This window comes from Vibrio sp. 1069 (assembly GCF_033340555.1).
The window spans coordinates 230,687-346,029 of record NZ_JAWOWP010000004.1 but is presented as its reverse complement, the minus strand read 5'-3'; the positions used below and the strand labels follow the sequence as shown (position 1 = coordinate 346,029).

Annotated in this window: 102 protein-coding genes, 1 tRNA gene, 1 pseudogene and 1 riboswitch (2 of these 105 running past the window's edge); of the genes and pseudogenes, 51 read left to right on the top strand and 53 right to left on the bottom strand. The window is 44.9% G+C overall.

The window, feature by feature from the left end:
* From dnaG to R7040_RS09565, 8 genes are all read left to right on the top strand, one after another.
* Positions 1-1,472: the 3' portion of a DNA primase gene (gene dnaG, locus R7040_RS09600; RefSeq protein WP_005379719.1), read on the top strand. It extends 295 nt beyond the left edge of the window; only the last 1,472 of its 1,767 coding nucleotides appear in the window; its start codon lies off the left edge, out of view; the stop codon is at positions 1,470-1,472.
* Positions 1,473-1,571: 99 nt separating this feature from the next.
* Positions 1,572-3,434, top strand: coding sequence for an RNA polymerase sigma factor RpoD (gene rpoD / locus R7040_RS09595; protein WP_005395986.1), 1,863 nt, complete (start codon positions 1,572-1,574; stop codon positions 3,432-3,434).
* A gap of 155 nt (positions 3,435-3,589) precedes the next feature.
* Positions 3,590-3,665, top strand: a tRNA-Ile gene (locus tag R7040_RS09590).
* Between the two features lie 98 nt (positions 3,666-3,763).
* Positions 3,764-4,855: a site-specific integrase gene (locus R7040_RS09585; protein ID WP_318096710.1), complete on the top strand. Its 1,092-nt coding sequence runs from the start codon at positions 3,764-3,766 to the stop codon at positions 4,853-4,855.
* Between the two features lie 375 nt (positions 4,856-5,230).
* On the top strand, positions 5,231-5,965 hold the full coding sequence (locus tag R7040_RS09580) for an AHH domain-containing protein (RefSeq protein ID WP_054578491.1): 735 nt from the start codon (positions 5,231-5,233) through the stop codon (positions 5,963-5,965).
* A gap of 290 nt (positions 5,966-6,255) precedes the next feature.
* Positions 6,256-6,552 carry an imm11 family protein gene (locus tag R7040_RS09575; protein ID WP_182039652.1) on the top strand — a complete coding sequence of 99 codons (297 nt, stop codon included), beginning with the start codon at positions 6,256-6,258 and terminating at the stop codon, positions 6,550-6,552.
* 170 nt (positions 6,553-6,722) lie between these two features.
* Positions 6,723-6,872, top strand: a complete 150-nt coding sequence (locus tag R7040_RS09570; protein ID WP_206779136.1) for a hypothetical protein — start codon at positions 6,723-6,725, stop codon at positions 6,870-6,872.
* Positions 6,873-7,053: 181 nt separating this feature from the next.
* Complete coding sequence (locus tag R7040_RS09565; protein WP_064353608.1) at positions 7,054-8,265, top strand: hypothetical protein; 1,212 nt, start codon at positions 7,054-7,056, stop codon at positions 8,263-8,265.
* 237 nt (positions 8,266-8,502) lie between these two features.
* Here R7040_RS09565 and R7040_RS09560 read toward each other — a convergent pair whose 3' ends face one another.
* On the bottom strand, positions 8,503-9,270 hold the full coding sequence (locus R7040_RS09560; RefSeq protein WP_064353607.1) for a hypothetical protein: 768 nt from the start codon (positions 9,268-9,270) through the stop codon (positions 8,503-8,505).
* A 580-nt stretch (positions 9,271-9,850) separates the two neighbouring features.
* Between R7040_RS09560 and R7040_RS09555 the strand changes: the two genes are divergently transcribed.
* Together R7040_RS09555 and R7040_RS09550 are read left to right on the top strand one after the other, a co-directional pair.
* On the top strand, positions 9,851-10,837 hold the full coding sequence (locus tag R7040_RS09555) for a hypothetical protein (protein ID WP_064353606.1): 987 nt from the start codon (positions 9,851-9,853) through the stop codon (positions 10,835-10,837).
* Entirely contained in the window at positions 10,834-12,882 is a 2,049-nt protein-coding gene (locus R7040_RS09550) for an ATP-dependent helicase (RefSeq protein WP_064353605.1), read from the top strand. The genes R7040_RS09555 and R7040_RS09550 overlap by 4 nt, the downstream gene beginning before the upstream one ends.
* Before the next feature lie 308 nt (positions 12,883-13,190).
* Here the strand turns inward: R7040_RS09550 and R7040_RS09545 are convergent.
* From R7040_RS09545 to R7040_RS09535, 3 genes and pseudogenes are all read right to left on the bottom strand, one after another.
* Positions 13,191-14,303, bottom strand: a pseudogene (locus R7040_RS09545) (anti-phage dCTP deaminase); the annotation flags it as partial.
* A 24-nt stretch (positions 14,304-14,327) separates the two neighbouring features.
* A complete protein-coding gene (locus tag R7040_RS09540; protein WP_242412939.1) occupies positions 14,328-14,780 on the bottom strand; it encodes a hypothetical protein in 453 nt (150 codons plus the stop codon).
* A 51-nt stretch (positions 14,781-14,831) separates the two neighbouring features.
* A complete protein-coding gene (locus R7040_RS09535; RefSeq protein ID WP_198039098.1) occupies positions 14,832-15,002 on the bottom strand; it encodes a hypothetical protein in 171 nt (56 codons plus the stop codon).
* Positions 15,003-15,779: 777 nt separating this feature from the next.
* Here R7040_RS09535 and R7040_RS09530 point away from each other — a divergent pair.
* Positions 15,780-16,583, top strand: coding sequence for a MetQ/NlpA family ABC transporter substrate-binding protein (locus R7040_RS09530; protein WP_017633488.1), 804 nt, complete (start codon positions 15,780-15,782; stop codon positions 16,581-16,583).
* A gap of 95 nt (positions 16,584-16,678) precedes the next feature.
* Here R7040_RS09530 and R7040_RS09525 read toward each other — a convergent pair whose 3' ends face one another.
* Together R7040_RS09525 and R7040_RS09520 are read right to left on the bottom strand one after the other, a co-directional pair.
* Positions 16,679-16,954 (bottom strand): hypothetical protein, encoded by a 276-nt coding sequence (locus tag R7040_RS09525; protein ID WP_005379716.1) that lies wholly within the window; start codon positions 16,952-16,954, stop codon positions 16,679-16,681.
* 223 nt (positions 16,955-17,177) lie between these two features.
* Complete coding sequence (locus R7040_RS09520; RefSeq protein WP_005379714.1) at positions 17,178-17,897, bottom strand: SIMPL domain-containing protein; 720 nt, start codon at positions 17,895-17,897, stop codon at positions 17,178-17,180.
* 233 nt (positions 17,898-18,130) lie between these two features.
* On the opposite strand from R7040_RS09520, the gene R7040_RS09515 reads away from it, so the two are divergent.
* The 5 genes from R7040_RS09515 to dhaR all read left to right on the top strand — a co-directional run bounded on the left by R7040_RS09515 (position 18,131) and on the right by dhaR (position 26,391).
* A complete protein-coding gene (locus R7040_RS09515; protein ID WP_064353604.1) occupies positions 18,131-19,882 on the top strand; it encodes a lysophospholipid acyltransferase family protein in 1,752 nt (583 codons plus the stop codon).
* A gap of 608 nt (positions 19,883-20,490) precedes the next feature.
* Positions 20,491-22,443 carry a PTS mannitol transporter subunit IICBA gene (locus R7040_RS09510; protein WP_005379710.1) on the top strand — a complete coding sequence of 651 codons (1,953 nt, stop codon included), beginning with the start codon at positions 20,491-20,493 and terminating at the stop codon, positions 22,441-22,443.
* 111 nt (positions 22,444-22,554) lie between these two features.
* Entirely contained in the window at positions 22,555-23,703 is a 1,149-nt protein-coding gene (locus R7040_RS09505; protein WP_062730758.1) for a mannitol-1-phosphate 5-dehydrogenase, read from the top strand.
* An 86-nt stretch (positions 23,704-23,789) separates the two neighbouring features.
* Complete coding sequence (locus R7040_RS09500; protein WP_005379708.1) at positions 23,790-24,320, top strand: MltR family transcriptional regulator; 531 nt, start codon at positions 23,790-23,792, stop codon at positions 24,318-24,320.
* Between the two features lie 145 nt (positions 24,321-24,465).
* On the top strand, positions 24,466-26,391 hold the full coding sequence (gene dhaR, locus R7040_RS09495; RefSeq protein WP_318096709.1) for a dihydroxyacetone kinase operon transcriptional regulator DhaR: 1,926 nt from the start codon (positions 24,466-24,468) through the stop codon (positions 26,389-26,391).
* 78 nt (positions 26,392-26,469) lie between these two features.
* Here the strand turns inward: dhaR and ptsP are convergent, their stop codons facing one another.
* Genes ptsP through dhaK form a run of 3 tightly spaced genes read right to left on the bottom strand, consistent with a single transcriptional unit; the run spans position 26,470 to position 30,580 of the window.
* Complete coding sequence (gene ptsP, locus R7040_RS09490; RefSeq protein WP_318096708.1) at positions 26,470-28,869, bottom strand: phosphoenolpyruvate--protein phosphotransferase; 2,400 nt, start codon at positions 28,867-28,869, stop codon at positions 26,470-26,472.
* Position 28,870: 1 nt separating this feature from the next.
* Positions 28,871-29,506: a dihydroxyacetone kinase subunit DhaL gene (gene dhaL, locus R7040_RS09485; RefSeq protein WP_005379705.1), complete on the bottom strand. Its 636-nt coding sequence runs from the start codon at positions 29,504-29,506 to the stop codon at positions 28,871-28,873.
* A gap of 15 nt (positions 29,507-29,521) precedes the next feature.
* Positions 29,522-30,580 (bottom strand): dihydroxyacetone kinase subunit DhaK, encoded by a 1,059-nt coding sequence (dhaK, locus tag R7040_RS09480; RefSeq protein ID WP_005379704.1) that lies wholly within the window; start codon positions 30,578-30,580, stop codon positions 29,522-29,524.
* 353 nt (positions 30,581-30,933) lie between these two features.
* Between dhaK and R7040_RS09475 the strand changes: the two genes are divergently transcribed.
* Positions 30,934-32,016 carry a glycerol dehydrogenase gene (locus R7040_RS09475; RefSeq protein WP_017820260.1) on the top strand — a complete coding sequence of 361 codons (1,083 nt, stop codon included), beginning with the start codon at positions 30,934-30,936 and terminating at the stop codon, positions 32,014-32,016.
* Between the two features lie 84 nt (positions 32,017-32,100).
* Here the strand turns inward: R7040_RS09475 and glmS are convergent, their stop codons facing one another.
* Together glmS and R7040_RS09465 are read right to left on the bottom strand one after the other, a co-directional pair.
* Positions 32,101-33,933 (bottom strand): glutamine--fructose-6-phosphate transaminase (isomerizing), encoded by a 1,833-nt coding sequence (glmS, locus tag R7040_RS09470; RefSeq protein WP_005379702.1) that lies wholly within the window; start codon positions 33,931-33,933, stop codon positions 32,101-32,103.
* A 110-nt stretch (positions 33,934-34,043) separates the two neighbouring features.
* A complete protein-coding gene (locus R7040_RS09465; RefSeq protein ID WP_005379701.1) occupies positions 34,044-34,805 on the bottom strand; it encodes a DeoR/GlpR family DNA-binding transcription regulator in 762 nt (253 codons plus the stop codon).
* A gap of 433 nt (positions 34,806-35,238) precedes the next feature.
* Here R7040_RS09465 and pykF point away from each other — a divergent pair, with 433 nt between their 5' ends.
* A complete protein-coding gene (gene pykF / locus R7040_RS09460) occupies positions 35,239-36,651 on the top strand; it encodes a pyruvate kinase PykF (RefSeq protein WP_005392243.1) in 1,413 nt (470 codons plus the stop codon).
* A gap of 157 nt (positions 36,652-36,808) precedes the next feature.
* Entirely contained in the window at positions 36,809-37,495 is a 687-nt protein-coding gene (locus R7040_RS09455; RefSeq protein ID WP_080659233.1) for a GntR family transcriptional regulator, read from the top strand.
* Between the two features lie 54 nt (positions 37,496-37,549).
* Here R7040_RS09455 and R7040_RS09450 read toward each other — a convergent pair whose 3' ends face one another.
* The 8 genes from R7040_RS09450 to R7040_RS09415 all read right to left on the bottom strand — a co-directional run bounded on the left by R7040_RS09450 (position 37,550) and on the right by R7040_RS09415 (position 48,374).
* Positions 37,550-39,430: a GGDEF domain-containing protein gene (locus R7040_RS09450; protein WP_054574259.1), complete on the bottom strand. Its 1,881-nt coding sequence runs from the start codon at positions 39,428-39,430 to the stop codon at positions 37,550-37,552.
* 110 nt (positions 39,431-39,540) lie between these two features.
* Positions 39,541-40,035 (bottom strand): acetolactate synthase small subunit, encoded by a 495-nt coding sequence (gene ilvN / locus R7040_RS09445; protein WP_005379697.1) that lies wholly within the window; start codon positions 40,033-40,035, stop codon positions 39,541-39,543.
* A 1-nt stretch (position 40,036) separates the two neighbouring features.
* Positions 40,037-41,761 carry an acetolactate synthase 3 large subunit gene (locus R7040_RS09440; protein WP_005379695.1) on the bottom strand — a complete coding sequence of 575 codons (1,725 nt, stop codon included), beginning with the start codon at positions 41,759-41,761 and terminating at the stop codon, positions 40,037-40,039.
* Between the two features lie 449 nt (positions 41,762-42,210).
* Positions 42,211-44,019, bottom strand: coding sequence for an AMP-dependent synthetase/ligase (locus R7040_RS09435; protein WP_033906039.1), 1,809 nt, complete (start codon positions 44,017-44,019; stop codon positions 42,211-42,213).
* A 293-nt stretch (positions 44,020-44,312) separates the two neighbouring features.
* Positions 44,313-45,272: a LysR family transcriptional regulator CalR gene (gene calR / locus R7040_RS09430; RefSeq protein WP_005379693.1), complete on the bottom strand. Its 960-nt coding sequence runs from the start codon at positions 45,270-45,272 to the stop codon at positions 44,313-44,315.
* 553 nt (positions 45,273-45,825) lie between these two features.
* Positions 45,826-46,872 carry an MJ1255/VC2487 family glycosyltransferase gene (locus R7040_RS09425; RefSeq protein ID WP_054576647.1) on the bottom strand — a complete coding sequence of 349 codons (1,047 nt, stop codon included), beginning with the start codon at positions 46,870-46,872 and terminating at the stop codon, positions 45,826-45,828.
* 3 nt (positions 46,873-46,875) lie between these two features.
* Positions 46,876-47,424, bottom strand: a complete 549-nt coding sequence (locus R7040_RS09420; protein ID WP_005379690.1) for a phosphatase PAP2 family protein — start codon at positions 47,422-47,424, stop codon at positions 46,876-46,878.
* A gap of 152 nt (positions 47,425-47,576) precedes the next feature.
* Positions 47,577-48,374, bottom strand: a complete 798-nt coding sequence (locus tag R7040_RS09415) for an SH3 domain-containing protein (RefSeq protein ID WP_047101941.1) — start codon at positions 48,372-48,374, stop codon at positions 47,577-47,579.
* A gap of 517 nt (positions 48,375-48,891) precedes the next feature.
* On the opposite strand from R7040_RS09415, the gene leuA reads away from it, so the two are divergent.
* The 5 genes from leuA (at position 48,892) to R7040_RS09390 (ending at position 54,856) form a co-directional block, all read left to right on the top strand.
* On the top strand, positions 48,892-50,439 hold the full coding sequence (gene leuA, locus R7040_RS09410) for a 2-isopropylmalate synthase (RefSeq protein WP_005379685.1): 1,548 nt from the start codon (positions 48,892-48,894) through the stop codon (positions 50,437-50,439).
* A gap of 82 nt (positions 50,440-50,521) precedes the next feature.
* Positions 50,522-51,613 carry a 3-isopropylmalate dehydrogenase gene (gene leuB, locus R7040_RS09405; RefSeq protein WP_213893927.1) on the top strand — a complete coding sequence of 364 codons (1,092 nt, stop codon included), beginning with the start codon at positions 50,522-50,524 and terminating at the stop codon, positions 51,611-51,613.
* A gap of 110 nt (positions 51,614-51,723) precedes the next feature.
* Positions 51,724-53,124, top strand: coding sequence for a 3-isopropylmalate dehydratase large subunit (gene leuC, locus R7040_RS09400; RefSeq protein WP_005383069.1), 1,401 nt, complete (start codon positions 51,724-51,726; stop codon positions 53,122-53,124).
* A gap of 11 nt (positions 53,125-53,135) precedes the next feature.
* Positions 53,136-53,738 carry a 3-isopropylmalate dehydratase small subunit gene (gene leuD, locus R7040_RS09395; protein WP_005379679.1) on the top strand — a complete coding sequence of 201 codons (603 nt, stop codon included), beginning with the start codon at positions 53,136-53,138 and terminating at the stop codon, positions 53,736-53,738.
* 335 nt (positions 53,739-54,073) lie between these two features.
* On the top strand, positions 54,074-54,856 hold the full coding sequence (locus R7040_RS09390) for a DUF547 domain-containing protein (RefSeq protein ID WP_170893667.1): 783 nt from the start codon (positions 54,074-54,076) through the stop codon (positions 54,854-54,856).
* Between the two features lie 141 nt (positions 54,857-54,997).
* Here the strand turns inward: R7040_RS09390 and djlA are convergent, their stop codons facing one another.
* Complete coding sequence (djlA, locus tag R7040_RS09385) at positions 54,998-55,852, bottom strand: co-chaperone DjlA (RefSeq protein WP_005383076.1); 855 nt, start codon at positions 55,850-55,852, stop codon at positions 54,998-55,000.
* Positions 55,853-56,118: 266 nt separating this feature from the next.
* Here djlA and lptD point away from each other — a divergent pair, with 266 nt between their 5' ends.
* The 6 genes from lptD (at position 56,119) to apaH (ending at position 62,879) form a co-directional block, all read left to right on the top strand.
* Positions 56,119-58,464, top strand: coding sequence for an LPS assembly protein LptD (gene lptD / locus R7040_RS09380; RefSeq protein WP_318096707.1), 2,346 nt, complete (start codon positions 56,119-56,121; stop codon positions 58,462-58,464).
* A 59-nt stretch (positions 58,465-58,523) separates the two neighbouring features.
* Positions 58,524-59,807: a peptidylprolyl isomerase SurA gene (gene surA, locus R7040_RS09375; RefSeq protein ID WP_005379672.1), complete on the top strand. Its 1,284-nt coding sequence runs from the start codon at positions 58,524-58,526 to the stop codon at positions 59,805-59,807.
* Complete coding sequence (gene pdxA, locus R7040_RS09370; protein WP_005383085.1) at positions 59,797-60,795, top strand: 4-hydroxythreonine-4-phosphate dehydrogenase PdxA; 999 nt, start codon at positions 59,797-59,799, stop codon at positions 60,793-60,795. Before surA ends, pdxA begins: the two co-directional genes overlap by 11 nt.
* Complete coding sequence (gene rsmA, locus R7040_RS09365; protein ID WP_005379669.1) at positions 60,792-61,601, top strand: 16S rRNA (adenine(1518)-N(6)/adenine(1519)-N(6))-dimethyltransferase RsmA; 810 nt, start codon at positions 60,792-60,794, stop codon at positions 61,599-61,601. The genes pdxA and rsmA overlap by 4 nt, the downstream gene beginning before the upstream one ends.
* A gap of 75 nt (positions 61,602-61,676) precedes the next feature.
* Positions 61,677-62,057, top strand: a complete 381-nt coding sequence (apaG, locus tag R7040_RS09360; RefSeq protein WP_005379668.1) for a Co2+/Mg2+ efflux protein ApaG — start codon at positions 61,677-61,679, stop codon at positions 62,055-62,057.
* Between the two features lie 15 nt (positions 62,058-62,072).
* On the top strand, positions 62,073-62,879 hold the full coding sequence (apaH, locus tag R7040_RS09355) for a bis(5'-nucleosyl)-tetraphosphatase (symmetrical) ApaH (RefSeq protein WP_169644226.1): 807 nt from the start codon (positions 62,073-62,075) through the stop codon (positions 62,877-62,879).
* 257 nt (positions 62,880-63,136) lie between these two features.
* Here the strand turns inward: apaH and folA are convergent, their stop codons facing one another.
* From folA to rplU, 6 genes are all read right to left on the bottom strand, one after another.
* A complete protein-coding gene (folA, locus tag R7040_RS09350; RefSeq protein WP_132936736.1) occupies positions 63,137-63,616 on the bottom strand; it encodes a type 3 dihydrofolate reductase in 480 nt (159 codons plus the stop codon).
* A 9-nt stretch (positions 63,617-63,625) separates the two neighbouring features.
* Entirely contained in the window at positions 63,626-64,099 is a 474-nt protein-coding gene (locus R7040_RS09345; protein ID WP_053306852.1) for a threonine/serine exporter family protein, read from the bottom strand.
* Positions 64,099-64,899, bottom strand: a complete 801-nt coding sequence (locus tag R7040_RS09340; RefSeq protein ID WP_005383089.1) for a threonine/serine exporter family protein — start codon at positions 64,897-64,899, stop codon at positions 64,099-64,101. Before R7040_RS09340 ends, R7040_RS09345 begins: the two co-directional genes overlap by 1 nt.
* 195 nt (positions 64,900-65,094) lie before the next feature.
* Complete coding sequence (cgtA, locus tag R7040_RS09335) at positions 65,095-66,270, bottom strand: Obg family GTPase CgtA (RefSeq protein WP_005383091.1); 1,176 nt, start codon at positions 66,268-66,270, stop codon at positions 65,095-65,097.
* 212 nt (positions 66,271-66,482) lie between these two features.
* Entirely contained in the window at positions 66,483-66,740 is a 258-nt protein-coding gene (gene rpmA, locus R7040_RS09330; RefSeq protein WP_005383095.1) for a 50S ribosomal protein L27, read from the bottom strand.
* A gap of 20 nt (positions 66,741-66,760) precedes the next feature.
* Positions 66,761-67,072 (bottom strand): 50S ribosomal protein L21, encoded by a 312-nt coding sequence (rplU, locus tag R7040_RS09325; protein WP_005383096.1) that lies wholly within the window; start codon positions 67,070-67,072, stop codon positions 66,761-66,763.
* A gap of 256 nt (positions 67,073-67,328) precedes the next feature.
* Here rplU and ispB point away from each other — a divergent pair, with 256 nt between their 5' ends.
* Positions 67,329-68,300 (top strand): octaprenyl diphosphate synthase, encoded by a 972-nt coding sequence (ispB, locus tag R7040_RS09320; protein WP_005383097.1) that lies wholly within the window; start codon positions 67,329-67,331, stop codon positions 68,298-68,300.
* A gap of 94 nt (positions 68,301-68,394) precedes the next feature.
* Here the strand turns inward: ispB and R7040_RS09315 are convergent, their stop codons facing one another.
* Positions 68,395-68,586, bottom strand: a complete 192-nt coding sequence (locus R7040_RS09315) for a hypothetical protein (protein WP_005379661.1) — start codon at positions 68,584-68,586, stop codon at positions 68,395-68,397.
* 113 nt (positions 68,587-68,699) lie between these two features.
* Positions 68,700-69,635, bottom strand: a complete 936-nt coding sequence (gene mdh, locus R7040_RS09310) for a malate dehydrogenase (RefSeq protein ID WP_005379660.1) — start codon at positions 69,633-69,635, stop codon at positions 68,700-68,702.
* Between the two features lie 359 nt (positions 69,636-69,994).
* On the opposite strand from mdh, the gene argR reads away from it, so the two are divergent.
* From argR to R7040_RS09290, 4 genes are all read left to right on the top strand, one after another.
* Positions 69,995-70,465 carry a transcriptional regulator ArgR gene (gene argR / locus R7040_RS09305; protein ID WP_005379659.1) on the top strand — a complete coding sequence of 157 codons (471 nt, stop codon included), beginning with the start codon at positions 69,995-69,997 and terminating at the stop codon, positions 70,463-70,465.
* A 405-nt stretch (positions 70,466-70,870) separates the two neighbouring features.
* A complete protein-coding gene (locus tag R7040_RS09300; protein WP_005379657.1) occupies positions 70,871-71,839 on the top strand; it encodes a TAXI family TRAP transporter solute-binding subunit in 969 nt (322 codons plus the stop codon).
* 291 nt (positions 71,840-72,130) lie between these two features.
* The gene (locus R7040_RS09295; protein ID WP_017820274.1) at positions 72,131-74,710 is read left to right on the top strand and encodes a TRAP transporter permease; all 2,580 of its coding nucleotides are present in this window, start codon (positions 72,131-72,133) and stop codon (positions 74,708-74,710) included.
* Between the two features lie 45 nt (positions 74,711-74,755).
* Positions 74,756-75,193, top strand: coding sequence for a universal stress protein (locus tag R7040_RS09290; protein ID WP_005379654.1), 438 nt, complete (start codon positions 74,756-74,758; stop codon positions 75,191-75,193).
* 63 nt (positions 75,194-75,256) lie between these two features.
* Here R7040_RS09290 and R7040_RS09285 read toward each other — a convergent pair whose 3' ends face one another.
* The gene (locus R7040_RS09285; protein WP_318096706.1) at positions 75,257-76,333 is read right to left on the bottom strand and encodes an alkene reductase; all 1,077 of its coding nucleotides are present in this window, start codon (positions 76,331-76,333) and stop codon (positions 75,257-75,259) included.
* Between the two features lie 92 nt (positions 76,334-76,425).
* Between R7040_RS09285 and R7040_RS09280 the strand changes: the two genes are divergently transcribed.
* Complete coding sequence (locus R7040_RS09280) at positions 76,426-77,373, top strand: LysR family transcriptional regulator (protein ID WP_005379650.1); 948 nt, start codon at positions 76,426-76,428, stop codon at positions 77,371-77,373.
* A gap of 18 nt (positions 77,374-77,391) precedes the next feature.
* Here the strand turns inward: R7040_RS09280 and thiQ are convergent, their stop codons facing one another.
* The 5 genes from thiQ to mpl all read right to left on the bottom strand — a co-directional run bounded on the left by thiQ (position 77,392) and on the right by mpl (position 82,965).
* Entirely contained in the window at positions 77,392-78,096 is a 705-nt protein-coding gene (thiQ, locus tag R7040_RS09275; RefSeq protein ID WP_005379648.1) for a thiamine ABC transporter ATP-binding protein, read from the bottom strand.
* Positions 78,096-79,682 carry a thiamine/thiamine pyrophosphate ABC transporter permease ThiP gene (thiP, locus tag R7040_RS09270; protein WP_318096705.1) on the bottom strand — a complete coding sequence of 529 codons (1,587 nt, stop codon included), beginning with the start codon at positions 79,680-79,682 and terminating at the stop codon, positions 78,096-78,098. The genes thiQ and thiP overlap by 1 nt, the downstream gene beginning before the upstream one ends.
* 41 nt (positions 79,683-79,723) lie before the next feature.
* Positions 79,724-80,716: a thiamine ABC transporter substrate binding subunit gene (gene thiB / locus R7040_RS09265; protein WP_005379642.1), complete on the bottom strand. Its 993-nt coding sequence runs from the start codon at positions 80,714-80,716 to the stop codon at positions 79,724-79,726.
* Positions 80,717-80,788: 72 nt separating this feature from the next.
* Positions 80,789-80,925: riboswitch (TPP riboswitch) on the bottom strand.
* Positions 80,926-80,962: 37 nt separating this feature from the next.
* Positions 80,963-81,601 carry a flavin prenyltransferase UbiX gene (locus tag R7040_RS09260; RefSeq protein ID WP_318096704.1) on the bottom strand — a complete coding sequence of 213 codons (639 nt, stop codon included), beginning with the start codon at positions 81,599-81,601 and terminating at the stop codon, positions 80,963-80,965.
* Between the two features lie 5 nt (positions 81,602-81,606).
* Entirely contained in the window at positions 81,607-82,965 is a 1,359-nt protein-coding gene (mpl, locus tag R7040_RS09255) for a UDP-N-acetylmuramate:L-alanyl-gamma-D-glutamyl-meso-diaminopimelate ligase (RefSeq protein WP_033906021.1), read from the bottom strand.
* A gap of 312 nt (positions 82,966-83,277) precedes the next feature.
* Here mpl and fbp point away from each other — a divergent pair, with 312 nt between their 5' ends.
* Positions 83,278-84,294 (top strand): class 1 fructose-bisphosphatase, encoded by a 1,017-nt coding sequence (gene fbp / locus R7040_RS09250; protein WP_005383114.1) that lies wholly within the window; start codon positions 83,278-83,280, stop codon positions 84,292-84,294.
* A 127-nt stretch (positions 84,295-84,421) separates the two neighbouring features.
* Positions 84,422-84,952: an inorganic diphosphatase gene (gene ppa / locus R7040_RS09245; protein WP_318096703.1), complete on the top strand. Its 531-nt coding sequence runs from the start codon at positions 84,422-84,424 to the stop codon at positions 84,950-84,952.
* A 73-nt stretch (positions 84,953-85,025) separates the two neighbouring features.
* On the opposite strand, the gene R7040_RS09240 is transcribed toward ppa, so the two are convergent.
* The 4 genes from R7040_RS09240 to R7040_RS09225 are packed head-to-tail and all read right to left on the bottom strand — an operon-like array spanning position 85,026 to position 91,303.
* A complete protein-coding gene (locus tag R7040_RS09240; protein WP_025768360.1) occupies positions 85,026-85,388 on the bottom strand; it encodes a DUF2799 domain-containing protein in 363 nt (120 codons plus the stop codon).
* 49 nt (positions 85,389-85,437) lie between these two features.
* Positions 85,438-85,785, bottom strand: a complete 348-nt coding sequence (locus tag R7040_RS09235) for a gamma-glutamylcyclotransferase (RefSeq protein ID WP_025768359.1) — start codon at positions 85,783-85,785, stop codon at positions 85,438-85,440.
* A 44-nt stretch (positions 85,786-85,829) separates the two neighbouring features.
* Positions 85,830-89,594, bottom strand: a complete 3,765-nt coding sequence (locus tag R7040_RS09230) for a translocation/assembly module TamB domain-containing protein (RefSeq protein ID WP_318096702.1) — start codon at positions 89,592-89,594, stop codon at positions 85,830-85,832.
* Complete coding sequence (locus tag R7040_RS09225; RefSeq protein WP_065274120.1) at positions 89,591-91,303, bottom strand: autotransporter assembly complex protein TamA; 1,713 nt, start codon at positions 91,301-91,303, stop codon at positions 89,591-89,593. The genes R7040_RS09230 and R7040_RS09225 overlap by 4 nt, the downstream gene beginning before the upstream one ends.
* Positions 91,304-91,470: 167 nt before the next feature.
* Between R7040_RS09225 and msrA the strand changes: the two genes are divergently transcribed.
* Positions 91,471-92,109: a peptide-methionine (S)-S-oxide reductase MsrA gene (gene msrA / locus R7040_RS09220; protein ID WP_017633451.1), complete on the top strand. Its 639-nt coding sequence runs from the start codon at positions 91,471-91,473 to the stop codon at positions 92,107-92,109.
* A 70-nt stretch (positions 92,110-92,179) separates the two neighbouring features.
* Here the strand turns inward: msrA and R7040_RS09215 are convergent, their stop codons facing one another.
* Positions 92,180-92,380: a DUF1107 domain-containing protein gene (locus R7040_RS09215; RefSeq protein ID WP_005379612.1), complete on the bottom strand. Its 201-nt coding sequence runs from the start codon at positions 92,378-92,380 to the stop codon at positions 92,180-92,182.
* A gap of 215 nt (positions 92,381-92,595) precedes the next feature.
* Between R7040_RS09215 and R7040_RS09210 the strand changes: the two genes are divergently transcribed.
* The 7 genes from R7040_RS09210 to R7040_RS09180 all read left to right on the top strand — a co-directional run bounded on the left by R7040_RS09210 (position 92,596) and on the right by R7040_RS09180 (position 98,217).
* Complete coding sequence (locus R7040_RS09210) at positions 92,596-93,147, top strand: YtfJ family protein (RefSeq protein WP_005383122.1); 552 nt, start codon at positions 92,596-92,598, stop codon at positions 93,145-93,147.
* 227 nt (positions 93,148-93,374) lie between these two features.
* Entirely contained in the window at positions 93,375-93,674 is a 300-nt protein-coding gene (locus tag R7040_RS09205) for a DUF2607 family protein (RefSeq protein WP_080996158.1), read from the top strand.
* 134 nt (positions 93,675-93,808) lie between these two features.
* Positions 93,809-94,453: a zinc uptake protein ZrgA gene (gene zrgA / locus R7040_RS09200; protein ID WP_053349701.1), complete on the top strand. Its 645-nt coding sequence runs from the start codon at positions 93,809-93,811 to the stop codon at positions 94,451-94,453.
* Between the two features lie 52 nt (positions 94,454-94,505).
* Positions 94,506-95,234: an ABC transporter ATP-binding protein gene (locus tag R7040_RS09195; protein ID WP_042522447.1), complete on the top strand. Its 729-nt coding sequence runs from the start codon at positions 94,506-94,508 to the stop codon at positions 95,232-95,234.
* The gene (locus R7040_RS09190; protein ID WP_053306844.1) at positions 95,231-96,490 is read left to right on the top strand and encodes an ABC transporter permease; all 1,260 of its coding nucleotides are present in this window, start codon (positions 95,231-95,233) and stop codon (positions 96,488-96,490) included. The genes R7040_RS09195 and R7040_RS09190 overlap by 4 nt, the downstream gene beginning before the upstream one ends.
* A gap of 4 nt (positions 96,491-96,494) precedes the next feature.
* Positions 96,495-96,989 carry a DUF3299 domain-containing protein gene (locus tag R7040_RS09185; RefSeq protein ID WP_005379600.1) on the top strand — a complete coding sequence of 165 codons (495 nt, stop codon included), beginning with the start codon at positions 96,495-96,497 and terminating at the stop codon, positions 96,987-96,989.
* A 322-nt stretch (positions 96,990-97,311) separates the two neighbouring features.
* Positions 97,312-98,217: a TIGR03899 family protein gene (locus R7040_RS09180; RefSeq protein WP_005379599.1), complete on the top strand. Its 906-nt coding sequence runs from the start codon at positions 97,312-97,314 to the stop codon at positions 98,215-98,217.
* 89 nt (positions 98,218-98,306) lie between these two features.
* On the opposite strand, the gene cysC is transcribed toward R7040_RS09180, so the two are convergent.
* The 5 genes from cysC to cobA all read right to left on the bottom strand — a co-directional run bounded on the left by cysC (position 98,307) and on the right by cobA (position 104,216).
* Entirely contained in the window at positions 98,307-98,924 is a 618-nt protein-coding gene (cysC, locus tag R7040_RS09175) for an adenylyl-sulfate kinase (RefSeq protein WP_104975808.1), read from the bottom strand.
* 24 nt (positions 98,925-98,948) lie between these two features.
* A complete protein-coding gene (locus R7040_RS09170; protein WP_005379596.1) occupies positions 98,949-100,673 on the bottom strand; it encodes an SLC13 family permease in 1,725 nt (574 codons plus the stop codon).
* Positions 100,674-100,923: 250 nt separating this feature from the next.
* Complete coding sequence (cysN, locus tag R7040_RS09165) at positions 100,924-102,354, bottom strand: sulfate adenylyltransferase subunit CysN (RefSeq protein WP_017633444.1); 1,431 nt, start codon at positions 102,352-102,354, stop codon at positions 100,924-100,926.
* 18 nt (positions 102,355-102,372) lie between these two features.
* Entirely contained in the window at positions 102,373-103,281 is a 909-nt protein-coding gene (gene cysD, locus R7040_RS09160) for a sulfate adenylyltransferase subunit CysD (protein WP_005379592.1), read from the bottom strand.
* 59 nt (positions 103,282-103,340) lie between these two features.
* A complete protein-coding gene (gene cobA / locus R7040_RS09155) occupies positions 103,341-104,216 on the bottom strand; it encodes a uroporphyrinogen-III C-methyltransferase (protein WP_031780800.1) in 876 nt (291 codons plus the stop codon).
* Positions 104,217-104,491: 275 nt separating this feature from the next.
* On the opposite strand from cobA, the gene cpdB reads away from it, so the two are divergent.
* Together cpdB and R7040_RS09145 are read left to right on the top strand one after the other, a co-directional pair.
* The gene (cpdB, locus tag R7040_RS09150) at positions 104,492-106,453 is read left to right on the top strand and encodes a 2',3'-cyclic-nucleotide 2'-phosphodiesterase (protein WP_262647151.1); all 1,962 of its coding nucleotides are present in this window, start codon (positions 104,492-104,494) and stop codon (positions 106,451-106,453) included.
* A gap of 97 nt (positions 106,454-106,550) precedes the next feature.
* Complete coding sequence (locus tag R7040_RS09145; RefSeq protein WP_033906009.1) at positions 106,551-107,129, top strand: Crp/Fnr family transcriptional regulator; 579 nt, start codon at positions 106,551-106,553, stop codon at positions 107,127-107,129.
* Positions 107,130-107,183: 54 nt separating this feature from the next.
* On the opposite strand, the gene dbpA is transcribed toward R7040_RS09145, so the two are convergent.
* Positions 107,184-108,563, bottom strand: coding sequence for an ATP-dependent RNA helicase DbpA (gene dbpA, locus R7040_RS09140; RefSeq protein ID WP_005379583.1), 1,380 nt, complete (start codon positions 108,561-108,563; stop codon positions 107,184-107,186).
* Positions 108,564-108,705: 142 nt separating this feature from the next.
* Here dbpA and R7040_RS09135 point away from each other — a divergent pair, with 142 nt between their 5' ends.
* Positions 108,706-109,167: a GNAT family N-acetyltransferase gene (locus R7040_RS09135; RefSeq protein ID WP_104976039.1), complete on the top strand. Its 462-nt coding sequence runs from the start codon at positions 108,706-108,708 to the stop codon at positions 109,165-109,167.
* Positions 109,168-109,258: 91 nt separating this feature from the next.
* Here R7040_RS09135 and R7040_RS09130 read toward each other — a convergent pair whose 3' ends face one another.
* A complete protein-coding gene (locus tag R7040_RS09130) occupies positions 109,259-109,855 on the bottom strand; it encodes a LysM-like peptidoglycan-binding domain-containing protein (protein WP_140367209.1) in 597 nt (198 codons plus the stop codon).
* Between the two features lie 232 nt (positions 109,856-110,087).
* On the opposite strand from R7040_RS09130, the gene R7040_RS09125 reads away from it, so the two are divergent.
* Together R7040_RS09125 and R7040_RS09120 are read left to right on the top strand one after the other, a co-directional pair.
* Positions 110,088-110,708 carry an FKBP-type peptidyl-prolyl cis-trans isomerase gene (locus tag R7040_RS09125; protein ID WP_318096700.1) on the top strand — a complete coding sequence of 207 codons (621 nt, stop codon included), beginning with the start codon at positions 110,088-110,090 and terminating at the stop codon, positions 110,706-110,708.
* A 153-nt stretch (positions 110,709-110,861) separates the two neighbouring features.
* Entirely contained in the window at positions 110,862-111,341 is a 480-nt protein-coding gene (locus R7040_RS09120; protein WP_017820297.1) for a DUF2780 domain-containing protein, read from the top strand.
* A gap of 135 nt (positions 111,342-111,476) precedes the next feature.
* Here R7040_RS09120 and rplQ read toward each other — a convergent pair whose 3' ends face one another.
* The 7 genes from rplQ to secY form a co-directional block, all read right to left on the bottom strand.
* Positions 111,477-111,857 carry a 50S ribosomal protein L17 gene (gene rplQ / locus R7040_RS09115; RefSeq protein ID WP_005383141.1) on the bottom strand — a complete coding sequence of 127 codons (381 nt, stop codon included), beginning with the start codon at positions 111,855-111,857 and terminating at the stop codon, positions 111,477-111,479.
* A gap of 26 nt (positions 111,858-111,883) precedes the next feature.
* A complete protein-coding gene (locus R7040_RS09110; RefSeq protein ID WP_005383143.1) occupies positions 111,884-112,876 on the bottom strand; it encodes a DNA-directed RNA polymerase subunit alpha in 993 nt (330 codons plus the stop codon).
* A 24-nt stretch (positions 112,877-112,900) separates the two neighbouring features.
* Complete coding sequence (rpsD, locus tag R7040_RS09105) at positions 112,901-113,521, bottom strand: 30S ribosomal protein S4 (RefSeq protein WP_005383146.1); 621 nt, start codon at positions 113,519-113,521, stop codon at positions 112,901-112,903.
* Between the two features lie 27 nt (positions 113,522-113,548).
* Positions 113,549-113,938 carry a 30S ribosomal protein S11 gene (gene rpsK / locus R7040_RS09100; protein ID WP_001118870.1) on the bottom strand — a complete coding sequence of 130 codons (390 nt, stop codon included), beginning with the start codon at positions 113,936-113,938 and terminating at the stop codon, positions 113,549-113,551.
* Positions 113,939-113,956: 18 nt separating this feature from the next.
* Positions 113,957-114,313: a 30S ribosomal protein S13 gene (gene rpsM, locus R7040_RS09095; RefSeq protein WP_005383154.1), complete on the bottom strand. Its 357-nt coding sequence runs from the start codon at positions 114,311-114,313 to the stop codon at positions 113,957-113,959.
* 149 nt (positions 114,314-114,462) lie between these two features.
* The gene (rpmJ, locus tag R7040_RS09090; RefSeq protein ID WP_000868186.1) at positions 114,463-114,576 is read right to left on the bottom strand and encodes a 50S ribosomal protein L36; all 114 of its coding nucleotides are present in this window, start codon (positions 114,574-114,576) and stop codon (positions 114,463-114,465) included.
* Positions 114,577-114,614: 38 nt separating this feature from the next.
* Positions 114,615-115,343: the 3' portion of a preprotein translocase subunit SecY gene (secY, locus tag R7040_RS09085; RefSeq protein WP_005379562.1), read on the bottom strand. It continues 606 nt past the right edge of the window; the window shows 729 of its 1,335 coding nt (coding positions 607-1,335); the start codon falls outside the window, past its right edge; it ends in the stop codon at positions 114,615-114,617.

The window sequence follows — 115,343 nt, the reverse complement described above, 5'->3', positions numbered from 1 at the left end:
GCGAACAACGTAGCGGCGGTAATGGTTCGTTTCAATCAGGCCCACAAGCAAGCAGCAGTGAAAAACGTAACCTATACGACTTAATGGGCAGCATTGCTCAATTTTATCGTAACCAACTCAAACAGCCAGCAAGTAAGGTGGCGATTGAGTATCTAAAAGATCGCGGCCTGTCTGGTGAAATCGTCCAGAAGTTTGGCATCGGCTATGTGGCTGATGAATGGGATTTAGTTCGTAAGAACTTTGGCCAGAATAAAGAAAACCAAGACATGCTCGTCACTGGCGGCATGTTGATTGAAAACGATAAAGGCAACCGCTACGACCGATTCCGTGGTCGAGTGATGTTTCCTATTCGAGACAGACGCGGTCGAGTAATAGGCTTTGGTGGTCGAGTATTAGGTGATGGGACACCAAAATATCTCAACTCACCCGAAACCCCGATATTTCATAAAGGTAAAGAGTTGTATGGCCTTTATGAAGTACTACAAGCGTACCGTGAGCCACCACAAATTTTAGTGGTTGAAGGCTATATGGATGTTGTCGCGCTTGCTCAATATGGCGTAGATTATTCCGTTGCCTCATTGGGAACCTCGACAACGGGCGATCACTTGCAAGTGTTATTCAGGCAAACAAGCACCGTCGTGTGTTGTTATGACGGTGACCGCGCAGGCCGTGAAGCCGCGTGGCGTGCCATGGAAAATGCATTGCCTTACCTAACGGATGGTCGCCAGTTAAAATTCATGTTTTTGCCGGATGGAGAAGATCCCGACTCTTATATCCGACAAAACGGAAAACAAGCATTTGAGCAGCAAGTGTCTAATGCGATGCCCTTGTCTGAATTCATGTTCAGCTCATTGACTCAGCAGGTCGATATGAGCACGAAAGAAGGCATGGCAAAACTGAGTACTCTTGCGGTTCCTCTCATTGATAAAGTCCCTGGCGGCACTTTAAGACTATACTTGAGAGAATTGCTTGGCCGCCGTTTGGGTTTGGTTGATGAACGCCAACTACAGCAGCTAATTTCAAAACAAGGTAAAGAGGATAAAAGGCCTCAACCTCATAAAGAAATCAAGCGAACGCCGATGCGAGAAGTGATCGCGTTACTGATTCAAAACCCACAATACGTAAGTATGGTGCCAGATCTAACTAGCGTTAGAGATTTGCCCATTCCTGGTCTAAGTTTATTTGTTGATGTACTTGATAAATGCCAAGCGCATCCCCATATCAACACAGGCCAATTATTAGAGCATTGGCGAAACAGCCAAAATGAGACCCTTCTGTCTCGTCTCGCGAGTTGGGACATTCCACTCGATGAGGACAACCAAGAAGAAATCTTTTTAGACTCACTGGATAAAATTATTGCCCAGTGCGTAGAAAAACAAATTGAAAACCTGCAGGCCAAAGCAAGAAGTGTCGGTTTATCAGCCGAAGAGAAAAGGGAGCTGCTAGCACTTATGCTAGATTTAAAAGCGTAACCCTGTTTAATTAGTCAGCAACGATTTAATTTGTTATAGTAAGTGGTTTGCATTTCGCATACTGATTCCTTCACCAGATTACGAAGTTGGATACCGTCTATGGATCACAATCCGCAGTCACAGCTAAAGTCACTTGTTATTAAAGGCAAGGAACAAGGCTATCTGACCTACGCCGAAGTAAATGACCACCTACCTGCTGAAATCGTAGATTCAGAACAGGTAGAAGACATCATTCAGATGATCAACGACATGGGCATTAAGGTAGTAGAAACTGCTCCTGATGCTGATGATTTAGCACTGAACGATGACACAAATATTACCGATGAAGATGCAGCCGAAGCTGCAGCCGCTGCACTTTCTAGCGTAGAGAGTGAGATTGGTCGTACAACAGACCCAGTACGTATGTACATGCGTGAGATGGGTACTGTCGAACTTCTAACTCGCGAAGGCGAAATCGACATCGCAAAACGTATTGAAGAAGGTATTAACCAAGTTCAATCGTCTGTTGCTGAATACCCAGGCACAATTCCGTACATTCTTGAGCAATTTGACAAAGTTCAAGCTGAAGAACTACGTCTTACAGACCTAATTTCAGGTTTTGTAGATCCAGATGCTGACGACACCGCTGCACCAACGGCAACACACATCGGTTCTGAACTGACTGAATCTCAGTTAGAAGAAGAAGACGATGAAGACGTTGATGACGACGAAGATAGCGATGACGATTCAGATGATTCTGAAGAAGATGTAGGTATCGATCCTGAATTAGCGCTAGAGAAATTCAACCAACTACGCAGCACCTATCAAAATCTTCAATTAGCAATCAACGAGTACGGCTATAACAGCCCGAAAGCAACCGTTGCTAATGAAATGATGCTAGACGTATTCCGCGAGTTTCGTCTAACACCTAAACAGTTTGATCACCTAGTGAATGAACTGCGTACTGCTATGGATCGCGTTCGTACTCAAGAGCGTCTGATCATGAAGTCAGTGGTTGAATACGGCAAAATGCCGAAGAAATCATTCATCGCGCTGTTCACTGGTAATGAATCAAGTGAAGCTTGGCTGGATGAAGTTCTTGCTTCAGACAAGCCATACGCTGAAAAGATCAAACGTAACGAAGAAGAAATCCGTCGTTCAATCGCTAAGCTAAAAATGATTGAAGAAGAGACTTCTCTAAACGTACAGAACATTAAAGACATCAGCCGTCGTATGTCTATCGGTGAAGCAAAAGCTCGCCGTGCGAAGAAAGAGATGGTTGAAGCGAACTTGCGTCTTGTAATTTCTATCGCGAAGAAATACACCAACCGTGGCCTACAGTTCTTGGATCTGATCCAGGAAGGTAACATCGGTCTGATGAAAGCGGTAGATAAGTTCGAATATCGTCGTGGTTACAAGTTCTCGACTTACGCAACGTGGTGGATCCGTCAGGCAATCACTCGTTCAATCGCGGACCAAGCACGTACGATTCGTATCCCGGTACACATGATCGAAACGATCAACAAGCTAAACCGTATTTCTCGTCAAATGTTGCAAGAGATGGGTCGCGAGCCACTACCGGAAGAACTGGCAGAGCGCATGCAAATGCCAGAAGACAAGATTCGTAAAGTTCTAAAAATCGCTAAAGAGCCTATCTCAATGGAGACACCAATCGGTGACGACGAAGATTCGCATCTAGGTGATTTTATCGAAGATACAACGCTAGAACTTCCGCTAGATTCTGCAACAGCAACTAGCCTTAAAGTGGCAACAAAAGACGTGCTTGCAGGTCTAACGCCACGTGAAGCGAAAGTACTTCGTATGCGCTTTGGTATCGACATGAACACTGACCATACTCTAGAAGAAGTTGGTAAGCAGTTCGACGTTACTCGTGAGCGTATCCGTCAGATCGAAGCAAAAGCACTACGTAAACTTCGTCACCCAAGCCGCTCAGAGACTCTGCGCAGCTTCCTAGACGAATAATCGCAGCGCATACAAGCTTTTAGAAATCAAAAAAGGTGACTTTAGGTCACCTTTTTTATTATCTACTGTTCTAAGTGGATAAAAACTAAGCGCAATTGCCCTAGTTGGTATCTAGACACCTTGCAACGCTTCCCCTATAATCGTTGTCCTATTAAGGCCCCTTAGCTCAGTGGTTAGAGCAGTCGACTCATAATCGATTGGTCCCCAGTTCAAGTCTGGGAGGGGCCACCATTCAAATCAAGCACTTATCGCTTATCCTCTTTTGAATGTTGCCTTTCTATACGTCCCGAGGTACAAAATCAGTACAGTGAGTATTCGGGAGTACTTTTATGGCAACCTTAGTTAAAACCCCTTCAGGCACATGGAAAGCTGTTATTAGAAAAACAGGCTGGCCAACTACATCTAAAACTTTTCGCCTCAAACGCGATGCAGAAGATTGGGCTAGGCGTACTGAAGATGAAATTGTTCGTGGCGTGTATATCAAACGCTCTTCTTCAGAACGGATGACGATAGAAGATGCTCTGCAACATTATTTAGCTGAAGTATCTCCCACGAAGCGCCCAGCCACTGCTGCATGTGATGCGAGACATTCCAAACCAATCATCAAAGCTTTAGGCCAATATTCCCTAGCCGCCCTCACTCCAGATATCATTGCCAAATACCGTGATGACCGTTTAGCTGGCTTAGACCGATGCGACGCCAAAGGGAATCCTGCGCCGAAACCTCGTTCTCCAAACACAGTTCGTATAGACCTAGCGCTGCTCAGCCACCTATACAACATCGCGATTAAAGAATGGGGTATAGGCTTAGCAATTAATCCAGTACAAAATATCCGCAAGCCCTCCCCTCCTTCTGGGCGAGAACGACGCTTAACTCCAGAAGAAGAATTGAAGCTCCTAGAAGCCGTTGAGGCACACTCGAATCCGATGTTAACCTGGATTGTCCGTATAGCCTTAGAAACGGGTATGCGCTCATCAGAGATAACCTCTTTGCGCCGCTCTCAAGTTGATTTGAAAAAACGTGTAGTTTTCCTGGTTGAAACCAAAAACACCATGCCGAGAACCGTTCCGCTTTCTCTCCCGGCGTTAGAATCTTTTAAACAGGCAATTAACAATCCGGTACGGCCAATTGATACTGACCTGATTTTTTTTGGCGAGCCAGGTAAAGACGGCAAAAGACGTCCATACAATTTCAACAAGGTATGGATGAAGATTAAGACCAAGATTGGCCTGAAGGATTTCAAATTCCACGACCTGCGCCACGAGAGCGTCAGCCGTTTAGTAGAAGGCGGATTAAGTGATCAGCAAGTCGCGGCCATCAGCGGCCATAAATCGATGCAGATGCTACGCCGGTACACGCACCTCAGAGCCGAAGACCTAGTTGAAGAGCTGGACGCGATTGCAAAAGAGAAAAAAGCATAGGTAGAAGCGACCCTCAAATGTCAATACTATATCTATTAGATGAGTAATGCCGGCTTGTTCTCCTCTGATAAGCCCGACTTATTGAATCTTGGGGGACTAGAAAGATAAACATACCAGTGCTGACATATGAGGGGCAGCTATACTTGAACTGTGTGAAGCTTTCTCAGGTAAGTGGTAACTGAACTAATAGTAAGTTTTATATAACTCTCCCCTCTATATTTAACGCATACATTGATGTTTCCCCACAGTTACACCTCCCGACCTTTACTATTTATCTCTTTATTTTTTAAGCTGAGTCATAATTCTCGATAATCACATTGCAACCAGTTTCCTATCGATGTTATTACATCAAAAACTCAACACATAGGTATGGAAATGCAAACTGGATTATCTATCGCTGGACATCGTTCAAATCGTCCTGCAAACCCATCAGCGGCAGAATTAGCCTTAGATCGTTACGATATGTTAGTTAAAGACTTCTACGCCAAATATAAGACAAATAAAGCTCGTACCGCACCCAAAGCGCAAGTAAAACGAATGCTTGAAGCTGAACAAAGAGATCTAAAGTTTTTGAAGATGAAGCGTACACAATTGATTGCTCATGCCAAAGTCACAGAGATGGAAGCTGAGCTTCGAGATTATGTAAAGGAAAACCAGAGCAAAAAGTTGAAAGAGCTTGAGGAAGAAGAACATCACCCAACTCAAAAACTTGCAAGAAACCTAACCGCAGCAGGGGAGCCAAAACCTACTACCAATCACGAAGCCCACCACATTATTCCAGGTAAAGGTCGGTTCAAACAAACAGCAATTCAGGCAGCTCGACTTGAGCTGCACATGCACCAAATAGGTATAAATGATCCAAGAAATGGGGTCTGGATGATGAACTTCAAAAAGAACAACGACTTGAATTGGGTTGACCCAAAGTCACCGGCACACCGTTCAATACATCGATTTAACTATGAGAACTGGATCGCAAGAATATTTGTGACTGGTGGTATGACAAAACAGATGGTAATAGCTCGGTTAAATAGGATTAAAATGAGCTTGAAGGATGGAGAATACCCTTCAAAGATTACTCAGAAAAAAGATGTAAGTTGGAATGGCTCATGACCGTTTATAGAATCACAGAAGATCCTACTAAGTTTAAAACTCTTTCATTATTGCCTAGTGACCTAGCTGAACAATTAGGTGACTTTGAGCTTGTAAGAGACATACTGCATCAACCTTCGCACAATTCATCACTCCAACCGATATGGGGTAAGGTTAATTCGGAGTTTGCAGATGTTCTCAAGGAAGATTCGGAAACCCCAGATATAAGTATTTGGTGTAATACATTCCTCATATTTTCACCCAAAGCATTCAATTACTTACATAACAAGTTGTCGACATGTGGAGAGTTTTTGCCAATCAATGTAGGTAGTGAAACTTGGTATTTCTATGCAGCACTGACATTCGCAAGAGAAAACAAACAGTTAACGATTCCCAAAGTTGAATACGGTGAATTGATAGGATTGGAAACACTAGTCTTCGACGAAGAAGATACTCAAGATAAATATATCTTCAAGTCAGTAGAGGAAGGCCCCGTAAACCTATTCTGTACAGATATACTTCGAGAGTTAGTGACCGAACATAAGCTGACAGGTATTGGTTTCTCAGAGGATCTAACAGGTTTAGATTTCATTGATGAGGCCGTGTAATTTAGCTTATAGGATTACTTGATTTTGCTCATTGGTAACTTGGTCACCAGCTGTCAGCATAGGTTGCTTATTGAGCATTAGTGCATATGGTGGGATGATTGATTGTTTTACGCCAGGAAGGGAATGAATTAAACCATTGAGATCAACGTAACTTGATCAATGGAGGTAACATGAAAAGAAAAGAACCCAATACAGAGCCGCCAAGGCACCTCACAGACACTGAACTTGAAGATTTGAGGAAAGACATGCAGGAGTCTTCAAAATGGGCCAGAGAGGAGCTGAAAAGGCGTAAAGCAAATAGAGAAACGGATTCAGACTAGAACTTCATCTTGAGCTCGGTTGGTCGCATCCTCCTTGTCAGAGGTCCCCCTTAGCGATATAGTTCAATCGCTCTTACCCGCCGCCTTGGTTCGAGCTCGATAACGATTATCAATCCAAATTTGACAATTACCTTTACACTGAAAATCAGCGGCTTGTGTAATGAATATGAGGTGATCCGTCATGCCAAAAATTCCTGTCGACATCGACAACCTAGCCACACTAAAACACGAAGCCACCCGCTTTTGCGATCTCGCCAAAAAACTATTTGGCGGGGAAAGTATTGATAATTTGACCACGGGCAAGCTGCTGACCGCGGTGAGTAAACGTCTGGGTTACTCCAGTTACGGCGGCATGGTGGCGTGTAATAAGCAAACCCACTCATATATGCCGATTTCTCTATCGGACATCACTCACTTTCGTCACCTTGCTACGTCTATTGTAGAGGAAACGGGGATCAGTGAGACGGAGCTCTTGGTGATTGCTTCATTGCTTCAGTTGGGTGCTGAGTCCATCAATCACATCCGATTTGGAAGACCGGAATCTGGAACCCACGAAGCCTTCACCTGCCTCATCGTTGGGGAGATGGATCAGAGCTCATATTTCTCACTGGCGTTGTCAACCCCAAAAGCGCTGGTTGTGGGCAGGGTGGCCACCACGCTGAAAAACATGGCGCATTGGCTACCCGAATTAGTGGCGTTTTTGAAGCAAGAAATGAAGGCTCACGATGACTGCGTGATATTAACCCCGAATAATCGCCTCTGGGAGGTGAGCAATCTTTATGAAGGCCTCTATCGCCCCTTCGGCTACCTGGAGTTCGTGGTGACCGACCCTCGCTTGAACACCACACGACAGGTCTACTGCACCATTTCATCGGAACTTGGCCGCGTGACTGCCAGCGATGTGTACGACATCGTCGCGGAAGACTGTTTTGATCTGGATAAGATACTCGAAATGGATATCGACGACGCCATCTACCCAGATGAGGCGACCATCCCCGAACCTAGAAACTGGTGCTTGGCGTTTTTTACTCGCCTTTGCGCAGCAGCATTAGTGGTCGAGGTGAGAATGAAGGTCGATCCGGAAAAGGCGGATCCGGAGCTCTTTGAAGATCAAAACCTTCAAATGGCCGATGAGCAGGTGATGCAGTTTCTGCACCGAAATGAGCGGGTTTGGCCACCTTGTCCAGGAGGAAGCATCGAGATGCGCCAGGTTTCTAATCAACCGTACTTAGAGCCGTGGGTCCAGCCTGAGGTGACGCGCCAACTGCTTAAGCTAAACAATCAGATCCATCAAGAACAACAGCAACTTTATGATGAGTTAGATGAGATTGAAAGCCGAATGGCGGGCTACTGGATGCAAATAGCCATCAATAAGAATTCGAGAGAGCTGTAACGCGTGGGGGGCTGACCTTAAGGTCAATCCCCCTGTTTTTGCGCCACCCCATCTCCCCACACGAGTCTCGAACGTCAAACTCAAAGGGAGATTGCTTCCGACGAGTCGAACACCAAAGTGGATCGCGATCCGTCCGGTATGATCACACGACGCCTAACGCTTGTCTTTCATCGGAGTGGGTTTTCAACACCTCACCACGGTGTAGGAGAAGAATAAAGCTTAATACTAAACGATCAACTAACGACCTAACGTTCTGTTGTTCAACATAAAATACAACGATGGGTCCCTAATAGGATCTTCACTTTCAACTGAATATGTCTTGTAGTTCAAGCTGCTGCTACCTATTGTCCAGTACCTATGCAATCGTTCCGACAAGTCGAGATTCCTACGATTAACTAAGAACCCTTTATCTTCTACTTTAGAAATCAAACTAATGCTTTGAAGAAATCCGATAGCTCCATCAATATTTTCCAAACTTACACCTGTCTTTTTAGCTATGGCTCCACGACTAAGGTCAACGTATGTTTTACTATTGCTTCGACTAGTAAGTATGTACAAAAAGCATTTTAGAGCATCACGTTCGTGGGAATATCTATTATGGAAAGCTTTCAGTGCAGGTATTTCTTCCTCGTTTTTAACAAGTGCTCGTTTCGGAAGCTTGCACCATCCTCGGTATATTCCTTGAGTAAAAGTATATGTTTTTGTTCGAACACCAGAAGAGGTTAACAACCCTGTTGTATGTAATTTCTTTAATCCCCGGGACACCATGGAACGGCTAAGTGAACACATCTCTGTAAGCTCATCATATGTAGCCTTTATTTCCAAAACATCATCCACAGACTTACCACTCGAACGATTAACTTGCTTAGCAAGAAGACAGAGAACAATAAACAACTTCAAAGCTGCGATATCATCACTAACACTCCGACCACCACTAAATGAATCTTTTAGCACTCCATTTGAAATCCATTCTGAAGGCATTTTAGACCAGAGCATTAAAGTCATTTAATTACCACCATAAGGTTGTTGATGAACCCAATCAAGTCACTACCACATAAAGCTAAAACTAGAATGAGTATCGTTATTTGAGGTTGTATTTTAGCGACTCTTTCCAAACTACTTAAAAACAGTTCTAACATCACTATCTCCTGAAAACGTTCAAATTCGTAGAATATGGGTACGTTTTACATGAAGCATTACTCTCTTTAAATATCTATGATAAAAATCTTTCTAGAGAATAGAAAGCTGAATTATTGGTTAAATCACTGATAAAAAACAAGTATTTAATAGTTTAAATTCTTTCATTAGTTCATGGTAATACCCTATTAGTTCATGGATAAGTACAATAAAAGCTCTTTTATTGTACGATTCAAGAATTTCAGTTCAAATATCGTGGCTATGTAGATCTGTGCCTGAAAAGACTATTAATGTTAACTGTACTGTTAGGTTTTCAAACAACTTGCTATTGTTCTTACCTTAAAATCTGTTACAGATGTTTAATAAGGACACAATAGATTCAGTGTTTGCCCCCTTAAAATGGTAAACTTCTCCCTCCCTGATAAGTCATTTGGAGCCACGTAAATCTATGGCTACTCAATCTCGCTCCGTTCAGTACGCGTTTGCTTTAGATGGAGACGGGACTCTTACACATATTAGTGAAGCCCAACGTACACATTCCTATACTTGTGTAGGATGTGGAAGCAGTCTTAGCCCCGTATTAGGCGAAATCAACGCAAAGCATTTTCGTCATTCCGAAGATTGCTGCTCTCTAGAAACATACTTACACGAGACTGCTAAGGAAGCATTTTTCCATTGCTACCAACAAGCAATCAACACTGGTACCCCCATTGTATTGCAGCTAGAACGCAATGTTTTTTGCGGTAGTCCTCGTTTAGGGTTGCTTAGAAATAAAGTTAGTCAATGTTCTAAATCTGTACCTGCGCGATACGATTTAACTAAATTTTTCGATCGAGTCGAGCTTGAAAAGCGCGATAAAACTACAGGACTACAACCAGATGTAATGCTTAGTGACTCATCGAATACAAGGCGTTGTTATATAGAGATTTGTGTTACACATGCCAGTACTCAAGATAAAATTGATACAGGTGTTCCTATTCTTGAGTTTAAGATTCAATCTATTGATGACATTCAGATGATATTTAAAGGGTGTTATTCAATTGAGGACGAAAGGCTAATTATTTTCAACTGGCTTCCTCCATCCAGAATAGACGAAAGCTGCAGTGGAACCTGCTCAGTTGGTGAAACGGAAATGTCTGTCTGGAGTTTGAGTGAATCAGGAAGGCTCAACGAAACAATTGTACTTTTAGCCGACGTTGACCTAGTAGCCAATTCAAAAGTTAACACTTGGCCTAGGGAGTTGGGAGCTGTTGAATTAGAGAACAATCTTCGCAACTTTCTTCACCATGCCGATCCTCAAATGATATTTTCTAATTGTATTATGTGTTCTCAAGCTAGCTCGTGGGAGAACGGTTATCTCAGATGCCATAGCAAAGCCAAGTCTGTTCCTTATACCGAAGCCCTTCAGTGTGCCGCATATAAGGTAAGAAAATGACAAAAAAACTCACCTTGGAGCAGAAAAGCATTGTTAACCATGACGCTGGACATGCATTGGTTAAAGCCGTACCTGGTAGCGGTAAAACGACCACTCTCATAAAACGTGTTGAGCGGCTGATCAAGTCAGGGGTTCCCCCACACTCAATTCTAATATTAATGTACAACAAGTCTGCACAGATAAGTTTCACTGAAAAGCTAAAACAGGCTTTAAAGTCGCGTCCTGCACCTGAAGTTCGTACTTTTCACAGCCTAGCTTTAAAGATCGTTAGTCATGCTGAGCGCAAACAAGTAATCAAAAAGAAAAAGCTGCTCACTCCAGACAACCCTCATTATGAAAGATTAGTTAAGGAAGCCTATCGTCATGGCTTCAATCATGAAGTGAGCTATATAGACCCTAATGATATAGAAGATTTTGAACTTTTTATCACCCGGTGTCGGGCTGCTGCCTTGTCTCCAACGGATGCAGCTACCGACCCGATTTTTAGTGAAATCAAACAAGAGTTTATTCTCGCCTATAGCCACTATTGTGAGTTGTTGGAGACAAATAATCTAAGAACATTCGATGATTGCTTAATTGAAGCTACTTCTCTATTGCGTAATAACCCTAACCTCGGAGCACATTTCAAACACATTATCGTTGATGAGTATCAAGATGTTAATCTGATACAGCATAATATGATTCGTTATCTATCTACGCCAGATACATCAGTTATGGCTGTGGGTGATATCAACCAATGTATATATGAATGGCGTGGTGCTCGACCAGACTTTATTGGCGGTCTGTTTGAGAAACATTTCAAGAATACCAAAGAGTTTCAGCTTTCATGTACATTTCGGTTTGGACATCAGCTTTCTCTAATGGCTAATTCTGTTATTAGACGCAATTCTACGAAGCTAACACGGCTTTGTGTTAGTCATCCAAGCACCCCAGAAACCAAGGTTAGAATATACGTGGATAATTGTTTATCAACAGTGTTGGAAGACCTTTACCGAAGAAATGGAACACAAGCGATCCTATCCCGAACCAAAGCAAATCTTGCTGAGGCTGAAGTTGCTTTGCGTATATGTGGTCTACCATACCAATATCAGAGTGGGACTACCTCATTACACACTCGTACAGAAATTGGGATGCTAGTTGTAGGTGTCATGTTGTCTGTTTACGGCGATCTACGATTGCTTGAAAACCACCCCCATAAACAACCACTACTATACGGTTTTTTAAGAGAGGCAGGTTTCCGATGGAAAAAAGGGCAACTCAAAACTGCACTCAACGCATTGATGACACCGAAATCAGAACTAAATACTGTACTAAAAACATTATTTGATGGCGATGTCAGTTCGAGGCACCAAAGTGAGTATTTGAGTAGACTCGATAGTATTTATCAGAAAGATAGAGAGGAAACTCTAGTTTTTGATGTGTTGTCACGACTGAAAATGGCTGGTTTCATGGACAGTATTGGTACCGAAGGTGTTACACGTACTGGGTCAAATGACCGACAGAGAGGGATAGTTAAAGTTGAAGAGTTACTAGAATTAAGCAACATTAATGCTCTCACATTTTTAAACCTGATTCTCGCACCTGAAAAGTCTTCAAATAATTGTGAACCATTTGTCCTCTCTACGCTACATGCTTCCAAAGGTCTGGAATGGGATAATGTTGTGTTAATCGGTTTGAATGATGAAGAGTATCCTGGAGGCAAATCTGATGTTAATCATAGTGTATTAACATCAAGTGGTGAATATCTCGCAAACGAGGAGGCAGAGGAAGAGCGGCGTTTATTTTATGTTGGAATGACTCGAACTAAACAACAGCTTAATGTAGTTGTCCCGCAAGATGATGGACTAAGCCGATGGCTAGCAAATTGCTGGGATAGTACTCCCAAAAGATCACCAATTGCGACTCGCTTTGTTTACGAAACAGGCTATACCGCTTGCTCAATAACAAGCAATGCAATTTACAATAACGAAGCAGAAATGAAAAAATCAGAATTTAGTAACTTTCATCAGTGGTACTTAAGAGATCTTCAACGATTAAAGGTCTAGCTAAGTGTACTCATAACAACACTCTGTACACCGACACTACTTCTATTAATTTATTAGTTGTCACCTCAGAGACGTTTCTCTCAAAATGCGTGAACGTAGTCATATGGAGAAAACTTCGCCCTTAAAATGCCTCAAGTTGTTATGAGTCATTCGATACATCATAATTGGGAGTTCATTCCAAATATCTTCTTGTATTCTGGAAACGAAATACCCACAAAAGTGATATCTTTTTTTGAAAACTAATAAATTTTAGGCATAAATATTTATTCCTAATCATATAATTAAATTAAAAACAGAATCCTAAAAGATTACTCTGGTACATATTTATCCTCACCAGCGTTCTTATCTGCATATTTTTTGACTTTGACCTCATAATCAACGTAGCAGTCTAACTGATGAGGGTCGACTTGTGTTGATGTAGGAAGTTGATATGTGATGACATTTCCATAATCATCTTTACGATTTTTGTTATAAATAAAAAATTCCGCGTACCTATTTGGAGCTGTACCTTCAAAATTTTGTAGTAGTAATTTATCTTTTGAAGGGTTGTCGATATGACATATAGAATCACTATGTAAATCCATCGCTAAACTTTTTTCATAAGGTTCGATGTAAACCACTCTTTCAATACCGGAGGCAACAATGTGTCTAGCACAACTATGACAAGGGTATGTTGTACAGTAGAGTGTTTTTCCTATGGAACTAGAGTTAGATTGTCTTGCTAGTGAAACAATTGCATCCATTTCAGCATGAATAGCTCGAGAGTATTCTATTAATGATTTAGCCTTTGAATTGTTAAATATTTTATCGGCGATTTCATGTGAACGTTCAATCCCCTCGTCGTGTAGAATTTGGTATATTTCTTCTTTTAAAAGTGACTTATGTTTGTCATTTTGGCAACCTGATTTGTTATAGCATCTTTTGTCAGAATTGCTGTCAGCATCGTATAATCCACCTCTAAACTTTGGGACATCGTTGCAGCCAGTAGCAATTATCTGCCCATTCTCATCCATGATTGCGGCTCCAACTTGCCGAGATAAACAAGCTGATGCAAGAGATGCTGAATAAGCCGCATATAAACCTCGCTCGTCACGCTTTGGTGTAATGCTGCCAACTCCATGAATTAGATTAATAAATCTTGAAATAGAAAAATTTAGCTGTTCTGTTTCATCAAGATTGCGGATGAAGTAGTCAGCCCTCTGAATTGCTTTTTCAACATGCTGGCCATTATCGTCATTACTTTTTCTATCTCTTTCTATTAATTTGGCTATTTCCGCTCTGTCAGTGATCCCTTCTTCTCTTAGATTTTTCTCACGTTCATCTTGAGTTCGTAGAAGCCCTATCATGTAAAAGTTTCTGCGGTATACCTCTTGGAATAGCTCTACTTCTTTATGGTGTTTGATTTGGTCAATTATGTATGCAACTTTTTTGTTACTTTAACTGCTTTACCTTTGCTCCCCTTTGTTCCCCTTTGTTCCAAACAAAGTATTCCGAAGAATACCTATTCTTCGGATGCCCATATCAGCAATAGTCGTACTAGACTTTTTACGAAGTTCATCTCCTAAGTCTTGTAGAGTTTTATACCTTTCATATCGCTTTAGATTGAGAATCTTTTCTGGATTTTCCTGGGTATATGCAATTAAATCACTTAAACGAATATGCTCAACATGGTAGTGAGCTCGTTCTAATTCAGAGATTAAGGCGGTTTTAAGACGTTTAACACCAGCTCCAACAGCACCACATAAAGCGATCACTAGTTCTTGAGAATGTCTTGAGCGGATATCTTCCAGTGAATTGTCAAACTGGAGATCTTGGGATGATTCAGACATGGAACTGTCGTTTTGAGCAGAACGCCCTGATGAAGCGGGGGAAGGTGTACTTTGCAGTTTAGTTGACATAATAAAACCTGTATAAAAAATGCTCAGGTTTTATTATTAGTAATTAAATCATTACCAATCAAGCTTTTCGGCAGCTAGTTTCATATTTTCTTTGGCATTTTCGAATGCGATCATTTTTTTTCGAGCGGTCAGTGATAATACGGGCGCTGTTTGTTTCTTTGTCTCGACCTTAGACTGCTCTTTGTTTGTTATGCTTTGACTTGCCATTTTTACCACAGTCATAGTAATTCACCCTGAAAAAAAATCGTGCAAATTATACACAAGCAATCCATGCTTTCAATATGCCACGTGTTTTATTTAAAAACCAACATACCATTCTCAGTCTAGCATAAGCAATCTAATAGGTTGGCTTTTGAGTAAAACTTTGATTTCAGTCTAGGATGCTAGCTACCCATCCCTTAGCCAAGTCTCAACTTAGTTGTGTTCATATGTTGGTATCGCTTTTAATTCTGTGAGCGGAATCTAGCATTAGGAAATATTTAGTCTGAACAGCTAGAACCTATCGACATTTAAATGGCACAAACAAAACCTATATTGAAATGATTTCTGTAGAACTAAAGGTACAATAGCGGTACAGTCACTAGTTTTGACTAATTTACGTAAACTACGCTAAACTATTGTTTAGTAATTACTTTAACCTATTTTAAATTACGCTAAACTTACCTCGGTTTACCTAGACTTCCTATATTAGTGGCTAACTCATAATCGATTGGTCCGCAGTTCAAGTCTGCGAGGGGCCACCATATTTCGAAAGGCGTAGCAGGTTAATACCTGCTACGCCTTTTTTGTATCTTATATCTTTAGGTACAGTTGCGGTAACTCGTCACTAACCTCGTAATAGCTTTTCCTCTTCCCCTCTTCTTTAACTATTATCTGGCTTTCTATACGAGCAATAGAAACAAAATGTCTGCTCGTGATTTAAACCATTGACCCTCAGACAACTTCTGATAGCATGGACATATAAACATATGGACGTCTAAAACAAAAAATGGAGCTACAATGAAAAGTATTGGTCACTTAAAGAAACTAGCTTTGATTCTCACGGCAGTAGTCGGCTTAAGCGCTTGTGGAGAAAAAGATGACTCTGTCATTAAAGTGGGCGCGACAGTTGGACCACATGCACAAGTAGTCGAGGCGGTAGCGAAGGAGGCAGCGAAGCAAGGTTTGAATGTCGAAGTCATTGAGTTTTCTGACTACGTGACACCTAATGCCGCTCTTAGCGATGGTAGCATCGATATTAATAGCTATCAGCACCAGCCATTTTTAGACAACTTCAACAGTAGCCATAACGCCCAATTAGTATCAATTGGTCAGTCCATTCTTATGCGTATGGGGCTTTATTCCAATAAGTATCGCTCACTGCAAGAGCTTCCAAACAATGCACGTATAGCGCTTCCAAATGACCCTACCAACGGTGGTCGTGGTCTGTTGCTACTCGCCGATGCAGGTTTAATTGAGCTGAAACAGGGTGTTGGCCATAAAGCCGCCCTAACTGATATCACAAAAAACGCAAAATCATTTGAATTTGTCGAGGTAGATGCCGCTCAGCTACCAAGAACATTAGATGATGTGGACGCGGCTGCGATTACAATGAACTACGTAATGTCTTCTGGTTTAGATCCGAAGAAACAAAGTATCTATCTTGAAGCAAAAGACGCCCCATTAGCAGTCATGGTCATCGCCACTCGTGACGCAGACAAAAATAATGAAGCGTATAAAAAGTTCGTTTCTATTTATCAATCTCAAGCGATTCGTGATTATCTCGATCGCACTTTCAAAGGCACAATCGAAGCAGCTTTTTAATCAATAAAGCAGCGAATACTTTGCCCCACGAATCAGATAGAAAAGAGGCTAATGTTTTCTCATAGCCTCTTCTTTTCATTACTCACTAAATCGACTCATTGTCGACTTTCAGCCTCTAACTTCATTGCCAAATAAGCTTGGTCAGCAGAAACCAATTCAGGACGGTTAATCAACTTCCAGAGGAAGTATGGTGGGATTAAAAATACGATGAAGTAGAGAGATTCATGGAAGAAAACATCGGCTATCGTTTGCTGATGCTCCCAAAGTGCCGTCAGTGCGAAGAGCTCTAACATCACGCCTAATACGCCAAAGACGACAGAGACAACAATCGCTAAACCCAGTAGTTCTCTAACAAAGTGCTTGTATGCCATGATACTAATTCCTTCTAGCAATAAGTCATACTAACTTACGCTCATAAGAAACAAGTGAGCTTGATTATTATCAAACTCACCTCATCACTGTTAAGAACTTAGTTTTATAAAAAAGTACTTGTATATAGCGTCATCGAAGACTGATTTCCCTATCACAGAGCATAGATACCTCTACAAATAGAAGGTGATGGAACGACCAACTATTGACTATATGAGCGCAACTTTAATCAGATAAGTAATATTGAACCGTCGATACCACTCGTACTTTCTTAATGTAAGGCGTGTTGCTGTCTCGGTCATAAATCGAGAACTGCCCTTGAGTTGCACGTTTGATCTTACCCAGTGAACTTTGTGAGTCTTTCGCAAATTTCTCAGCCACTTCACGCGCATTCTTAGTCGCTTCTTCGATCATGTCTGGCTTCACATCATTCAGCTTAGTAAAGCTGTACTCAACACGATTTGCATAAGGATCTTGGTTAAGCAAAACGCCTTGCTTTCCTAGCTCACCTATTTCATTGATTGCCGCTCGAACAACATCAACACTCTGGCTATAAACCGTAACGGTTCGCGAGGCCAAATAACGATACTCAATGTCTTGCTCGCTCCCATATTGCTGTGCTTTTCTGTCAATGACCGCTGGGGAAGAAAGGGAAACGCTGGTTTCAGGAAGCCCTTTGGCACTTAGAAAGTCCAAAATCAAACGGGTTTGCTGGTCAATTTCATCAAACATGGCTCCCATATCATTACTCGCTAGAGTAAATTGAATCGGCCAAATCACCGTATCAGCAGGATACTCACGCTCCGACAAACCTTTTACTGTCACGACTCTTTCATAGGCTCGGTATTTCACCGCCGTCTGCTGCATAAAATAGCCAAGTATGCCAAGACCAAGTATCAAACTTAGCCCAATCCAAAGTGCTGCTTTATTGGAAACTCGTTCCATTATTTCCCCCTGATAAATATCAACTTAGCTTAATCTTTGTTCTAGATAAGATAGCCTATCTCTTGTTTTAAGAGGGAGACATAACGCGAGTTTTGATTCATAGCACAGTGATATACCGTTTTCTTTAGTCAATAAAGCTTCATTGGTTTGTCACCAAAGGCTCATGCTTTTGCCTCTGAATTGTCATCTGTAATTTCTACTATCCAATCAGCAACTTGTACGCTGAGGTAAATATGGATAGTTCGACCCCTTTTCGTCTCCCACGTAAAACGCCGTTTGGCATTGGTGAAAACGTTGCTGAATGGGCAACCGGTTTAAACCAACTTGATAAGTTCTACGCCCAACGCCCCGTTAATGCCGATACCAAAACTTTTCTCCGCTTCACGCTGGATATCTTAGGTATCGATTATCGCATTGCTCATGGTTCACTCGACTCAGTACCTAAGCAAGGTGCTACCGTCATTGTGGCGAACCACCCGCTTGGTTGTGTGGAAGGCGTCATCTTGGCCGAACTCTTGTTGATGGTACGAGACGACATCCAAATTCTAGCCAATCAATACCTGAAAACCGTGCCGGAGTTAGATCAGCTCTTCATTGGTGTCGATGTGTTTGAAGGAAAAGACGCCGTCAAATCGAATATGAAGGCCCTCAGAGCGGCTAATAAACACCTAGCAAGTGGCGGCTTATTGCTTGTCTTTCCTGCCGGTGAAGTGTCCCAGTTAGTCGATGCCAAACAACAACGCTTGGAAGACAAAGCGTGGAGTCGAAGCGTAAGTAGCCTAATTCGCAAAAACAAAGCCACGACAGTTCCAGTATTCATCAGTGGCCAGAACTCGAAACGCTTCTATATGGCAGGGAAAATCCATCCACTTTTGCGCACCCTACTGCTTGGGCGAGAACTGCTGAACAAACAGGCGCAAACCATCAACTTATCCTTTGGCCAAGCGATAAAATTTAAAGAGATCAACACGCTTAACGATGATCAAGTAGTGAACTATTTGCGGCTCAACACTTATTTGCTCAATCGTGAAACCCATTCAGTGAAGCCTTCTTCTTCATCAGAAATGCTCTCTCCAATAGCGGCAGGGTTACCCGTAGGCGAATTGCTTGAAGAGCTGAACAACTTACCAAAAGAGTCCAAGCTGCTAACAAGTGGTGAGTTCGATGTTTACTGCACGGAGTCGCAGAGTATCCCTTCCCTACTGCATGAAATTGGTCGCCTACGTGAGCTCAATTTCCGACAAGTTGGCGAAGGGACGGGACTAGCAATAGACATTGACCATTTCGATCATGATTACCTGCATCTGTTTGTGTGGGACAGAGAGGACCAATGCTTGGTGGGCGCGTATCGTTTAGGTCTGGTTGATCAACTGATTGAAAAGCGCGGCGTAGCAGGTCTGTATTCACGAACGTTGTTTAACTATGACCAACGCTTTATCGACCAAATGGGTAAATCCATTGAGATGGGGCGCTCAGTGATTGCGCAGCAATATCAAAAGAGCATGAGCGCGCTACTGCTGCTGTGGAAAGGCATCGCAACGTTCGTTCATCAAAACCCAGATTACACGCACCTATTTGGTCCGGTAAGCATTAGCAACGACTATAGTGATACTGCACGCCAACTGCTTGCCCAATCAATGACACTGCACCACTACGACAACAACTGCGCAGAGTACGTCACGCCTTCTAACCCACTTCCTGAGCACCATCGTGACTGGAACACCAGCATGCTTACTGCTCTGGGAGATTTACAGTTACTATCACGCGTAATTGCCAGAATCGATGAAGGAAAAGGTGTCCCTGTTTTACTGCGTCAGTACTTAAGCCTCAATGGCAAGCTGGTATGCTTCAACGTCGACCCTGCATTCAATAACGCTCTAGATGGATTGATTATGGTGGATTTGCGCGATGTTCAAGAAAAGACATTGGCAAGGTATATGGGACGCGAGCAAGCTCATGACTACCTCGTCTATCATACTAAATAGCAACGATGATTAAGAACAGTGATTAAATAGAGAGTTGGGAATCACAAGAAGAACCGTGTGGCGACTCTCTTTATTTACCCTTTCATTAACTAATTAGGCGTGCTCCGTGAAGTGCGCCGAAAAGACTCTTATAGATACAATCTATCGAAAGATCTAGATAGCATTTATCTCACCAATTCCGTCACAAACTTTCACAAAAAACAAAAACAGATCCAAGTCACACTTTAAATTCACCACAACTCAACACAAAACGTGACATTGATCATCACAAGTATTTAATTCGAATTTCAAAAAAAATTAAAAGTGATCAAAGTCACAAGGTATTTTAATTTTAAATTTGTCAGAAGATCGGATTGATCACTAAGATTTTTATTGACAGACTTGAAAGTGGCTTTTTGTTATTAAGTTACAAGTTAATAAGTTGAACTTGGTCACTTAAAAACCGTTTCTCAGCCTAAGAAATTCGGGCGTAGATCACAAAAAACCCGTTGTCAGTTCCAATTGGAAAATGTGTGGTAAATTGATTGGGTACTAAGCAATCAAACAAACGGTTTTGGCGAACCGTTTACTACAACAAGATTCATCAGAACATCGAACGGGGAATTGTTATGATATCACCAGATGCCAAGATCAAGATACAAAATTTTGGTCGTTTTCTGTCAAACATGGTAATGCCAAACATCGGCGCGTTTATCGCGTGGGGCTTTATCACTGCTCTATTTATCCCAACGGGATGGCTACCAAACGAAACATTAGCCTCTATGGTTGGCCCAATGATTACCTACTTGCTGCCACTACTTATCGGTTACACCGGTGGTAAATTAGTTGGTGGCGATCGTGGTGCGGTAGTCGGTGCAATCACAACAATGGGTGTGATTGTCGGCACAGACATCCCAATGTTTATGGGGGCAATGATGGTCGGCCCAATGGGCGGCTGGGCTATCAAGAAATTCGATAACTACATCGATGGTAAAGTAAAAAGTGGCTTCGAGATGTTGGTTAACAACTTCTCTGCGGGCATCATCGGCATGCTATGTGCGATCCTTGCCTTCATCTTTATCGGTCCATTCGTAAAAATTCTTTCTGGTGGCTTGGCGGCTGGCGTTAACTTCCTAGTTTCTGCTCACCTACTACCACTGACTTCAATCTTCGTTGAACCTGCGAAGATCCTGTTCCTAAACAATGCGATCAACCACGGTATTTTCTCTCCACTGGGTATCCAACAAGCGTCTGAAACAGGTCAATCGATCTTCTTCCTAATCGAAGCAAACCCAGGTCCTGGTCTAGGTATCCTGCTAGCTTACATGGTGTTTGGTAAAGGTACGGCTCGTCAAACGGCAGGTGGTGCATCAATCATCCACTTCTTCGGCGGTATCCACGAGATTTACTTCCCATACATCCTAATGAACCCTCGCCTAATCCTTGCGGCTATCGCAGGTGGTATGACTGGCGTATTCGTTCTAACTATCTTTAACGCAGGTATCGTTTCTCCAGCATCACCAGGTTCAATCTTTGCAATCTTGTTGATGACTCAGAAAGGCTCAATCGTTGGTGTTCTAGCGTCTATCGCAGCAGCAACAGGCGTGTCATTCGCCGTAGCAGCACTGCTAATGAAGACTCAAACGTCAACAGAAGAAGACGGTGATGAAGCAGCACTAGAGAAAGCAACATCACAAATGAAAGACATGAAATCTGCATCTAAAAACGATGCGGTGGTAAACAGCCAAAGCAAAGGTGACGTAGACCTAGCGACAGTACAAAGCATCATTGTCGCTTGTGATGCGGGCATGGGCTCGAGTGCAATGGGCGCGAGCATGCTACGCAAAAAGGTTCAAGACGCAGGTCTGAACATCCACGTAACCAACCTTGCCATTAACAGCTTACCAGAGAGTGCAGATATCGTGATTACTCATAAAGACTTAACGGATCGTGCACGTAAGCATGCTCCAAACGCACACCACATTTCATTGACTAACTTCCTAGACAGCGAAATGTACAACCAGCTAGTCACCAAACTACTAGCCGCACAAAACCAATCCGCAGCCAATGACGACCAAATGGTAAAAGTGTCGCTCGTGGCAGCAAACGACGACAACTTCGAGCCACAGCAAACGTCGGTGTTCCAAATCCAGCGTGAGAACATTCACCTAGGTTTGAAAGCTGCCAACAAAGAAGAAGCGATTCGCTTCGCGGGCAACAAGTTGGTCGAACTTGGCTACGCAGAACCAGAATACGTAGACGCGATGTTTGAGCGTGAAGCATTGGTTCCAACTTACCTAGGCGAATCTATCGCAGTGCCTCACGGCACGGTAGAAGCGAAAGACCGCGTGAAGAAAACCGGCATTGTAATCTGCCAATACCCATCGGGTATCCAATTTACTGAAGACGACGATGATGTAGCGAAACTGGTTATCGGCATTGCCGCTAAGAACGATGAGCACATCCAGGTGATTACCACCATTACGAACGCGCTCGATGAGCCGGAGGCAATTGAGAAGCTAACCAGCACCAACGATGTGGAAGAGATTCTGAACATCCTTGGCGGTCAACAAGCGGCTTAATTACCCCTTTAATTTGCTCCTGAGGCAAATGAGGTCAGCTGTCACCCCCTATGCGGTTGGCCTCCCCCTAGTTTCGTAAGTCAACATTTTAGACATTGGTAGGTAAGAATTATGAAAAACGCAGTTCATTTTGGCGCAGGTAACATTGGTCGTGGCTTCATCGGAAAACTCTTAGCAGATGCAGAAGTCGAGGTCACATTTGCAGACGTTGACGCTCCACTCGTCGACCAACTGAGTCACAAGCAAGAATACAAAGTAAAAGTGGTCGGTACTGAGTGCCAAATCGACACAGTAACTCACGTCACCGCGGTAAACTCAGCCAGTGAAGATGTCATCGACCGCATTGTAAAAACCGACTTGGTAACAACAGCGGTTGGCCCTAACGTACTGGACATCATTGCAAAAACCATCGCTACCGGCATTGCTAAACGCTTTGCAGCAGGTAACGATAAACCATTGAACATCATCGCGTGCGAAAACATGGTTCGTGGCACGACTCACCTAAAAGGTGAAGTGTACAAACATTTGGATGAATCATTACACGCGAAAGCAGACGAGCTAGTTGGCTTCGTCGACTCCGCAGTGGACCGCATCGTACCACCAGCAGAAGCGGCGAACGATGACCCACTAGAAGTCACTGTAGAGAGTTTTAGCGAATGGATTGTGGATGAGCAGCAATTCAAGGGCGAAATCCCTGACATAGCTGGCATGGAAAGAACCAACAACCTAATGGCATTCGTAGAACGCAAGCTATTCACTCTCAATACAGGCCACTGCATTACCGCTTACCTAGGTTGCTTGAAAGGCCATCGCACCATTCGTGAAGCAATTGAAGACCCAAGCATTCACGCTGAAGTAAAACAGGCGATGCAAGAGAGTGGTGAAGTGCTGATCAAACGTTACGGCTTCGACCGTGACATGCACAACGCCTACATCGAGAAGATTTTAGGACGCTTTGCCAACCCTTATTTAGTTGATGAAGTTGATCGTGTTGGTCGCCAACCAATTCGTAAATTAGGTGCAAACGATAGATTAGTGAAGCCTTTACTCGGTACAATTGAGTATGGCACTGAAAATCAAACACTTTTGAAAGGCATTGCCGCTGCGTTGAAGTACACTAACGACACTGACCCACAAGCCGTAGAGCTACAAAACTCATTAAAAGAAGTGGGTGTGAAGAAGACGCTAGCGACATACACAGGTCTTGCAGAAGACAGTGCTGAAGTGGCTCAAATCGAGACACTTTACAACCAACTTTGATTTACCTAGGGGAGCTCGGCTCCCCTTCTATGTCCTTCTCTGCTTGAAGAGTTGGGATAGCTAATAATTAGAAATGTATTCAGTATATGGCAGATAACATCAACGAAACCGAGATCATTGAGCGATTAAACAGCGCACCATCGGTACGAGGCTTTTTCATTGCAGCAGTCGACGTTTTTAACGATTCGATCGACGGGTTGGTGCAAAGAATCTTTCGTAAAGATAACTTCGCTGTTCAATCAGTTGTCGGTCCGCTGCTACAAGACTCTGGACCGCTGGGCGATCTGTCTGTTCGTTTGAAGTTATTGTTTGGCTTGGGAGTGCTCCCCGATGACATTTACCACGACATCGAAGACATCATCAAACTCAAAAACCAACTCAATAGTGACGCTTCAGATTACGAATTCACTGACCCGAATATTCTAGAACCAATTAAGAAACTGCACTTGGTGAAGAAAATGGGCATGGTACAACTGGAAGTCAGCGAACCAGATGACGACATCGACCTTGAGTTTTATCAGCTACAACTGCAACGTCAACAACAAATCATTAAGTCAGGGCTCTCACTTGCCATTGTCGAGATTTGCAATGAGCTCGGCAAAGACAGCCCTTTTTAATCGAAAAACTGGCACGGAAGCCTCCTCAACTCGCCCCCCTTTTTGCACATTCTTCTATACAACGTGCGTGAAAGCCATCACAGTCCATATTCCGATGTCTCTGTAACATCAGACCAATCTATCGCTAGTATTGAAACGGTATCGCATGCTTTCAATCGAAGACACTAAAACTAAGTGGGAGTTTTTCCAGAAACACCACTGGGTATCTCCAGAATTTTCCCGCACTCCCGTCCTCGAGTCGTGGGAGCGTTGCATAAAGCAATGCAGCCCTTACACCTGGTCAAAACCACATATTGCTTCTGGATTTACCTTCTCATCTCTAATGAAGCGCAACGAATATCTCATCGAATGCGCCACGACCGTGCTTGAAGATACGTACGATATGCTTGGTGACGAAGACCTGGTATTGATGGTGACTGACGGCAACGGCTGCGTTCTATCTGTTGTGGGACATAACTCAATGCAACAAGAGATGCAGGCGCTCGGTATTAAACAAGGCTGTTTTCTCTCCGAAGGAAAGATAGGCACAAATGCAGTCAATCTCTGTATCAACACTCATATCCCGTGTGAAGTTTTTGCTGCCGAACATTTCAATCGCCACTTGCACTCTTATGCCTCTGTAGCGGCGCCTGTTTTTGACCAATTTGGCAAATTACGCGGTACAACATGCCTTTTCAGAAAAGCGGAAAGCTATAAGAAAGAAGACTTAGTCATCATCGCGTCGAGCGCGAAAGAAGTCAGCTTGCAAATCCACATTCAGTCGGAACAAGAAAACATGAACCGCCTCACTTGTGCGCATAACGCAACGTTAGAGTGCATGGATGACGGCCTTCTGGCCTGGGATGAAGAGAGCCGTATAACCATGGTAAATCACCAGTCCGAGCGCTTGTTAAACATTAAAGCCAGTCAGGTCTTGGATAAAGAAGTCTTTTCTGTTTTGCGCTTCCCACCGAATGTCCTTACTAGTATTGAGTCAGGTGCGAGCATAAACCGTAAACTCACAACGGTAGAGGTTCGTGGCGAGTTTGTTGAAGCGATCATCACCTTGCGTCCACTCAACGACGGCACACACTTATTGTTCTTGCACCCTATCGATAAAATTCGCGAACTTGCTCAACAACAAATAGGTGGCAGTGCGCGCTATACGTTCAGCACTTTGCCTGTCATTTCACGAAAAATGAAGCATGTCATTACCGTTGCAAAACGGGCCATAAAGTCCAAATCACCGATTCTAATTACGGGTGAAGAAGGTGTAGGAAAAGCCACTCTCGCCATGGCGATCCATAACGAAAGCACTTACAAAGAAGGGCCGTTCATTACGCTCAACTGCCGCTCCATCAATACAGAGCAACTGGTCAAAGAAACTCTGGGGTATGACGAAGGGCAAGGCATGCCTTCAAAGTTTGAGCTCGCCCATGGCGGTACGCTCTTTTTAGAAAAGGTGGAATATCTGTCGCCCGATTTACAAGCCGTGCTACTTAAGTTGTTAAAAACTGGGCTCGTCAGCCGCAGCGACAGTTTGCGATTGATCCCCGTAGATTTTCAACTTATTACCAGCACCGCTTCAGAGATCAGCGAGTATGTCACTCAGCGCTCATTTGGTCGGCAACTTTATTATGAAATCTCCTCGAACGAGCTGCATATTCCACCACTACGAAAGCGTAAAGAAGACATTGAATTTCTCGTCCAGCAGCTTATCAGCCATTACGAACGCCGCCACAATGTGACGATCTCGATAGAGCCAGTCGCACTGGAAGCGTTGATGAATTTTCGTTGGTCAGGCAATAACTCCGAATTAAGAAACCGAACTGAGCGAATTTTGCTGAACCGCAGTTCGAACTTAATCAAGCTGAACGATATTCCTGAAGACATTAAACTGAATTCTTGCCATACCGCAGAAAATACGCCAGTAATCACGTTAGAAGAAGCCGAGAGAAGAGCTATCGTTCAGGCTTGGAATCAGTGTGATGGCAAAATGCATGATATGGCGAAAGCATTGCAAATTGGCCGCACTACCTTATGGAGAAAAATTAATAAGTTTGGGCTGCAGGAGCAAATGAAGCTGTATTAAGCCAAGAAGTGGCGTTCCTACAAAAAGTAAAACCGGCGTAAGCACGCCGGTACAGATGTACTAACGATAAGATATCGACTAAACATCGACAGACAACTGACGAATCTGCGCTTTTAGTCCCGGTAGCAGACTCGCACTGGCGCTGAATTTTCGCAACCCCACGCGAAGCAATGTTTCTGTGGCATTTGGATCGCCAGCCATCTCACCACACATACTAACCGGTATACCCGCGCGATCGCCTGCTGCACACGTGAGCTCAATGGCTTTTAGTACCGATGGTTCAAAGTAGTTCACCAATTCAGCAACAGCGGCGTTACCTCGATCGGCGGCCATAACATATTGAGTCAAATCATTGGTGCCGATAGAGAAAAAGTCGACTTCTTGGGCTAACGCATCAGCATTTAATACTGCGGCTGGCACCTCAATCATAATACCAACGGGCAAATGAGTCGCATCCAAGCCGAGTTGGTTTGCTTGATGCGCCAACAGCGCTTTTACTTTTCTCACTTCTTCAACCTGAGCCACCATCGGTATCATCAATTGAATATTCGGTTGCTCGTGAAAGGCTCTCAGAATGGCTCGAAGTTGAGCGGTAAACAATGACTCATGTTGAAGACACAACCGCACCCCTCTCAAACCTAAAAATGGATTATCTTCTGCTGGCATAGGATAAGCGGCTAAAGGCTTGTCACCGCCAACATCTAGACTACGAATCGTAAGTGGCTTATCACCAAGTGCGGCAGCAATATCACGATACACTTGATATTGCGCTTCCTCAGTCGGCAACTCATCACTGTTTTGAAATAGAAACTCAGTCCGAAATAGACCAACGCCCTCAGCCCCCGATGTTAGTGCATCATCAATATCTTTCGGTCCACCAATATTGGCGAATACTTGAATATGGACACCATCACAGGTGACTGCGGCTTGCTGAGCACTCGCTAATGCACGTTGTCGGATGCTTTGCCACTCAATTTGCTGAGCTTCTAATTCCTGCTGTACGGCATCTGAAGGAGAGAACCATAAATGCCCTCGGAAGCCATCAATAGTCACCACTTGACCAGCACGCACAGCATCAAGGCAGCCCTGAGCTTTAACGATGGCAGGAATCCCCATCGCACGAGCAAGAATCGTACTGTGAGAGGTTTTCCCTCCCTCACTCAAACAGATACCAAGCACTTTCGATTTATCAAGCCCGGCCACATCAGAAGGCATCAGGTCGCGGGCCAACAAAATACTCGGTTCCTGAATGTCGATGGCATTAGGCGTTACGCCTGTCATTTCGACCATAACTTGGCGTGCGATATCATGTACATCTGCTTCGCGTTCCCGCATGTACTGACTTTCTGCCTGGCGAAACTCTTCGGCCAACGTTTGCAGTGATTCTACCCAAGCTTGCTCGGCTATCATGCCCGTTTGAATTCGCGACTCGACCGATGCCCATAATTCTGGGTCACTGAGCATCATGCTATGAGCAGCAAATATTTCCCCTTTCGGCTGCTTCGCTTGCTCCTGCAAATGTTGAACAACCACGCCTATCGCACGCTTAACCCGTTCAATTTCATCTTGTTCACTTTGGAAATCACGTTCAGGCACTGCTGGCATTTCATGAGTAAAAAGGACAGCAGGAGCAGTAGCGATACCGTCATTGACTCGAATACCAACAACAGCACCTTCAATCTGATTTGAGGCCATGCCATCGAGCAGAGTATCTGAACTTTCTTCAGGTTCGATAATGCCTTGCTCAACCGCCTCTTTTTCTCCGAAGTGCTCATAAGCTAAGGCTTCAAATGCCTTGATTGCTTCACTGGATTGAGAGCCGAGTGCGCACAGCGTGATCGTCTCTTGGCTACGAACGCCAAGTTTCGCAATGCTGTTTAAGCTTTTCGCGTTCACACGGCGCTCGCCTTTTTTCAACCATAATTGGCAGTCAAAAGGCGCGAGTGCACCAACAATGGCCGCAGCGGGACGAGCATGTAATCCATGCGGATTTTGCACTACCCAATCAAATGTCCATTCTTGCTCAAAGTTCTCTGATACTGGCGCTATCTCAGCGGATGTTAGTGGCTGATCACCAAGGTGCTCTTGTTTTACGCTTAACGCATTCTGTGCCTCTTCGACTACCGTCGATAAAGGCAGTCCGGCGGCGGCAGCCACCGACGCCGCCATGGTTCCTTCAACAATAGGTGCCGAGATAAGGGTGACATTTTCCCTCACATGATCATCAATCAGGTCCAGAGCCATTTCCGTGCTAAGCAACGCGCTGCCAAGATCCATCAACACAACAACCCCTTGTTGATCTTGTACCTGCTCAATCGCTTCCATCACGGCAATGGCATCGGTTCCGATCGGGTTCTCTGGATCATCAATCCCAGCAGCAATCGCAAGCTTGGCTTTGCCTTGCGTCATTTGGGTGGCAAGTTCTGCCACCCCTTCGGCAAGTCGACGACTATGAGATACAACTACAATTCCCACCATCTTAATTACCTGCTATTGCCTGCTGTAGTGCTTTAATCATTAACAAAGAAGAGGTTGCACCGGGATCTTGGTGACCAATACTGCGTTCACCTAAATAGCTTGCTCGCCCTTTTTTCGCCAACATTTCAATCGTGGCAACCGCGTTCGTTTCTGCTAGCTCAACCATTTCATTAAGTAAGTGATCGGCGCTCATGCCATTTTCTAACGACGCCTTCACGCTAACTAAAACGGGTAACCAAACATCACACATGGTTTTATCACCCAGTTCCGCTTTACCACGAGACACCACGCCATCCACACCGCTTTTTAGTGCATCGACCAACTCTTCAAACGTTAGTTGCTCTCGGGTTCCGACAGCGGCAGCCGTGCGAATAAACAGCGTGCCATACAGCGGGCCACTTGCCCCACCAACACTAGAAAGTAAGGTCATGCCCGTATTCTTGAGAATGCTGCCGATATTTTGGTCCGCAAATTGCGGCAGTTTTTCAGCAACTTTTTTAAAGCCACGGTTCATATTGAGACCATGGTCTGCGTCACCAATATCACGATCAAGGTCGGTCAGAAAATCTTGATTCTCTTGATACGTTTTTGCACATAACTCTAGCCAGTGAACGATATGTTGTTTTTCAATTTGCATGTTTGCTCCCCCCTCTTACCACTTGATCGCGGCCGTATCGACAGGAGCATCGAACAGCTCCAACATCTCTTTATCTGCCTTCAGCAACGTAATCGAAACGCCTTCCATATCGAGTGACGTACAGAAGTTACCAACCATATTACGCACGATACGGAACCCTGCTTGCTCGCAGTTATGAGCCAGACGGCGGTACACTCCGTAAAGCTCTGAAGTTGGCGTACCGCCCATACCATTCACCATCACGATGTAGTCGTGTTCAGCGGCGAAAGGCTCAATGCTGGATTCCACTTCATCCCATTCACCTTCGTCACGATTCCAAATACGCAATGTGCGCTGATAAGGTGTGTTTTCAGCAACTTCAGCAAACATTTCATCCACTAACGTATCGACATCGGTGTATTTCACTCGCTTGATACCTGGTTCACCATGGATACCAACACCAAACTCCACTTCATCATCTTCCAGAACAAAAGATGGTTTACCTGCTGCGGGTACAACACAAGCATTAAGCGCCACGCCAAATGAACGACAGTGATTATTAACGCGACGAGCCAGTGCTTCACATTGCTCCAACGAATAACCTTTGCTCGCGGCAGCCCCAACTAACTTTTCAACCAATACCGTTCCAGCTACGCCACGGCGACCAGCGGTATACAGGCTGTCTTTGACTGCAACATCGTCATCCACCAACACCGACCCAACTTTGATGCCATCGGTATGAAGCAGCTCCACAGCCGTTTCAAAGTTCAACACGTCTCCGGTGTAGTTTTTAATGATAAATAGCACGCCTTCACCAGTATTCACTTGGTTGCCACATTCGTACATTTGATCTGGCGTTGGTGAAGTAAATACCTCTCCAGGGCAGGCGCCTGTCAGCATGCCTTTACCAATAAAACCTGCGTGCAAAGGTTCATGACCACAGCCACCACCAGAAACCAGTGCCACTTGCCCCGGTGTTTCCTCGTGCCACATGTAACGAGGTTCGTAGTTCGCTTTTAGCTCTGGGCGAGATAAAGCCAGACCTTCCATTTGCTGCAATACAACATCATCAACTTGGTTAATTAACTTTTTCATCGTTCTATCTCATTCCATTTATATTTTTATGTAGGGTATGAATTCATCTTAAACAGAGAAAATGCGTGCTCAACAAAAATCAATCCGTTTCATATTGAAACAAAAACTTCGGCATTATTGTTTCAATATGAAACGAAAAACGACAAATTTTCCTGAATAGTGATCGTCGCCATAAAGCATGCTGATTCTTATTACTTCTGGCAGTCGGTTTGACACAGAGGTCATAAAAGCATGGAACAAAACCAGAGATATCCTTCACCACTTACCACACCAAACCTAATATAAACCTTATCCCTACAATGGATATTCATTGCAGTCCAAAACACACATAAAAAAGGTTAAAGGTTTGAATTATGGACAAAATTATTATCAGCCCAAGCAAATACGTCCAAGGTGAACAAGTACTTACATCTATCGCTCACTATGTGAAAACATTGGGTGAACGTCCGTTAGTAATTGCCGATGAGTTCGTGACTAACCTGGTTGGTGATGACGTCAAACAAAGTTTTGCTGACGAAAAGCTTCCACTCGCTATGAACATTTTTGGTGGCGAATGTTCACGCGTTGAGATTGAACGCATCACGGACATTTGTGCCACTCAGAAACACGATGTCATTGTCGGTATTGGTGGTGGTAAAACGTTAGATACAGCAAAGGCTGTTGCGTTTTACACAAAAATTCCTGTCGTGGTGGTTCCTACGATTGCCTCGACTGATGCGCCAACCTCAGCGCTTGCGGTGATATACACACCTGAAGGTGAATTTGCAGAATATTTGATGATCCCTAAAAACCCAGACATGGTCATCATGGATACGTCAGTCATCGCCAAAGCCCCTGTTCGCTTACTTGTATCGGGGATGGGCGACGCGCTTTCCACCTACTTTGAAGCTCGTGCCAACATGACTTCTGGTAAGGCAACAATGGCTGGTGGGTTAGCGACGCGTTCAGCACAAGCGCTTGCGAAACTTTGCTATGAAACCTTGCTTGAAGATGGTGTAAAAGCAAAAGCTGCAGTAGAAAATGGTGTGAGCACCAAAGCGGTAGAAAACATTATTGAAGCCAATACATACCTTAGCGGTATCGGTTTTGAAAGCAGTGGTCTAGCGGGTGCTCACGCTATTCATAACGGCCTAACTAAGCTTGAAGAGTGTCATCATCTCTATCATGGTGAGAAAGTCGCGTTCGGCACACTAGTTCAGCTGGTACTAGAAAACGCAGCGATGGAAGAGATTAATACGGTTCTTGCATTCTGCCGCTCTGTAGGTCTACCAACCAACTTATTTGATATGGGCGTTAAAGAGCTTAACCACGCTAAGTTGCGCGAGGTCGCCGAAGCCTCAACGGCCGAGGGAGAAACCATCCACAATATGCCATTCCCAGTGACGGCAGAAAATGTCTACTCTGCAATTCTAACCGCTCACCAGTTGGGTCAATAACTCACAAACCTTAAAATGGGTTTAAATAAAAAAGCGGCACATACTCTCGCATGTGCCGCTCAGGATTTTTGCTGTTAAGCGTAATTACTCAACCGTTACCGCTTTCGCTAGGTTACGTGGTTGGTCTACGTCCGTACCTTTGATCAGTGCTACGTAGTAAGACAGCAACTGCATTGGGATGGTGTAGTAGATCGCCGCCGTGATTTCACTAACGTGAGGCATAGTGATGATCTTCATTGTCTCATCGCCTTCGAAGCCTGCGTCTGCATCTGCGAATACGTATAGAAGGCCGCCACGCGCACGCACTTCTTCAACGTTTGATTTTAGCTTTTCAAGTAGGTCGTTGCTTGGTGCAACCACAACAACAGGCATGTCAGCATCAATTAGAGCCAGAGGACCGTGTTTCAGTTCACCCGCCGCGTACGCTTCTGCGTGGATGTACGAGATCTCTTTCAGTTTTAGAGACGCTTCCATCGCGATTGGGTAGAACTCGCCACGGCCTAGGAACAATGTGTGGTGCTTGTCTGCAAAATCCGTTGCAAGTGCTTCAATTTCTTTCTCGAAAGAAAGTGCCGCGTTGATTTGCTTAGGAAGTGCGTGTAGCGCTTCAACAATCTCTTTTTCTTTCTCTTTGCTGATGCGACCTTGCTCTTTACCCAGTGCTGTTACCAGCATAAGTAGTGCAGAAAGCTGAGTCGTGAACGCTTTGGTTGAAGCCACACCGATTTCAACACCAGCGCGAGTCATGAACGCAAAATCTGATTCACGAACCAGAGAAGAGCCTGCTACGTTACAAATGGTCATCGCCGCCATGTAACCTTTCTCTTTTGCTAGGCGAAGTGCTGCTAACGTATCTGCAGTTTCACCAGACTGAGACAACGTAATAAGAAGGCTGTTTGGACGAGTCACAAACTTGCGGTAACGGAATTCAGACGCAATTTCTACATCACAGCTAACGCCTGCAATGTCTTCAAACCAGTAACGTGCCGTCATACCTGCGTTGTAAGACGTACCACACGCCACGATTTGTACGTGTTCTACTTTGCTTAGAATGTCTGCCGCGTGCACACCGATCGCGTCTGTCACAACAGAATCTGACGTGATACGACCTTCCATTGTGTTGATCAACGCTTTAGGTTGCTCATAGATTTCTTTTTGCATGAAGTGACGGTATTGGCCTTTATCACCTGCATCATGCTCTGCATTAGATTCAACAATTTCACGCTCAACTGGCTCACCCGTTGCATCAAACACAGTGACTTCACGGCGAGTAATTTCTGCTACGTCCCCTTCTTCTAGGTACATGAAACGGCGCGTAACGTTAAGTAATGCAAGTTGGTCAGACGCTAGGAAGTTTTCACCTACACCAAAACCGATCACGATCGGGCTGCCTGAACGTGCTACTACGATGCGAGATGGGTCTTTGCGATCCAACGCTACCGTGCCGTATGCGCCTTCAAGTTGTTTTGCTGTTTTTTGTACCGCTTCTAATAGCGTTTCTGAAGTACGAAGTTCCCACTCAACCATGTGTGCGATAACTTCTGTATCCGTTTGCGATTCAAACACGTAGCCACGAGATTGAAGCAGCTCACGCAGCTCTTCATGGTTTTCGATGATGCCGTTATGGACCACTGCGATATCACCAGACATGTGTGGGTGAGCATTGATTTCAGAAGGTTCACCGTGCGTCGCCCAACGAGTGTGCGCAATACCAGTTCCGCCGATCACTTTTGCTTCTTCTACTGCATCAGCCAATTCTTGTACTTTACCCAAGCGACGAACGCGCGTTAGGTTTGATTCGCCATCAACAACCGCAACGCCAGCAGAGTCGTAACCGCGGTACTCTAAGCGGCGTAGACCTTCAACCAAAATTTCTGCAACATCTCGTTGTGCTACTGCACCTACGATTCCACACATGTGTTTATCTCCGTTTGTAGTTTTGTTCTTCCCTAGCCATGATTTCAAATAGAGGCAGCAAGCAAAGGCCTTTATCCAGAGGGAAGTAAAATATGAAACTGATTACATTATTAGGCGCAAATGACTTTCACGCCATGTTGTTCAATCTGTACTTTATGCTCTGCTTGGATATCTGCATCGGTCACCAACACATCAACTTGATGCCAAGCGAGCTCTAAGTTTGGGATCTTACGGCCGATTTTTTCGGACTCGATCATTACGATCACTTCACGTGACGCTTCTGCCATTACCTTACTTAAGCCAACCAACTCATTAAATGTCGTGGTTCCACGCTCGAGATCGATGCCATCCGCACCGATGAATAGTTGGTCAAAGTCGTAAGCTCGTAATACAGATTCGGCCACTTTGCCTTGAAAGGACTCTGAGTGCGTATCCCAAGTACCGCCAGTCATCAGCAGTGTCGGTTCGCTCTCTAATTCATTTAGGGCGTTAGCAACATGCAACGAGTTGGTCATGACCACTAAGCCACGTTTGTCATTCAACTGTTGAATCAGCGCGGCAGTCGTGCTGCCACTGTCGATCACGATGCGATTATGATCGCGAATCAATGATGCTGCTGCTTTTGCTAAGCTTAACTTTCGAGTCGAAACATTAGCGCCCAATTCTTCGTGAATGACTTCCTTTGGGATAGCAATCGCACCGCCATAGCGGCGTAGAAGTTGGCCGTTTTTCTCTAAAGAAGCTAAATCCTTTCTAATCGTGACCTCTGAGGTTTCGAATTTCTGAGCAAGTTCATCAACGCTGACTTCTCCTAGTTCAGAAACCAAGTTAGAAATGGCGTGTCTTCTTAATTGAGTATTTCGTTTCGACATTTAAGTTTTGATTTTAAGTTTCGATGTGAAACTTATTATAGTCAAACCGAAACTTTTAAGTCCATTTATTTCGATCCAAAAAATTAATATTTCTCGATAAAACCTTGTCCTAAGACAATTCTTAAACAGTGATATTGGATTCATTCAGTGGTAGAATTCGCCACCGAAAAGAAAAAAAATTACAGAATTGAAGGCTATTTTTTTGCAACTTTCTGCATATAAAGTGGGATTAGTCACAAAAAGGTAACCAAAATCGCCGATCTTTTAGTCATAAAATGACTAAACTTGGTGAAAGACTTTCAGAATCTGAAGTTCTAATAATGAGACGAAAAATCGGTGGGTGACAGGTACTAAATGTCATCAAAAACGTCCTGACTTCAGAGTAAATAACCGACTTTCAAATTGTAACTATACTTATCGGAGAGTATCTTCCATGAAAAAGACCAAAATCGTATGTACGATTGGCCCTAAAACAGAATCTGTAGAGAAGCTAACTGAACTAGTTAACGCAGGCATGAACGTAATGCGCCTTAACTTCTCTCACGGTGACTACGAAGAACACGGCACTCGTATCGCGAACTTCCGTAAAGTAATGGAAGCTACTGGCAAACCACTAGCAATTCTTCTAGATACTAAAGGTCCAGAAATCCGCACTATCAAGCTAGAAGGCGGTAACGATGTTGATCTAGTAGCAGGTCAAGAATTCACTTTCACAACTGACACTTCAGTTGTAGGTAACAAAGATAAAGTTGCAGTAACTTACGCTGGTTTCGCAGCAGACCTAAACGTAGGTAACACTATCCTAGTAGACGACGGTCTAATCGAGATGGAAGTTATCTCTAAGACTGAAACTGAAGTTAAATGTAAAGTTCTTAACAACGGTGCACTAGGCGAAAACAAAGGTGTTAACCTTCCTGGCGTTTCTGTAAACCTACCTGCACTATCTGAAAAAGATAAGAACGACCTTAAATTTGGTTGTGAGCAAGGCGTTGACTTCGTAGCAGCTTCTTTCATCCGTAAAGCGTCTGACGTTCAAGAAATCCGTGAAGTACTTGCTGCAAACGGCGGCGAGAACATCCACATCATCTCTAAGATCGAAAACCAAGAAGGTGTTGATAACTTCGACGAGATCCTAGAGCTTTCTGACGGCATCATGGTTGCACGTGGTGACCTAGGTGTTGAAATCCCAGCTGAAGAAGTAATCTTCGCTCAGAAAATGATGATCGAGAAGTGTAACCGTGCACGTAAGATGGTTATCACAGCAACTCAAATGCTTGATTCTATGATCAACAACCCACGTCCTACACGTGCGGAAGCAGGCGACGTTGCTAACGCGGTAATGGACGGTACTGACGCAGTAATGCTTTCTGGTGAAACGGCGAAAGGTAAATACCCTGTTGAAGCGGTAACTATCATGGCTCAAATCGCGAACCGTACTGACTCAGCGCTAAAAGCTGAACTAGGTTCTCGTCTAGACAGCCCACGTCTTCGCATCACTGAAGCAGTATGTAAAGGCGCTGTAGACACAGCTGAGAAACTAGCAGCTCCACTTATCGTTGTTGCAACTGAAGGCGGTAAGTCTGCACGTTCAGTACGTAAGTACTTCCCAACTGCAAACATCCTAGCGCTAACAACTAACAAGAAAACTGCTGCACAGCTAGTTCTAACTAAAGGTGTTACTCCAGTAGTTGTTGATTCAATCGAAAGCACTGACGCATTCTACGTAGCGGGTAAAGAACTTGCTCTAGAATCAGGTCTAGGTAACAAAGGCGATATCGTTGTTATGGTTTCTGGCGCTCTAGTTGCTTCAGGTACTACGAACACAGCTTCTGTACACGTGCTATAAGACTGAACTTTTAACACTTCAGTTTCTTGAGAAGGAGGGCTTATGCCCTCCTTTTTTATATGGCTTTCTTGCTCTCATAATAGGCTAATTGTATTATTTACCTCTATCAGAATTTCGTACTGTTTAATTTTATCGTCACGATTAAAGTTTCTATGAGGTGTATGTGTCTAGTCCCACTCTTACCGACAAAGTATTAAGAATGATCCGTCAGGATATTCTCGATGGCGAGCTTAAACCAGGTCAAAAACTCGTGGTTGCCGAACTCAAAGAGAAGTACAACGTAGGAGCGTCACCCATTCGAGAAGCATTGGTGCAATTATCTTGGAGCAAATACGTCAAACTCGAGCCGCAAAAAGGCTGCTGGGTTGCACCTGTATGTAAAGATGAGTTACATGACTTGTACGAAAGCCTGCAAATGGTCTCCGCATGCTTACTCAGTAAGGCAATTATGATTGGCGATGAAAAATGGGAACTGGATGTACTAACTGCTTATCACAAGTTATCCCGAGTAAAACCTGGCGAAAGCTTTTGTTGGAGGGAATGGGAAGAGCGCCAAAATCAGTTTCTTACTGCGCTGTTTGAAGGTGCTGGCTCTGTCAATATGTTTGGGTTTTTCCGCGATCTACTCACGCAAATTAAACGCTACCAATACTTCGCGATGCAGATTTTAGGCACAGGGAACCCTGGGCACTGTAATCTCGATGAGCAAGAAATACTGATGAAGGCATCGCTAGACAAAAAGAGTCAGGATGCTTTAGGTTATCTAGAGCGTTATTTGAGACAGTCAATACAGTGTATCGAAGCCGCCATCGACAACCAATGTCGCATACTGGCTAGCGAATAACGTTGAGACTAAAAAGCGGGGGTCTATCCCCGTTTTTTCGTTTTTGTAAAAGCACTAAGCAATATCATCATAACTATGACATAGCGATACGCAGTTACGCCCTGCACTTTTTGACTCATACAAAGCAATATCAGCACATTTATACGTTCTTGTACGATCAGAGGTTAAATCACTATATCCAGCACTGACAGTAATGCCTCTACCACTACGCATTTGAACCGCGACACGTAGCCTGTTCAATACAATTTCAGCCTCTTCTAGTGTTGTATGCGGCATAATCACTGCAAATTCCTCACCACCGACACGAGATACAAAGTCTGTGCTGCGGACTTCTTCTAGGAGGGTTTCTGCGACACTACAAATCACCTTGTCTCCTTCGTCGTGGCCAAGCTCGTCATTAATACGTTTAAAGTGGTCAATATCAAACAACGCCAAACAAGCAGGAGGGCTATCAGGATAGCGTTCAATAATCCCCGCATATTGCGCCAATTGCTCTTCAAATTTTCGGCGGTTCCACAACCCCGTCAAGCCATCTTTTTCGCTTAGGTTTCGTAATTTTTCTTCTAACTCTTTTTGCCCAGAGATATCCACCAGCGACGTAATGTAATAACTCACTTTACCTGATTTGGTTAAATTCGCCTGAATACGCATTATTGCAGTAAAGACTTGATTAAACTTAGTTCGACAACGAATCTCCCCTTCCCATACGTGTTCACTCTTCAGTGTTTTCCAGATACTCAGGTTTGCTTCGAGATCTTCAGGTAAGAGAATTAAATGATGTGCACTCCAACCTTGGGCATGCTTGGTTGAGTAACCCATCATGTTTTCAAACTCTTGATTAACCATGATGATTCTATGTGAAGCATCCGAGATCATCACCGCAGTCATACCATCAAGAGCAGCTCGAGCCAACTTCGATTCCATACTATGACGCCGATAATGCAGAGCAAGGGCTGCCGTCGGCAAAGTGAAGCCGAGCACCAAACTTAGAACAAAAAACGCTTCTTGGATTAAGTCATCAATATCCCTCTGAGCTCGGGATAATAACTGCTCATTGGTAAGATCAATAACCAGATGAAGAGGTTCGCTAGAAACAAACTGGATGGTGCGATACGCGACCAAATTCGAACCATTGTAAGCATAGCCCGAATCTTTTGAATTTAAACTACGCCAAATGTTTGGGTACATCCGGCCAAAATTAAATTGAGAGCGAGCGGGAATTATATGGCCATACAAACGAGCTGATTTAGGGCTATCAATGTAAAATCCGTCACTCTTAATCAGCTCAATATGGAAATCAAGCACTGACGAATAGTTGAGTCGAGAGGATAAATAGTCAATATCAACATTAAGCACAAGATACCCTTCGCGCTTTCCGTTAAGCGAAATAGGCATCAAAATACGCAGTGACGGACTATAGGGATAGACTAACTCGCCATACTCTCGTTCTAAACCTATCCCCCACGAAGCGATTTCGCCATCGTCTAAGTTCTTAGCGAATTGAAAGTAATCTCGCTCTGACTTATTTTGCAATTTGATCGCGGGCAACGCAGCGCCTGTTTCAATCTCATAATTAATCCTCACTTTTTCTCGACCAGAAACATCAAGAAAGCGAATTTGCTTATACAACTTTTGATTGATTGCGACCGAGATCCACATGTCTTCTAAGATGGAACGGTTCACCCGGTTAGGTTGGCGCAGATATTCATACAGACTTTGGCTGTGACCAAGTAGGTCACTGATCGTTTCGATTTGATCCTGAATATTGCTGTATTCACGGCCAGTATAGGCCAATTGATGTAACGCTTCTTGAGCGGTGTTCTCAACATTGTTTTCTAACAACGTCAGATATTTCTGATAGTAGTAAGCGGCAGTGAGTGCACTAAAAAATAGTGCTGTCGCCAATAAGGTGCCGACTCGCTTAGGTACTTTCACACGTCTAATGCCTATCATGCTTACTAAAACGACAATTATATCATTAATTGTTATTTTCTAAACAAAAAAGCCACTTAGATTAAGTGGCTTTTCTATATGCAATCAGAGAGTTAAGGTTTGAGGGCTCGCTCTCCTCGCGCAATGCCAACGACACCACTACGAGCAACTTCGACAACCTCGGTCACTTCGGATATCGCTTGAATGAAGGCATCTAGCTTTTCACTCGTACCCGCAAGTTGTACGGTGTATTGGGAAGCCGTGACATCCACGATCTGGCCACGAAAGATGTCTGCCGTCCGCTTCACTTCTGCTCGCGCAAAACCACTGGCTTTCACTTTCACCATCATCAGTTCACGCTCAATGTGCTCATACTCGGTGACTTCTTGCACTTTCAGCACATCGATCAATTTGTGTAACTGCTTCTGAATTTGTTCCAACTGCATCTCATCAGATGTCGTGGTAATGTTCATTCGCGACAGGGTTTCATCATCAGTCGGTGATACCGTCAAAGATTCAATGTTGTAACCACGTTGAGAGAACAAACCAACAACACGAGACAACGCTCCCGGTTGGTTTTCCAATAGCAATGAAATAATGTGTCTCATATTAAGTTCTCTCCGTTTTGCTTAGCCACATTTTATCCATACCCTCACCTTTGATTTGCATCGGGTATACGTGTTCGGTTTCGTCTACGTTGATGTCCACAAACACCAGACGATCTTTCATATCCAACGCTTTTTGTAGCCCTTCTTCGAGCTGATCAGGCGTTTCGATACGAATACCGACGTGACCATAAGCTTCTGCAATCGCTGCAAAGTCAGGAACAGAACTCATGTAAGAATTAGAGTGACGACCTTGATAAATAATGTCTTGCCACTGTTTTACCATGCCTAAGAATCGGTTGTTCAGGTTGATGATCTTCACTGGAATGTCGTATTGCATGGCTGTCGACAATTCTTGAATATTCATCTGAATACTGCCGTCACCAGTCACAACCACGACCTCTTCTTGTGGCATGGCAAACTTCACGCCCATGCCAGCCGGAAGACCAAATCCCATGGTGCCAAGACCACCAGAGTTTATCCAACGGCGCGGCTTATTGAATGGGTAGTACAGAGCCGCAAACATCTGATGCTGGCCCACATCAGACGCCACATATGCGTCACCATTAGTTAGCTTGTGCAGCGTTTCAATTACTTGCTGTGGCTTGATTCGTTCTGGAGACGTTTCATAAGACAAGCAGTTACGGTCACGCCATACTTGAATGTCATCCCACCATGCGGTGATAGCATCTTGATCATTTCCACTACCTTGCTCTGCAAGCAGCCCGAGCATGGTTGTCAGCACTTTTTCCGCAGAACCTACGATCGGCAAATCCACTTTCACGTTTTTCGAGATCGATGACGGATCGATATCAATATGCATCACTTTTGCGTTTGGGCAGTACTTTTCAAGGTTGTTGGTTGTACGGTCATCAAAACGCACACCGATACCAAAAATAAGATCCGCTTCATGCATTGCCATATTAGCTTCGTAAGTGCCGTGCATACCCAACATGCCCAGTGAGTTTTTATGTGTACCCGGGAATGCCCCCAAGCCCATCAAAGTACTCACTACTGGTAGGTTCAGTTTGTCGGAAAGCTCTAAAATATGTTCATGGGCGCCAGAAATCACCGCACCACCACCGATATAAAGCACTGGTTTTTTCGCTTCTAATAGCGATTTAAGCGCTTTTTTAATCTGACCTTTATGGCCCGAAGTTGTCGGCTTGTAAGAGCGCATTGAAAGCGTTTCTGGATATTGATAAGGCAGTTTGATTTGCGGGTTCATTACATCTTTTGGCAAATCAATCACAACTGGACCAGGTCGACCTGTAGTCGCGATATAAAACGCTTTTTTGATTGTTTCAGGAATATCTTCCGCTTTTTTTACTAAAAAGCTGTGTTTGACCACTGGGCGGGAGACACCGACGATGTCACACTCTTGGAAAGCATCATTACCAATTAGGCTATTCGGTACGTTACCCGAGATAACGATCATTGGGATAGAGTCCATATACGCTGTTGCAATACCCGTAATGGTATTGGTCGCGCCCGGCCCCGAGCACACAAGTACGACACCCGGTTTACCGGTAGCTCGAGCGTAACCATCTGCCATATGAGTGGCGGCTTGCTCATGCCTTACAAGTACGTGTTTGATTTGATCGGTTTTGGCATGCAGTGCATCGTAGATATCCAAAACAGAGCCACCTGGGTAGCCAAAGATCTGCTCTACGTGCTCTTCTATCAGAGATTGAACCACCATCTCTGCGCCTGACAACATTGCTGTCATAATTGCTCTCCTTAGCCAGTTTCCTCACCGTAAGGTCAACGGATTGGTCTGGTTTTACATAGTCTAGGTCTTATTCGTAGCCTAATCGAAATACTTCCACGTTTTCGGCTATGTCTTGCGTTCGTCATAACATCCCGCAAGGTTACCCAACAAATGTAACGTTTTATTATCAAAGGGTCTAATGAGAGATTGGTCTACTTTTTAAACAAGATACTAGTAATTAGAATGTTAGTAGGAATAGCAGCCACACATCTCCTATTTCACAGTACAACCTAAAAAGTTAACGCTCAAAAAAAGAACATTATTTCATAAGCTTTTAGCTACAGGGTGCGAAATAGCGTTATTTGACGAGCAGAACAGAAAAAATCAATACAAACAAAAATCCCCAGCAATGCGCGATCACATCACTGGGGATTTTTTCATCAATATAAAATCTAAGTCAGCTTAAGTTACTTTTTATCCGACTTTTCCTTATACATTTCTTCAATTTCATCTTGGTATTTGTCATTGATGACTTTACGACGAAGTTTTTGAGTTGGCGTTAACTCACCATCATCCATAGAGAAAGCTCTTGGTAACAGTTTAAACTTCTTCACTTGTTCAAACTTTGCCAACTCTTTTTGAAGATCGTTCACACGCTTCTCAAGCATTTCGACCACCTGGTGGTGCTTAATCAACTCAACGCGATCGTGATATTTGATATTCAGCTCTTTCGCGTACTCTTCTAGCGAATCATAACAAGGCACGATAAGCGCAGAAACAAACTTACGAGTATCCGCAATGACTGCTATTTGCTCGATAAAGTGGTCTTTACCAATCGCACCTTCAATCATTTGTGGAGCGATGTATTTACCACCTGAAGTTTTCATCAACTCTTTGATACGGTCGGTGATGAACAAGTTGCCATTTTCATCAATGTAACCAGCGTCGCCCGTTTTTAGGAAACCGTGCTCATCAAAGGTCTTTTCCGTCTCTTCTGGCATTTTGTAATAGCCACGCATCACCATTGGACCACGAACCAGAATCTCGTTGTTTTCGCCGATCTTAACCTGTGCGCCAGGCATCGACATACCAATAGAGTCGGGGTTAAAACATTTATCATCCCAACACGATACTGTCGCCGTGGTTTCAGTCATGCCGTAGCCCAACTTAACGTTGATACCAATCGCATGGAAGAATCGACCGATGGTTTCATCCAGCTTTGCACCACCACAAGGCATAAAGTTGATTTGCCCGCCAAGTAGCGCACGCAGTTTGCTCAGAACCAACTTATCCGCCAAAGCGTATGACTTACGCAGCAAGAGCGATGGCTGACGTTTTTCTTGATGACAAGCGGCCATTTTTGCGCCCATGTTGACTGCCCAAGTAAACATGATCTTACGATGAATCGGCGCGCGAGACACTTTCTCGTGAATCGCAGAGAAGATCTTCTCATAGAAACGCGGTACGGCACACATCACGGTAGGTCGCACCTGGCTCAGTGCATCACGTACTTGCATGGTGTCTTGCAAATAGCAGTTGGTCGCCCCTTTGTACAATACATAAAAGGTCCAAGCGCGCTCAAATACGTGTGACAGCGGAAGGAAACATAATGACACGTCACTTTGAGAAAGGCTCAAGCGCTGATCGTGCCCTTCCAATTGCGCCGCAATGTTTGCGTAGTCCAACATAACGCCTTTTGGCTGGCCTGTTGTACCCGAGGTGTAGATGAGCGTGAGTAGATCATCTTCTTTTGCCTGATCTAAACGCGCATCCAATTCAACTTGATATGTAGTGTCGCCTTTGGCAACAAATGCTTGCCAAGAGATAACGAAATCATGATCGCCAAGTTCTATATCATCAGACATCGCAACAATGAGCTCTAACTGTTCGCACTGGTCGAAAATGCTCACTGCTGCATCAAATTGAGGCTGTTCACCAACAAACAGAACTTTGACGTCTGCATTGTTAATGATGTACGCCGACTGGGCGGCAGTATTGGTTGGGTAAATAGGTACTGTCACGCTGCGTAATTGCAGTGCTGCGATATCAGCGATCGTCCATTGCGGCATGTTGTTCGAGAAAATGCCGATCTTATCTTGGACTCCTAATCCCTGAGCCAAAAGTGCAAGTGATAAAGCATCAACTTGCTGACCAAATTGCGTCCACGTAATACCTTGCCACTCCTCACCCACTTTATGCTTGAGTGCAACGCGTGTACCACCGTTCGCAATTTGTTCACGAATACGTTTAACGATATGAAAATCTAACTTGGCCATTCTTTTACTTACCTTTTGGCTTACAGGCGTAAGCTAATTGAGCGAACAAGTGTACTCACGGCTTGCTAAAACGCAACTGACCAGTATCAAACTTATCACTAATAAGAGACAACTATCACTTATACGTCGCGAACGTACCTCAAATTGCTGAATGATTACTCTATTTAACTTACTGTTTCGATTGTTGATTACGAAAACAAAAAGCCCCGAGAGACAAAAATCGCTCGGGGACCAATGAATTGTAAAAATTGATGATTACCAATATGGTCTAATCGAGAAGACCAAACGTCATCTTATTTTGCGGCAACGACTTCACCACAAGTGATCATCAGTTGATCGCGCAGCCAAATGTGGCCTTTATCTTTTTCACTTGATTCATGCCAGCTTAAGAATCCGCTGATTTCTTTGTTCGCAAATGGGAAATCAAGAATTTGCAGTTGATCGCTGTTTACCGCATTTTCCGCCATCCAACGTGGTGCAATAGTCACAAGCTCAGATTGACCCACCACGTATAGTAGGTTGCTTAAACTAGAACCTTCATACGCCGCTTGGCAATCCAGTTCACGGTACGCTTGCTCTGAGAAACTACGTTGGCCATGCACTTTCGATAACTTCGCATGCTTTTCGTTAAGCAGTTGCTCAGCCGTCACACCACCTTGAATGCGTGGGTGGGTTTTTGATGCGATAACCACTAATTCATCTTTGAAGATTTCAGTACTTGAGAAACCTTGCTCATCAAAACGAGCGTAGTCGATCACGAAATCAATTTCTTGGTAGCGCATACGCTCAGACAACAAACGGTCAAATTCTGCATCTAGGTGAAGCTGAACGTTTGGTGCTTGTTGATTCACTTTTGCCATGATCTTCGGAGCAAAACGCATGTCACAAGGGCTGCAAATCGCAAGCTTGAATAAGCGAGTCGAGGATTCTGGTTGGAATACAGAGCTAGGAAGTTCATTGCGAATCAGCTGCAGTGCTTGGCGAATAGGACCAAACAGTTGACGTGCTCGTTGCGTAGGCTGAATACCACGGCCTTGGCGCATGAATAGCTCGTCGTTAAACATCACTTTTAAGCGTGCCACGGCGTTACTTACCGCCGGTTGAGACATGCCTAGGTTATGTGCTGCACGAGTAATATTTTGCTCTTGCATTACAGCATCAAATACAGTCAGTAGGTTTAAATCTACACCACGCAAAGTGCTTTCCATACGGTAGCTAGCAATTGCGCTCATCGCGTCTTTCTTCTCTAACATTGAGTGCGCCTCTTTTGTAATCGTCAACTTTGTTCATTAAATTCATAACGAATAGAATCCCATCTCGCACAAAAGACGGCGGCTGGATTCGAATCATTTTACGAATAGATAACCTAACTTTTTATTATATTTATCGTCCGGATACTTCCGGCTCGAACTGTACTATCAACTAATCGATTGCGGTTTCGCAACTAGATTGATATTTAATCAGTAAATTTTAGCCAATTAGGTATTTATTTATTAAATAACAAAGACTTGATAAAAACATAAAAAACTATAAAACACGTAAAAATGCATTCTTTGAGGACGTATTTAGCAAATTGATAGGACAGGCGGTCAACACAAGCATGCATTTAGCTCAGTTATTAGTTGGAATAAGAACAACAGATGACAGCTATATCTCTGATTGAATTTTGCACTTATCAGTCAAATTATCAGCAAATACACACTGAATAGAAATGAGAGAGGAAGAATAAAAATGCAGCCTTCTAAACAGAAAGGCTGCAACAAAATCGTGTCAAAAATGGAAGGAACAGTGTACTGAACAACGTACTTAAATGTTCGACACGTAACTTGGAAAATCAACCTGCTCCCACAGTTGTCTGGATAACTCTGCTTTTGAATCCCATGCACCTTGCAGTACCCAATGAACAATAGCCTGAGCAACATCTGGGTATTTCACACTTTCGGCTTGTTGCTCCTTTAGCCACTGGCGTACTGCGGAAATGTCTAAGCTCTCCATCGACATCGCAAGCCCTAAATCTTCTAAGGTCGCAACATTGCTCTGCTGCTCGAATTGACCCGCGAGTGGCTTTAGTAACAATTTTTTCCCCAAAGACAAGGCTTCTGAAGGAAGCTCAAACCCACCATTAGCAATGACACCACTACAGCGATGCAAATGATGCTGGAAGTTGCTGTGGCATAAAGGGCGCAGTTCTATGTTTTCTACCTGCTCACATTCGATCACATCCGGGTGATAACAGATAAACGCTTGTTGATTAAAGTGGAACAATAAGTCCGAGATATCTTCTATCGATTCGAACGGCAGATACACCAACACGAAGTCGTCGTTTTCTGCTTGGCTATCGACGGTATGCACTATTGGTGGTAACAAAGGTTGATCAAAATGATGCCAATGCAAACCAAGGTGATGTTGAGAAGGCGCAAAGTATTCAATGACGGATTTATCTAACCAACTTGCTCCCTTTAGTGGCACCGGATAACGGAAAGCATTTTGGTGGCTAATACCAATAGAAGGCTTATTTTGTTGTCTCGCTGCCCACGCAGTCACAGGTTCGAAATCATTAATGATAAGATCGTAGGACGACAGATCGAGTTGCTTAACTTCTTTGAAAAACTGCACCAAATTGTTATTCAATGCTGTTTTCGCGTAGTTTACAGAGCCTTTTTCGGTAATAAAGGTGAAGCCTCGGCGAGTCTGGTAATCGCCAAATGCTTCCATTGAAAAGTATTTTTCCGGCGCTCGCCCAGAAAACAAAAAGTTGACCTCAACATTGTGCTCTTTAAACGCATGACTCATCGCCCTTGCGCGTGCAATATGTCCGTTTCCTGTCCCTTGAACACCGTACAAGATTTTCATCAATTAGCCTCCTAACATCGCAATCGCTAATCCACCACAAAGACTGCCAAGCAGTGCACCAATGATGACATCGGTAAAAAAGTGCACACCCAATAAGATTCGCGCGGTTCCGATTAAACTTGCCCAAAAGAATGCAGCAACGCCTAGGCTCGGATAGAAATGGTCAATCAGCGTCGCCATGACAAACGCAGCGGCAGTGTGTCCTGAAGGAAGACTGTAGCGATCGGAGGGAGTAATAAAAGCAGGAAGGAGTGCACTAAGCTCTTCAGGGCGACGACGCTTAAAACTATTTTTCAGCGTCCAATAAATTGGTAGCTCGATAGCAAAAGCAAGTAAACCCGCCAGTAAAAACCAGACTCCTTGCTCCTTATCTAAATACCAAGCTAATAAACCCAACACCAAGTAAAGATGCCCGTCACCACTGTGGGAGACTCCTTTGCTGATATTGGCGACTTGTTGATTAAAACGGTGCTTAAGACAAACACTAGAGAGCGCTAAATCAAACTTAGCAATGGTTGCAATTGGCTGTGTAATTGTCTCTATGGTTCGCATGTGACCTTTCCTTACTTTGACAACGCCTTTGTGTGAAAAGTAGGAGGTTTAGGTGACAACAGCATGACGGGAATTTGGACAATTAATGACAAAGGCCAAATTAAGGTGTGCCCAACAATTTATCTATTGGGCATAACCATAAAAATAGAACATTAAGAAGGGTTTGCTGGTTGCGGTTGAGGGGTGTCTATATACCAGACTTTTCTCTTCTTGCGGCAGGCGCGCAAAGAGCCCGTCGTCATGTCGCCATCTTTTGTAAGCTCATAGCTCAGTGAGCGGCAAGTATAGTTTCCCGACAGTTCATGCTCTATACTCGTTTGCTCCGTTTTACTCGATTTAGGCTCTAGTAGAGGGTTAGGCTGAGTAGATAAAATGTCACGATTTATCACATTGCTGCGCGCATAATCCTTATGGACATAACCTTTTATCACTCCTTTCTGTTCAACGAGAAACCAAGGTTGATCAACCACTTTTGCTAGCACATTAAAGACTTCCCCTTTCGATAATACGCCAAGCTTTGCCCCTTCAAGACTCGGTTTAGAGCGTAGGTTTAATGTGGTCTTAGAGCGGTAAGAAACATCCATAAACTCTACTGGGTTTGAAGTATCGACACCTTCAGTGGTTGGTCGGAAAACTTCCGCTTGCTGTTTCTCACTAGGTTGAACGCGGATCTTCCACCAAGAATACGTTTCCGGATCTTTACCTTTAAACTTATTTCGGCTGTCAGACTCAAGGGCAACAAGCATCTGATTCAAGAACGATTCACGTCCCTCATAACTCAAAAATCGATCCATTTGATCATTGATAACCATGACGCTCTGCGAGTGATCATTCATAACAACGGGGGAAGCCACTTCCACATAGGTCTGCGATTGAAACAGCTGACAACCCGACAAGCTGACCAGAGTAAATACTATGGCTGAACGTCCAAATTGTTTTGTTAACCTCATTCTTTCCCTAACCCTTATTTCTTTTACCTAGTGCAACTGCACTACTATAAATGGTCATTCAAAACTTTTGCCAAACAATTCGGACCTTTGTGTGACAAGTCGCAATCCCGATGCTTGTTTTGGTAATGAAACGTCGCAAACTTGATGAGAACTTACTTCTTCTAGCACGTTTCTATCGCATCATGTCGTTTCACTTAGTGCATCATTTTTTTCAAGCAAACGAAAAGACTCATCCGATATGAATAAAAAATCGACTTTAGGGTTGACGCGCTTCATGGAGTGCGGTACTAATTTGTTAACTTAATTATGTGGAAAGCTTAACAACTATGTCAGCGCATTTTTCTATCCTGCTTAGCCTCCTCCTGATCGTGACCAGTTCGCGCGGGTAGGCTGTGGAAGAAAAATAACCACACCAATTTCTAAGAACCCGCATGAGAATGCGGGTTTTTTTATATCTAAATACTGGAAGTAAACGATTCACTTGCGCAAAAGTGCAGAAATCAGGAAGGAAGCAAACATGAACGATCAGGTCATTATATTCGACACCACATTGCGTGATGGCGAGCAAGCGTTGTCAGCAAGCTTGACGGTTAAAGAAAAACTGCAGATTGCCTATGCGCTGGAAAGACTCGGCGTTGATGTTATCGAAGCTGGCTTCCCAATCTCTTCACCAGGTGATTTCGAGTCTGTACAAACCATCGCAAAAAACATAAAAAACAGTCGAGTTTGTGCCCTTTCGCGTGCCGTTGCGAAAGACATTGATGCTGCCGCTGAAGCATTAAAAGTGGCTGACCAATTCCGTATTCACACGTTTTTAGCCACTTCCACCATTCACGTAGAAGACAAACTACGCCGCAGCTACGACGATGTACTAGAAATGGCAGTCAACGCCGTTAAACATGCACGTAACTACACTGATGATGTCGAGTTTTCTTGTGAAGATGCTGGTCGTACTCCAATCGACAACCTATGTCGCATGGTAGAAGCCGCCATCAATGCAGGTGCGAGTACAATCAACATTCCAGATACCGTTGGCTACACCGTACCAAGTGAGTTTGGTGGGATTATTGAAACCCTATTTAACCGCGTTCCGAACATTGATAAAGCGATCATCTCCGTTCACTGTCACGACGATTTGGGGATGTCAGTTGCCAACTCTATTGCCGCCGTTCAAGCTGGCGCACGTCAGATAGAAGGCACGATCAATGGCATTGGAGAGCGAGCGGGTAACTGTTCACTTGAAGAGATCGCAATGATCATCAAGACTCGTCAAGAGTTTTTGGGCGTTCACACTGGCATTAAGCATGATGAAATTCACCGCACCAGTAAGTTGGTTAGCCAGCTATGCAATATGCCTATTCAAAGCAACAAAGCAATTGTGGGTGCAAATGCGTTTAGCCACTCTTCAGGCATCCACCAAGATGGCATGTTGAAGAATAAGAATACCTACGAAATCATGACCCCTGAGTCTATTGGCCTAAAAAACCAAGCTCTGAACCTAACCAGCCGCAGCGGTCGCGCTGCCGTGAAGAGCCATATGGACACCATGGGTTACAACGAAGACGAGTACAACCTAGACGCACTGTATGCGGATTTCTTGAAACTTGCTGACCGCAAAGGCCAAGTGTTCGATTACGACCTAGAAGCCCTAATGCACTTCTCGAACTTGCGTGAAGAAGATGACTTCTACAAATTGAGCTACCTAAGCGTGCAGTCTGGCAGCGTAATGGCCACCACCAGCATCAAAATGCAATGCGGTGATGAAGAAATGTGTGAAGCAGCGGTCGGTAATGGCCCAGTTGATGCGCTATACCAATGTATCTACCGCGTGACAGGCTACGACATCGTTCTGGATAAATTCGACCTAACCGCGAAAGGTGAAGGTGAAGATGGTTTGGGTCAAGCAGACATCATTGCCAACTACAAAGGTCGCAAATACCACGGTACGGGTGTTTCCACCGACATCGTTGAGGCTTCCGGCCAAGCATTATTGCACGTTATTAACAGCATTCATCGTGCAGATAAAATCGAAGAAATGAAGCAGAAAAAGATTGCGACTGTGTAATAACAACCGGGCTACACGGCTCAGGAAAGAACACGCTCGTTGAAATAATTAAGCTCAAAATTAGAAAACTTAAAGGATTAACATGACAGACAAATCGTACAAAATTGCCGTCCTACCCGGTGACGGCATTGGCCCGGAAGTAATGGCGCAGGCACATAAAGTATTGGATGCAATCGAAAAGAAACATGGTATTGCGTTTGAGCGTGACGAGCATGATGTAGGTGGTATCGCGATCGACAACCACGGTTGCCCACTTCCAGAGAGCACAATAAAAGCATGTGAAGAGTCTGATGCAGTCCTATTCGGCTCGGTTGGCGGCCCTAAGTGGGAGCACTTACCACCAAACGACCAACCTGAACGCGGTGCCCTACTTCCACTACGCAAACACTTCCAACTGTTCTGTAACTTACGTCCAGCGCAAATTCACTCAGGTCTTGAAGCTTTCTCACCGTTACGTGCAGACATCTCGGGTCGCGGCTTTGACATCGTGGTAGTCCGTGAACTGACGGGTGGTATCTACTTCGGCCAACCGAAAGGTCGTGAAGGTGAAGGCGCAACAGAAAAAGCATTTGATACTGAGGTGTACCACCGCTTTGAGATCGAACGTATTGCAAAAATCGCTTTTGACTCTGCTCGTCTACGTCGCAAGAAAGTGTGCTCTATCGACAAAGCGAACGTTCTACAAAGCTCTATCTTATGGCGTGAAGTAGTCGAAGAAATCGCAAAAGACTACCCAGATGTCGAGTTGTCACACATGTACATTGATAACGCGACTATGCAGCTTATCAAAGACCCTGCTCAGTTCGACGTAATGCTGTGTTCAAACATCTTCGGCGACATCATTTCTGATGAATGTGCGATGATCACAGGCTCTATGGGTATGTTGCCATCAGCAAGTCTAAACGAAAGCAAATTCGGTCTGTACGAGCCAGCAGGTGGCAGTGCACCCGATATCGCAGGTAAGAATATTGCTAACCCTGTGGCGCAAATCCTATCAGCAGCACTGATGCTGCGTTACAGCCTAGGTGAAGAAACTGCGGCGCAAGACATTGAAGCCGCAGTATCAAAAGCACTTTCAGCTGGGGAGCTAACGGGCGATCTTGCTGGTGACAACCCTGCGCTTACAACATCTGAGATGGGCGATAAGATCGCTGAGTACATCTTAAACTCGTAATACAGAACAGATTCATAATAAATACTAAATCCTCTATCCACCAATGACTTACCTCTAAGTCATTGGTGCTAAAACAAAGCAACAAGGATAACGAGGAAAGGAAGCAAACAATGGGCAAAACACTATACGAAAAAGTCTACGACGCACACGTTGCCGTCGCAGCAGAAGGGGAAAACCCAATCTTGTACATCGACCGTCACTTGGTACATGAAGTGACGTCTCCGCAAGCATTTGACGGCTTGCGTGAAAAAGGTCGTAAGGTGCGTCAGGTCAGCAAAACTTTTGCCACCATGGACCACAACGTTTCAACAACCACCAAAGACATCAACGCATCCGGTGAGATGGCTCGTATCCAGATGGAAACGCTATCGAAAAACTGTGAAGAGTTTGGTGTTACGCTTTACGACATTAACCATAAATATCAAGGTATTGTCCACGTTATGGGCCCAGAGCTTGGTATTACCCTACCGGGAATGACCATTGTTTGTGGTGACTCGCACACGGCTACACACGGTGCGTTCGGTTCTCTCGCTTTTGGTATTGGTACATCTGAAGTTGAGCACGTATTAGCAACTCAAACGCTAAAACAAGCGCGCGCTAAAACGATGAAGATCGAAGTGAAAGGCAAAGTGGCTCCGGGCATCACGGCGAAAGACATCGTGCTAGCGATCATCGGTGAAACCACAGCTGCTGGCGGTACAGGCTACGTGGTTGAATTCTGCGGAGAAGCGATCACCGACCTTTCAATGGAAGGCCGTATGACCGTATGTAATATGGCAATTGAGCTAGGTGCGAAAGCCGGTTTGATTGCACCAGATGAAACCACGTTCGAATACATCAAAGGCCGTAAATTCTCACCCCAAGGTGCCGACTTTGATGCAGCAGTAGAATACTGGAAAACATTAAAAACGGACGATGATGCTCAGTTTGATGCAGTCGTGACACTAAACGCAGCGGATATCAGACCACAAGTCACTTGGGGTACTAACCCAGGCCAAGTGATCGCAGTAGATCAACCGATCCCAGCACCAGAAAGCTTTGCCGACCCAGTAGAAAAAGCATCGGCAGAAAAAGCATTGGCTTACATGGGCCTAGAGGCAGGCAAGTCATTGTCTGACTACAACGTCGATAAAGTCTTCGTTGGTTCTTGTACTAACTCACGTATCGAAGACATGCGCGCGGCCGCTGAAGTAGCGAAAGGTCGCAAAGTCGCGCCTCACGTTCAAGCGCTCATCGTTCCTGGCTCTGAGCAAGTAAAAGCGCAAGCAGAAGCGGAAGGCTTGGACGTTATCTTTAAAGAAGCGGGCTTTGAGTGGCGCCTACCAGGTTGCTCGATGTGTCTAGCAATGAACAATGACCGTTTGGGCCCACATGAACGTTGTGCGTCTACTTCAAACCGTAACTTTGAAGGCCGCCAAGGTCGTGATGGCCGTACCCACCTAGTGAGCCCTGCGATGGCAGCGGCGGCAGCAATTGCTGGTCACTTTGTAGATATTCGTGAACTAGACTAAGGAGCAAACAAATGTCAGGCTTTAAACAACACACAGGCTTAGTTGTTCCTCTAGATGCAGCGAACGTTGATACTGATGCCATCATTCCAAAGCAGTTCCTACAAAAGGTCTCCCGCCTAGGGTTTGGTAAGCACCTATTCCATGACTGGCGCTTCCTAGACGATGCTGGCGAACAGCCAAATCCAGAGTTCGTGATGAACGCACCTCGCTACCAAGGCGCTTCTATCTTGCTGGCTCGTGAAAACTTCGGCTGTGGCTCATCTCGTGAGCACGCACCGTGGGCACTAGCGGATTACGGCATAAAAGCGATGATCGCACCAAGCTTTGCCGATATCTTTTACGGCAACTCGATCAACAACCAAATGGTACCAGTTCGTTTGACTGAACAAGAAGTGGATGAAATCTTCCAGTTTGTTGAGGCAAATGAAGGTGCAGAAGTCGAGGTCGACCTAGAAGCGAATGTGGTTCGCGCCAACGGCAAAGAGTACAGCTTTGAAATCGATTCGTTCCGTCGTCATTGCTTGCTAAACGGTTTGGACAACATTGGTCTAACCCTTCAGCACGAAGATAAGATTGCCGAGTACGAAGCGAATATTCCAAGCTTCTTGCGTTAAGACGCGTTAGTAAATACACAAATCAAGGGCTGGCAATTGTCGGCCCTTTTAATGTTTTGGGTAACTGTTCTCATATCGCTTTGCTTACAGAATACCGAACGCCTCTGTTGAAATTCGTCATCCTGAACAGCGACGAAGGAGTGTAATTCAGGATCTACTGCCAGAGCGCACTGTGCAGATTCATACTGTCTTTACTCAAGAGTTTGTGGGTATTAGATTCCTGATATCGCTTATGCTCCTCGGAATGACGGCGAATAAAGACCACTGATTACTGAAAGAAAACAAGCACTAAACTGGTCTACACTATCAACAATATCTCATTCAAAGGTATCTCTATGAAGCGTCTGTTATTGCTGTTGTGTGCTCTGGTTTCTTTCTCGACATTTTCCGCTCCAAAATCCGACTTATGGCCATATTGGAAACAATCGAATCAAGCCAACCAAACCCAAATTTCTCATCAAGAATGGCAACAACTACTCGATACTTATTTAGTTGAACAAGGCGAGAATACCTTGTTTCGTTACAGCCAAGTCTCCTCTGTCGATAAAACCAAGCTGAAACAATACATCCAGCGTTTGGCAAAACTAGACCCTCTACAATACAGCCAAGCAGAGCAATATGCCTATTGGGTAAACCTTTACAACGCCATCACGGTAGATCTTATTTTGGATAACTATCCAGTCGAATCAATCACCAAGCTAGGTGGTTTATTTAGCTTTGGTCCTTGGGGAGACGATGTGGTCGTGGTCAACGGGAAGGATCTAACTTTAAACGATATTGAACATCGAATTTTGCGTCCAATTTGGAATGACCCAAGAACGCATTACGCCGTAAATTGTGCAAGTTTGGGATGCCCTAACCTACAAGCTCAAGCATTCACTGCTGACAACACGCAAGCTCTACTGGATAGTGCCGCCAAAACATTTATCAACAGCAGCAAAGGCGTATCTATCCAAGGTAACACGGCACAGCTGTCTTCTATTTATGATTGGTTTGCAACGGACTTTGGTGGAGAAAAACAAATCTTCAAACACATCGCAAAGTACGCACCGCAATACAAAAACTTCTCTGGCAAAGTGAAATACGAATACGATTGGGACTTGAATCAAGCCAACTAAACTGGGGGGATGTGAGGTCAATTAGCATTAGGGACATAATAGGCCAAAAGCTAAAGACACCGGCAACTCAAAGACTAAGACATGAAAAAAGGGCACTGAGTGCCCTTTTTTACATCCAAATGTTTGATAGAAAACGTCCGGCTACTTAAAGCCTTTAACCTTCTTAATAAGATCGTAAGCGTTTTGAATCTCTTGAGATTTCTCTTTCGCGACGTTCATCATCTCTGGTGGTAAACCTTTAGCCATCAATTTGTCCGGGTGATGCTCGTTCATCAATTTACGATAAGCACGCTTGACGGTTTTACTGTCGGCATCTGAAGACACATCCAGAATTTTGTACGCGTCAGCCAGTTGATCTGCTTGTGAAGCTTGTTGCCAGCTACCACCAGAAGATTGGCCTTGATGCTGACCATGAAAACCGCCCTGGCTTTGGAAACGAAATGCGGCTTCTTGCATTTGCAAACGACGCTCTAATTGCTCAGAAGAGAAACCCAAACCACGTGCAATTTTGTGTAGTACATTTCGTTCACTCGGGTGGATTGAGCCATCTGCAAAGGCCGCCGAGATTTGCAGCTCTAAGAAAAATTGCAACAAGTCAAAGCGACCAGCTGTCGAAATTTTCACACGAACAAGAACATCTTCTAACGGAAAGTCGCTGTCTTTACCTTCACGAAACGCGTCTTGCGCTGCGCGACGCTGTTCGCCATGCAAATTCATGCGGTCCATCATGGCAGAAGCCAGTTGGATTTCCTCTTTGGTGACTTGGCCTTTCGCTTTTGCCACATGTCCCATTACCGCAAACGCCGCTTTAAAAAACTCTTCCTGGCGTTGAGCTTGACTTGGCCCTTTTCCAAAGCCGCCAGTAGAGAACCCGGCTTGACTCAAGCGACGTGCTTTATCGAATTGATGGCCAATAAATAAGCCAAAGAGTAAACCTAGCGGCCCGCCAAGTAACAAGCCAAAAAAGGCACCCAGAATTTTGCCAAAAATATGCATTATGTGTTCTCTATCAATGAATTTTTATCGACGACGGCGGTCTTATAGTGCCGGATGCAACGATTTCCTTTATGATAATGGAATTAGTTTTATTTCGGCTAGGCCATTTCGCCTGCTTATCTTTGCAGCTATTTTGTCGTCATTATGCCACAGTGAATCAATACGCTGGGATAAATGCGACTATAGTTGATTCATTTGGCTATTACGCTAGGGTACAACAAGCCCTATAGCCATCGAGTAGTAGTGACACAGGAAAGTTCAATTCAATGCAACATTTCTCCCGCACATTTTTAGCGGCCTCTATCAGCACCGCCTTGTTTGTACCCACCACTCAAGCTGAAGCGAATATCCATGATAGTGTGCAGGAAATGCCCGCCACAGATCAATGTTTGGTCGATACAAGTGGCGAGGAGGACGCTCTTAATACCCCAGTAGTGGTAGAAGCTGACACCCTGCAAGCCATCAATGGTGACAAAGCTCAGTACTCAGGTAATGTACAAGTCACCCAAGGCCAGAAGAAAATTACCGCAGATAGCGTAACGCTGCACCAACAAGACAACGTCGTGGTTGCCGAAGGCAACGTGACTTTCAATGACGGCCAAGTCAAAGCTCGATCTGATCGTGTTACTAACGACATTAATCAAGATACGTTTTCACTTGAGAACACCGATTATCAGTTCCTTTGCCAACAAGGCCGAGGCACTGCAGCCTATATCGCTCGCACAGGTCAGTCGGTTTATGAACTCGAAGATGGCTCTATCACATCGTGCCCTCAAGGCGATAATTCATGGCGATTGGTTGCGTCAGGCATCGATGTTGACCAAGATGAAGAGACAGCGACGCTGCACCATCCTCGATTTGAAGTGTTAGATGTGCCTGTTTTCTATGTGCCGTATCTAACCATGCCAATTGGAGATACGCGTAAAACGGGTTTCCTCTTCCCTTCTTTATCGTACGGTTCTAGTGATGGTATGGAAGTCGAGGTGCCATTCTATTGGAACATCGCGCCTCAATATGACATGACACTCACCACGCTCTATATGCAGCAACGTGGTACAAAACTCGATACTGACTTCCGCTACCTAACAGATGGTTGGGGAAATGGAGAAATCAAAGGCGAATACCTCAATAGTGATCGCAAATATCAGGACGAGTCTCGTTGGGGCTACCAAGTTAAACACGACGGTATCATCAATAAACAGTGGATAGTCAAAGTCGATTACTCAAAAGTGAGTGATATTGATTACTTCCTCGATCTCGACTCCGACATTGGTAACCGTGAAGATGGTCAACTGGTTCAAGAAGGACAAGTACAATATCGTTCTGACTTCTGGGATGCCTCGTTAACCGTTCGTGACTTCCAAATCTTATTGAAAGAAGAGAACCGCCCTTATCGCCTGCTTCCTCAGTTAGACTTGAACTACTACACGCCGTTGTGGGGAGATTACCTTAACTTTGACGTGAAGAGCCAAGTCAGCCGCTTCGATACGAGCGATGCTGCGCGACCAAATGCGACCCGTGTTCACATTGAACCAGGGCTTACATTACCACTCTCAAACTCATGGGCAACGTGGACAACAGAAGCGCGTGTGCTCTCTACGTATTACTCTCAAGACTTAACGGGTTTGACAGATGTAAACTTGCAAAACCAGTTGGATGATGAAGTTTCTCGTGTTATTCCTGAGTTCCGTACGCATGCGCAACTTTACTTAGAGCGAGATACAAGCTGGATCAAGGGCTACACACAAACACTGGAGCCTCAGCTGCAGTACTTGTACGTACCTGAAGAAGATCAAACCAACATCTACAACTACGATACCACCTTGCTACAAACCGACTACTACGGGCTATTCCGCAGTCGTAAGTACAGTGGCATTGATAAAATCGCCTCGGCGAACCAGTTAAGCTACGGTGCGAGTACTCGCTTCTTTGATGATGACTATAAAGAGCGTCTTAACGTTTCATTTGGTCAGATTTACTACTTCGATAAAAAGACCAAACTGAGCAACAGCCCAAATCTTCCGGATGAGACAACCAATTACTCATCATGGGCAATTGAAGCTGATTTCAACTACAACGATTACTTGTTCTATCACGGTGGAATTCAATACGATATTGATTTGAGCTCCATGCAGTTGGCAAACAGTACCTTGGAATACCAATTCAACGGCGGCTTTATTCAGGGTAACTATCGCTACGTTACGCGTGAATACATCGAAGATACGATCATTCTCGAAAACCTAGACACAATTACTCGTAAAGGTATTTCTCAAGCAGGTATTGTAGCGGCCTACGAGTTCAACCCGAACTGGTCTGCGAGTGGTCAATACTACTACGACCTCAATGAAAATGCGGACCTAGAATGGTTAGCGAGCCTACGTTACCAATCTGACTGTTGGTACATTGGCGTCACTTACTCAAACCAATTGCTTGGTTGGGAAGACCAAGCTATCGGCAGCACCGGGGCATCACCTGAATACGAAAATAACTTCAGCGTTAACTTCGGTATTCAAGGCTTTGCGACCAACCAGCGTGAATACACTGCTGTCAAAGAACTGGATGGTTCTGACAACGCGATTAAGTACGGCCGCCCATTCTATCTGAACAATTAATCAAAATAGGCGTCTTAAATGAATAAGACGCCTATTCAAAAATACTGACGGAATTTTAAATGAAAATTTGGAAATCAATCTTATTCACGACCCTACTCTCTTGCGGAGCGGTTGCAGCACCAGTAGAGATCGATAAGGTTGCGGTCATCGTGAACGACGGTGTAGTTCTACAAAGCGACATCGAAACAGCGATGAAAACGCTGCAAGCCAACGCACGTCAAAGTGGAAAGAGCTTACCTTCTACCAGCGTATTAAAAGAACAAGTTGTTGAAAAACTTATTATTGACACGTTGCAAGGCCAAGAAGCAGACCGTATTGGTGTGCGTATTGACGACAACCGTTTAAACCAAGCGATTGCAGAGATCGCACGTAATAATGAGCAATCGGTAGAACAACTCGCTGCTTCTGTAGAAAGTGAAGGTTTAAGTTACCCAGAATTCCGCGAACAAATTCGTAAGGAAATCGCCGCATCAGAAGCTCGCAATGCACTGGTTCGTCGCCGTATTAATATCCTTCCAGCAGAGGTCGATAGCCTTGCTGAGCAACTATCACAAGAAACCAATGCGACTGTTCAATACAAAATTGGACACATTCAACTGCGCTTCTCTGACGATAAAGAAAAATCTGCTGTAGAAGCAGAAGCTAAAGCGCTCGCGAAAAAGCTAAACGAAGGTGCAGACTTTACGGAGATGGCCTACACCTACTCAAAAGGTCCTAAAGCTTTACAAGGTGGTGACTGGGGCTGGATGCGTAAAGAAGAGATGCCAACCATCTTTGCTGATCAGATCAAGATGCAAAACAAAGGCAGCATTATTGGTCCATTCCGTAGTGGCGTTGGTTTCCACATCCTAAAAATAGAGGATGTAAAAGGCCTAGAAACGGTTGCGGTAACGGAAGTAAATGCGCGTCATATTTTGATTAAACCAACAGTGATTCTGAGCGACGAAGGGGCGAAGAAGCAACTGAATGAATTTGTACGCCGCATCAAAGCCGGTGAAGCAACGTTCGCTCAATTGGCAACACAATACAGTCAAGATCCTGGCTCGGCAGCACAAGACGGTGAGCTAGGTTATCAAACACCAGATCTTTACGTGCCAGAATTTAAGCACCAAGTAGAAACTCTGCCAGTTGGCTCAATCAGCGAACCGTTCAAAACCGTTCACGGCTGGCATATCGTTGAAGTGTTGGATCGTCGCCAAGTTGACCGTACTGACTCAGCGATGAAGAACAAAGCTTACCGTATTCTATTTAACCGTAAATTTAATGAAGAAGCGGGCGCATGGATGCAAGAGCTACGCGCAAGTGCGTTTGTTGAAATCGTGGATGACAACAATGACAACTAATACAATTCGTAGAATTGTCGTAACCGCAGGGGAACCTGCGGGTATCGGCCCAGACTTAGTGCTTGCCCTATCGAAAGAAGATTGGGCGCACCAAATTGTCGTCTGTGCCGATAAGAATATGCTGACGGAGCGAGCCAAGCAGCTTGGCATCGAAGTCCAACTGTCTGATTACAATCCAGAAGAAGCACCTAAAGCACAAAAAGCGGGCACGCTTATCGTTGACCATATCCAAATATCGGAACCTGCGGTCGCAGGCGAGCTCAATGAAGCGAATGGCCACTATGTACTAAAAACGCTAGAAAGAGCGGCTTTAGGCTGTATGAATGATGAATTTGATGCTATTGTCACCGGCCCTGTTCATAAGGGGGTGATTAATCGCGCAGGTGTTGCATTCAGTGGTCATACTGAATTTTTCGCCGAGAAGTCACAAACGCCGCTAGTCGTAATGATGCTAGCAACGGAAGGACTACGCGTGGCGCTGGTTACAACACATATTCCTTTAGCTTATGTGTCCAAAGCTGTCACCGAAGAGCGATTAGAAAAAATCATCGATATTCTTCATAAAGACCTTGTAGAAAAGTTTGCTATCGCACAACCAAACATCTACGTTTGCGGGCTTAACCCTCATGCTGGCGAAGATGGCTGCTTAGGTCGTGAAGAGATCGAGACCATCACTCCGACACTGGAAAAAATTCGACAAGAAAAAGGTATCAACCTGATCGGCCCTCTGCCGGCTGATACCATTTTCAATGAAAAATATTTAAATGATGCTGATGCTGTTTTAGGCATGTACCATGATCAAGTATTGCCAGTATTAAAATACAAAGGCTTTGGTCGTTCAGTAAATATTACTCTTGGTCTACCTTTTATTAGAACATCGGTGGACCACGGTACTGCATTAGATCTGGCAGGGACAGGTCAAGCGGATACAGGGAGTTTCCGAACAGCGCTCACGCATGCGATAGATTTGGTAGAGAAGAAACAATGAGAAATGATGTCCATTTAGGACACAAAGCGCGTAAACGTTTTGGTCAAAACTTCCTGAACGATCCATACATTATTGATGGAATCGTATCAGCGATTAACCCAAAACCAGGTCAAAACCTGGTTGAAATCGGTCCTGGTCTTGGTGCAATCACTGAGCCAGTAGGTCGTGAAGTAGATAAGTTCACAGTTATCGAATTAGACCGCGATCTGGCGGAACGCCTACGTACTCACCCTGAACTGGCAGATAAGTTGACCATCCATGAGGGTGACGCTATGCGTTTTGACTTCACTCAACTAGTGAAGCCAAACAACAAGCTGCGCATTTTTGGTAACTTACCGTACAACATCTCTACACCATTGATGTTCCACCTTTTCGAGTTCCATAAAGACATTCAAGACATGCACTTTATGCTGCAAAAAGAAGTGGTAAACCGCTTAGCCGCCGGCCCTGGCAGCAAAGCTTACGGCCGTTTAACGGTAATGGCTCAGTACTACTGTAAAGTGGTACCGGTACTGGAAGTACCGCCAACGGCATTCGTTCCACCACCCAAAGTGGATTCTGCCGTTGTTCGTTTAGTGCCTTACGAAGAGCTGCCATGCCCGGCGAAAGATCTGCGTTTGCTCGATCGCGTTTGTCGTGAAGGCTTTAACCAACGTCGTAAAACAGTTCGTAACTGCTACAAATCGTTGTTAAGCACAGAAGTACTAGAAGAGCTAGGTGTTAATCCAAGCATGCGTCCAGAGAACCTGACGCTAGAACAATTCGTCGCAATGGCGAACTGGCTTGCGGATAACCCGCAGCACTAAGAACTCAAACAATGAGCCAAACCCTTGTAGGTTTGGCTTATTATTATTGGGATATTACGTTTCTGAGGAGTGCACATGGACGTCATTCAACCTTGCATCAAAATTCAAGTTCACACCAAATACATCGAAGAACAGTCCAACCCAGAGCTACAACGCTACGTTTTCGCTTATATCATCACCATCAAAAACCTTAGCCAACAAACCGTACAGTTAGTGAGCCGCCGCTGGCTAATCACAGACTCGAATGGCAAGCAAATGACGGTTGAAGGTGACGGAGTGGTAGGCCAGCAGCCCTTTATTCCAAGCAATGATGAATACACGTACAGTAGCGGAACCGCGTTAGAAACCCCTGTCGGCGTTATGCAAGGACACTACAAAATGCTGGATGAGAAAGGGCAAGAGTTCATCACCGAAATCGAACCATTTCGCTTGGCTGTTCCAAATGTTTTAAATTAGTAAATTGGAGATTCAGTGGCTACCTATATTGTTGGTGACATCCAAGGCTGTTTTGATGAATTGCAGCGATTACTAGAAAAAGTATCTTTCTCTGCGAAAAAAGACCAACTTTGGCTTGCTGGTGATTTGGTCGCCAGAGGGCCTAAATCACTAGAAACGTTACGCTTTGTGAAGTCACTTGGCGCAAGCGCAATCGTGGTGCTTGGTAATCACGACCTTCACCTTCTCGCAGTGGCTCACGGGATAAAAAAGGTCAAAGACAAAGATAGAACCGCACCTATTTTCACGGCCCCTGACAAAGAGGAACTACTGACATGGCTAGCTCAGCAACCTCTAATGGCCGAGCATGACGAGTTCGTGATGTGTCACGCTGGCATATCACCGCAGTGGAATCTAAAAACAGCGAGAAAGTGTGCCCGTGAAGTTGAGCGCATCATCCAAAGTGAAGAGCTGCCTTGGCTATTAAAAAACATGTACAGCAATCAACCTGATTCCTGGGATGACTCTCTACAGGGTTTGGACCGATACCGTTATATTATCAATGCTTTTACGCGGATGCGCTTTTGTTTCCCTGATGGTCGTTTGGATATGGATTGTAAATTGCCACCGCAACAAGTTTCCGGTAACGAACTTATTCCATGGTTTGAGGTGCCTAAACGTATCCACTTAAACAAAGCGGTGCTCTTTGGGCACTGGGCTGCACTGCAAGGTTATATGAACAACGAAGTCATCGGGCTAGATACTGGCTGTGTTTGGGGCGGAAGCCTAACCATGATCCGTTGGGAAGATAAGAAAATTTTTACTCAGGATGCGTTAAGTTAAACACTGAATAACAGTCGATAATCCATAGTAGGAGGAATACCTGTCACTTAACACCTCCTGTAGGGTCATTCCAACGAGCCTTAACGAGACTAGGAATCTAATATCCTCGCGCTGCGAATAGATAGAAATACCTTTGACAACAAAGTACTCGTATAGAGGCTCCTGAACCTCGCTCGTTCGTCGCTTTTCAGGATGACGGTAGGTTGGGATGACCGCTCGCTGCTATACGAACGGCATTACCCCGTTTTAATCTCGAATTACTTCTCTAACACCGTAAAACGCATGTTGTAGGCGTTCTTCTCATCGGCTTGATACATTTCTGAGTAAGTTTCCTTAAACTCGTCTCCCCAATCTGGGAACTGAGTATCACCATCAATGGCCGCTTCAATGTGTGTTACATACAGTTTATTGGCCATAGGCAGACAAGATGCGTAAATCGCACCACCACCAATGATCATCACTTCTTCCACGTCACCAGCCACGTCCAAAGCTTGCTCAATCGATGTTACGGTAGTGACGCCTTCGATCTTTAGTGTCTCATCACGGCTAATAACAATATTCAAGCGACCAGGTAAAGGGCGACCAATAGACTCATAGGTTTTGCGTCCCATCACAACCGGTTTTCCCATGGTACAACGCTTAAACCAAGCGAAATCGGCGGGAAGATGCCAAGGCATTTGATTGTCTTTGCCAATGATGCGATTGTCGGCCATCGCGGCAATCATACTAATGATCATGTTAGGTCCTTATACAATTGGTCTGCGGCGATAGAATAACAGCCCTGGAACCGCAAGACCAACAGCTAAACCTGCAATAATAAACATGGCCTTAAGAAAGTTTTCCATACAGGTTGCGACAAGCTCGGGTGAGTAGCCAACATGATTGATTTCTACCATAGCGATCATTGCTTTGTACGCAAACACACCCGGCACCATCGGGATCAAAGCAGCCACAGTAAACACTTTTGGATGCGCGAGAAAACGGTGAGACCAGTACACACCAATCATCCCAACTAACGTCGCGGCAAAAAAGGTTGCCCACTCAATAGGAATGCCAAACTGCATCATCAAGTAGCGGCTACCATGACCAATCGCACCACCAACAGCGCAATACACTAAAGCTCTTTGTGGCACGTTAAAAACCAATGCAAATCCTACGGCGGGAATCGCCGCAAAAAACATGTCATTCAACAGGCCAAACATCAATTCAAATAAACTCATTAGATTGCCCACCCCCAAATTCCAGTTACACTCATCGCAGCAACGATCCCCAAACATGTCGCCAACGTTAGTAAACTAGCCATCACAAATCGAGCAATCCCCATATTAATGTGGCCTTTCAACATATCTGCGACAGAGTTAATGAGTGGGAAACCAGGTACAAGCATTAATACTGACGATGCCATTGCTACGGTAGGTAGATTACCGATTTGGTAAATTTCCGCCTGTGCTGAAATTAAGGTAGTCACAAAAGCGGTCGCAGCAAAGTTCAATAGAGGGTTGAAATGACGATGACCAATTTCTTGGCGAACGATCATGCCACCAGCTGAAGCTAAAAAGGTCATGATGAAGACTCCCCAATCACCACCAGCTAGATGACTGAATGCCGCACAAGACAAGCCAATCATAAACACCACCAACCAGCGGTTATAACGCTCTGGACTGATAGCGTTCAGCTTTTTCTGCGCCATGGTTGCATCGAGCAAACCACGCTCCATCATGATACAGATTCGTTGAATTTGCGTAATAACGCGCATATTGATGCCACGATCAGCGCAGCTTCGGGTGGTGGTGATGCAATGCCCATCCATTACCGTCGTCACAACCAATGCATTAGCTGATAGTGCTACCGCAACTTCATTCACCCCACAAGCAAGGCCAATACGACGCATAATATCGCTCACAAGAGTACTTTCAGCACCATGAGCAAGTAGCATTTGTCCGGCTTGGGCGACAAGACGAGAAATCGATCGTTGAGTAGATACCGCCAACTCTCTAGGCGGTATGGTTTCTAGAGTCATAAATAAGTCTAATTCCTTTTAGGGTGTTACTCATTCATACGCGCGAGGGCCAAACTAACCCTCAAAAAACACGACGTATCGGTTATTGTGCCGTAAATCACATCACCTAAATATGATTTAGATACAAAAAAAGCCGCAATAAATAATTGCGGCTTAATGAATTATAGGCAAACAGGCATTGTTTGACCGTTCTGATTAGTCACGAACGTAGACAACGTGACCGTCATCTTCTTCATCGTCCCAGTCATCCCAATCGTCGTCGTCATCTTCAGTGATAACGTCTTTACCCGCCATCGCATCTTTATGGTAATCATCCCACATGAAGTTAACTTTATCTTCTTCAGCCACTTCTTCCTCTTCGCGAGGTAGGTTATCCATAAAGTCAGCCAGTTTGTAACAAAGCTCTTTAGTACCGTTACGATTGATCGCCGAGATCTTAAAGTACTCGTCTTCCCAACCTAGTGCGTCTAAGATTTCTTGGATCTTCTCATTCGCTTCTTCTTCAGGCATTAGATCAACTTTGTTGAACACTAACCAGCGCGGCTTACTTGCCAGTTTCTCGCTGTATTGTTCTAGTTCATCAATGATCGTCAATGCATTTTGCACCGGATCGGACTGATCAATTGGCATAATATCGATCATGTGCAGCAACACTCGACAACGCTCTAAGTGCTTCAAGAATCGAATACCAAGGCCAGCGCCATCTGCTGCACCCTCGATCAAACCAGGGATGTCTGCAACAACAAAACTTTTCTCTGGTACGACACTTACGACACCCAAGCTTGGGATCAAAGTCGTGAATGGGTAATCAGCGACTTTCGGTTTTGCTGCTGATACTGCGCGGATAAAGGTTGATTTACCGGCATTAGGTAGACCAAGCATACCCACATCAGCAAGAAGCAATAGCTCAAGGCGAATTTCGCGTACTTCACCTTTTGTACCCAATGTTCTCTGACGAGGCGCGCGGTTTACTGAAGATTTGAAACGCGTGTTACCTAGACCGTGCCAACCGCCTTTTGCGATCATCACTTTCTTACCGTGTTCAGCAACTTCCGCCACGATTTCATTTGTGTGGATATCCACAGCGCGCGTACCCACAGGTACACGAAGAACGATGTCTTTACCACGCTTACCTGTACAGTTACCACCGCGGCCGTTTTCACCACGCTCAGCTTCGTAGAAGCGCTGGAAACGGTAATCAATCAGGGTATTTAGGTTTTCATCGGCTTGGATATAAACATCACCACCGTCACCGCCATCACCGCCATCAGGGCCACCTTTAGTGATGAATTTTTCACGCCAGAAACTGACAACGCCACTACCGCCATCACCAGCCTGAACTTTTACTACCGCTTCATCTACGAACTTCATCTTTTACTCCGACTACTTCGTGCGTGGATTAAATCTTACTATGTCATCCGACAATTTTAGCAGATGACAGATCTAAGCTCCCAGATTCAAATCGCTTAGGATCTTAGCGAGAAACTTCGATATGTCGACTGCCACAAATAAAAAACCCCGCCGATTCGGCAGGGCTTTTGAATTCAGCTTAAAGCTATTAAGTAATTTGGTTAAAAACCTAATTACTCAGCTTCGATGCTTACAAACTTACGGTTCTTAGGACCTTTCACTTCGAACTTCACTTTACCTTCAGTAAGAGCGAATAGAGTGTGGTCTTTACCGATACCTACGTTGTTACCAGCGTGGAACTTAGTACCACGTTGACGAACGATGATGTTACCTGCAAGTACAGATTCACCACCGAAACGCTTAACACCTAGACGTTTGCTTTCTGAATCGCGGCCGTTACGAGTAGAACCACCAGCTTTTTTGTGTGCCATTGTTAAACTCTCCTAATAGATTAAGCGTTGATACCAGTGATCTTCACTTCAGTGAACCACTGACGGTGACCCTGTTGCTTACGAGAGTGCTTACGACGACGGAACTTAACGATTTTAACTTTATCGCCACGACCGTGTTGTACAACTTCAGCAACAATTTTGCCGCCCTCTACAAGAGGAGCACCAACTTTGATGTCTTCGCCGTTAGCAACAAGAAGAACTTTATCAAATTCTACAGTTGCACCAGTTTCAACGTCTAATTTCTCTAAACGAAGAGTTTGACCTTCGCTTACACGGTGTTGTTTACCACCAGATTGGAAAACAGCGTACATATTTTACTCCGCTTTTTCCGCACAGCCTTTCTTGAGGGTGTGCGCTAAACTAATCATCAATAGGGCGCAGATTCTACAGAATAGATGCTCCTATGACAAGCCATATTTTGAAAAAATTGGCGAAAAGCTAATCGCCAAAGAAAAGTGCGGCAATCATGCCCTTTAGTAATGTATTAATCAACGTTTTTTAGTGTATTATTCGACAATTATATAAATCGAATAAGCCTTGCAGGGTCTAACTTCAGCCGGATATACGATGGATTTTAAAACTATCCAAGCGCTTACTGCCGATGACATGGCAAAAGTGAATGAAACAATTCAAGCCCAACTTAATTCTGATGTCTCTTTAATCAACCAGCTCGGTTTTTATATCGTGAGTGGTGGAGGCAAACGTCTAAGACCGCTTTTAGCGATACTGTCAGCCCGTGCACTTGGTTACCAAGGCAATGGTCATACAATGGCAGCTGCGTTTATTGAGTTCATCCATACAGCGACTTTGCTGCATGATGACGTGGTAGATGAATCAGACATGCGCCGTGGTAAAGCCACTGCGAATGCAGCATTTGGCAATGCGGCTAGCGTATTAGTTGGGGACTTTATCTATACACGCTCATTTCAGATGATGACAGAACTAGGATCCATGAAGATCCTTAAACTAATGAGCAATGCCGTAAACGTGATCGCCGAAGGTGAAGTACAGCAGTTGATGAACTGTAACGACCCTGACACGACAGAAGAAAGCTACATGCAAGTCATCTACTCTAAGACTGCGCGCTTATTTGAATCCGCAACTCAAATCGGTGCAATCTTAAATGATGCTCCTGAGCATGTGGAAATCGCAATGCAAAATTACGGTAAGTATCTAGGCACTGCGTTTCAGCTCATTGATGACGTCATGGATTACACTTCTGATGGCGAAGACATGGGTAAAAATGTGGGTGATGACTTGGCCGAAGGCAAGCCAACTTTACCTCTACTCCATGCTATGCGTAATACCACACCAGAAAACGCCATCATGATTCGTGAAGCGATTGAGAAAGCGAATGGCATGGATCGCTTAGAAGAAATTCTTGCGGTCATGAAAGAAGCAGGCTCTCTGGAATACACAACGCAAAAAGCTCTAGAAGAAGCAGACAAAGCAATCGCAGAACTATCAGTGTTGCCAGAGTCTGAATACAAACAAGCGCTTGTTACTCTGGCTCATGTCGCAGTACAACGCACGAAGTAATCAATAGCTACCCATAACGCAAGACTTATAGCAAAAAGGAAGAGCATGCTCTTCCTTTTTTACGTTTGATACCTAATGACGACGCCCCGAGGCGCTAGTAATATCTGTCACTACCGCCATGCAGTTGTGGATCATCTTCTATTTCATCAAAGCTAACGGCGAGCTGCTGTTCAGTCCCTTGTTTGGACAACAATACTGTCTCTGCTTCATGATCGACCACTAATATCGTACCGACGCCTTGTTGGCACTCAACAACCATGCCTTTACGGATTCGACTCGCTTCCATCATCTTCTCCTTCACTACGTGGTTTTATTCGACCATTTTTACGAAGTTGAGAAATCAAGGATCAAAAAAGCCGATCAAAATGATCGGCTTTCTTCTTATATAGGCTTTCTAGATTACTTTGCGAATTCAACACCAATGTTGATGTCGCCATTTAGTGTTTCTAGCATACCGTCTAATGCAGACTTTTCGTAATCGCTGAGTTTGCCGTAGCTTAGTACTTCTTCAACGCCTTCTTTACCCAGTTTCACAGGTTGCGCGAAGTACGTCGCGTGTTCGCCGTCGCCTTCAACGTAAGCGCACTCAACTACGCCTTCTTCACCTTGAAGAGCACGAACCAGAGACAGACCAAAGCGACATGCAGCTTGGCCCATTGATAGTGTTGCACTACCACCACCCGCTTTCGCTTCTACAACTTCAGTACCTGCATTTTGAATACGTTTCGTTAATGCTTCTACTTCTTCAGCTGTAAACTCAACACCTTCTACTTGAGACAGTAGAGGTAAGATCGTTACGCCAGAGTGACCACCAATTACTGGCACGCGAACGTCACCTGGATCTTTGTCTTTTAGCTCAGCAACAAACGTTTCTGAACGGATAACATCCAACGTTGTTACACCAAATAGACGACGCTTATCATAAACACCCGCTTTTTTAAGAACTTCAGCAGCAATTGGCACTGTTGTATTTACAGGGTTTGTGATGATACCAACACAAGCTTTCGGACAAACAACCGCAATCTTCTCCGCTAGCGATTTAACGATACCAGCGTTTACATTAAATAGATCCGCACGATCCATACCTGGCTTACGCGCAACACCAGCAGAAATTAGCACAACATCCGCGCCTTCTAGTGCTGGAGTAGGATCTTCACCAGCGTAACCTTTGATAGAAACTGGCGTAGGGATGTGGCTAAGATCAGCGGCCACACCAGGAGTTACTGGAGCAATATCATATAGGGCTAGATCAGAACCAGCAGGAAGACGGTTCTTAAGTAGAAGGGCCAGGGCTTGACCGATGCCACCAGCGGCACCAATAACGGCTACTTTCATGTAGTTCTCCTTGAGAGTATTTCTCTTATAAACGTATTCGTAGGGTAGTTTGTAACCAACTTAAATAAAGCTATCGGAATCACAACTTGATTACAATCAATTAACGCTAGCTTTGCGACCTCGCGCAACTCGCTGTTACCGTGCTACAAATGGGGCTTGGATTATTCTTTTATTCTGTTGAAATGACAAGGAATTCAAGAAAACAGATACGGCCCTACTTCAGCGCGCTAAAGAATTCTATGTGGTATATAGTTTACAGTGACGCATCTAACATAATCCTGGGACTCTTTGGCACCGCCTGAATATATATGCGAGAATATGCAAAATTGCTTACCCGTAATAAGAGATTTGTAATGACTATGCGCAATTCAGAAAAACAAGACAACTTAGTTCGCGCCTTTAAAGCCCTGTTAAAAGAAGAAAGCTTTGGCTCACAGGGCGAGATTGTTGACGCACTCAAACAGCAAGGGTTTGAGAGTATCAACCAATCTAAAGTCTCACGTATGCTGACTAAATTTGGCGCCGTCCGTACGCGCAATGCAAAAATGGAAATGGTTTACTGTCTTCCTGCTGAGCTAGGTGTCCCAACAGTCAGCAGCTCTCTGCGTGAACTGGTACTAGACATCGATCGTAACGCAGCGTTAGTGGTAATTCACACCGGCCCAGGTGCAGCACAGTTGATTGCTCGCTTGCTTGATTCACTCGGTAAATCCGAAGGTATTCTTGGTGTTGTCGCAGGTGACGATACCATTTTCATTACGCCAACCATGGCAATTACGACTGAGCAACTCTTCAAATCAGTGTGCGAGCTGTTCGAATATACTGGTTAAGTTCTATAAAGCTTCAATCAGCTAACTCATTGTGGGTTATAAAAGAAGTCTCATTTTGTAGCCCATAATTTATGTAAATTTTTTGCTTACTCCGCTCATTCTTTAACCACCCATTTTGTGATTAACATCACGCAATTGATCTTTTTCATTTCAGTCACTAAACGTTAATTAAGTAATTGTTATAAAAAGAATTAAATCACAAATTGAATCCTATCCCCTGATACAAAATTCAGACTTATCAACTATAACATTTAACAATTGGATAATTTTCTGCCAATTTTTTGTTATGATTCGCTCGCTTTTTCAAACGATTGGATTGAAAAAGGTGCCGTTTCCAAATAGGAAACTCCAGAAGTGATTTATGGTTATTTCCGGGTAAATAATGAATATAAGGAAGGGAAATTCATGGCATTTAACAAACTTCTCAAAGTAGGCGCTATCGCTGCAGCCGTAATGGGCGCAGGCGCAGTTAACGCTCAAGAGTTTATTACCATCGGTACTGGCTCTGTGACTGGTGTTTACTACCCAACTGGTGGTGCTATCTGTAAGTTGGTAAATAAAGGTCGTAAAGACCACAACATCCGTTGTTCAGTAGAATCAACTGGTGGCTCAATTTACAACGTTAACACTATCCGTGCAGGCGAATTAGATTTTGGTATCGTGCAATCGGATTGGCAGTACCACGGCTACAACGGTACGAGCAAGTTTGAAGAACAAGGCCCGTACAAGAAGCTACGCGCAATGTTCTCTCTTCATACAGAACCTTTCAACATCATTGCGCGTGCAGATTCAGGTATTGAAAACGTTGAAGACCTGAAAGGTAAGCGTGTAAACATCGGTAACCCAGGCTCTGGTGACCGTGCAACGATGGGCGTTGTCATGGAAGCGATGGGGTGGACAAACGACAGCTTCAAATTGGCGTCTGAGCTAAAAGGCTCTGAACGCTCTCAGGCACTTTGTGATAACAAAATTGACGCCTTCATTTACATGGTCGGCCACCCGAACGGTTCAATCAAAGAAGCAACCACATCATGTGATGCGAAGCTAGTTTCAGCAACAGGCCCTAAAATCGATAAAATTGTTGCCGACAACCCATACTACGCCTTTAGCTCAGTACCGGCTGGTATGTACCGCGGTACAGACAAAGACGTAAACAGCTTTGGTGTTGCAGCAACAATGGTAACGACCTCTGATGTTTCAGACGATGTCGCTTACAACGTGGCAAAAGCTGTGTTTGAAAACTTTGACACCTTCAAGCGTCTACACCCTGCATTCGCAAACTTGAAGAAAGAAGACATGGTGAAAGCTGGTCTTTCTATTCCTCTTCACCCAGGTGCAGAAAAATACTACAAAGAAATGGGTCTAATTAAGTAATTTCCTCAGACTCTACATACAGGCAGGAAAGAATATTTTCTGCCTGTTTGAGCATACAGGTTGTAGCACGTTCTAACTATATGCTTCATTCGCCAGTTTTCTTCTGAAAACTGCGAGCTCATACCCAAGAAAACTTAAACGCCGCCTAACAGAGTATCCAACAATCAACACTTTGAGTTCAGGCAGCAAAATACTCGAAAGCAAACTTCGCTCCATTCACTACACTGATAGAGGCGAAGTGTGGTTCTCGATAAAAATCAGACAGGACCATCAATAATAAGGAAAAAGTACATGGCGACGAATCAAGCTCCGTCACAAGATGTGCAAGAAATGGTGGCTCAGGCAGACACAGGTGCACGTAGCCCTTCGGGAATGCAAGGACGAATCCTTTGGTTTGTTCCTCTGTGTTGGTCACTATTTCAATTATGGTACGCATCCCCGTTACCATTTATTTTCAATTTTGGCGTACTGAACGACACGGAAGCGCGATCTATCCACCTTACTTTCGCGATCTTTTTGGCTTTCACTGCTTATCCAGCGATGAAGAACTCTCCTCGCGATCATATCCCTCTTGTTGATTGGATACTCGCGTTGGCTGGCAGCTTTTCAGCAGCCTATATATACCTTTTTTATACCGAGCTAGCAGGACGCTCAGGCGCACCGACAACAGTTGATATCGTTGTTGCTGTTATCGGTATGCTCCTCCTTTTAGAAGCAACACGCCGAGCACTTGGTCCACCATTAATGGTCGTGGCTGCTGTTTTCCTTACTTACACCTTTGCAGGCCCTTACATGCCTGACGTTATCGCGCACAAAGGGGCAAGCTTGAACAAGGCCATGTCTCACTTGTGGCTAACAACTGAAGGCGTATTTGGAGTTGCGCTAGGTGTTTCTACCTCTTTTGTCTTCTTGTTTGTATTGTTTGGAGCAATGCTGGAACGCGCTGGTGCTGGTGCTTACTTCATTAAAGTTGCCTTCTCGTTGCTTGGCCATATGAAAGGTGGTCCAGCTAAAGCGGCCGTTGTTGCATCAGGTTTATCTGGTCTGGTTTCTGGTTCTTCAATCGCAAACGTAGTAACAACTGGCACCTTTACCATTCCACTGATGAAGCGTGTTGGCTTTCCCGGCACAAAAGCGGGTGCGGTAGAGGTAGCGGCTTCAACCAATGGTCAGTTAACACCGCCAATCATGGGTGCAGCAGCATTTTTGATGGTGGAATACGTCGGTATCTCCTACGTTGAGGTGATTAAAGCTGCCCTACTTCCAGCGCTAATCTCTTATATTGCTTTAATTTACATTGTTCACCTTGAAGCATGTAAAGCAGGCATGACAGGCCTTCCTCGTCGCCACAACCCAACACTAGTACAAAGTCTGCTGTCCTTTACTGGCACAATCTTAGGATTGTGTGTGATCAGCGCATTGGTTTACTACGGAGTGGGTTGGACAAAGGACGTCTTTGGTGATGCCGCGACACCAATTGTTACCGTCGCACTATTAATCGCGTACGTTGGGTTGGTGAAAGTCTCAGCAAATCACGTGCAAGATGGCGCAATTGAGATTGATGCAGAATTAACAGAAGTACCTGATCCTGGCCCAACCGTTAAGTCAGGCTTGCACTACCTACTCCCTATCGTCGTATTGGTTTGGTGTTTGACTGTCGAACGTTTCTCACCTGGCCTTTCGGCATTCTGGGCAACGGTGTTCATGATTTTCATTTTGCTGACTCAACGTCCGTTGATTGCACTGCTGTCAAAGCAAGGTGACATGCTTCAGCAAACCAAAGATGGCTTTGTCGATCTTGCCGAGAGCTTAGTTTCTGGTGCGCGCAATATGATTGGTATCGGCGTTGCAACTGCGGCAGCGGGCACCGTTGTTGGTGTTGTTACACTAACGGGAATCGGCCTAGTGATGACCGACTTCGTCGAGTTTATCTCTGGTGGCAGCATCATTCTTATGCTGCTCTTTACCGCCATCATTAGCTTGGTTCTGGGGATGGGTCTGCCAACAACGGCGAACTACATCGTGGTCTCTACGCTAATGGCGCCGGTTATTGTTACGCTCGGCGCGGCGCATGGCTTGATTATTCCGTTGATAGCGGTGCACTTGTTCGTTTTCTACTTTGGTATTTTGGCCGACGATACCCCACCTGTAGGTCTTGCAGCTTTTGCAGCAGCCGCAATTGCGAAATCAGATCCAATTCGTACCGGTATCCAAGGTTTTACTTACGATATTCGAACCGCTATTTTGCCGTTCATGTTTGTGTTCAATACCCAGTTATTGTTAATGGGGATCGACTCTTGGTGGCATTTGGCACTCACGGTCATCTCATCGATCATTGCAATGCTGATATTCTCTGCGGCAACTCAAGGGTGGTGGTTCACGCGTAACAAGTGGTGGGAAACAGTCCTATTATTAGTACTGACGTTTTCGTTTTTCCGTCCAGGTTTTTGGTGGGACATGCTGTACCCAGCGAAAGTTCTTTCTCCTGGCGTTGAGGTAGCTCAAATCACGGAAACACTAAATGTAGGAGAATCATTGGAGTTACGTGTTGCCGGTGAAAACCTTGAGGGCGACTACATTGAGAAAACGGTTCGTCTTCCATTCGAAGACAGTGCGACAACAGCAGACGCACGTATTTCATCTATGGGTCTGATGCTGACCGAAAGTGACAACAAAATGATTGTCGATATGGTTGAATTTGGTAGTCCAGCAGAGTCCGCAGGTATCGACTTTGATTGGGAAATCAAGTGGGTTATCCAGGATGCAGACCGTCCGATGAAAGAGTGGGTGTTTGTACCATGCTTAATGATTTTGCTGGTGCTTGCCATGAACCAAAAACGTCGTGCTCGTAAGGAACAATTGAGCGCATAACCGATTTGGCCCCGAGGATAAAGGGGCCTTAATGAGAGACATTGAATGTACAAACAAATTCTTGTTCCGGTTGATCTAAATGACCAAGGCTTTTCAGACCGAGCGGTTGAACTAGCGGTTTGGCAGGCAAAGCAAGCAAATGCTCAAATCCATCTTCTGACGGTACTACCTGGTATTCACATGTCGATGGTTGCCACATACTTTCCGAAAGATGCTGCGGCCAAAATGAAGCAAGACGTGAAGCAGCAACTAAAAACTTTCGCTAATGAGCATATTGCTGAAGATGTGGTTTACCAAGTGCATGTTGCTGAAGGCAAGGCCTACGCGACCATTCTTGATTATGCAGAACGTTTAGGCGCTGATCTCATCATTATGCCAAGTCACAAGCGCTCTAAAATCAATAAAGTAATGCTTGGCTCTGTCGCGAGTAAGGTTGTGGAATATTCTCCAATCAATGTGATGGTCGTAAAACCGCAAGGCTAAGTAAATACAGAAACGAAAAAGGACGCTAACATTAGCGTCCTTTTTATATTAAACAAGTAAGGGTTATGCCATCACTGGGTAATCGGTATAACCTTCTGCTCCACCCAAATAAAAGTGTTCTGGTTTCGCCTCATTAAGAGGTGCATTTTTCTTAAATCGCTCGACTAAATCTGGGTTTGCGATAAAGGGAACGCCAAATGCGACCACATCAACTTTGTTTTCTGCAATTGCTGTTGCCGCTTCTTGTGCACTGTAGCCCACGTTCGCCATTAAGTGACCTTGATAGTTTTCGCGTGCTGGCTTGAGAACATCTGCTTTTTGTACGCCTTTCAGATCCGCACGCATCACGTGCCAATAAGCAAGATCGAAAGAATTAAGTTGCTCTGCTAAGTAACGCACCAAGCCAACTGGATCACTGTCTTTCATGTCATTAAATCCATTTAGCGGAGATGTACGCAGACCGACTCTTCCAGGTCCCCACACCTCAACGACTTCTTTCACTATCTCAAGTAAAAATCGAGCACGATTTTCAACCGAACCACCGTATTCATCGGTACGTAAATTTGAACCGTCACGAAGGAAGTTATCAATAAGATAACCATTGGCGCCATGTATCTCGACCCCATCAAAGCCGGCTTTCTTGGCGTTTTCTGCACCTTGTTTAAACGCCGCAACAATGGAAGCTATCTCATCCACTTCGAGTGCTCGTGGTACCGTATATGCTTGCTTACCCGAAGGGGTATGGACTAATTCATCACGAATGGCCAATGCGCTCGCCGCTACAGGTGTTTTTCCTTCATTCAGATCAGGATGACAAGCTCGTCCCGCATGCCAAATTTGCAGTGCAATCTTACCGCCTCTCTCATGAACCGCATCCGTTACCTTTTTCCAAGCTGCGATTTGCTCTTCGTTGTAAATGCCCGGCTCTGCCATGAAAGCAGACGTACCTTCCATCACCATGGTGCATTCAGCGATGATAAGTCCGGCACTCGCACGTTGAGCGTAGTATTCAACCATAAGGTCATTAGGAATATGGTCTGCGCCAGCACGAGCTCGCGTTAAAGGCGCCATAATGGCACGGTTATCTAATGCTAATTGACCGAGTTCGATAGGAGAAAATAAGTCTACAGAGTTGGACATGGTGTTTACCTCAAATGACAATAACTTGATGGCTAAGGATGAGGTGCCAGACTATAATCAGATTAATATTGAAACAATATGGATAATTGAAAGTGATTGTTCGCAATTTAGAAACAATTGACTTTAGAACGCTTTCTATCTTTGTCACAAGCTGTCGACTACTGAGCTTAACCAAGTGCGCGCTGGAGTTAAACCTACCAAAATCTACTGTTAGTAAAGCCATAACCAAACTCGAACAACACTTTGAAGCCAAACTGCTAGAGCGCACAACCCGAAAGTTAGTGATCACCGAAGCTGGCCAAATGGTTTTAGAGCGTGCTGCAAGCTTAGTTGAGGAATTCCACTCAATTGGCCATGACGTTCAGGAGATGGAACAACAGATCCAAGGCCGGCTGCGTATTTCCGCGCCACCAGCGTTGGATGCGTATATGGCGGAACACATCTTTTTGCCATTTTTAAAACAATGGCCAAAAGTACAAATTGCGTTAGAAGCATCGAACGATTTTGTTGATCTCTTTTCACACGGCTTTGATATGGCAATTCGAGTCGGTCAGATAGTTGATGATCGATTGATCGCAAAAAAATTAGGCTATACCACTCGAGTTCTGGCTGCTAGCCCTGAGTATTTAGCTGAGTTCGGCGTACCTGAAACGCCAGAAGACCTGACAAAACACAACTGTTTGAGGTATCAATATGTTTCAGAAATAGGGCCTTGGACGCTGATCTCACACGATAATACCGTCAATGTTTCAATAACCAGTAACTTCTCAAGTACAACTGTAGAAGCAATATTGAAAGGCGCACTTAAAGGACTAGGCATCGCTAACTTACCTGTGCAAAACATGACGCAAGAGCTAGAAAGTGGCACCTTAGTCAGAGTGTTGCCGCAATGGCACACGGTACCAATGCCTATTTATCTAGTCTATCGTCCTGGAGCAAACCGCCCACGGCGCGTACAAGCAATGATTGACCATATCATGAGCTTAAGATCTCAATTTGAATTTGGCCCTAGGCATGGTTTGTGTTGCGGAGAAGCATGACCTAGCAACTATCAGGCACTAGCATGCGGCTCGGATAAATGCCGCAAGCTTCTCACTAGCATGCTGTTCACTCAATGCAGACATATCACCCGCGGCTTCCACTTTCCCATCCGCCACAAACACAAAGTGGCTGGCAATCGCTTTGGCATCGCTTAAATGGTGCGTGACCATCAATACGGTTATTCCCCGCTCTGCTGCCAGTTTTTTTACCAAGCTCAGCATCTCTTCACGCAACACCGGATCAAGCGCCGAGAACGGCTCATCCAATAGCCACATGGGATGAGGCTGAACAAAACAACGCGCTAAGGCAACACGTTGACGCTGGCCACCAGAAAGATGCTCTGGCAAACGGTCGAGGTACTCTGCAACACCAACTTGCTGCGCGGCTTGTTCAATCTGACGATTTTGGTCCACCGTGAGCTTTAGCCCCGGGTGTAAGCCCAAACCGATGTTGTCACGCACCGATAAATGAGCAAACAAATTGTGCTCTTGGAACAACATAGAGAACGGACGCAGATAAGGCTCTTTACGCACAATGGACTCACCATCAACACAAATATCACCACGGTCAGGATGGATGAATCCTGCCACCAACGCCAGCAAGGTTGACTTCCCTGCCCCACTTGGTCCCATCAGCGACACAATCTGTCCTTGCTCAATCGTTAAGTCAAAACGAAACAGTTCACGTTGGTAGGTGTACTGCACATCATCCAACACTAACATTACGCTCTCTCCTTCGTTTTCAATACTTTCTCAATCAAGGCAAAACAGCCCACACTCAACAACAATAGGGTCACCGATACCACCGCAGCTGCGTCCATCTGATAACTGCCAAGCAACTGGAACAAATACAGAGGTAAGGTACGAAACTCTTGTCCACCAAACAGTGCTATGGCACTTAAATCCCCTATTGCAAACATAAAGCTGATCGCAAACGCATGTGCAAACGGCTTGCGTAGCGCCTGCCACTCCACCACTTTAAACCGTTGCCAGCCACGCATGCCTAAGCTGGCACATACATACTGATACTGTTGTTCAATGTGCAGCATTGGCTGCGCTAGCGTTTTGATCACGTAAGGCAAAGCCATCAAACCGTTCACCCAAATCACGACAAAAAATGCCAAGCTAAAAACATCGGTAAATGCGCGCAGTAGTAAGAATAAACCGGTGCTAATCACCAGACCTGGAGTCACCAAAATAACGGTGCCGATTAACTCAATCTGATCGGCTCGCGTGTTTTTGTACTGCAACCGCCAACGGCGACTGGTCAATAGTATGGACACCCCTGCAGCGACCGCAAGCGCGCTAGCGACACAGGCGACTTTGAGGGAGTTCAATAGCGCAGACCAAAAACGCTCATCGGTTAATACTGTCCAAACTTGTTGGTTGATGCCACTCAGTAACACCATCAATAACGGCGGTATTACCAGTAAAAAGGCACCTATGATCCAAAAGCTATCCCAAGCTTTTGACCACCCATGATCCTTCGTTAAATATTGCTGTACCGATGTGCTTCCAGCACTGATAGAAACAGGCCTTGTTAACTTCTGCACTCCAATAGCAAGCAGTCCACATAACAGCATCTGCCACAGCGCCAATAACGCCCCAGCTTGTAAATCAAAATCAAACTTAATCGCTTGGTAAATGGCCAATTCAATGGTGGTGGATTTTGGCCCGCCCCCCAACGCCATTACAGTGGCAAAACTGGTAAAGCACAACATAAACACCAACCCACAAACGTGGGGAAGCTGCTGCCTTAAACGCGGCCATTCTACCCAGCGAAACTTATCCCAATGACTCATCCCAAGATGCGCGCAAAGCTTATGCTGCTCGGCAGGAATAGACTCCAAGGCTTGCAGAAGCAATCGTGCCGCGTAAGGTAAATTAAAGAACACATGGGCGAGTAAAATGCCGTTCAAACCGTAAATAGAGAATGGCAGTTTAGTGTCGAAACTTTGCAACCACTGCGCCAACAAACCACTGTTGCCATAAATCGCTAACAGCCCAAAAACACCAACCAAAACCGGCAAAACCAGTGTCGATGCAAACAGCTTAAGCAGTAATGATTTACCAATAAATTGGCGACGCGAAAGTGCGTGCGCTACTGGAATGGCAAAGCCAACACTGAGCAATGTGGAAAGAAACGCTTGGTAGAAACTGAACTTGGTGACATGTTGATAGTACGGGTCGCCCCATACCACAGACACATCAAGTGAAGGGGCTTGAACAATCAAAGCACCTAGGGCAGAAATAACAAAGGTCGCGATGATCATCGCGACCCCTAAACCTATTTTTGGAACAGAATTCAAAGGTAAAACCTATCTCATTCAGATGAGGATGGAAACGTCAGCTAAAACGTCAATGCGCTTTGCCATTCGCGAATCCAAGACTTACGCATTTTTGCCACTTCATCAGCACTAAAGCTCAACGACTTGCTTGGAACACTCAAAGTTTCAAAACCTTTAGGTAACTCAACGTCAGTGACTGGGTACATCCAGTTACCCGTTGGCATCGCCGATTGGAACTCATCACTTAAAATGAAACTCATAAATTGATCAGCAAGTTCTGAATTTTTTGCCCCTTTCACTTTGGCGGCTACTTCAACTTGCATGTAGTGGCCTTCAGCAAAATTCGCCGTAGCAAACTTCGAATCGTTTTCCGCAATTAAGTGGTACGCAGGTGAAGTGGTGTAAGAAAGCACTAAATCGGACTCACCATTGAGGAACATAGAATACGCCTCAGACCAACCTTTCGTGACCGTTACGGTTTTGCTCGCTAGCTTCTGCCACGCTTGCGTCACATCGTCGCCATAAATAGATTTCATCCATAGCATTAAGCCTTGGCCCGGCGTTGAAGTCCGCGGATCTTGGTAAATCACTTTCAGATCGTCGCGCGTTTCCACCAGCTCTTTCATGCTTTTCGGCGGATTAGCGAGTTTCTCTTTGTTGTACACAAACGCGAAGTAGCCGTAATCGTACGGTACAAACGTCGTGTCGCTCCAACCGTTTGGTAACACTGTGTTAGCCGTATCCACATTGTGCTCGGCAAGCAGATCGGTTTTCTTCGCTTCTGCCATCAGATTGTTATCCAAACCTAATACGATGTCCGCTTTGCTATTACCGCCTTCAAGACGAAGACGATTCAGAATCGACACACCATCGTCCAACGCTACGAAGTTAACGTCACAGCCACATTTTGCTTCAAAAGCTTGCTCGATTTTAGGACCCGGCCCCCAATCTGCGGCAAAAGAGTCGTAGGTATAGATGGTTAATGTGTTTTCAGCGGCAAACGCTGAAGTAGAGGTGATTGCAGCTAGGGCAATCAGATTTAGAGTGGGTTTCACTGCTCGCTCTCCATGAGTATTTCAGAGAAATAAGTTGAGCGGCACAGGGTTTGAGGCGGCTATTAAGGACTTCCAATATCCAGACTCAATTCCTACGCCAGCATTATCTGGTTCAGGTAATACGGGTCCCTAGTTAAACACTTAGGTCTCAGCGCCCCAATGCATTGATTGACTCAATGCTAAATGGGTTTGCTCCCCGATGAGTTGGATGGATTGTAAAGGTATTTGAGTGGTTACACAATCAGCTCACGAGCGCTGGTCATAACCCCAACGAGGCACCAAACCTTGCTCAATACCTAAGTGGTCAAGAATTCTCGCCACCATAAAATCCACTAAGTCTTCAATACTCTTTGGCTGATGATAGAAGCCTGGAGCTGCTGGCATGATGGTGGCGCCCATTTGCGACAGTTTGTGCATGTTCTCCAGATGCAGCGTTGAAAATGGTGTTTCGCGAACCACGAGCAACAGCTGCCCGCGCTCTTTCATTACCACATCAGCGGCCCGCTCGATCAAGTTATCTGACATACCATGCGCAATCGCTGCAACGCTTCCCGCAGAACATGGGCAAACCACCATTTGCTTTGGTGCAGCAGAACCAGACGCAACCGGTGAGAACCAGTCATCTTTACCGCAAACGGTGATGTTATCGGGATTGCAGTTCAGGTGCTCTACCAATGCTTGCTGCGCCGCTTCTGGGCCACTTGGTAGCTTAAGATTATGCTCGGTTGCCATCACGACACGAGCCGCCGAAGAAATCAGAACGTAGACATGATAATCCGCCGCAACCAAGCATTCTAAAAGACGAAGGCCGTAGGGAGCACCAGAAGCACCCGTTAATGCCAACGTGATGGCTTTTTTATGAGAGGGTTGTGTTTTGTTTTGCATATCAATCAGGCTTTTTGTTTTAACTGCTCAAGAAGTTTTCCGTGAATACCACCAAAGCCACCGTTGCTCATGACTAGAATTTGGTCACCTGGTCGCGCACGTTCGACGATCTTGGCTACAAAGTTATCTATATCCGCATCGACAAACGCTGGCTGTGTGCATTGGTCGGCAATGTCTTGCACAGACCACTCGATATTATCTGGCTGGAACAAGAAGACTTCATCTGCACTGTGTAGTGACTCTGCAAGTGTGTTTTTGTGTACACCACGCTTCATGGTGGCAGAACGCGGCTCTAACACAGCAAGGATGCGTTTTTCACCTACCTTGTTACGCAAACCACCGACAGTAAGTTCAATTGCCGTTGGGTGATGCGCAAAATCATCGTAAACCGTCACACCTTGTTCTTCACCTTTCAGCTCTAAACGGCGCTTGGTATTGATGAAACGCCCTAATGCCTGGCAAGCAAGATCCGGAGTGACTCCAACATGTCGTGCAGCAGCGATTGCCATCAGTGCATTATCCACATTGTGGTCACCCACCAAATTCCATTCGACGGTACCAACCTTCTCGCCTTGCAACGCAACGTCAAATTTTGAGCCATCAAGCACTAATTTGTGCGCTTGCCAGTCACCATTCTCACCAGAGAACTGTTTTTCAGTCCAGCAGCCACGCTCTAATACATCCGCTAACGCCTGATCTTTTCTCGGCGCTAAGATCAATCCATTGCCCGGTACAGTTCGCACTAAATGATGGAATTGGCGCTTGATCGCTTCTAGATCATCGAAGATGTCAGCATGATCGAACTCAAGGTTATTCATGATTAAAGTGCGAGGATGGTAATGCACAAACTTAGAACGCTTATCGAAAAAAGCACTGTCATATTCGTCCGCTTCAACGACAAAAAACATGCTTTCACCCAAACGAGCAGACACTCCGAAGTTACCGAGTACCCCACCGACTAAGAAACCCGGTTGATAACCACAATCTTCAAGTATCCAAGCAAGCATGCTCGACGTGGTCGTTTTCCCATGTGTACCCGATACCGCCAATACCCAACGATCATGCAGCAAAAACTCGTTGAGCCACTGCGGGCCAGAGGTGTAACGCATGTTAGTGTTGAGCACATGCTCGACACAAGGGTTGCCACGGCTCATCGCATTACCAATCACCACAAGATCTGGTTGGGGGTCGAGTTGAGACGGGTCAAAGCCTTCAATAATTTCAATACCTTGAGACTCAAGCAGTGTGCTCATTGGCGGATAAACGTTGGCATCAGAACCAGTGACTTTATGTCCTAATTGGCGCGCTAGAATCGCTGCGCCGCCCATAAATGTGCCACAGATACCCAAGATATGAATGTGCATAAACTAAACCTTGTAATGCGTTTTTTAATGCTTTCATTATCGCGATTACCGCCTGAAAAGCGAGTGACTTTAGCCTTCTTCTTGCAGTCCCTTTCACAAATATGACAAGGTTGAACACAGACTGTACAACCTCTTGCTTACTGATGAATCCCTCAAACAAGTCTACAAATAAATTGAGATCTCAAACAGTTACTTCATTACCATTAAAAAGATCTGCGACTTAAACTTACATCCAGCGCAATCGTTTAACATCCATAAAGAGATGCTCACTTGCGCACTACCCCCAATGAAATGAAAATGTAAGGATTAACCATGTCAGGACTGCGCACCCTAGGCGAGTTCATTGTCGAAAAACAAGCGGATTTCCCCCACGCTAGCGGTGATCTATCATCCCTTTTAGCCTCCATTCGTTTAGCTGCAAAAATCGTTAACCGCGAAATCAACGCAGCGGGTCTCGGTGATATCACTGGTGCTGTAGGCACGGAAAATGTCCAAGGTGAAGATCAGCAAAAGCTCGATGTTTACGCGAACGATAAGTTCAAAGCCGCGCTTGAAGCTCGTGACCAAGTGTGTGGCGTTGCCAGTGAAGAAGAAGACGAAGCAGTTGCGTTCAATAAAGAACTCAACCAAAACGCCAAATATGTAGTACTGATGGACCCACTTGATGGTTCTTCTAACATCGATGTGAACGTCTCTGTTGGTACTATCTTCTCGATTTACCGTCGTGTTTCTCCAATCGGTACTCCACCAACTGAAGAAGACTTCCTACAACCTGGTCACAAACAAGTGGCTGCGGGCTACGTAATTTACGGCTCCTCCACCATGTTGGTATACACAACAGGTAACGGCGTAAACGGCTTTACTTACGACCCATCTATCGGCAGCTTCTGTCTTTCTCATGAAAACATGATGATTCCTGATGATGGTAAGATCTACTCCATCAACGAAGGTAATTACATTCGTTTCCCTCAAGGGGTGAAGAAGTACATCAAGTACTGCCAAGAAAACGTGCCAGAAGACGGTCGCCCATACACTTCTCGCTACATTGGCTCGCTGGTTGCTGATTTCCACCGCAACCTACTGAAAGGCGGTATCTACCTTTACCCAAGCACACAAAGCCACCCACAAGGCAAGCTACGCCTGCTTTACGAATGTAACCCTATGGCATTCCTCATTGAGCAAGCTGGCGGCATTGCATCGGACGGCGTGAATCGCATTATGGACATCAAGCCTACTGAGTTGCACCAGCGTGTACCTTTCTTTGTGGGTTCGAAGAACATGGTTCGCAAAGTTGAAGAGTTCCTTGAACTGCACCGCGACGAAGAATAATTTCAGACCTTTGTCCAACGCGGCAGGTGTTTACCTGCCGCGTTTTTGTCGCTAAAGTGAAACGCGAATTTATCATCAGATGAAGCCGCTTTTGTGTGACTCATCGTTAATGAAAAGGAATATTCTAATGAGCTTAAACCATGTACCAGCAGGCAAGTCGCTGCCTGAAGATATCTATGTCGTTATCGAAATTTCAGCAAATGCAGATCCAATCAAGTACGAAGTAGATAAAGACTCTGGTGCTGTATTTGTCGACCGTTTCATGTCTGCACCAATGTTCTACCCATGCAACTATGGCTACGTGAACAATACCCTGTCTCTTGATGGCGACCCAGTCGACGTATTGGTACCAACACCATACCCACTCATGCCAGGTTCAGTCATTCGCTGCCGTCCTGTTGGCGTTTTGAAGATGACAGATGAATCGGGTGAAGATGCAAAAGTGTTTGCGGTTCCCCACTCAAAAATCTCGAAAGAGTACGAGCACATCCAAGATGTGGACGATATCCCAGAACTACTGAAAGCGCAGATCACGCAATTCTTTGAGCGTTACAAAGAGCTTGAAGCAGGCAAATGGGTGAAAGTGGATGGGTGGGCAGATGTTGCTGCCGCTAAAGCTGAAATCCTAGAATCTTACGAGCGAGCTCAGAAAAAATAAGCATCACTGCTGATACAAAATTAAAAAGAGCTGCTCTAGGGCAGCTCTTTTGCTTTCATCTTACCTGTGTCAACTAGATAGGTGCGCCTGCTGAAGACATTCGTCCAGCGTCGTAGTCATGTTGAAAGAAGGGGTCAACATCATCACAAATGCCAAAATACGGACGCCCGATAACACCGAGCATATAAGCACTTTGCTCACAATACTCTTGCTTGCCTTGCTGGTAACCCGCTTGATAAGCCATTATCAGTTCTGGCGTCGCATGGTTAACATCATCCAGCTTCGCAATTCGCTCCTCAGATAACTCCCGTAATCCATCTAAAGCTGACTGCTTACCAAACACTTGCCAATCGGTCACATTATTCGAAGTCGGTAGTGTTGTTTGTGCGCATGCAGCAAGAAGCAACGCCATTACTCCAATTACGAATGTTTTCATCGTGACTCCTTAGTGTTTAGCTCGTTGCTATTGATAATGTCAGTATAGCTCACACCTTTTGACACCAATCGCCGGAAGCGATTTCTTCGGTTAATTGCTCAGTATCTTGATATAAGTAGATCCAAGCTTGGCCAAACGGCGTGACGATGCTCTCTCGGCGATATTCCACTGGCACATCTTCTAACCTATCTAGCTCAGATAAGGTTTCATCATCAATCAGATACACTTCACCTTGAATCGAGCGTTGCCCAACAGACAACGCTGGATAAGGGCCTAAGTCATACATTGCAAATTGAGCATCCGTTTCATGTAAACCAAGAAACTGCGCCGAGCGCAAATACTGATGGTTGTACTCTCCCTTGCGTAACGTGCCGTAGACAAAAATCAAATGCTGCATAACCACTCCTTAGTCATGACTGTGTATGCTTAGGTTAAAGCACTTTAATCGAACTCAAACTGATAGAGTAGGTCAACGGCGCTATCTACACCAGATACCGCTTCTAAATACAAGTCTTGCATCAATCGGTAACGCACAGTGAACTCACCTAGGGAGTTAAAGATGCCGACACCATATTTCACCTGCAAACCAGGCAGAATATAACCACTCACCGTCACTTGCGAATCATCGCCCGACCCAGCAGTGTCCAGCTGTAAATCCTGTACGCCAAAGGCTTCACCGATTTCACCAACCACACGCCCACTCTTCGCCAAGCTTAAACCAATTAAGGTAGTCGTCATTGCATTACCACCGGCTTCACCATCAATATCTTGACCACGAAGTAGATAAGAAAGTGCATTGGCTTGGTTCATCGCGGGCTCTGAGAAAATTTCTATACTCGGATCAGATGCTGGGCCTGACACTTGTACCCCCGCAATGACATCATCTTGGGTATTGTCTGGATTACGAATCGCTTTGATAGACAAGTAAGGTTGATCTGGTGGACCATTCATCAGAATCTTACCTTCTTTAATCAATAAGTCCTGACCAAACGAACGATAAGAACCGTCGACAACATTCACTTCACCAACGATGAAAGGACCTTTGTCTTTTTGTGTCACGTTTAGGTTCCCTTTCAACCCACCTTTTAAGCCAAAAGCGGCAAGTTGGAAGTCATCACCAATTTTAATGTTGATGTTCGTTTCCACATCAAACGGCATCGCAGCCACATCGTCCACTGGCTGCAAGTTTTTATCGAGAATAACGGTATCACTCGATACGCCTACCGCACTTGGTGGAAGCTCTTCGACGACAATTCTGCCCCATGGCAAATTAATATCACCCTCAATTTTCGCAAGCTGAGGAGTCACATCTATTGTCATGTCAGGCTCAACTTTGATTTTTACCATTGGAGGCAAATCAACATTGAGCTCTTTAGCAAATACACGCGCTTTAGTACGCCAGTTCTGTAAGTCCTGCCAGTCGGCATCACCGGTAACGTTCAACTCACCATCCGGGGTTAAAATTCCGGCATCCAAGTCCGCTTGATGGCCTTTAAAGTTGATGACGACCTGCCCTGAGTTTATATCTATCGGTGTGACTTCACCCTGTAGCTTCATTTGGTCAATCAAGAACTGACCATTCACCTTCGGATGCATGACGTCACCTGATATCGCTAGGTCAGTATTCATGTTTGCTTTAAACAAGCTGTACTCACCAATCAACGGTGCCAAGAAATCCAAGTGGAACGTAGAGAGTGAAACCTTACCATCAATAGTGGGCTTTTCAGACGAGACATTCAGTAAAGAAACCTTACCAGACAAGTCACCGTTATCTTTCACATCAAATAGCCACTCGGCATCAAGCTTGTCTTTCGCTAATGCTGCTTTAAAGTTGAAGCTTTCCCAACCGACTTTAATTGGCTGTTCAAGCGCTTGTTCAATTTGGCCTTTTGGCATATTGACACTTAAGGTTACTTCAGGCTTTTTCTCTGGTGCCCATTTAGCAAAAGCCTGTGCATTAACCGAGCCTTGCAGCTTGGTTTCTGGCGGCAGGAATTGTTTGATTTGGTCAAAATCAAAATCATTGATAGCTAACTTCGCCTGGCCACTCTTACCGACACTAATGTCTTCGGTTAGACATACGCTCGACTCCGCTTGCAACCAACAATGCGCTTGAACGTTCGCGATCTGTTTGTCGATATTGACCTTCACCGCGGTCGATTTTTGCAACGCCCACGGGCCTTGTTGCGAGCTCAGCGTCAAGCGGCGCAGCGCCCCATCCCAAATCATTTCTGGTTTCTGCTGGAATGTCCCTTCAATTTCTAAACTGGTCGACACCAGGTCAGACACTACATCGAGCGTCAGTTGATGCAGTTTTTCATCCCCAGAGACTTCAAGGTCAGCACTATCAACTTTTATGTCGTCATAGGTAATGTTGTTCGCAATTAGGCTTATGTTCGCTTTTGGTGCTGGCAGAGGCTTCACATCACCCTTTAAGGTGATCGTTTCTACGTTCGCCTGTTGCTGCCAGTTTATCTGATTTAAAGCGAGATCAAGATTGATGTCTGGTTCTTTCAAGCTACCACGTAGTGCGACTTTACCTTGCATTTTACCTGCAAGGTCCGGAACACTTTTTGCAAAATCAGGGAAGTTAACCTCAACATCCATCAGAATTTGCTTATCGATCTTACCCTTTGCACTCAGTTGGTTCGGGCCATGAGAAAGCGCTAAACCCTGAGTGGTAAGTTGGATGTCTTCGCCTTTGCCGTTCTTATCAGACGCTTCAAGTTGCCCTTCAACATTCAGCGGATACCCTCGCAAAATGCCGTCAATGTCTAACTTAGGCAAACTGACTTGCCAACCGCCTTGTTCTGTTAACGACCCCGAAGTCGAAAGATTACCGCTGATATCCCCTTCGGCTTCTTTCCACTGCAATCCTGGTTGAATGTTCTTCAGGTTTAAGTCAGCTTGCCAGTTGATTGGCGCGGCCCAATTGGCCATGACTTTCCCAGAGAGTTCGCCCCCTAAGGTTTTCACTACAAGGCTTTCGAGGTCAATTTGCTCTAACGTACCTTTGCCGTTTAGTGCGACATCAACGGCGGGAATATCTTTGCCCGAAGCTTTGGTTTCTAATGCGACTTCGTAGCCATCAAGTGAGCCTTTTGCCGCCAAGCTTGGTACAGAAACCTGGTAATCGCTTTGTCCAAATAGCGGCCATTGCGCCTGTACATTTTTAATCGCGACATCAAACGGTAACTGCGTTTTAAGCGGTTGAATATCACCTTTGATCTCCGCTTGTACAAGCTCAGAAAGCGTAGCATTTAGTGACAAATCACCAACCGAACCCGAGACCGAAAGCGACAGTTTTTGTCCCTTCGCATCCGCTTGCTTCACTAACGCGTCCAATTGCGCTTTGATAGGGTAATCAGAAGAAAGCGTCACTTGTGTGCTCAACTTGCCTTCCACTTCTGGCATGTCGAGCTCTAACGTTTTGACATCAACACGTTCACCGCCTGCTCTTGCAACCAAACCAAGATGATTGACGATCACTGGCGTTTCACCCGCCAGTTTGAAATTGTGAATATCAAGACGACGCGCTTCAACCGTCAGTGGAATCCATACTTCGGGTAACACAATATCTTGCGGCGTAACGTCAGTTTCTTTCGGCTCCTCGGCAGCCGCTTCAGGTTCAGCCTCACTTGGTGCTAAAGCCACATTAATGTCTTTCAACGCGGTAGGTGCGATCACCAAACGATCACCCTGCATCGACAAAGCGGTCGAGAATGTTTGCCAATCAATTTGATTGCCCAGCACATTGACATTGATGTCATTAAAGCTGACTTTATTAACAAAAATTGGCACTGGCGTACTGATAGAACGCAGTGGTGGTGTTTCCTCTTGCTCCTCGCTTGCTGGCGGTAGCTCTGGCATCTTAAAGTCAAGCCCCTGCAGTCTTAACTCATCGACACAGACCTTAGGGTCAAAGAAACAGCGGAAGTTCACTGCCAATGCTAAACGCTCGACTTTGGCGTCGATATTCAAAGACTCATCGACAAAACTGACGTTATGCAGTTCGAAGCGAGGAAACAATGAACCCTGCACTTTTTCAATCTGCAATTGTGGTAGTGCTTTTTCGGCTCCCCACAAGGCAAATTTGAGGCCTGGGTGGGTAAATAAAACTGTCGCGACAATAATGATGAGCAACAGCAATAGACCAATCAAACTGAGCGACAGCCATTTGGTCCACTTAAACATCATTTTGATCATAGCTCAGGCCCCAATGAGAAGTGGATACGAAACTCTCGTTCTGGTTTTGCATCCAACCCCCATGCAAAATCAAAACTAACAGGGCCCACCGGAGACGCCCAGCGGATACCAACACCTGCGCCTGATTTCCAATCTGGTGTTTCATTAAACGCATCACCAATATCGTAAAACGTTGCAGCCCACCAGTTTCCATAAACACGATATTGGTATTCTAATGTACTGCTAACAATGTATTTACCACCCGTCAAAGCACCACTCTCATCCACAGGTGAAATAGATTCATAGCCGTAACCACGAATATTATTGTCACCACCAGCGAAGAAACGCAGCGACGGTGATAGTTTTTCAAGTTCATCGGTAATATTCGCACCACCTTCTAAGCGGAACAAACCACGATGATTCTCTCCAATACCACGAATCCAAGAAGTCGAGCCAATTAAGCGGAGCACTCTAGTTTCAGAAAGCATAGCGGTATCACCATACTCAATAGTGATGCTTTGCTTGTCTCCCCACATTGGCATATTGCCCCCTCGAACCCTAGTCCGAGAAAATGTCGCACCTGGAAGTACGAAGTTGAATTCATCATCTTGTAAACCTTGCGTAAAGCTCTCGTACAAATGACGAACATAAACGGTATTATGCCAACCACCGTCTGCTAACCAATGACGTTCCACTGCAAGGTTAGACTCGATACTCTGTGTGTCACGGTTGTCTAGGTTTTTAAGCCCATATTGAACTTGATAATAATCGTTAGCGACATCTTCTAAAGGAATTTTGTAAGAAGCAGTCACGGTTTGCTCTGGCTTAGATAGGGATAAAGCGGTGTTGAAACTGTGTCCTCGGGAGCTCACCCAAGGTTTCTTCCACTTCAACGTTCCTCGAACGCCGACATCCGTTGAGTAACCAATACCCGTCTCGATCTGATTCTTAGAAGCAGGAGATAAAGACACTTTAATTGGCAAGTCTCGGCCATCATCAAGCCTATCCAATTCAGGCTCAACAAAAACTGAGGAAAACCACTCCGTATTTGATAGCTTCTGGTTAAACTCGCCCAGCTTCGAAACGTTGTATGGGTCCCCTTCTTTAAAAGGTTGTAGTGATGCGACACGGTCTTCCCAGATGTGGTTGCCAATAAAAGAAACGTCGCCAAAATTGAAACGTATTCCACTGCTGTAGTGCAAACGGACATTAGCTTCGTTCAGATCAGGGATAACCTCTAATCGACTTAGCGTAAACTCACCATTGAAGTAACCACGCTGAAGCGCCAAGTTACGAATGCCTGACTTAAGGCTGTCGTATTGGCCTTGATTCAAAACTTGGCCAACTTTGAGCGGAGAGCTCTCAATAAGTTTTGCAAACTCTTCATCGTCCTTGGCCTCTCCAGTGATGACCACATCCATGACTTTCACTTTCACTGGCAAGCCCGGCTTGATGAGCACAATTAACTCATCATTCGCTTCAGGAATAGAGTATGAAATTTTTGCATGATAATACCCAAGCGCGTTAAGCGCTTCAGTGATACTTTGATCTAATCTCGCTTGAAAACGCAGAGAAGTGGAGTAATCCTTCTCTGGAATAGATGACAGATACGCACTGACATTCTCTTCTAAAGCGCCATCAATGCCTTTCAAAGTCAAAGAAACATCGGCATAGGCACCATGAGAAAAGGCAAATAGGCCAACAATGGTGGGGAGAGCTTTTTTTATCATGCTTTTATGGCTGAATGAGGTTAAGTAAACGTAAATAATGATAACGCCAATTAGATTCTAAGTCTGTAATATTAATAGGTTTAACGCGGTCTATGTCATCACAGCATCAGATACAGACGAAATGAAAAAGTTCGCAAATTTAAGACACGTATTGAAGGACAAATACCATGCTCAACAAACAAACATTGATCAGTATAGAAGATGCCTTGCCAGGTAGAGATCAACCAATGCAGATTGACGATCATCATTTTGTAAATAAATCTAACCTAAAGGCGCCTCTGACGTCACACCAACAGCAGATTTTGCTCGGAATGGGCTGTTTTTGGGGCGCTGAGCGCGTATTTTGGCAACTCGACGGCGTTGTATCCACTTCGGTCGGTTACGCTGGGGGATATACACCCAATCCCACCTATGAAGAGGTCTGTACAGGTAAAACGGGTCATACAGAAGTCGTACGAGTCGTTTTCGATGAACGCGTCATCTCATTAGAAAAGCTACTGGCTGTTTTTTGGGAAAAACACGACCCAACTCAGGGAATGCGTCAAGGTAACGACTTAGGTACTCAATATCGTTCTGCAATTTACACTTATTCGACGGAGCAACTCGAGAGCGCAGAGAAATCGAAACTCTTGTATCAACAAGCACTGCAAGAAGAGCAACGCGCGAACATCACCACCGAAATACAACCAGCAGGTCCGTATTACTTTGCGGAAACCTACCACCAGCAATATTTGGCGAAAAACCCTGATGGTTACTGTGGCATCGGAGGAACGGGAGTTTGCTTCCCACCAAGCCTCCAAGGATAAACCTAACCAGCAACAAAAAGAGCGACCGATATGGTCGCTCTTTTCTAAATCTAAGTGGGTACCAAGCTAACTAAGCCGATAATGATGCTATCACTTGGTTGACTTCTTTAAAGATGGTGAGCCTTTTATGATCGTTGACGTCAGGTAGTAACACTTTGCCATTGTCGAACTGAAAACAGCCAACCCCAACAATAAAAAACTGACCTTTGAACAACGTTTTAACAAAACGGGCCACTTGTAATGGTCGATATACAGCAAACTCACGTAGCATAACTCACCTCAATTCCTTTGAGAAAACACGGATTGCTTATTTTTCCTCTGCAATCTTAATGCGCAATTTGCGACGGAACTCATTTTAGCAAATTCTAAATATAACGCAAGATTACACCACTCCATACGTTAAATAAATGTTATCAACGGTCCTACAAATTTCTAGGTTCTGGATATATACTGGAAGCTTCCAAACCTCGTACGGAATATAACAATATGAAAACTAAGACTCTCCTACCTCTATTACTGGCCTTAACGCCAAGCTTGACCTTTGCACACAACTTGTCAGTGGGAAAAAGCGTTCCTCCTGTCAATGTTGCCGCTTACGGCGAGATTGTTTTACAAGGCGAAGGCGTTGCATACCAACCCTGGGCAACTCAACATATGCAAGGCAAAGTTCGTGTCATTCAAGCCATTGCAGGCCGTAGCAGTTCAAAAGAAATGAATGCCCCTTTAATGTCGGCAATAACAGCGGCAAATTTTCCACAAGAAAGCTACCAGACGACGACTATCATCAACCAAGATGATGCAATTTGGGGGACAGGCTCTTTCGTGAAGTCTTCAGCTCAAGACAGCAAAAAAGAGTTTCCTTGGTCATCCATGGTTCTTGATGAAAATGGCGTAGTTGCTAATACTTGGGACCTGAAAGAAGAAAGCTCGGCCATTATTGTTCAAGACAAAACGGGCAAAGTTCTGTTTGTCAAAGAGGGCGCACTTGAGCAAGATGAGATAACAAAAGTCATTGAGCTTATTAAACAGAACATCTAGCTTCATTGAATGGCTCCTTGTTCTTGTTGTAAGGAGCTATATGAATTTGATTAGAAGCATGGGCAGTGATAACTCTGCTCTTTATAAGTGCGACACTTCCATCAGAGAGTATTACCAATATTTTTCGGCACGTATGTGTTGAGTTAAATTTTTCTGCTAGCCAACAAAAGAGTGAACTTTTATTCATTATGGGTGTTATATTATAACAGTCGGTAAGAGGAGCTCAGATGTACCACCACCAGCAAAAAATACTAAGATATTGGTATCGCACTGCTTTATTTTTCAGTGTTGCGTTGCTGATCGCTTGGAACTTTGCGGTCGTACTCCATCAAGTCGATCTGACGCCCGACCATCATACCCATCATCATTGCCAATTATTTTCTGGTGTTCAGCACGGTATAGCAAAGGTACAACCAACCCTCTCTACACCGACTTTTACGCGCGCCCAGCATCATCATGTTTTTTTGCATCTCGTGTACGGCGAAGAAGTTCTTGGCGCTGCTCGTGCCCCTCCTTATTTTGCTTAATTTCCAAACTATTCCACACTCAAAATTATTGAGTTCATTCCCGCACCTAGTGTGTCAGGGAACAATAACTTAGTGAAACTCGAATCTGAGCAATACCGCCTTTGGTTAATGCCAGTAAAATTAGGAAAAATACAATGTCATCAAAACACGTTTTAGCCCTTGCTATTGGCCTCACTTTATCGACAGCAGCGAATGCAAACGAATACCGCCAGCATGGTGCTCATGTGCATGGTCACGTCGAGTTTAATATCGCCCAAGATGGCAAAGATCTGTTAGTAGAGATCACAGCTCCTGGAGCTGATGTTGTGGGTTTCGAGCATGCTCCAGAAAACGCGCAACAAGAGCAAGCGCTTAAACAAGCCGTCGCTACACTCGAAGACAGCAACGCATTGTTCGCTATTAACTCACAAGCTGATTGTAATATTGAAGAAGCTTACGTGAGCCACAACCTAAGCGAAACTCATGAGGAACATGATCATAGTGAGCACGACCATGATGACCATGCACATCACGATCATGAAGGGCACGAACATCATGATCATAATGATAAACATGACCACCATGACGATCATGATGAGGCGCACGATCATGGCGGTCACGGTGAATTTTCGGTGCAATATCGCTTCAGTTGCGAACAAGTTAATCAGCTTAGCCAAATCCAAACCGATTGGTTTAACCAATTCCCAACTACAGAGTCCATCAGCGTCAATATATTCACTGATACCATGCAATCAGCAATTAAATTAAGCAAAGATAACACCCAAATCGTAATCAAATAACACGAGTGGCGTGTAAGTACCCACTTACACGCCACAGCTTTGGTGATTTAATATGACTGAAACCACACCAAATGTTGTCGAGCTAGAGGATGCCCAATTTTTCTGGCCCGGTTCAACCAACGCAACCATCCACATCCCCAAATTACACATTACACAAGGCGAGCATGTGTTTATCAAAGGTCCAAGTGGCTGCGGTAAATCGACCTTGCTCGCTTTGTTGACGGGGATTAACACATTAACTTCAGGCTCTCTATCTGTACTCGATACTGACCTTGCTAGTTTAAGTGCCAGTCAGAGAGACCGCTTTCGCGCCAATCATATTGGCTACATCTTTCAACAGTTCAATTTATTGCCGTACCTTAACGTACTTGAAAACGTATTATTGCCATGTCAGTTCAGTAAAATACGACGTGACCGTGCCCATTTAGGTGCCTCATCTCAAACGTTAAATGAACAGGCTCAGGCCCTACTAGAACGACTGCACTTGCCAAACGAGCTTCATACACGCCCTGTCTCTGAATTGAGTATTGGTCAACAACAACGTGTGGCTGCGGCTCGAGCTCTGATAGGACATCCAGAGTTAGTGATCGCTGACGAACCAACCTCAGCTTTAGACTATGACAATCGTAAAGCATTTATTGAGCTCCTTATGGAGCAAGCGAATCAAGCCAATGCCACACTGGTATTCGTTAGCCACGACCCAACACTCGAACCCTTATTCGATCGCACGCTCAATCTACCCGACATTAATCAAGTATCTAGCCTAGGAGCCATATCATGAGTGCTGTTGTAAAGCTCGCCTGGAAAAGCTTGATGAACCGCAAAGCGACGGCAATTCTAACCATCATGACCGTTGCGATTTCTGTGGTACTCCTCTTGGGCGTCGAGCGTATCCGAACTCAAGCCAAGGATAGCTTCGCCAATACAATTTCAGGCACAGACCTCATTATTGGTGGACGCTCTGGGCAAGTGAACCTATTGCTCTATTCTGTGTTTCGTATTGGTAATGCGACCAACAACATCGATTGGAAAAGCTACCAAGAGTTTGCCAATCATCGTTCAGTCGATTGGGCTATTCCAATCTCGCTTGGCGACTCGCATAAAGGCTTCCGAGTTATGGGAACCAATCACAGTTACTTTGAGCATTACAAGTTTGGAAGTAAGCAACCACTAACATTTGGCAAGGGTAGAGAATTCAATGGTTTATTTGAAACCGTGCTAGGTTCTGATGTCGCTAAACAACTTGGTTATGATATCGGTAGCGAAATCATCATTGCCCACGGCATTAGCGACGTTGGCTTTAGCCGTCATGACAATCTGCCATTTAAAGTTGTCGGTATCCTTGCACCTACAGGAACACCAGTCGACAAAACTGTCCATGTATCATTGGAAGCCATCGAAGCCATTCACGTCGGATGGGAAAGTGGTGCGCGTTTGGGCCCGACACCCAAGGCACAAGATCTCAAAAACAGAGACTTTCAGCCCAAACAAATTACCGCTATGCTCGTTGGTTTGAAATCTCGTATTCAAACTTTCGCCCTGCAAAGACAAATTAACACCTACCCCAAAGAGCCGCTCAGCGCCATTATGCCCGGCGTTGCGTTGCATGAGTTATGGGGAATGATGTCGGTTGCAGAGCAAGCCCTAATGGCAGTATCTGGTTTTGTCGTGATCGCAGGGTTGTTAGGTATGTTAAGCAGTCTATTAACTAGCCTACAGGAACGCCGCCGTGAAATGGCGATTTTGCGTGCCATGGGAGCAAGGCCTCGTCATGTTTTCTCACTCTTAATTAGTGAAGCCAGCTTGCTTACTGCTGCTGGTATTATTACTGGCGTTACTGGGCTGTATGCCATTCTTGCTATCGCGCAGCCGATCATCCAACAGCACTATGGAATACATCTCACCTTAAGCATCTTATCTACTTATGAGTGGATGCTATTAGGTTTCGTACAATGCGCTGGTATTGTGATTGGTTTCATTCCCGCACTCCGCGCCTACCGACAGTCACTGAGTGACGGAATGACAATAAGGATTTAATAAAATGTGGAAAAAAATACTCGCAAGTTGCTTGCTGGTCGTCGCATTCACAGCGCCTGTTATGGCCAGCGAAGAACCATTAAAGCTTGACTGGATTGACCTTGTTCCAGAAAAAGAGCGTAAATTGTTCGACAGTATAGGCATGCCCGCATCTGATCACAGTGGTGGCGCAGCCCAGCAGTCCAAGATTGGTAACGTTCGACCAGAACTGAACGGAAGCCAAGTTAAAATTCCGGGGTTTGTTATCCCACTTGAAGGTGATGCCGATACCGTCACCGAATTTTTATTGGTGCCATATTTTGGAGCTTGTATTCACGTGCCACCACCGCCTCCAAACCAGATCATTTACGTGAAGTTTCCGAAAGGCGCGCCTGTTCAAGAGTTGTGGGATGTTATATATGTGGTTGGAACGTTGAAAACCGAGACGATAAACCACGAACTGGCAGAAACGGCTTACGTTATTGAGGGATCAGAAATAGAAGCCTACGACGATATGTAATTTAAGTCGTCGATAAGCCTCGCTACACCTAAGGCGTCACACTGGCGCCTTTTTTAGCTTTGTGCTACACGATATAACGAGATAAATACGCTAACACGCCCACATAAATAACCAAAAGAAACGCTATCGACAGGTGCTTTTTGAGTTTACCTGCTTCTGAGAACTTCATAGCCCCTCCAAAATAACGATAACAATTTTAACAACTCATTATCATTTTGAATAGCCCTATTCGTTCAAAAACTGAGAACTCCTGTCTGGTCGCTTGGTCAGATAAGGTGTAAATTTAAACGTGCGAACCGCGCAGTTCTTGGTAGGAAAACGAATGGCAGACCCGACAAAGCAACCTGTTGTCATCGAACATCAGTCAGACACAAAAAAAAATACGCAACAAGAAAAGAAACAAGGCTACATAAAAGACAGTGCTAGTAAGGTAAAAACCATAGCCCAAATACACGGTCTTGACGCCTTACTGCAAACCGAACCGCCAGCCAAATCTGCGTTTGAAAGAGCCCAATTGCGAGAGCAACGACGCCAAGAACAGCGACAAAAAAACTTAGAACAGATTTTAAAATTAGCGCACAGTTCATGCCGAGATGAGACAGCGGGAGAGCCAGACCAAGATTGGTTGCATCGATTTTTTGAGATGGCTCAAGACATCCATAACAGCGCGATGCAAAAGCTATGGGCTCAAGTGATGAAGCGTGAAGTGACCAATCCGGGTTCAACGTCCATGAAAGCGTTGAAAACCCTCAAGGATATGTCACCAAAGGAAGCACAAACTCTGCAAAGAGCCGCCTCTTTAGCGTGCAGTTTTGGAGGGGATCACAGCAGAAAACTGCTGATTGGTTACAAAGCCCAAGGAGGCATATTTAGCTTCGGCAAGCGAGACGTCGCTAACAGCCTAAATATGGGAAGTTTTCAACTGCCGTATTCAAGCTTGTTGCTCTTAATTGAATTAGGGCTGCTGCACAGTGCCGAACTTGAATCTGGCGAAATTAGTATCGAAACACCGTTGGTCCTCACCTACCAAGGTAAAAACTTGTCACTGAACGTAAACAGTAAAGGTGTCCGCCTTTTATATTACCGCTTCACACCCACAGGCAATGAGCTCTGTACCTTGCTCGGAAACAAACCACATGCCGAATACTACGATCAAATGCTTGCACTGTTAAATCATAGATTTAGTGTCCATAGTGAAGCTAAAAGTACGGTTCATCATACCGTCTAGCCAGCTTGAGAAGCATTTGATCACCTATGATCCAAATACTTCTCCAGCTGCTCAAAGAGCTTTAGGTCACCTATGATCTAAATGCTTTTTTATCGGATCACACCGCGTTGTTTAAGATCGATTAAGCACAAATCCACCAGCTCATCGACACTCTTTTCTCCCGCGGGCAAATCGATTTCAGGGTTCTCTGGCGCTTGATATTCCGAATCAATACCAGTGAAATTAGGAATCTCTCCCGCACGGGCTTTACGGTATAAACCCTTAGGATCTCGACCTTCGCAAACCTCTAGAGATGCATTGACATACACTTCGATAAACTCGCCTTCTGGCAATAAATCGCGCACTAACTTCCGCTCTGCACGATGCGGTGAAATAAACGCCGACAGAACAATTAAACCCGCATCTGCCATCAACTTCGCCAGTTCACCAATACGACGAATGTTCTCGCGACGGTCCTGTTCAGAAAAACCTAAATCGCTACACAAACCATGTCGTACATTGTCACCATCCAATAAATAGGTGTGGTAACCCAATGCTGCAAGGCGATTTTCCAACGCCCCTGCTACGGTTGATTTACCCGCTCCAGATAAACCAGTGAACCACAATACGGCAGGTTTTTGCTTCTTTAATTCAGCACGAAGCTGTTTATCAACCGAATGCTGGTGCCAAACAATGTTTTCATCTTTTACCGTCGTTTCGGCAGTCATAACGTATCCTTGTAAATATCGGAATTAAAACGGGAAAAAGACCGGGATCAAAGTAAGTACTAATACAGAGTACACAATCGAAATTGGCACTCCAATTCTCACGTAGTCGGTCAATTTGTAATTTCCTACGCTGTACACCAGCAGGTTAGTTTGGTAACCGTAGGGAGAGATAAAGCTCGCACTCGCGCCGAACAAAACCGCCATGATGAATGGCATCGGATCCACGCCATAACCCACCGCCATGCTATAGCCGATAGGAAAAGAAAGCGCAGCCGCGGCATTGTTTGTCACCAATTCAGTGAGTACCAATGTCATGATATAAGTCGCCACCAAGGCACCAAATACTCCCCAGCCATTAAACGCTTCAATAAACATCACTCCCATTCTTTCTGACAATCCAGAAGAGATCATCAGTTGAGCAATAGACAAAGCGGAACCGACAATCACGACGATATCGATCGGAAAACGGCGGCGCAGTTCTGAAATCTGCACAATACCAAACGCAATAAGCGCGATAAGGTACGCAGCTAGACCTTTAATAATCGGCACTAACTCTAATAGAGCGCATCCAATTACGGCTGCAAAGCCCAGTAATACAATGGAAGACTTATTCGTATCAAGCCGAGCGCTAGAGTCCAAGTCATGCACTAAAACAAACTCTTTACGATGAGCTCGGCGTTCAGACTCAAAACGCTTTCCTGGAACCAGAACTAACGTGTCTCCTGGCGCTAAGGTAATACTACCCAAGCCACCTTCTAGGCGTTCGTGGCCTCGGCGAATCGCCACAACAACGGCATCGAATCGGTCGCGGAATCGGCTCTCTTTGAGGGTTTTGTAGCAAAACGTCGCCGACGAGCTCACCACAACTTCGATAAAGTTTTGCCCATTTAAGTGCTGCTGACCAAACAACTTGAGGCCCGGAATTTCTTGCAGGGTCGCGACGCTCTCAACATCGCCACAAAATAACAGGCGGTCTTTTGCATTGAGCACAAAATCCGGTCCCACAGAAGAAACAGTAACACCATCGCGCACCACTTCTGCAAGAAACAGTTTGCGCAGCGCACGTAAATTATTCTCGCTGATCGTACGCCCAACTAGCGGTGAGCCAGGCTCAACGCGAGACTCAAGAAAGTAAGGTAAATCTTCTTGGTTTTGATCATCATAATTCGGTAGCAAGTAGCTCAGTGGGATAAGAATCAGCATCCCTCCCACCAGCACAGCCAAACCTATCATCGTAGGTGTAAAAAAGCTCAGGCTCGGTAAGCCTGCGTCTTCGACAAAGCTGTTGATGATTAAGTTAGTCGACGTACCAATCAAAGTTAACGTGCCACCAAAAATGGCGGCGTAAGACAAGGGAATAAGTAATTTCGAAGGTGCATGCTGCTGATTACGCTTAATCGCCCCAATCAATGAGACAACCACAGCGGTATTATTCGTAAATGAAGAAAGCAAGGCGGTCGACACACCGAGCTTAGCAATCACGCTGCCTAACTGGCCCTCAGAGATACTTCGGCTCACCCAACTGATCAACAGTGTTTTTTCTAGAGCACAGGATGCAAGAATCAATAGAACCAGGGTTAACAATGAAGAGTTGGTAAAATTGGATGCGATGGTGGCTGAATCCATCATCCCAGCCATGAATGCAATAAAAGCGGCACCCGCAAAGACGTAACTAGGCTTAATTTTCGTGACAAGCAAGCAAGTGATAATGCCAAGCAAAATCGCTAACACAAACCCTTGTTCCCACATAGCCTTTCCTTACCAAATAGCCCTAAAGGGCACAACAACGACTCATTTATCCATGAATCACCGACAAACGAGCAAACAGACAAAAATCAGCGCAAGCGAAAAGAACATCAGAATGCTCGGTTTCTTGGGCTCCACCGAAGCATTCTGGTATTAGGAGAATACCTAACGACATTTCGCAATTCAGTTAGGTAGCGACACCCCAAGTACAACAGCAAACAGTGCCTGAAATTATCGTACTTGGGTGAGCCAGTTACTTTTTCAGAAACTGGCTGACGTCTTTTGCTTCCCAGTGTGGGAAGTGTTTACGGACAAGCGCATTAAGCTCAACTTCAAACGCAGAGATGTCCGTCAAATCGCGCTCAACCACGGCGAGGCTCTCTTTAACCATGCCAGCACCAACCGTCACGTTTGTCAGACGATCGATAATGATAAAGCCACCGGTATCTGCACAGTCTTGATAATTGTCCAGCGCGACTGACTCATTAAGAGACCATTCACACAAACCAATACCATTCAATGGCAGCTCTGCCGAGCTATGAGTCGAGAGATTATTAATGTCATATTGATGACGAATCGCTTCAACATGACCTACGGTTTTCTTACCTGCGATTTTGATGTCATAGTCACGACCCGGTTGCAGGGGTTGCTCTGTCATCCACACCACATCGGCAAGCAAATGGTTTGTGGTTTCCACTTGAGCATTATCTAGAACAATCAAATCGCCACGGCTAATATCGATCTCATCGCTTAGCGTCAGAGTGACAGCTAATCCGGCACGAGCTTCTTCGATATCACCATCAAAGGTCACAATACGTGCCACAGTTGACGTTTTACCCGATGGCAATGCTTTAATGGCATCACCGACTTTGATCGAACCAGAAGAAATGGTCCCCGCAAAACCACGGAAATCGAGGTTAGGACGATTAACGTATTGCACAGGGAAGCGGAATTCACCCGCGCCTTTTTCTTGATCCACATCGACCGTTTCAAGAAGCTCAAGCAATGATGGGCCTTTAAACCAAGTCAGGTTTTGGCCTTTATCCACCACATTGTCCCCTTCAAGCGCTGAGATCGGGATGATTTGAATATCAATATCCCCTGTCAGATTCTCAGAGAACTTCAGATACTCATCGCGGATCTCTTCAAAGCGCTCTTGGGAGTAATCCACTAAGTCCATCTTGTTGATCGCCACAACAAAGTGCTTCAATCCCAATAGGTTGGAAATGAAAGAGTGACGACGAGTTTGATCGAGAATGCCCTTACGTGCATCAACCAGAATCACAGCTAAGTCACATGTCGATGCACCTGTAGCCATGTTACGTGTGTACTGCTCGTGTCCAGGAGTATCTGCAATGATGAATTTACGTTTCTGCGTCGAGAAATAGCGGTAAGCCACATCAATCGTGATCCCCTGCTCACGCTCAGCTTGTAAGCCATCGACCAACAACGCAAGGTCAGGCTTTTCACCCGTGGTACCCACACGTTGGCTGTCTGAGTGCACTGCCGCTAGCTGATCTTCATAAATTTGTTTTGAGTCATGGAGTAAGCGACCGATTAATGTACTTTTACCGTCATCCACCGAGCCACAAGTCAAGAATCTAAGTAACGACTTGTACTGGTGTTGTGTTAAATAGCCTTCGATACCAAGCTCGGCTAATTGAGCTTCAACTGCACTGTTCATTATCTTTCCTTAGATCCTTTAGAAGTAACCTTGACGTTTCTTAAGCTCCATCGATCCTGACTGATCGTGGTCGATCGCTCGGCCTTGGCGCTCACTCGACGTTGCCACCAGCATCTCTTCAATAATGCCAGTTAAAGTGTTCGCTTCAGACTCGATGGCCCCGGTCAATGGATAACAACCAAGGGTACGGAAGCGCACACTCTTCTCTTCAATCACTTCACCCGGTTGAAGCTCCATACGATCATCATCAACCATGATCAGCATGCCATCGCGTTCAACAACTGGGCGTTTGTCCGCGAGGTAAAGCGGCACGATCTCGATGTTTTCTAAATAGATGTATTGCCAGATATCAAGCTCAGTCCAGTTAGACAGCGGGAATACACGAATGCTCTCACCCTTATTAACCTGACCGTTGTACGTCTTCCATAGCTCAGGACGTTGGTTTTTAGGGTCCCATGTATGGTTCTTATCGCGGAATGAATACACGCGCTCTTTCGCCCGTGATTTCTCTTCGTCGCGGCGCGCGCCACCAAAGGCCGCATCAAAACCGTACTTGTTCAGCGCTTGTTTTAAGCCTTGAGTCTTCATGATGTCAGTGTGCTTAGAAGAACCATGAACAAACGGACTACAGCCCATGGCTAGACCTTCTGGATTCTTATGTACCAAAAGCTCAAAACCGTATTTGGCCGCGGTGCGATCACGAAATTCAATCATCTCGCGGAACTTCCAATCGGTGTCGACATGCAGCAATGGAAATGGAATCTTACCTGGGTAAAAAGCTTTACGCGCAAGGTGCAGCATCACTGATGAGTCTTTACCAATCGAATACATCATGACTGGGTTATCAAACTCAGCCGCAACTTCACGGATGATGTGGATACTCTCCGCTTCGAGTTGTTTAAGGTGAGTTAAACGTTGTTGGTCCATGTTTTGTATTTCCTTTTTAAGCTTGAAGGCGCATTACGTCTCTAATCTTTGGTCTGAAATTATATGGAGTTGGCAATAGCACTTTTGTTGAATTCAGTACTAGACAAAAACCAGTCTAACTTTTGAGACAGTCGCACTACCTCTCCGACAACAATCAAAGATGGCGACTGTGCTTCCTTCGATAAATCAGAGAGTTGGGAGAGTTCTCCCGTAAATACTTTTTGTTGAATCTGCGTGCCACGCTCAATAATGGCAATCGGAGTCGACGCTGAACGACCATGCTTAATGAGTTGATTCTGAATATAGTGTGATTTCATCAGCCCCATGTAGATCACTAAAGTCTGATTCCCACGCGCCAACGTGGACCAATCCATCTCATCACTTTCTTCTTTCAAGTGGCCAGTCACAAAGATGGCCGATTGCGCATAATCACGATGAGTCAGTGGAATACCAGCATAAGCGGTTGCGCCAGCTGCTGCGGTAATGCCAGGGACAACTTGAAAACGAACGCCGGCATCAGCAAGCACTTCTAACTCTTCACCACCACGACCGAATACAAACGGATCCCCACCTTTAATGCGCACTACTTTGTAGCCCTGCTTGGCAAAATCCACCAAAAGCTGATTCGTCTTCTCCTGCGGCACACTGTGATGCCCAGCTCTCTTCCCAACGCACACCAAAATCGTATCGCTTGGAATCAATGCCATGATTTCTTCAGACACCAAGTAGTCGTACAAAACCACATCAGCTTGCTGCAAGCAGTTCAGTGCTTTCACCGTCAGAAGTTCAGGATCGCCTGGTCCTGCACCGACTAAGGCGACTTCACCAGGCTGTAGCGATTGCTTTGCAAAACGAGTAACACCAGCGACTGGGTTGTCAGAAACTAACCGGGGCTTTGGTTTAGGAAAAGAAGTGACTGAATCGTTCGTTGCCATGTGCTTGCTCATCGTCCATTGATATCGTTATGCAAGCATTATGGCGGGGCGTTTATATTACCTGAAATTCTAAAATTTCATTTTTTATTCAAAAATCTGCTAAGAAGTTTTTGTTTGGTCTCATTCAAAAGCGTGAAAAAGTCGGCGGTTAATATGAATAAGGTTCAGTAAACTGATTAATGTTCACAGTTTTCTGTATCTTTATCATCGAGTTGCACCTGTGTTTGATACATTACGCAGTACGATTTCCCCTTATCATTGAATTGGAGCACCAAATGAAAGTGGCAGTTCATCCTATTTCCCTCGCAGTATTAAGTGGCATGCTAACGCTTGCTGGCCCAGCAATGGCCGATACCATCAAGCTTCGTATTATCGAAACCACCGACATTCACACCAACGTGATGGATTACGATTACTACAAAGACCAACCATCACAGCAAATCGGTTTAAGTCGCGCAGCGACAATAGTGAAACAAGCTAAGTCCGAGACAGAAAACACGGTACTAGTAGATAACGGTGATTTAATTCAGGGCAGCCCAATGGGCGATTACATGGCGGCGAAAGGGATTAACGCTGGCGATGTGCACCCAGTCTACAAGGCGATGAACCAACTAGACTACGATGTGGGCAACATTGGCAATCATGAGTTCAACTATGGCCTAGACTTTCTACAAAAGACGTTGGCGGGCGCTAACTTCCCTTACATCAACGCAAACGTATTTGTTGAACAAACCGGTGAGCATTACTTCAAACCTTACCTCATTAAAACTCACACCTTTAAAGACACAAACGGCGAAGCGCATCAAATAAAAGTGGGTTACATCGGCTTTGTACCACCACAAATTATGGTCTGGGATAAGAAGAACTTAGAAGGCAAAGTCTTTGCTAAAGACATTAAGGAAACAGCAGAGAAACTGATTCCTCAAATGAAGAAAGAAGGCGCAGACGTGATTGTGGCGATTCCACACTCGGGCATTTCTACTGATCCATACAAACTAGGCGCTGAAAACTCTGTTTACTACCTCACAGAAGTTGAAGGTATTGATGCGATTGCTTTTGGCCACTCTCACGCCGTCTTCCCAGGGAAAGACTTCGCAAACCTACCTGGTGTTGATATAGATAAAGGGACCATCAATGGTGTAACGTCCGTGATGCCGGGCCGCTGGGGAAGTCACGTAGGTGTGATGGATTTGATGCTGAAAGAGAAAGACGGCAGATGGCAAGTCGTCGAAGGCCAAGCAGAAGCACGCCCTATCTTCGATAAAGTAAATAAGAAGTCATTAGCTAAAGCCGATGAAGATATTGTGAAAGCGTTAGAAGAAGATCACAAAGGCACTCGTGAATTTGTAAATCAACCAATCGGCAAAGCAAATGATGTCATGTACAGCTTCTTGGCATTAGTGCAGGACGACCCCACCATTCAAATCGTTAACCTTGCTCAGAAAGACTACGTAGAACGCTTTATTCAAGGCGACCCAGACCTTTCTGACATTCCAGTACTGAGTGCGGCAGCACCATTTAAAGTCGGCGGTCGTAAGAACGATCCGAATAACTTTACAGAAGTAGAATCCGGTCAGCTCACCTTCCGTAATGCGGCCGATCTTTACTTATATCCAAACACCTTGGTTGCGATGAAAGTGAAAGGTAAAGAAGTTCGCGAATGGCTAGAGTGCAGTGCGGGTCAATTCAACCACATCGACATCAACAATCCTGAACCGCAATCTTTGATTGATTGGGATAATTTCCGTACGTACAACTTCGATGTTATTGATGGGGTTAACTACCAAATCGACGTTACCCAACCACCGAAGTACGATGCGGATTGTAAAGTGATTAATCCAGCTTCTCAGCGCATTGTGAATCTGACGTTCAATGGTAAGCCTGTCAATCCGAAGCAAGATTTCATCATCGCAACCAATAACTACCGTGCTTATAGCAATACTTTCCCTGGTACAGGCCCAGATTTCATTGCATTTGACGCACCAGATGAAAACCGCTCTGTCGTCGCCACTTATATTTCTCGCGTGAGTGAAGAAAAAGGAGAAGTGACACCAAGCGCTGACAACAACTGGTCTTTCGCACCGATTAAGTCCAATAACAAGCTAGATATTCGTTTCGAAACCTCCCCTAGCGATAAAGCGGCGCAGTTCATCAAAGAGAAAGGACAATACCCAATGAAACGCGTGTCAACAGACGACATTGGTTTCGCAATTTATCAAATCGGTCTGAATAAATAAGGTTGATTTGACAACAACACTAAGCGGCTCTCATGAGCCGCTTTTTTGTTATCAATAAAACCCGTTAAAATAAAGAAAACCGTTTCTGAGTTATCACATGCACAGCGATCTTTTTTCAGACTTAGTCAATCATGGCTTTTTAGAGACAGAAGCAAACCAACTTATTGAAAATGGTGAGTTGCTCGAACTGCCTACACGCCACATTCTTAATCACCAAGGGGAGTTGAGCTCACACCTTTACTTCATCATTGAGGGGTTATGCCACGCAAGCTATCTCACTGAGCACGGCAAAGAATTCAGTAAAGAATTTTATTGGGAGAAGGACTGGGTTATCGGCTTTGAGAGCATAATAAAGGACCAACCTTCGCCTTACTTATTGGAAACGCTGAGCGCTTGTCAGCTATTTTGCTTGCCAATTGAAACGTTGCATCACTGGCGAGCAGAAAAGCACGCCATTTACTTAAAGCTACTCGAAAACCAACTGGTTAATAAAGAGAATAAAGAACGCTTTATGTTGCTCTACTCTCCAGAGGAACGATATCAATTATTTTGCGCTCATTACCCAGATTTAAAGCAACGTATTACCGATAGTCAAATTGCGGCCTACCTGGGCATTACGCCAATCAGTTTGAGTCGAATCAAAGCACGCTTAACCAAAGATCACACTCTCAAATAAACTCAAAAAAGAAAAAAGCTCTTCAAACGAAGAGCTTTGTCTCTGCTATTTGAGCTATTTAAGAATTCGCGCCCGGAACTGGCGCCCTTTCATCTTGCCGTTACTAATGGTCTGTAGAGCCTTTTTAGCCACAGACTTTTCGACGGCAACATAAGCGCGCACAGGGAATAGGTGAATCTTTCCGACTTGAGAGCCTGGAATACCATTTTTTCCTGTCAAACAACCTAAAATATCACCCGGTCGTACTTTCTGTTTCTTACCGCCATCAATGTTAATCGTCACCATCTTCGCTTGGTATGGCTGCTGATTTGATTTGGCAGGCAATGTTGCTGGTACCACGTCCATCTCTAGGTATTCTTCAATACGAGCTACACGTAAACCGTCTTTCTCACCAAAAAAGCTAAACGCTAAACCTTTACTACCCGCACGACCTGTACGACCAATACGGTGCACATGAACCTCAGGATCGCGCGATAGCTCAAAGTTAAAGACTGCGTCAAGATTATCAACGTCCAAACCACGCGCTGCAACGTCTGTTGCAACAAGGATAGACACACTCTTGTTAGCAAACTGCACCAATGCTTGGTCGCGTTCACGCTGCTCTAAGTCCCCATGGATATCGATAACGCTGAATCCTTTGTGATGCAACTCATCTGCGACACTTTGAACTTCTTTTTTGGTATTACAAAAAACCACCGCGGACTCTGGTTGGTGAGTCAGCAGCAAATTCGCCAATGCTTCATCACGCGCTTCCGAGCCTTCAACTTTATAGAAGTACTGCGCAATGCTTGAAGTATCATGCGTCGATTCCACCTTAATCACTTCCGGTGTCTGCATTATACGCTGCGCAATTTGCTCAATTTTTTCTGGAAAAGTAGCACTGAAAAGTAGAGTTTGACGCTGCTTTGGCGCTGCATCGATGATTGCATCTAATGCGTCTTGGAAACCCATGTCCAACATGCGGTCAGCTTCATCTAGCACCAAGGTATTCAGTTCGCTAAGATCAATTCGGCCTTTTTCAAGGTGATCCAAAATACGACCAGGAGTACCAACTAGGATATGCGCACCATGCTCCAGAGAACCAATTTGTGGCCCCATTGGCATCCCACCGCAGAGAGTAAGCACTTTAATATTATGAATGCCGCGACCTAAAGTACGAATTTCCTTCGCTACTTGGTCTGCAAGCTCACGCGTTGGACACAATACTAATGACTGGACACGAAAGCGTTTGACGTTGAGGTTCGATAAAACCCCTAAACCAAATGCAGCGGTTTTACCTGAGCCCGTTTTACCCTGCCCGATGACATCACGATGTTTTAGGATTGCAGGCAAGCTCAAAGCTTGAATTGGCGTCATGTGGGTATAGTTCAGGGAATCAAGTGTGGCGAGTAACGCTGGGTTCAGCCCAACTTGATCGAATGTTTGTTTGCTCACGGGGATATCCTCAGGTGAGATGGAAAGAGGGCACATTATCACCAGATTTGGTGGGAAAACCAGTGCTAATTAACCTTTGTTAATGAGTATGAGCTCAAAACAAAGTAAAGTCAGTCACTCTATTCTCATTACGGATAACAACATGCTCACTTGGATTACTTTGCCCTTTGCTCAGCTAACAACCACACAGCTGTATGAAATGATGAAATTGCGTGTGGATGTATTCGTTGTTGAACAAACCTGCCCTTACCCTGAACTGGATGGTAAGGACACGCTGGAAGGCGTTTATCATCTAATAGGCTATCACGGTGATGAACTGGTTGCTTGCGCAAGATTACTGCCCGCAGGCACTACGTATGACAATGTGAGTATTGGTCGAGTGGTGACAAAGCAGACCGCGCGAGGCGGTGGCTTAGGTCATAAGTTATTGGACAAGGCCTTGGCACAATGCGAAACATTATGGCCAGGGCAGACAATAGATATAGGTGCTCAAGAACACCTCATCCAGTTTTATGCTAGTCATGGATTCAAGGTTATCTCAGAGTGCTATCTTGAAGATGGTATCCCTCATGTGGATATGCGGAAAGAATCCGTAGCGCAATAAGCTTCAATTCGATTGGTTACTATGAAAACTAATCGCTATGAAAGACTAACTAAAAAGACGCGATATCTTCGCGTCTTTTCATTTGAAGCGTTTACTTGTTACGTCCAAAGGTCCCATCCGATAAACGGAAAAACATAACGGACCGCCCGCTTTTTTCCAGCTGTAGCATATCTAACTCACCTTCGTCACTAAGCTTAAAGCGAATCAATTGTCCCTGCTTTATTTGGCTTAGCGGCTTATCACTGCCTTCTATTTTGACCAGAGCGCTAAGATCCGCCATAGAGAGCTGATTACTTCTGAAAACCTGCGCTAATGTATCACCATTTTTAACCGTGTACTCTTTCCAGTCTTCAGATTTCGGTCCAGAGTTCTGAGAGGTTTTCTGCTGGCTTAAACTCTGCGCGTTCAGCTCAATCGCTACGCGTTGATGATCGACCTCAGTCTGCTCAACTGGCTGGTCTGTTTTATTCGGCAAAGGAATAACAAGGAGTACCAGAATCAATGGCACTAAGACCATCAAAGCACGCTGATGAAATTTAGGCAGACGCAACCAAAACTGCTTAACAGGCTGTGTACGCTCCAACCATTGCTCTTTGTTGAACGGCTGCTTCCAGTCGATAGCAGCGAATTTTTGTTTAACCAGTTCGACATAGTCGACTTGCTGCTTTTTCTTTCTGCGACGATTCATTGTAATGAGTCCCTTAATACTTCTACGGCCAGTATAAAAATACCGACGCGGAGAGTATATGTTTTTCACCAAACTAAAATGGAATTGGGATTAAATTAGCAGAAATTTCACTTGGAGTAAGAGATAAGTCACAACCTGGCCGCCTCAATTAAGCATTCAGTCGCAATCATTTAAACCTAAGCTCGAAACTGATATCCTGTTGCCTTTATCACTCCTAATAAGAGCGACATTCATGTCTGAAATTAAATTTGAAACTGCAGAACAAAAAGCAAGCTACGGCATTGGTCTGCAAATGGGTCAGCAACTTGCAGGCTCTGGTCTTGAAGGTCTTAGCGTTGATGCTATCGCAGCGGGTATTGCAACAGCACTAACTGGTGACATGCCATCAATCGAAATTGATGAAATCAACAAAGCACTACAAGAACTTCACACTCGTGCAGAAACAGCTCGCCAAGAAGCAGCAAAAATTGCGGCAGCAGAAGGCGAAGCGTTCCTAAAAGACAACGCTCTACGACCTGAAGTTAATGTTCTAGACTCTGGTCTTCAGTACAAAATCATTTCTGAAGGTACTGGTGCAGTTCCTACAGCAGAAAGCTCAGTTCGCGTTCACTACCACGGTGAGCTAACTGACGGTACTGTATTCGATAGCTCTGTATCTCGCGGTCAACCTGCTGAATTCCCTGTTACAGGTGTAATCAAAGGTTGGGTAGAGGCACTACAACTAATGCCTGTTGGCTCTAAGTGGAAGCTATACGTACCACAAGATCTTGCGTACGGTGAGCGTGGCGCTGGTGCGGCTATCCCTCCATTTGCAGCTTTAGTTTTCGAAGTAGAACTACTAGATATTCTTTAATTGAAACCATTTTCAATTATGATTTAATAAAACGGCGCATTAGCGCCGTTTTTTTGTCTAAACTGAATAGACTTTCTCACCTCTGAACCTTTCACTCTGATAGCCTTTAAAAATAAAATCACTTTTAAAAAACGCTCAACCTTTGGAGGTACTATGCGTAAAACACTCCTAACTCTAGCACTCCTATCAATCAACATTGGTAGTGCGCACGCATTCTTAGATTCAGTCACTCAAAAAAGTAAAGAAAGTGGCCTGATGGACATGGTCGGCAGCAGCTTGAACACCGAGTCATCTCCATTAACAGACATGCTAACTAGCCAATTACCAGTATCCACTGAGCAAGCAGCCGGAGGCAGTGGTGCGCTACTCGCTTTGGCTCAAAGCCAGCTTTCGCAAGAAAATAGTAGTGAATTACAGTCTTTGATTCCTGGACTTTCAAACTTGCAAGGGGCACAAAGCTTACTAGGAAATATTGAGAATATCAGTGCAGTAAAAAGTGCATTCGATACGTTAGGTTTAGACCCATCTATGATCAGTCAGTTTGCTCCAGTAATCTTGGATTACTTGAACAAGCAAGGCGCTAGCGAAGGGCTTCTAAGTTCGTTGGGCGGGTTGTGGAATACTAGTAAATAAGCGCAAGTGATAATCACTTTTTAAATTGCCAGTCTGCATGGGTTGAAATAAATGCAGGCTGGATATAAAGGTTTACTGAATTACAGATACAAAAAAGCCGAGCTAATGCTCGGCTTTCTCGTTCTTACGAACTGATTACTCAGCAGCTTCTTCAGCAGCTGGGCGATCTACAAGCTCAATGTAAGCCATTGGAGCTTTATCACCAGCACGGAAGCCAGCTTTTAGGATACGAGTGTAACCGCCCTGACGAGCAGCAAAACGTGGACCTAGTTCGTTAAATAGTTTTGCAACTACTTCGTTGTCACGAGTACGTGCAAATGCTAGACGACGGTTAGCAACACTGTCAGTCTTAGCTAGTGTAATCAAAGGCTCAACTACGCGACGTAGCTCTTTTGCTTTTGGCAAAGTAGTCTTGATAACTTCATGACGTACTAGAGAGCTAGCCATGTTGCTGAACATCGCTTTGCGATGTGAGCTGTTGCGGTTGAGTTGACGACCACTCTTACGATGGCGCATGACCTAATCCTTCTAACTAGTATCGATTAATCTTCAGCGATTGATGCAGGTGGCCAGTTTTCTAGGCGCATGCCCAGAGACAGACCACGTGACGCAAGTACGTCTTTAATCTCAGTAAGAGATTTTTTACCAAGGTTAGGCGTTTTAAGTAGCTCAACCTCAGTACGTTGTACTAGATCACCGATGTAGTGAATCGCTTCTGCTTTCAGACAGTTAGCAGAGCGAACTGTTAGTTCAAGATCGTCTACAGGACGCAGTAGGATCGGATCGAATTCTGGCTTCTCTTCCTTCTCCTCAGGAACTCGTACATCACGAAGATCTACGAATGCATCCAATTGTTCAGCTAGGATTGTAGCTGCACGACGGATTGCTTCCTCAGGTTCTAGAGTACCGTTTGTTTCCATATCGATAACAAGCTTGTCTAGATCAGTACGCTGTTCTACACGAGCTGCTTCTACAGCGTAGGCAATTTTGTCTACTGGGCTGTAAGTAGCATCTACTAGTAGGCGACCGATAGGACGCTCGTCTTCTTCGTTATGGATACGCGCAGAAGCTGGAACATAACCACGACCACGTTCAACTTTGATACGCATTGCGATCTCAGCGTTGTCATCCGTTAGGTGACAAATTACGTGTTCAGGGTTAGCGATCTCTACATCACCATCATGGGTGATGTCACCTGCAACCACAGGGCCCGAGCCTGATTTGTTCAAAGTAATGAACACTTCATCTTTGCCTTCGGCAACGCGCACAGCCAAACCTTTAAGGTTTAGAAGAATTTCAAGAATATCTTCTTGAACGCCTTCTTTCGTGCTGTACTCATGAAGTACGCCTTCGATTTCTACTTCTGTTACAGCACAACCTGGCATAGAAGATAGAAGGATGCGGCGAAGTGCATTACCCAGAGTATGACCAAAGCCACGCTCTAATGGCTCAAGAGTTACTTTTGCGTGAGTCGAGCTGATTTGTTCGATGTCAACTAGACGTGGCTTAAGAAATTCTGTTACAGAACCCTGCATTGTGTCCTCTCTTTAGTTTAAACCTTACTTAGAGTAAAGCTCGACGATCAATTGTTCGTTGATGTCAGCTGATAGATCAGAACGCTCAGGCATACGCTTGAATGTACCTTCCATCTTGCCACCATCTACTTCAATCCAAGTTGGTTTTTCACGTTGTTCAGCAACTTCTAGAGCTGCTTTGATACGAGCTTGCTGTTTAGCTTTCTCGCGAATAGAAACAACGTCATTAGCCGCTACTTTGAAAGAAGGAACGTTTACAACTTTACCGTTTACTAGGATAGCTTTGTGGCTAACTAGCTGACGTGCTTCTGCGCGAGTTGCGCCAAAGCCCATGCGGTAAACTACGTTATCAAGACGACCTTCAAGAAGCTGAAGTAGGTTTTCACCAGTGTTGCCTTTTAGGCGAGCAGCTTCTTTGTAGTAGTTACGGAATTGTTTTTCTAAAACGCCGTACATACGACGTACTTTTTGCTTCTCACGAAGCTGAACGCCATACTCAGATAGACGACCGCGACGAGCGCCGTGTACACCTGGTGCGTTATCAATTTTACACTTGGTATCGATCGCGCGAACACCAGACTTAAGGAATAAGTCAGTGCCTTCACGACGGCTAAGCTTCAGCTTAGGACCCAAATATCTTGCCATGATTCTTCTCCAATTGTCCTAGAAACGTTATACGCGACGTTTCTTAGGTGGACGACAACCGTTATGAGGGATTGGTGTAGCATCAACGATGTTTGTGATGCGGAAACCAGCGGCGTTTAGTGCACGAACAGTAGATTCGCGACCTGGACCAGGACCCTTAACCATAACTTCCAAGTTCTTTAGGCCGTATTCTTTAGCCATTTCAGCACAACGCTCAGCAGCAACCTGTGCAGCGAACGGAGTAGACTTACGAGAACCACGGAAACCAGAACCACCTGCAGTAGCCCATGCAAGAGCGTTACCTTGACGGTCAGTAATGGTTACGATTGTGTTATTGAAAGAAGCATGGATGTGCGCAACGCCATCTGCAACTTGCTTGCGTACGCGCTTACGAGCGCGAGTTGGTTGTTTAGCCATTGTACTCTACCTTCCCGATTATTTCTTGATCGGCTTACGCGGACCCTTACGGGTGCGAGCGTTGGTTTTAGTACGCTGTCCACGTAGTGGTAGACTGCGACGATGACGAAGACCACGGTAACAGCCAAGGTCCATAAGACGCTTGATGTTCATAGATACTTCACGACGTAGATCACCTTCTACAGTGTACTTAGCTACACCATCACGCAGTTGATCGATCTGCTCTTCAGTTAGTTCACTGATCTTAACATTTTCAGCAATACCCACTTCAGCTAGGATAGCTTGAGAGCGAGTTTTACCGATGCCGTAGATCGCTGTTAGAGCGATTACTGCATGTTTCTGATCAGGAATGTTAATGCCTGCTATACGGGCCATTATTCACTCCTAAGTGTTTCTATAAAAGAATTAGCCGCAGCAAAGCCCGTTATGGATACGCTGCGGAATACTACTTCTTTTGCACGCAAAAGGTAGGCCGAGGAATATACTCGACCCAACCTTCATTTTCAAGTAAAAATTTCTGCTAATTAGCCTTGGCGCTGTTTGTGCTTTGGCTCACTGCAAATCACGCGAACGACACCGTTACGCTTGATTACTTTACAGTTACGGCAGATTTTTTTAACGGAAGCACGAACTTTCATTGCTAAACTCCGTAAATGAAACTGAGTCTACCGCCGGATTAACGGCCGTAGCCTTTCAGATTCGCTTTCTTCAACACAGAATCATACTGTTGAGACATCAGATGAGTCTGTACCTGTGCCATAAAGTCCATAATTACAACAACTACGATTAGTAGCGATGTACCGCCGAAGTAGAAACGTACGTTCCACGCGACCATCATGAACTCGGGAATCAGACAGATAAAGGTAATGTACAGTGCACCAGCAAGGGTTAGACGTGTCATTACTTTATCAATGTATTTCGCTGTCTGCTCACCTGGGCGGATACCGGGTACGAATGCACCAGACTTCTTCAAGTTATCTGCTGTTTCACGTGGGTTGAAAACCAACGCCGTGTAGAAGAAACAGAAGAAGATAATTGCTGCTGCATAAAGCATTACATACAACGGTTGACCTGGGCTAAGAGCCAAAGACACGTCAGTTAACCAACCGAACGCGCTGCTCTCACCGTTTTGACCAAACCACTGAGCCAATGTTCCTGGGAACAAGATAATACTTGATGCAAAAATCGCTGGAATTACACCTGCCATGTTAATTTTAAGAGGCAAGTGCGAGCTTTGCGCAGCAAATACTTTACGACCTTGTTGACGTTTCGCATAGTTAACGACGATTCGGCGTTGACCACGTTCCATGAAAACAACGAAGTAAATTACTGCAAAAGCTAATACCGCGATTAGCAACAGAAGAAGTACATGCAATTCACCTTGACGCGCTTGCTCGATTGTTTG

What these genes read in the sequence shown, in the direction of transcription:
- rpoD (WP_005395986.1), top strand. Translation starts at nt 1,572, where the DNA reads ATGGATCACAATCCGCAGTCACAGCTAAAGTCACTTGTTATTAAAGGC.
- R7040_RS09585 (WP_318096710.1), top strand. Translation starts at nt 3,764, where the DNA reads ATGGCAACCTTAGTTAAAACCCCTTCAGGCACATGGAAAGCTGTTATT.
- R7040_RS09580 (WP_054578491.1), top strand. Translation starts at nt 5,231, where the DNA reads ATGCAAACTGGATTATCTATCGCTGGACATCGTTCAAATCGTCCTGCA.
- R7040_RS09570 (WP_206779136.1), top strand. Translation starts at nt 6,723, where the DNA reads ATGAAAAGAAAAGAACCCAATACAGAGCCGCCAAGGCACCTCACAGAC.
- R7040_RS09565 (WP_064353608.1), top strand. Translation starts at nt 7,054, where the DNA reads ATGCCAAAAATTCCTGTCGACATCGACAACCTAGCCACACTAAAACAC.
- R7040_RS09560 (WP_064353607.1), bottom strand. Translation starts at nt 9,270, where the DNA reads ATGACTTTAATGCTCTGGTCTAAAATGCCTTCAGAATGGATTTCAAAT.
- R7040_RS09555 (WP_064353606.1), top strand. Translation starts at nt 9,851, where the DNA reads ATGGCTACTCAATCTCGCTCCGTTCAGTACGCGTTTGCTTTAGATGGA.
- R7040_RS09550 (WP_064353605.1), top strand. Translation starts at nt 10,834, where the DNA reads ATGACAAAAAAACTCACCTTGGAGCAGAAAAGCATTGTTAACCATGAC.
- R7040_RS09540 (WP_242412939.1), bottom strand. Translation starts at nt 14,780, where the DNA reads ATGTCAACTAAACTGCAAAGTACACCTTCCCCCGCTTCATCAGGGCGT.
- R7040_RS09535 (WP_198039098.1), bottom strand. Translation starts at nt 15,002, where the DNA reads ATGACTGTGGTAAAAATGGCAAGTCAAAGCATAACAAACAAAGAGCAG.
- R7040_RS09530 (WP_017633488.1), top strand. Translation starts at nt 15,780, where the DNA reads ATGAAAAGTATTGGTCACTTAAAGAAACTAGCTTTGATTCTCACGGCA.
- R7040_RS09525 (WP_005379716.1), bottom strand. Translation starts at nt 16,954, where the DNA reads ATGGCATACAAGCACTTTGTTAGAGAACTACTGGGTTTAGCGATTGTT.
- R7040_RS09520 (WP_005379714.1), bottom strand. Translation starts at nt 17,897, where the DNA reads ATGGAACGAGTTTCCAATAAAGCAGCACTTTGGATTGGGCTAAGTTTG.
- R7040_RS09515 (WP_064353604.1), top strand. Translation starts at nt 18,131, where the DNA reads ATGGATAGTTCGACCCCTTTTCGTCTCCCACGTAAAACGCCGTTTGGC.
- R7040_RS09510 (WP_005379710.1), top strand. Translation starts at nt 20,491, where the DNA reads ATGATATCACCAGATGCCAAGATCAAGATACAAAATTTTGGTCGTTTT.
- R7040_RS09505 (WP_062730758.1), top strand. Translation starts at nt 22,555, where the DNA reads ATGAAAAACGCAGTTCATTTTGGCGCAGGTAACATTGGTCGTGGCTTC.
- R7040_RS09500 (WP_005379708.1), top strand. Translation starts at nt 23,790, where the DNA reads ATGGCAGATAACATCAACGAAACCGAGATCATTGAGCGATTAAACAGC.
- dhaR (WP_318096709.1), top strand. Translation starts at nt 24,466, where the DNA reads ATGCTTTCAATCGAAGACACTAAAACTAAGTGGGAGTTTTTCCAGAAA.
- ptsP (WP_318096708.1), bottom strand. Translation starts at nt 28,869, where the DNA reads ATGGTGGGAATTGTAGTTGTATCTCATAGTCGTCGACTTGCCGAAGGG.
- dhaL (WP_005379705.1), bottom strand. Translation starts at nt 29,506, where the DNA reads ATGCAAATTGAAAAACAACATATCGTTCACTGGCTAGAGTTATGTGCA.
- dhaK (WP_005379704.1), bottom strand. Translation starts at nt 30,580, where the DNA reads ATGAAAAAGTTAATTAACCAAGTTGATGATGTTGTATTGCAGCAAATG.
- R7040_RS09475 (WP_017820260.1), top strand. Translation starts at nt 30,934, where the DNA reads ATGGACAAAATTATTATCAGCCCAAGCAAATACGTCCAAGGTGAACAA.
- glmS (WP_005379702.1), bottom strand. Translation starts at nt 33,933, where the DNA reads ATGTGTGGAATCGTAGGTGCAGTAGCACAACGAGATGTTGCAGAAATT.
- R7040_RS09465 (WP_005379701.1), bottom strand. Translation starts at nt 34,805, where the DNA reads ATGTCGAAACGAAATACTCAATTAAGAAGACACGCCATTTCTAACTTG.
- pykF (WP_005392243.1), top strand. Translation starts at nt 35,239, where the DNA reads ATGAAAAAGACCAAAATCGTATGTACGATTGGCCCTAAAACAGAATCT.
- ilvN (WP_005379697.1), bottom strand. Translation starts at nt 40,035, where the DNA reads ATGAGACACATTATTTCATTGCTATTGGAAAACCAACCGGGAGCGTTG.
- R7040_RS09440 (WP_005379695.1), bottom strand. Translation starts at nt 41,761, where the DNA reads ATGACAGCAATGTTGTCAGGCGCAGAGATGGTGGTTCAATCTCTGATA.
- R7040_RS09435 (WP_033906039.1), bottom strand. Translation starts at nt 44,019, where the DNA reads ATGGCCAAGTTAGATTTTCATATCGTTAAACGTATTCGTGAACAAATT.
- calR (WP_005379693.1), bottom strand. Translation starts at nt 45,272, where the DNA reads ATGTTAGAGAAGAAAGACGCGATGAGCGCAATTGCTAGCTACCGTATG.
- R7040_RS09425 (WP_054576647.1), bottom strand. Translation starts at nt 46,872, where the DNA reads ATGAAAATCTTGTACGGTGTTCAAGGGACAGGAAACGGACATATTGCA.
- R7040_RS09420 (WP_005379690.1), bottom strand. Translation starts at nt 47,424, where the DNA reads ATGCGAACCATAGAGACAATTACACAGCCAATTGCAACCATTGCTAAG.
- R7040_RS09415 (WP_047101941.1), bottom strand. Translation starts at nt 48,374, where the DNA reads ATGAGGTTAACAAAACAATTTGGACGTTCAGCCATAGTATTTACTCTG.
- leuA (WP_005379685.1), top strand. Translation starts at nt 48,892, where the DNA reads ATGAACGATCAGGTCATTATATTCGACACCACATTGCGTGATGGCGAG.
- leuB (WP_213893927.1), top strand. Translation starts at nt 50,522, where the DNA reads ATGACAGACAAATCGTACAAAATTGCCGTCCTACCCGGTGACGGCATT.
- leuC (WP_005383069.1), top strand. Translation starts at nt 51,724, where the DNA reads ATGGGCAAAACACTATACGAAAAAGTCTACGACGCACACGTTGCCGTC.
- leuD (WP_005379679.1), top strand. Translation starts at nt 53,136, where the DNA reads ATGTCAGGCTTTAAACAACACACAGGCTTAGTTGTTCCTCTAGATGCA.
- R7040_RS09390 (WP_170893667.1), top strand. Translation starts at nt 54,074, where the DNA reads ATGAAGCGTCTGTTATTGCTGTTGTGTGCTCTGGTTTCTTTCTCGACA.
- djlA (WP_005383076.1), bottom strand. Translation starts at nt 55,852, where the DNA reads ATGCATATTTTTGGCAAAATTCTGGGTGCCTTTTTTGGCTTGTTACTT.
- lptD (WP_318096707.1), top strand. Translation starts at nt 56,119, where the DNA reads ATGCAACATTTCTCCCGCACATTTTTAGCGGCCTCTATCAGCACCGCC.
- surA (WP_005379672.1), top strand. Translation starts at nt 58,524, where the DNA reads ATGAAAATTTGGAAATCAATCTTATTCACGACCCTACTCTCTTGCGGA.
- pdxA (WP_005383085.1), top strand. Translation starts at nt 59,797, where the DNA reads ATGACAACTAATACAATTCGTAGAATTGTCGTAACCGCAGGGGAACCT.
- rsmA (WP_005379669.1), top strand. Translation starts at nt 60,792, where the DNA reads ATGAGAAATGATGTCCATTTAGGACACAAAGCGCGTAAACGTTTTGGT.
- apaG (WP_005379668.1), top strand. Translation starts at nt 61,677, where the DNA reads ATGGACGTCATTCAACCTTGCATCAAAATTCAAGTTCACACCAAATAC.
- folA (WP_132936736.1), bottom strand. Translation starts at nt 63,616, where the DNA reads ATGATCATTAGTATGATTGCCGCGATGGCCGACAATCGCATCATTGGC.
- R7040_RS09345 (WP_053306852.1), bottom strand. Translation starts at nt 64,099, where the DNA reads ATGAGTTTATTTGAATTGATGTTTGGCCTGTTGAATGACATGTTTTTT.
- R7040_RS09340 (WP_005383089.1), bottom strand. Translation starts at nt 64,899, where the DNA reads ATGACTCTAGAAACCATACCGCCTAGAGAGTTGGCGGTATCTACTCAA.
- cgtA (WP_005383091.1), bottom strand. Translation starts at nt 66,270, where the DNA reads ATGAAGTTCGTAGATGAAGCGGTAGTAAAAGTTCAGGCTGGTGATGGC.
- rpmA (WP_005383095.1), bottom strand. Translation starts at nt 66,740, where the DNA reads ATGGCACACAAAAAAGCTGGTGGTTCTACTCGTAACGGCCGCGATTCA.
- rplU (WP_005383096.1), bottom strand. Translation starts at nt 67,072, where the DNA reads ATGTACGCTGTTTTCCAATCTGGTGGTAAACAACACCGTGTAAGCGAA.
- ispB (WP_005383097.1), top strand. Translation starts at nt 67,329, where the DNA reads ATGGATTTTAAAACTATCCAAGCGCTTACTGCCGATGACATGGCAAAA.
- R7040_RS09315 (WP_005379661.1), bottom strand. Translation starts at nt 68,586, where the DNA reads ATGGAAGCGAGTCGAATCCGTAAAGGCATGGTTGTTGAGTGCCAACAA.
- mdh (WP_005379660.1), bottom strand. Translation starts at nt 69,635, where the DNA reads ATGAAAGTAGCCGTTATTGGTGCCGCTGGTGGCATCGGTCAAGCCCTG.
- argR (WP_005379659.1), top strand. Translation starts at nt 69,995, where the DNA reads ATGCGCAATTCAGAAAAACAAGACAACTTAGTTCGCGCCTTTAAAGCC.
- R7040_RS09300 (WP_005379657.1), top strand. Translation starts at nt 70,871, where the DNA reads ATGGCATTTAACAAACTTCTCAAAGTAGGCGCTATCGCTGCAGCCGTA.
- R7040_RS09295 (WP_017820274.1), top strand. Translation starts at nt 72,131, where the DNA reads ATGGCGACGAATCAAGCTCCGTCACAAGATGTGCAAGAAATGGTGGCT.
- R7040_RS09290 (WP_005379654.1), top strand. Translation starts at nt 74,756, where the DNA reads ATGTACAAACAAATTCTTGTTCCGGTTGATCTAAATGACCAAGGCTTT.
- R7040_RS09285 (WP_318096706.1), bottom strand. Translation starts at nt 76,333, where the DNA reads ATGTCCAACTCTGTAGACTTATTTTCTCCTATCGAACTCGGTCAATTA.
- thiQ (WP_005379648.1), bottom strand. Translation starts at nt 78,096, where the DNA reads ATGTTAGTGTTGGATGATGTGCAGTACACCTACCAACGTGAACTGTTT.
- R7040_RS09260 (WP_318096704.1), bottom strand. Translation starts at nt 81,601, where the DNA reads ATGCAAAACAAAACACAACCCTCTCATAAAAAAGCCATCACGTTGGCA.
- mpl (WP_033906021.1), bottom strand. Translation starts at nt 82,965, where the DNA reads ATGCACATTCATATCTTGGGTATCTGTGGCACATTTATGGGCGGCGCA.
- fbp (WP_005383114.1), top strand. Translation starts at nt 83,278, where the DNA reads ATGTCAGGACTGCGCACCCTAGGCGAGTTCATTGTCGAAAAACAAGCG.
- ppa (WP_318096703.1), top strand. Translation starts at nt 84,422, where the DNA reads ATGAGCTTAAACCATGTACCAGCAGGCAAGTCGCTGCCTGAAGATATC.
- R7040_RS09240 (WP_025768360.1), bottom strand. Translation starts at nt 85,388, where the DNA reads ATGAAAACATTCGTAATTGGAGTAATGGCGTTGCTTCTTGCTGCATGC.
- R7040_RS09235 (WP_025768359.1), bottom strand. Translation starts at nt 85,785, where the DNA reads ATGCAGCATTTGATTTTTGTCTACGGCACGTTACGCAAGGGAGAGTAC.
- R7040_RS09230 (WP_318096702.1), bottom strand. Translation starts at nt 89,594, where the DNA reads ATGATCAAAATGATGTTTAAGTGGACCAAATGGCTGTCGCTCAGTTTG.
- R7040_RS09225 (WP_065274120.1), bottom strand. Translation starts at nt 91,303, where the DNA reads ATGATAAAAAAAGCTCTCCCCACCATTGTTGGCCTATTTGCCTTTTCT.
- msrA (WP_017633451.1), top strand. Translation starts at nt 91,471, where the DNA reads ATGCTCAACAAACAAACATTGATCAGTATAGAAGATGCCTTGCCAGGT.
- R7040_RS09215 (WP_005379612.1), bottom strand. Translation starts at nt 92,380, where the DNA reads ATGCTACGTGAGTTTGCTGTATATCGACCATTACAAGTGGCCCGTTTT.
- R7040_RS09210 (WP_005383122.1), top strand. Translation starts at nt 92,596, where the DNA reads ATGAAAACTAAGACTCTCCTACCTCTATTACTGGCCTTAACGCCAAGC.
- R7040_RS09205 (WP_080996158.1), top strand. Translation starts at nt 93,375, where the DNA reads ATGTACCACCACCAGCAAAAAATACTAAGATATTGGTATCGCACTGCT.
- zrgA (WP_053349701.1), top strand. Translation starts at nt 93,809, where the DNA reads ATGTCATCAAAACACGTTTTAGCCCTTGCTATTGGCCTCACTTTATCG.
- R7040_RS09195 (WP_042522447.1), top strand. Translation starts at nt 94,506, where the DNA reads ATGACTGAAACCACACCAAATGTTGTCGAGCTAGAGGATGCCCAATTT.
- R7040_RS09190 (WP_053306844.1), top strand. Translation starts at nt 95,231, where the DNA reads ATGAGTGCTGTTGTAAAGCTCGCCTGGAAAAGCTTGATGAACCGCAAA.
- R7040_RS09185 (WP_005379600.1), top strand. Translation starts at nt 96,495, where the DNA reads ATGTGGAAAAAAATACTCGCAAGTTGCTTGCTGGTCGTCGCATTCACA.
- R7040_RS09180 (WP_005379599.1), top strand. Translation starts at nt 97,312, where the DNA reads ATGGCAGACCCGACAAAGCAACCTGTTGTCATCGAACATCAGTCAGAC.
- cysC (WP_104975808.1), bottom strand. Translation starts at nt 98,924, where the DNA reads ATGACTGCCGAAACGACGGTAAAAGATGAAAACATTGTTTGGCACCAG.
- R7040_RS09170 (WP_005379596.1), bottom strand. Translation starts at nt 100,673, where the DNA reads ATGTGGGAACAAGGGTTTGTGTTAGCGATTTTGCTTGGCATTATCACT.
- cysN (WP_017633444.1), bottom strand. Translation starts at nt 102,354, where the DNA reads ATGAACAGTGCAGTTGAAGCTCAATTAGCCGAGCTTGGTATCGAAGGC.
- cysD (WP_005379592.1), bottom strand. Translation starts at nt 103,281, where the DNA reads ATGGACCAACAACGTTTAACTCACCTTAAACAACTCGAAGCGGAGAGT.
- cobA (WP_031780800.1), bottom strand. Translation starts at nt 104,216, where the DNA reads ATGGCAACGAACGATTCAGTCACTTCTTTTCCTAAACCAAAGCCCCGG.
- cpdB (WP_262647151.1), top strand. Translation starts at nt 104,492, where the DNA reads ATGAAAGTGGCAGTTCATCCTATTTCCCTCGCAGTATTAAGTGGCATG.
- R7040_RS09145 (WP_033906009.1), top strand. Translation starts at nt 106,551, where the DNA reads ATGCACAGCGATCTTTTTTCAGACTTAGTCAATCATGGCTTTTTAGAG.
- R7040_RS09135 (WP_104976039.1), top strand. Translation starts at nt 108,706, where the DNA reads ATGCTCACTTGGATTACTTTGCCCTTTGCTCAGCTAACAACCACACAG.
- R7040_RS09130 (WP_140367209.1), bottom strand. Translation starts at nt 109,855, where the DNA reads ATGAATCGTCGCAGAAAGAAAAAGCAGCAAGTCGACTATGTCGAACTG.
- R7040_RS09125 (WP_318096700.1), top strand. Translation starts at nt 110,088, where the DNA reads ATGTCTGAAATTAAATTTGAAACTGCAGAACAAAAAGCAAGCTACGGC.
- R7040_RS09120 (WP_017820297.1), top strand. Translation starts at nt 110,862, where the DNA reads ATGCGTAAAACACTCCTAACTCTAGCACTCCTATCAATCAACATTGGT.
- rplQ (WP_005383141.1), bottom strand. Translation starts at nt 111,857, where the DNA reads ATGCGCCATCGTAAGAGTGGTCGTCAACTCAACCGCAACAGCTCACAT.
- R7040_RS09110 (WP_005383143.1), bottom strand. Translation starts at nt 112,876, where the DNA reads ATGCAGGGTTCTGTAACAGAATTTCTTAAGCCACGTCTAGTTGACATC.
- rpsD (WP_005383146.1), bottom strand. Translation starts at nt 113,521, where the DNA reads ATGGCAAGATATTTGGGTCCTAAGCTGAAGCTTAGCCGTCGTGAAGGC.
- rpsK (WP_001118870.1), bottom strand. Translation starts at nt 113,938, where the DNA reads ATGGCTAAACAACCAACTCGCGCTCGTAAGCGCGTACGCAAGCAAGTT.
- rpsM (WP_005383154.1), bottom strand. Translation starts at nt 114,313, where the DNA reads ATGGCCCGTATAGCAGGCATTAACATTCCTGATCAGAAACATGCAGTA.
- rpmJ (WP_000868186.1), bottom strand. Translation starts at nt 114,576, where the DNA reads ATGAAAGTTCGTGCTTCCGTTAAAAAAATCTGCCGTAACTGTAAAGTA.